Raw genomic sequence first — 111,381 nt, 5'->3', positions numbered from 1 at the left:
GACGATCTCGCCGAGACCGGACTCGTCGGCGGCGGCAGGCGCCGCGTCGGCCGGGGCCGCCGCTGCCGCCGGAGCCTCGGCGCGCAATGCGACGGCGGGCGCGCCCATGACGAGCGCCGCGCCGCCCAGCATGAGCGCGCGTTTCATCGATGTAATGTGAATCACGTGTCTACCCCTTTGGGAACGGGGCCTCCCGCCCCTGACGCGTGTCGCTATGGAAATACCGGGTAGCTTTTATGACGATGCGGAAACACTAAGTTACAATGCTGACGCACCGGCCGATACGGACCAAACGACGACGGCGAGCCTTTCGGCCCGCCGTTCCGATCGTTTTCTCGCGCGTGAGGAGACGCGTCGCGGCTTACCAGCGATAGCCGATCGTGCCCTGCACGGTCCGGCGATTGCCGTACCAGCACCAGCCGTAATTGCTGTAGCAGCTCGACAGATACTTCTTGTCGAAGATGTTCTTGGCGTCGATGCCGACCGTCATTCCGTCGAGGCGCGGCACGATCTTGCCGATCTCGTACCGCGCAAGCGCGTCGAACAGGTCGTAGGTCGGTGTGTAGCGCGCGACGCCGTCGAAATAGATGCCGGCATAGACGCCGTTCAGATGGCGCCACGCGCCGCCGATCGTCAGCCCCTGGGCCGGTCCGCTCTTGGGCGACCAGTCGAGATTGGCGGTGATGCCGCCCTTGCCGACGCCGATCAGGCTCTGCCCAATATTGGCGGGATTCACATCGTCGAGCTGTTTCACGCGCTGGCGGCTGAAGGCGACATGCGCGTAGAAATCATAGGGCAGGGGTGCCGTGACCTCCGCCTCGACGCCGCGCGAGCGCACCTTGCCGACCTGATAGGCGAGAAATGTCAGCGGATCGGACACGACGACATTGGTCTGCTCGATGTTGAACCACGCCGCGGTGGCGATGATCTGCGTGCCCGGCACCTGATATTTCAGGCCGGCCTCCACCTGCTTGCCGAGCGACGGCTTGGCGAGGCCGCCGGCCGCGAGCTGCGACGCCTGCGGCTCGAACGACGTCGAATAGCTGGCGTAGGGTGCGAGGCCGAACGGCAACAGATAGAGGCCGCCAACGCGATAGGTGAACTTCTGGTTGTGCTGCTGGCTGTAGACGCCGCCGGTTTCGCTCGCCTGCCGCGCCCAGTCCTGCCGCCCGCTGAGCGTCAGACGGAAGCCCTCGATCGCGATCTGGTCCTGCGCGTAGATGCCCTGCTGGCGCTGTTGCGTCGTGGCGAGCGTCGGCGTCTGTAGTGGCGCGCCGGCGACATAACCCGGCACCTGATAGGGCGTCTGCGGCGTCGGCATCGAACCGTAGACCGGGTTGAACACGTTGATGTTGGTCGCGCCGCCGAAGGCGTAGAGCTCGCGGCTGTGCGACACCTGACGATCGACGCCGAGCAGCACGGTGTGCTTGAGCGGCCCGGTCTCGACCACGCCGGTCAGCGTATTGTCATAGGTCCAGCCATTGTTTTGCTCGCGCGTGGCGTAGGAGAAGCGCGAAAACAGGCTGGGCGCGGCGTCGGTCGTCGCGGGCGATCCGCCCGTATAGATTATGCCGAGGCTGCTCTTCACATATTGATAGCGCAACGACGACTTGAACACCCAGCTGCCGCCGAAATCGTGGCGGAAAAAGGCACTCACCGCGGCCTGATCGCGCTTGAAGAAGTCGCCCGGCTCGCCCCCGTAGAAGCTGGTCTTGATCGTGCCGGCTGCGTTGGGGATGAGCGTGCCGAGCGCGGGGAAGACGGCATAATTGCCGTTGCGCGGATCGTGCGAATAATTGGCCAGCACCGTCAGGCTGGTCGGCGTGCCGTCACCGATGGTGGCGGCGCCCGACACCGTCTGCCGCCGCCGCACGCCATAGTCTGCCTGCGAATGCGCGCCGTTGGCGCTGCCGTACAGGCGCCAGAGGATGTTGCTGGAGGCGCGCCCGCCGACATCGGCGTCGACGCGATAGAGATCGTAATTGCCGTAAGTGCCCGCCACCGCGCCGTAGAAATCGCGGTCGAGCGGCAGCTTGCTCGATTCGGCGACGAGGCCGCCGGGGCTCGACTGGCCGTACAGCACCGACGCCGGGCCCTTGACGACCTCGATCCGGTCGAGCCGCGACACGTCGACCTGCGGCACCGCATAGCCGGTGGCGCTCGGGAACAGCTTCAGGCCATCCAGATAGGTCGGCGCGTCGAAGCCGCGCAGCTTGAACTGATCGTAAACGTCGGCCGACGAACCGCGCTGCTCGGCGGTGACGCCCGCCACATAACGCAGCGCCTGGTTCAGACTCTGCAGCCCTAGCCCGGAAATGTCGGCGTTGGAGATGACCGTGATCGACTGCGGCGTCTCCATGATCGGGGTCGCGGTCTTGGTGCCGCTGGTCGACTGGGTGAGCGGCTGCTGGCCGGTAACGACGATCTCGTCCCCGCTGCCCTCGGGCGCTTCGGCCGTGACGTCGGCGGCGAAGGCGACGGCCGGCATCAGGCTGGCGCAGGCGAGCAGGATGCCGCGAAGCGTTCGATTGGTCGAGATCATTGTCATTTCCTTGTTGGTGCGGCGCCCCTAGCTAGATTGATAACGACTCTCAATAGCGGAGATTGTAACGATCTCTTTCCGCGTTCGCACTGTGGCCTAGGCGAGACAGCGGCGCGGAACGGCGGCCGTTGCGCCTGCTCGCGCTCGCCGTCGCGGTGGGGTAGGGATGCGCGATGATTTTCACCCGCTTCATGCTGCTGCTCGCGGCGCTGCTCGCGCTGCCGTCGCGCGCCGTCGCCACCCACATCGCGCCCAGCCTCGTCGCTGAAAGCCTGTCGCCCGCCGCCGGCAGCCAGGTGACGCTCGCCTTCGCGATGCGGCCGACGCCGGGCTGGCACGGCTATTGGAAGAATCCCGGCGATGCGGGCGTCGAGACGCGCGTGGCGTGGTCCGCGCCGGCGGGGCTGCAGTTCGGCGCGTTGCGCTATCCGGTGCCGCAGACTTTGCTGATCTCCGGCCTGATGAATTACGTCTACGAGCGCGATTATGCCGAGCTGGTGACGCTCACCGTGCCGAAGGGCCTCGCCGCCGGCACCGCGCTGCCGATCGGCGTCAAGCTCGACTGGCTCGCCTGCAATCCGCAGACCTGCGTACCCGAAACCGCGACGCTGACGCTGCGGCTGACGGTGGGCGACGGCGCGGCAGCGCCAGCGACGCGCGCGCAATTCGATAATTGGCGCGCTGCCCTGCCGCGCCCGCTCGCGGCGGCTGCCCAGTTCCAGGTGGCGGGGGGACGGCTGCGGCTGGCGTTGCCGCTGCCCGCGAGCGCGCACATCGACCGACCTTATTTCTTCCCGCTGACCGACGGCGCGATCGACTATGCCGCGCCGCAGACGGTCGGTCGCGACGGTGACCGTCTGGTGATCGAGACCGCCGCCAAGGCGGGCGCGACGCCGGCACGGATCGAGGGCGTGGTCCGGCTCGCCCCCGGCACCGGCGTATCGTTCGCAGCTACCGCCGGCCGCGTCGCCGCCGCGCCCGCGATCGCAGCGGCGGACGAGCAGGGTTCCGCCGGCGGCGGCACGCCGTCATTCCTGCTCGCGTTGGCCGGCGCGATCCTCGGCGGCCTGCTGCTCAACATCATGCCGTGCGTGTTCCCGATCCTCAGCCTGAAGGCGATCAGCCTCGCCCGCTCGGGCGAATCGGAGCGGCATGCGCGGATCGAGGCGATCGCTTATACTGCCGGGGTGGTGCTGGTGTGTCTCGCGCTCGGCGGGGTGCTGCTGGCGCTGCGCCAGGCGGGGGACACTGCCGGCTGGGCATTCCAGCTCCAGAATCCGCGGATGATCGCCGGGCTGATGCTGCTGATGCTCGCGATCGGCCTCAATCTCGCCGGCCTGTTCGAGCTGCCGGTGATCGCCGCGGGCGGCGGCCTGGCGGCGGGGGGCGGCGCGAGCGGCGCTTTCTGGACCGGGGCGCTGGCGGCGTTCATCGCGACGCCCTGTTCCGGGCCGTTCATGGGGGTCGCGCTGGGCGCCGCCTTGCTGCTGCCAGCGGCGGCGGCGCTGGCGATCTTCGCCGGTCTCGGCCTCGGCCTTGCCATCCCGTTCCTGGCGCTCGGCTTCGTCCCGGCATTGCGGCGCCTGCTGCCCCGGCCGGGCGCGTGGATGGACACGGTGCGGCGCATCCTTGCCGTGCCGATGCTGCTGACCGCGCTTGGCCTCGCATGGATCCTCGGCCGGCAGGCGGGCGTCGACGGGATGACGCTTGGGCTGGGCGCCGCGCTGCTGCTGGCACTCGGCCTGTGGTGGACCGGGCGGCGGCAGGGGCGGCTGGCAAATCGCGTGTGGTGGCCGACAGCACCAGCGCTGGCCGGGGCCGCCGCGCTGATCGCGATCGTCTCGACCGCACCCGCCGTCGTGGCGCAGGCCGCCGGCAACGAGCCGTTCAGCGAGACGCGCCTTGCTGCCTTGCGGACCGAGAAAAGGCCGGTGCTGCTCTACTTCACCGCCGACTGGTGCCTGACCTGCAAGGTCAACGAGAAAGCGGCGATCGAGCGAAGCGAGGTGGCGCAGGCCTTCGCTGCGCATCATGTCGCGGTGATGGTGGGTGATTGGACGCGCGGCGATCCCGCGATCACCCGCTTCCTCGCGGCGCACGGCCGCTCGGGCGTGCCCTTCTACCTCTTCTATCCGGCCGACGGTACGCCGCCGCGCGAGCTGCCGCAGGTGTTGACCCCGGGGCTGCTCGCACGGCTGGCCTGACGTTTAGAGGTTGGCGCCGCCGCTGGCCTCGATCGAGCGACCGTCGACCCAGCGCGACTGATCGGACGCGAGGAACAAGGCGAGGTCGGCGATGTCGTCGGGCTGGCCGATCCGCTTGAGCGACTGGATCGACTTGATGAACTCGCGCCCCTCCTCGGTGCCGAGGAAGACGTCGGCCATGTCGGTCCGGATCGCGCCCGGTGCGATCGCATTGACGCGGATGCCGCGCGGCCCGAGCTCCTTCGCGAAGTTGCGCGTCAGCACCTCGATCGCGCCCTTCGTCGCCGAATAGACCGACGCGCCGTCGAACGCCGCGCGCGCGACCACCGACGATAGCAGGATGATGCTCGCGCCTGCGCTCAGCAGGGGGAGCGCCTGCTGGACGAGGAAGAAGGGCGCACGCACGTTGATCGCGAACTGACGATCGAAATCCTCGACCGTCTGCTGCTCGATCGGCGCCGAGCCGAGCACGCCGGCATTGGCGATGACGATATCGAGCTTGTCGATGCCGAGGTCGCGCACCGCCTCGATCAATTTATGCGCGCCGTCGGGCGCCGCGAGATCGCCGCCGATCGCGTCGGCCTGACCGCCCTTGGCGCGGATGTCGGCAACCAGCGCATCGGCGGGTGCCTTGCTGGCCGAATAATGCACGATCACGCGCGCGCCGGCACCGGCCAGCCGCGCTGCCGTCGCATGGCCCAGCCCGCGCGAGGCGCCGGTGACGAGGGCGATCTTGTTGGTGAGGTCCGTCATGGAATTACCCCTTGAGTGTTCGGGCAGCGCGATCACCGGCTGCGCAGCGGCAAATGGGCATGGCCACGGCTCATTCAATACCGATCGGTATAAAATAATCGTGACCGGCGTGGACCTCGGCCCGTCGCGCGGCGATTGACTTGGCGCCGCAGCCCCTTAAAGCCGCCGGCGGGCCACGCCGTCCCAACGCGGCGCGTGCTCTCTGTGAGGAGAGTTACATTGACTGATACTGCTCCGCCAGCCGTCGATACGGCTGGTCTCAAAAACGACTCGGCCGCCACTCTGGTCGCCGCCACCCATGCGGCATCGGCCAAGCCCGATACCAAGCCCCAGCGCCCCCAATTCTCGTCCGGCCCGTGCGCCAAACCGCCCGGCTGGCATGCCGACGGGCTCGCCACCGCCAGCCTCGGCCGCTCGCATCGCTCGAAGATCGGCAAGAGCCGCATCGTCCACGCGATGGACGTGACGCGCCACATCCTGCGCCTGCCCGACACCCATCATATCGCGATCGTCCCCGGTTCGGACACCGGCGCGTTCGAGATGGCGATGTGGTCGCTGCTCGGCGCGCGCAAGACCACCCTGCTTGCCTGGGAAAGCTTCGGCGAAGGCTGGGTGACCGATGCGGTCAAGCAGCTCAAGCTCGACGCCACCGTGATGAAGGCGCCCTATGGCGCGCTGCCCGATCTCGACGCGGTCGACTGGTCGACCGACGTGGCTTTCACCTGGAACGGCACCACCTCGGGCGTGCGCGTGCCGAACGGCGACTGGATCCCAGACGATCGCGCAGGGCTGTCGCTGTGCGACGCAACCTCCGGCATCTTCGCGGCCGATCTGCCGTGGGACAAGCTCGATGTCGTCACCTTCTCGTGGCAGAAGGTGCTGGGCGGCGAGGGCGCGCACGGCGTGCTGATCCTCGGGCCGCGCGCGGTCGAGCGGCTGGAAAGCTACACGCCGGCATGGCCGCTGCCCAAGATCTTCCGCCTGACCAAGGGCGGCAAGTTCAACGCGAGCATCTTCAAGGGTGACACGATCAACACGCCGTCGATGCTGGCGGTCGAGGACGTGATCTGGAGCCTCGAATGGGCGCTCGGCCTCGGCGGCCTGATGGCGCTGATCGAGCGCGCCGACGCCAACACCGCCGCGCTCGACGCGTGGGTGCAGGCGACGCCGTGGGTCGAGCATCTCGCGACCGATCCGGCGACGCGCTCGAACACCAGCGTCTGCCTGAAGTTCGCCGACGATGCGGTCGCCGGGCTGGACGAGGACGGCAAGGCCGCGCTCGTCAAGAAGATGGCGTCGCTGCTGGAGGCGGAGAACGCCGCCTACGACGTCGCCGGCTATCGCGACGCGCCGGCCGGCCTGCGCGTCTGGTGCGGCGCGACCGTCGAGACCGCCGATGTCGAGGCGCTCGGGCCGTGGCTCGACTGGGCCTTCCACGCCGCCCGCGCGGCCTGATCCCTTTTCATTTCGTCATCCCAGCGAAGGCTGGGATCTCGCGAGGTTGTTTCCGGCCGTGCGAGATCCCGACTTTCGTCGGGATGACGATAAGCAAGGACGCTTATCGTCATGCCCAAGGTACTGATTTCCGACAAGATGGACCCCCAGGCCGCCAAGATCTTCCGCGAGCGCGGGGTCGAGGTGGACGAGATTACGGGCAAGACGCCCGACGAGCTGATCGCGATCATCGGCGACTATGACGGCCTCGCCATCCGTTCGTCGACCAAGGTGACCAAGGCGATCCTCGCCGCCGCCGGCAATCTGAAGGTGGTCGGCCGCGCCGGCATCGGCGTCGACAATGTCGACATCCCCGCCGCCTCCGCCGCCGGCGTCGTCGTCATGAATACGCCGTTCGGCAACTCGATCACCACCGCCGAACACGCCATCGCCTTGATGTTCGCGCTCGCCCGCGACCTGCCCGAGGCCGACAAGTCGACGCAGGCCGGCAAGTGGGAGAAGAACCGCTTCATGGGCGTCGAGGTCACCGGCAAGACGCTGGGCCTGATCGGTGCGGGCAATATCGGCTCGATCGTCGCCGATCGCGCGCTGGGCCTGAAGATGAAGGTCGTCGCCTACGATCCCTTCCTCACGCCCGAGCGTGCGGTGGAGCTGGGCATCGAGAAGGTGCCGCTCGACGAGCTGCTGGCGCGCGCCGACTTCATCACCTTGCACACGCCGCTGACCGATTCGACCCGCAACATCCTGTCGGCCGAAAATCTCGCCAAGACCAAGAAGGGCGTACGCATCGTCAATTGCGCGCGTGGCGGCCTGATCGACGAGGTCGCCTTGAAGGCGGGGCTCGATTCGGGCCACATCGCCGGCGCGGCACTCGACGTGTTCGTCAGCGAGCCGGCCAAGGAATCGCCGCTCTTCGGTACGCCGGGCTTCATCTCGACGCCGCACCTCGGCGCCTCGACCACTGAGGCGCAGGTCAACGTCGCGATCCAGGTCGCCGAGCAGATGGCCGACTTCCTGATGACCGGCGGCGTCACCAACGCGCTCAACGTCCCGAGCCTCTCGGCCGAGGAGGCGCCGAAGGTGAAGCCCTATCTGGCGCTCGCCGAAAAGCTCGGCAGCCTCGTCGGCCAGCTCGCGCATGACAGCCTCGCCAAGATCGCGATCGAGCTCGAGGGCGCCGCCGCCGACCTCAACATCAAGCCGATCTCCGGCGCGGTGCTGGCGGGCCTGATGCGCGTCTATTCGGACACGGTAAACATGGTGAACGCGCCCTTCCTCGCGAAGGAGCGCGGGCTCGACGTGCGCGAGGTGCGCCACGACGTCGCGGGCGACTATCACACGCTGATCCGCGTGACCGTCCAGACCAGCCAGGGCGAGCGTTCGGTTGCCGGCACCCTGTTCGCCAACGCCGAACCGCGGCTGGTCGAGATTTTCGGCATCAAGGTCGAGGCCGATCTCGCCGGCCAGATGCTCTACGTGGTGAACGAGGACGCGCCGGGCTTCATCGGCCGGCTCGGCACCTCGCTCGGCGAGGCGGGCATCAACATCGGCACCTTCCACCTCGGCCGCCGCGCGGCCGGCGGCGAGGCGGTGCTGCTGCTCTCGGTCGATCAGCCGGTCGACGAGGCGACGCTCGCCAAGGTCAAGGCGCTGCCCGGCGTGAAGACGGTCCGCGCGCTGGCCTTCTGATTTGGAATCGGCATGCCGTTCGTGCGACGGCATGCCGATGGTCCGCTTAAGCCTGCCATGACGGATACCGGAACGATCAAGGGGCCGTCGGTCCGCCTGACCCTGGTGGACGGCCTGCGCGGCTATGCGCTGATGGGCCTCTTCCTGGTCCACATGACCGGCTATTTCGAGCTCTACAATGCACGGCCGACGCCGAGCTGGGTGCAGGATGCCACGCGCATCCTGTTCCAGGGCAAGTCGTTCAGCCTGCTGGCCCTATGCTTCGGCTTCTCCTTCTTCGCGATCATGGAGGGCGCCGCGCGGCGCGGGCAGCCGTTCGCGGCGCGCTTCGCGTGGCGGATGGCGGTGCTGGCGGCGATGGGCTGGTGCCATTCGCTCATCTATCGTGGCGACATCATCCTGGTGCTGGCGGTGGCCGGACTGGCGTTGATCCCGCTCGATCGCGTCCGATCGTCGCGCGTGCTGCTGGCCATCGCCGCGGTTTTGCTGGCCCAGCCATTCCTGCTCGTGCGCATCCTCGCCGGCTATCTCCATTACGAATGGGCGTGGGCCGATCCGCTCTTCTACGATGACGGCGGGGCGATGGCGCCGTCGCTCCACGGCTCGTTCGGCGCGCTGGTCCGGGCCAATCTCGTCGCGGGTGGGACGAGCAAATGGTCGTTCTTCATCGAGACCGGCCGCATCTTCCAGATCCTCGGGTTGTTCCTGATCGGGCTAGTGGTCGGTCGCGCGGGCTTCTTCGCCGCACCCGAACGCTTCGTGCGCACGCGGTGGTGGGCGCTAGCCATCGCCATTCTCGCGATCGAGCCGCTGAGCATCGCGCGGGTGCACAGCTGCTGCTATTCGCACGGGCCGATCTATTGGACGAACGTGCTCCTGTCCGGCTGGAGCGATCTCGCCGACATGACCGTCTCGCTCCTGCTGTTCGTGCTGCTCTGGCAAGGCTGGTTGCGCCCGCTGCTCGCGGCCTTCGTGCCGTGCGGCCGGCTGACGCTGACGCTCTATATCGGGCAGAGCCTGGTATTCGTGCCGGTCTTCTACGGCTTCGGCCTTCATCTGTGGGACCGGATCACGCAGGAGCAGGCGCTGCTGCTCGGCATCGTCGCGTTCCTCGCCCAGCTCGCGCTCGCGCATTGGTGGTTGCGCCGCTTCGCTTACGGCCCGCTCGAATGGTTGTGGCGCAGCGCGACGCTGCTTTCGCGCGACGTGCCCTTCCGTCGCCGCGCGGAGCCGCTAAAGGCGGCAGCACGATGACGATTGCCCCTGGCCTGCTCCCCGAAGGATTGCGCGACCGCCTGCCGCCCCAGGCGGAGGCCGCGTCGCGCCTGATGCACCGCGTGATCGTGGCGATCGGGCGCCACGGTTATGCGCGCGTGATGCCGCCTCTGGCCGAGTTCGAGGAAAGCCTCGTCGGCCGCCTTAAATCGGGCCGGGCGCAGGATCTGCTGCGGATGGTCGATCCGGTGTCGCAGCGCATGCTGGCGCTCCGCCCCGACATCACCGCGCAGATCGGCCGGATCGCCGCGACGCGCATGGGCCACGTGCCGCGCCCGCTGCGGCTGGCTTATGGTGGCCCGGTCATCAAGTTGCGCGCGACCCAGCTCCGTCCCGAACGCGAGCTGATGCAGGCCGGTGCCGAGTTGATCGGCCATGACGGCATTGCGGCCGTGGCCGAAATCCTGCGCGTGGCGCTCGACGCGCTGCGCGCGGCCGGCGTGCGCGACATCACGATCGACCTGACCCTGCCCGATCTGGTCGAGACGCTGGCGGGTGGCGCTCTGCCGATCCCGCCCGCACGCGTGCCGGCGATCCGCGCATTGCTCGATGCCAAGGATGCCGGCGGCCTCGCCGGTGCGGACGCCGCGGCCTATTTGCCCTTGCTCGCCGCCGCCGGGCCGATCGAGGCCGCGCTCGAGCGGCTGCGGGCGCTCGACGTCGGTGGTGCGCTCGATACGCGGCTGGCGGCGGTCGAGGCGATCGCCGCGACGGTCGGCGCCGACGTGGCGCTGACGCTGGACCCAACTGAGCGGCACGGCTTCGAATATCAGAGCTGGATCGGCTTCTCGCTGTTCGGCGGCGGCCTGTCGGGCGAGATCGGGCGTGGCGGCACCTATACCATCCTCCATCCCGATGGGCGTGAAGAGCCCGCGGTCGGCTTCTCATTGTTCCTCGATCCGCTGGTCGATGCCGGGCTGGGCGTGGAGCCCGCGCGCCGCGTCTTCCTGCCGCTCGGCCACGATTCCGACGACGGCGTGAAGCTGCGCGCGGAGGGCTGGACCACGATCGCGGCCTTGGCCGAGACCGACGAGCCGGTTGGCTGCACGCACATTCTGCGGCAAGGGCAGCCGCAACCTCTGTAAGGAACCACCTCCGCGTCGATCGCTGCACGCGGACCTTTGGAAAGTGAACAATGGCCAACGTCACCGTCATCGGCGCCCAGTGGGGCGATGAGGGCAAAGGAAAGATCGTCGACTGGCTGGCCAGCCGGGCCGACGTCGTCGTGCGCTTCCAGGGCGGGCACAATGCCGGCCACACGCTGGTGGTCGGCGATCAGGTCTACAAATTGTCGCTGCTGCCGTCGGGCGTGGTGCGCGGTACTTTGTCGGTGATCGGCAATGGCGTGGTGCTCGATCCCTGGCATTTCCGCGACGAGGTGGCGAAGCTGCGCGCACAGGGCGTGAACGTCAGCCCGGAGACGCTGCAGGTGGCGGAGACCTGCCCGTTGATCCTGCCGCTCCATCGCGATCTCGACGCGCTGCGCGAAGATGCGAGCGGCGCCGGCAAGATCGGCACCACCCGCCGCGGCATTGGCCCGGCCTATGAGGACAAGGCCGGGCGCCGCGCGATCCGCGTGTGCGACCTCGCCCATCTCGACGATCTCGGCCCGCAGCTCGATCGCCTGTGCGCGCACCACGACGCGCTGCGCGCTGGCTTCGGCCAGCCGCCGGTCGACCGCGACGCGCTGATGGCCGACCTGCGCGAAGTGGCCGACTTCGTCCTGCCCTATGCCAAGCCGGTGTGGCTGACGCTGGGTGGGCAGCGCGAATGGGGCAAGCGTATCCTGTTCGAGGGCGCGCAGGGCGTGCTGCTCGATGTCGATCACGGCACCTATCCGTTCGTCACCTCGTCCAACACCGTGTCGGGCACCGCGGCGAGCGGATCGGGGCTGGGGCCGTCGGCGGCGGGCTTCGTACTGGGCATCGTCAAGGCCTACACCACCCGCGTCGGCTCGGGTCCGTTCCCGACCGAGCAGGATAACGACGTCGGCGAGCGGCTCGGCACGCGCGGCCACGAATTCGGCACCGTCACCGGGCGCAAGCGCCGCTGCGGCTGGTTCGATGCGGTACTGGTGCGTCAGGCGCTCGCGGTTGCGGGCGTCACCGGCATCGCGCTCACCAAGCTCGATGTGCTCGACGGCTTCGACGAGCTGAAGATCTGCACCGGCTATCGCCTGAACGGCAAGAATTACGGCTATCTGCCGCCGCACGCGCGCGATCAGGCCTCGGTCGAGCCGGTCTACGAGACGGTCGAAGGCTGGTCGGGGTCGACCGCGGGCGCGCGCAGCTGGGCCGAGCTGCCGGCGCCGGCGGTGAAGTATATCCGCCGGATCGAGGAGTTGATCGGCTGCCCGGTGGCTCTGGTTTCGACCAGCCCCGAGCGCGAGGACACGATCCTGGTCCGCGATCCCTTCAGGGATTGATCGCGGCGATACCTGCCGCCGTGCGCATCAGGATCGGATGAGCAAGGGCGGCAGGCCGAGATCGTCGAGGCGGACGGCGACGCCGAGGATCAGCGTCGCGACCAGATCGTGCGATTCATATTCCTCGACGTCGACATAGACGCCGTCCAGCGGAGAGCGGTGGACGCGGATCGTGTAGCGGTTCGCATCGACAACCCAATATTCGCGGACGCCGCCGGCGGCATAGAGCCGCGCCTTCTCGCGCAGATCGAACGCGATCGATGATGCCGCAACCTCGATGATGAGCGCGACCTGTTCGCTCGTGACCTCGCGGCACCCGACGTCGCTTGGCCAAAGCGCGATGTCCGGTTCGAGCAGGCTGTTGTTCGAGACGCGCAAGGACGATTCGATGAAGACGCCAAGTTCGTCGGGTGCGGCCCGCACCAGCCAGCGATTGAGCCGGGACTTCATCATTTCATGCGGGCTTGCCTTCGCGGCCGCCATCGGCACGATCTCCCCCTCGATCAGCTCGAACGCATCGTCTTCGCCCAGCACGCCCTGATCGGTGAGCGCATAGACCTCGGCGACGGTGAGCCGCGCCGGGATCAGGCCTCTGCGGACGTTCTGGAAGACGGTCATCGCGTTCCTCCGATCGGGTGGCTACCGCAGGTCGGGCGGAGTAGCCTCAGCCTTGAGCATGGTGATGGCGTCATCCAGCGACAAGACCTGCTGGTTCTGCTCGCCCAGCCGGCGGATGGCGACGGTGCCTTCCTCCGCCTCACGCCGGCCGACGACCAGCAACGCCGGCACGCGGGCGAGGCTATGCTCGCGCACCTTGTAGTTGATCTTCTCGTTGCGCGTGTCGGGCTCGGCGCGCAGCCCGGCCGCGCGCAGTTTCGCCACCACTTCGGCAGCATAATCGTCCGCGTCGGACACGATCGTCGCCGCCACCGCCTGCACCGGCGCCAGCCACAACGGGAAGCGGCCGGCATGATGCTCGATCAGGATGCCGATGAAGCGCTCGAACGAGCCGAGGATCGCGCGGTGGAGCATGATCGGACGATGCCGCTCGCCATCCTCGCCGACATAGCTCGCGTCGAGCCGCTCGGGCAGCACGGTGTCGGTCTGGATCGTGCCGACCTGCCACGTCCGGCCGATCGCGTCGGTCAGGTGGAATTCCAGTTTCGGCGCGTAGAAGGCGCCTTCGCCGGGCAGTTCCTCCCAGCCGAAGGCCTCGGTCGCGCGGCCGGTGGCGGCCACCGCGTCGCGCAATGACTGTTCGGACCAGTCCCACATATCTTCCGAGCCGAAGCGCTTGTCGGGCCGCAGCGCGAGCTTGATCGCGTAGGAGGGGAAGCCGAGATCCTGATAGACGCGGTCGAGCAGGTCGATGAACTTGGCGACCTCGTCCACCAATTGATCGGCGCGCACGAAGATGTGCGCGTCGTCCTGCGTGAACTGGCGCACGCGCATCAGCCCATGCAGCGCGCCGTGCGGCTCGTTGCGGTGGCAGCAGCCGAACTCGGCCATGCGGATCGGCAGGTCGCGATAGCTCTTGATGCCCTGGCGGAAGATCAGGACGTGCGCCGGGCAGTTCATCGGCTTCAGCGCCATCAGGTCGGCCTTGCCCGACAGGACGGGCCCGTCATCCTCGCCGCTCGGAATCTCGTCGGGGACGACGAACATGTTCTCGCGATATTTGCCCCAGTGGCCGGACTGCTCCCACTGGCGCGCATCCATCAGCTGCGGCGTCTTGACCTCGCGATAGCCGGCGGCGTCGAGGCGGCGGCGCATATACGCCTCCAGCTCGCGCCACAGGATATAGCCCTTGGGGTGCCAGAAGATGCTGCCCTGCGCCTCGGACTGCGTATGGAACAGGTCCATCTCCTGCCCGATGCGGCGATGGTCGCGCTTGGCGGCCTCCTCCAACCGCGTCAGATGCGCGTCGAGCTGCTTCTTGTTGAGCCAGCCGGTGCCGTAGATGCGGCTGAGCATCGCGTTCTTCTGGTCGCCGCGCCAATAGGCGCCGGACACGCGCGTCAGCTTGAACGCCTGCGGGTCGAGCTTGCCGGTCGCGGCGAGGTGCGGGCCGCGACACATGTCGAGAAAGTTGCCCGCGCGATAGACGGTCAGCTCATCGCCCTCGGGCAGTTCGGCCGCCCATTCGGCCTTGAACGTCTCGCCCTGTTCACGCCACAGCGCGATCAGCGCATCGCGCTCCCACACTTCGCGCACCAGCGGCTCGTTCGCGGCGATGATGCGGCGCATCTCGGCCTCGATCGCGGGCAGATCCTCGTCGGTGAAGGGGCGATCCTTGGGCGCGAAATCGTAATAGAAGCCGTCGTCGGTCGCCGGGCCGAAGGTGATCTGCGTGCCGGGAAACAGGTTCTGCACCGCCTCCGCCAGCACGTGCGCAAAGTCGTGGCGCGCGAGCTCCAGCGCATCCTTCTCGTCCTTCGCGGTGACGAGCGCGAGGCTCGCGTCGGCCTCGAGCGGGCGCATGATGTCGCGCAGTTCGCCATCCACCCGCGCGGCGATCGCCGCCTTGGCGAGGCCCGGGCCGATCGACGCCGCAATGTCGGCCGGCGTGGTGCCGGGCGCGACTTCGCGCACGGAACCGTCGGGCAGGCTGATCTTGAGCATCGCGGTCATCGGAAAAGTCACTCTAAAAGTGAGGATATGGTGGCCGCCTATGCCCGCGAACAGGGCTACAAGTCCACGCCCAGCGTAAGCGCCGCGCCCGATCCGGGGCTGGCTTGGCCGGCAACGCGCAATCGGCCTTCCACAGCCACGCTGAGGACATGATCGGCCAGCGGCATCGTCACGCCGATGCGCGGCCCTGTATCGATCCGCGAAACCCCCGGCTGTGCCGCACCCCACAGGGCCGCCCCGAGCGTCGCGGTGGCCGGGCCGAACGCGAGCCGCCGCCCGGTACGGATCGCGCCGTCGACGAACAGGTCGCGATGATGCGCGCCGACCACACCCGCCTGCGCATAGCCGTCGATCACAAACACGCCGGGGATCGGCTCGCGGTAGAAGCCACCGGCGGCGTAGGCCGACCACGCTCTTCGACCCTGTTTGTCCAAGGCGAGGCGTCGCTCGATGGAGAGGCGCAGCGGCAGCCGTGGGAGCGGGTGCCAATCGAGCCCGACCGCCCCTTCGGCCCCCAGAGTCGACAGCGGCGCATAGAGCCGGGCGGCAAGCGCGGTTATGATCGGGCCTTCGGGATTGAGCCGATAGGTCAGCCGCGCCGCCGCCTGCGATCCGCCGAGCAGGCCACCGGCGGCCAGGCTGGCCTGCCCGCTTCCCGGACGCGCGAACAGATAGGCCTCCGCCGTCCAGCGCGAGCTTTTGGAGCGCGGCGGGGCTATCGGCGGGGGCGCGAAGCGCATGCCTTCCGTCAATCGATAGGCGGGGTCGGTATCGAGGCGTAGCGGTCGAGAAAGGGCCGCCGCACCGATCGAATCGGGCTGCGGCTCGGGCAGCGCCGCCGCGGATCGCGGCGTCCGGTCAGCAGGTGTCACCGGCGAGCGCGGGCTCGGCAAACGCGGCTTAAACGCGGTCGCCAAGCGAGGCGTGGGGGGAGCCGGTCGCGCAATTTCGTTCGTACGGTTCGTCAATGCCGGTCCCGCAATCGGCGAGCGTGCCACCGGATCGACGCTCGGCGGCTCAGCCCAAGGGGCGAGCATGGCGGCGCGCGCTGCGATCCAAAGCGCGAGCGTGCCGACGATGAAGCGGGTTTGGCGCGATCTCAATCGCACGGCAGCGTTTCGGGGAAGACGTGCGCGGTCTTGTCCCACGGCGGCACCTTGCCCGGAACATAAGCGATCAGCGCGCGGCGCGCGGCGGCCATGGCGATGATGTTCGCGACGATCACACGCGGCACGGCGCGCAATCCCTCGCGCCAGCCGTAGAAATATCCCACCGTCGCGAACCGCACCACCAGCCGCCATGTCAGCAACAGGCCGTTGGTCGCGAGCAGCCAGCCGGCCCACCACGGCCAGACGGGAGCGATGTCGAACGCGGCGCACAACGCTCCCAACGCGAGCACCGCATAGCTCGTCGCCAGGATCAGCGCCGCGAGGAAGGCGCGCCGGTCGCGCAGCCGCATCCATCGCTCCGCGAGACCACCATCCCAGCGCAGCCGGTCCCAGCCGGCAAGCGCGATGCCGATCAGCCAGCGCGTCTTCTGGCGGACCGCCGTATCGAAGCGATCGGGGAAGTAAGCGCGCACCGCGACCAGTCCGGCGCCGGGTGCGGCACGCATCGCGACGAAGGCGGCGCGACCGGCCCCTCCGATGCGCACGCCGATCTCGTAATCCTCGGTCAGGCTGGTCTCGTCGAACGGCAGCCCCTCGGCATGGTGCGCCATCCGGCCCAACGCGTCGCGCGACAGCGCGCAACCGACCCCGGCGGACGGGATGCCCGCGCCCAGCGCTTCGCGCACCACCAGCAGCCGGCTGTGCGCCTCGGCGAATTCATCGGCATAATGGCCGGACACCCAGCGCGCGCGCCCGTCGATCAGCGGCAGTACCGGAAGCTGGACGAGATCGAATCGTTCGATCAGCCGATCGAAGACGCGCAATTCCTGCGGGTGGACGACATCCTCCGCGTCGTGAAGCACGATCGCCTTGGCACGCTCGCCATCCTCGCGCTCGTCGTGCAGCAGCGCAGTCCAGAGGCGATTGAGGCATTCGGCCTTGGTGGTCGGTCCGGGCAGCGTTCCGCCGACCATCCGGACGCGCGGATCGGCGACCGCTGCCACGGCGGCCGCGGTCGCTGGATCATTGGGGTAGGTGCCGACATAGATGCGATAGAGGGGATGGTCGAAGCGCGCGAGCGCAGAGCGGAGCATCGTGCCGATTACGTCCGCCTCGCGCCACGCGGGCACGAACACCGCGATCAGGCCCGGTCGCTCGGGCGGCGGCAGCGTGGCTGCGGTCGAGCGACGATGGCGCCGGTAGACCGTGGCGCGTCGCCAGACGAGCCGGGCCAGCCAGAGAAGATCGATCGCCAAGTCGTCGATGCCGCCCAACAGCAGCCCGATCCCGGCGAACAAGGTTAACTCGCGCGTCGCGGCCGCCAGCAGCCACTGCGCTTCGTCAAGCACGCTCCCGCCCCTATCTCGCCCCCACCGCTGCGATCATTTCGTTAAATTCGGCGCCAGTCACGTCCGAATTGATGCAGGTTAGGAAAAGGACGGCGGCGCGGTTGGGTCAGGCTTCGCTGGTGGTGCCGATCTCGGCAATGATCGCAGCAACTTCGCCGGCCAGCGCTGCGAGTTCGTCGAGCGGCAGCGTGCCGGAACGAGGCTCGGGATCGATCGCGCAGAGCGCCCCGAGCGGACGGCCCCGCGGATCGAGGATGGAAGCACCGGCGTAAAAGCGAATCGCCGGAGCGCCAGTGACCAGCGGATTGCCGGCGAAGCGATCGTCGAGCGTCGCATCCTCGATCACCATCACCCGCTGCGGATCGAGGATGGCATGCGCGCAGAACGACACGGCCCGCGACGTCTCCGGCGCGTCCAGGCCGATGCGGGCCGCAAACCATTGACGCTGCCGATCGACGATCGACACGGCAGCGATCGCCGATCCGAACAGATCGGCCGCGCGAGCGACGATCGCCTGCAGCGCCGGATCGGGTGGCGCGCGCAGGATGCCCGAGCGATCGACCGCATGCTGGCGCTTCGCCTCGTCATTCGGCAGAGGCGGCGGTGAGAAGAAGCTGAGGCTCATGCCGCGCGCCGCTCGCTATCGGACGAGCGCTCGATTCCATCGGCGTCGATCCGTTTCAGCAGCAGGGCGAGTTCGTCGGAGGTATCGATCGGTGCATAAGCGGCGCGGAGCGCCTCGCCGACACCACCGCCGCGTGCGATCCGCAGCGCGTTCTTGCCCGAGCGCTTGACCTCGTACATCAGCGCATCCGCCATTCGCAGCAATCCGCCCTTGCTTTCCATGCCCGCGGCGTCGGCGACCAACGCGCCCATGCTGCACGTCACGCCGAGCCGCGTGTCGACGAGGATCGACGTCAGCCGCGAATGCAGCATCGTTGCGACCTGGTCGCCTTCCTCGCACGATCGCACGGAAAGCAGCGCCACGAATTCGTCGCCACCCAGGCGAGCGAACAGGTCGCCGCGCCGGACCACACCCACGGCCGCGGTCGCAAAGGTACGCAGCACGTCGTCGCCCACCGCATGGCCGAAACGATCGTTCACGCCCTTGAAGCCATCAAGGTCCATATAGGCCAACACCAGCGCCCGTCCGCGCGCCTTGGCGTCGACGATCGCCTGAGCCATCATCCGCTCGAACGCGGCCTTGTTGAGAAGCCCTGTGAGGCCGTCGCGCGACGCCCGCCAGCGCTCGAGCGCGAGCGCCGATCGCAGACCGTTCACCACCATCGCCAGGATTGCGACGGTAAGGAAGCGGGCCAGTGTGTTCCAAAGCTCTGCCGCCGGCCCCAGCGCGTGGAGGTGCAGGGCAACCAATTGCGAATGCTTGATGATCGCACCCGCGCTGACGGTCGCGAAGCCGACCAGCAGGCCGCCGGTCAGACCGACGCACCATGCCGAGCAGGCGCATGCCAGCATGTAGAAGAGCGATGTGCTGACCGTCGCCGGCGTCAATTTCTCGCACAGCAGCACCGCCGCCTGCAGGCCGAACGTCACCGCCCACGCCTTCTTCGGCGACAAGTCTGCCGTTGCGCCGATGAGCCTGACGAAAAGCCGCGAGACGGCCGTGAGTTCGGGCGGTCGTTGTTGCAAATGGGGTCTCCGTCGACCCCAGTAGATTGACTTGAGTTAAGCGGTACTTAAGCGACCGTATCGCATTGTAACCACGACGGCGCGATTATGCCTCGGCGGCTGCCTTGAGCCGTGCGGCATAGCTCTTGCGCAGCTTGGCCAGCTTGGGGGGGATCACCGCAAGGCAATAGGGATTGCGCTGGCCTTCCCCCTCCCAATAGCCCTGATGATAATCTTCGGCGGGATACCAATGCGAGTCGGGTTCGATCGTCGTGACGATCGGCTTTTCCCAATCGGCTTGGTTGCGCCGCTTTGCCGCCTCCGCCTCTTCCGCCTGGGCAGGTGAATTCGGGAATATCGCGGAGCGATATTGTGTCCCGATATCGTTGCCCTGACGGTTCAGCTGGGTCGGATCATGCGTATGAAAGAAGATATCAAGCAAGTCGCCATAAGCGAGCAGCGCCGGATCGAACGTGAGCCGCACCGCCTCGGCGTGGCCGGTATTGCCGCCGCACACCTGCTTGTAGGTGGGATTGACGACTGTCCCGCCGATATAGCCGCTCTCGACCGATTCGACCCCGACGATGTCCTGGAACACCGCCTCCACGCACCAGAAGCATCCGCCTGCAACCGTCGCGATCTCACGCGCCATGTTCGTCCTCCGTTATGTGCGCAAGATGGGAGCGCCGGTGGCGGCCGACAAGAGAGGCCTTGCGCCACAAGCCATTGGCAGCACGCGAGCAAACCGCTATCGACGGGATGCGCATTTCAGCTTTGGCAACAGTCGCGCGATAAGGGCTGTTGGACTGAGCGAGGCTGTAGGGGTGGATCCGGCGTGGCATCGACGCGGAAGCGTTTCCATTCTGCGGCATCGGTACTGTAAGTGGATAACCAGATGTCGCATGTAGATCTGAAACCGATGAGCGGCGTACAGGTGGCGGCCCCCGTCGGGTTCCGGCCGCTCGCGGCGCATTGGTTCCTGATCGTCGGCGTGCTGGCGATGATCGTCCCGACGATGGTTTCGGTCGCGCAGCAATCCTGGTCGACTGAGCAGGGCGCGCACGGGCCGATCGTGCTGGCGACCGGCATCTGGCTGGTGGCGATCCTGCGCAAGGAATTCGTGCCGCTCATCCGCCCCGGCAGCCTGCTGCTGGCGCTGCTCGTGCTGGTGCCGGCGCTCGCCATCTACGCGCTCGCCCGCGTCACGACCACGCTCGAACTCGAGGGGTTTGCACTCTACTTCGCGATGGTCGCGGTCGCTTATGCCTATCTGGGCGCGCAGGCGATGCGGATGCTGTGGTTTCCCACGATCTACTTCGCGTTCCTGTTCCCGCCGCCAGACAGCCTCGTGTCGACGCTGACGCAGCCGCTCAAGCTCGGTATCTCGCGCGCCGCGGTCGCCTTCTTCGATCTGTTCGGCATGCCGGTCGCGCGCAAAGGCGTGATCATTCAGGTCGATCAATACGATATTCTGGTCGCCGCGGCCTGCGCCGGGCTCAATTCGATCATCAGCCTGTCGGCGATCGGCCTGTTTTACATCTACATGCGCCACAATGCGAACTGGCGCTATGCGCTGCTGCTGATGCTGGTGATCGTGCCGGTCGCCTTGCTCGCCAATTTCGTGCGCGTGCTGCTGCTGATCCTGATCACCTATTTCTTCGGCGATGCGTGGGCCCAGGGCTTCCTTCATGGCTTTGCCGGCATGGTGATGTTCGCCGTGGCGCTGCTCAGCATCTTTGCGATCGACGAATTGCTCTCGCCCGTGCGTGCGCGATTGAGCCGGAGGATTGCGGCATGAGCGACGGCAGCAGCAGCGAGGTCGGCCCCGCGACGAATTTCGTGCCGGGGCGGCGTGACCTGTTGTTGGGCGGGCTCGCGGCGGGCACGGCCGCGCTCGCTCTGGCCGGAATGCCGCGCCGACGCCTGATGGCGATCGGGCCGCGCCAGCTCGACAGCATCGTGCCGCTCCAATTGGGCGCGTGGCAGTTCGAGACCTCGAGCGGGTTGGTCCTGCCGCCCCCCGATCAGCTGGCGCAGATCCTCTACGACCAGCAGGTGATGCGCACTTACTCTGCGGCGAGCCTGCTGCCGATGATGCTGCTGATGGCGTATGGCAGCAGCCAGGGCGGCATGCTGCAGGTCCACCGTCCCGAAATCTGCTATCCGGCCAGCGGCTTCCGGCTGAGCGAGACCCGCGTGATCACGCTCGACCTCGGCAACGGCCATTCGATTCCGGCGCGCACCTTCACCGCGACCGGCGGCGCGCGGACCGAGCACGTTTTGTACTGGACGCGCATCGGCAACATGCTGCCGACGAGTTGGACGTCGCAGCGCGTGGCGGTGATGCGCGAGAATCTGCGGGGCTATGTGCCGGACGGTCTGCTCGTGCGCATTTCGACCGTGTCGGAGAATGGCGCGCAGGCGGCGGAGATGCTCGGCGGTTTCGCCCGCACGATGCTCGATCGCATCGGACCGGCCGGCCGACGGATGTTGATCGGCACTGATTAAGCGTGGCGATCTAAGACAACGACGCCGGTGATTCGTACGGGCCCGATGGCTCAAGCGGCGCCCGCGACACGACAGGGATAAGGGAGCTGAAGATGTCGAGACGGATCGGTTTGATGATGGCGTGCGCCGCGGCGGCGCTGGTGGCGGGATGCCACAAGACGCCGCAGGGGCAGGTCGCGGCGACCGTCAATGGCGACGAGGTCACGCTCCAGGAGATCAACACCGAGCTGCAGGGCGCCAACCTGCCCAACAGCGCCAACAAGGAGACCGCGCAGCGTGTGCTGCTCCAGCGCGTTATCGATCGCAAGCTGCTGATCGGCGCGGCCAAGGACAAGGGCATCGACAAGAGCCCGGAATATCTGAGCGAGAAGCGCCGCGCCGACGAGATGCTGCTGGCGCAGGCCTATGCCAAGCAGCAGCTCGCTGCCGTGCCGCTGCCGACCGATGCCGAGATCAACAAGTTCATGACGGATCATCCGACCGCCTTTGCCGGTCGTGAATTGCTGTCGCTCGATCAGGTCCGCTTCCCGCCGCCCAAGGATCTGAAGATGCTGTCCGCGCTGGATCAGGATCACACGCTCGACGCGGTCGTCGCGCACCTCACGGCGATGGGCATCAAGTTCGAGCGGCGTCCCGCCGGGCTCGATACCGCGGCCGCGCCCGCGCAGCTCGTCAAGGCGATCAACGGCCTGCCGGCGGGCGAGCCGTTCGTGGTGCCCGCGCCCGGTGTCATCACCGTCAGCGTCGTCATGAACCGCAAGCCGATGCCGACCGACCCGACGCAGGCGAAGCCGGCTGCGGTGCAGGCATGGCGTCAGCAGAAGTTCGCCGAGCTGATCACCCAGCAGATCGCTTCGCTCAAGAGTGGCGCCAAGATCTCCTACCAGAACGGTTTCGGCCCGCCGCCGGCCGGGTCGGCGCCGGGCGCGCCCGGTGCGACGCCGCCCGCGGCTGCACCGGCGGCAGAGCCCAAGTAACGTCGTAGCCGGGACGGGGCTCGCCCCGTTCCGGCCATGGCGCGACGATCGTCGCATCAAAAAGGGCCCGGAGCGAAGCGCTCCGGGCCCTTTTTATTATCTGGCCTGTCCGTGGTGCGGCTCAGTAATAGCCGCCATAGCCATAGCTGTAGCCATAGCCATATTCGTCGGAGAAGAGCTGGTTGCGGTAACGGTTGAGCACGCTGCCGATCAGCGGCGTCGGCTCCAGCAGGCGGACCGTATCGCGCACCTGCTTGCGGGTCGTGCGGCCGTCCTCCACCACCATCAGATAGCCGTCGAGGCGCTGGCTGATGATGACCGCATCGTCGTCGGCAAAGATCGGCGGCATGTCGATCAGCACGATCGCGCTCTGCGGCAGCGCGCGCAGTGCCTCGAACAGGGCATCGCCATTGCTGCTGGTGAGCAATTCCCCCGTGGCCACGTTGCGCCGAAAGCCGGGAAGCACCACCAGCCGCTCGTCGTTGATGCGGCGCGCGACCGACTGGAGATCGGGCGCTTCGCCCGAGAGATAATCGTGGATTCCGAGCGACTCGCCCATCGAGAAACGCTGCGCCACGGCAGGTCGATGCAAGTCGAGATCGACCAAGTACACGTCGAGATCGGCGATGCGCGACATGGCCGCGGCGAGGTTGGTCGCGACCAGCGTCTTGCCGACGTTGGGTGAGGGCGCAGTGACGCCGATCACCTTCATGCCGCTATCCTGGCACTGCTTCAGAACCTGCGAACGCAACAGCTTGAAGGGCCGGGCTCGCGTATCCGAATTGCGGAAGCCGAAGAGATACTGCTCCTCGAGCTGCGACGAGCCGACATCGTGCGGCAGCGTCTGCTCCGGCGGTGCCAGCAGGGCACGTGCACCATGCAGCGCCATGTCGTCCGGGATCTGCGCGTTCATGATCGAAGCTTCCTCAAAAATACAGTCACGGCACGGCGCGCGGTCAAGCGCGCGCCGGCGTCTTCCGCCGGGTGCGCCGCTCGATCAGCCGCGCGATCCAATGCTGCTTGCGATCGAAGTCGGGGACGATCGCCAGCGGCGCCGCGCCCAGCGCCTCGCGCAAGGCGAGCGTACCGCGGATCGGGCGGAGCACCAGTTCGATCAGCAGGATCAGCGCGGCGCCAAAGCCGAGGCCACCGATGATCGAGCCCGCGATCAGCAGGGGCCGGTTGGGCTTGATCGGATGATCGGGCACGACCGGCGGATCGGCGAGCGTCAGCCGCTCACCCTTCTGTTCGGTTTCGACGCGCGCCTGGATCTGCGCGGCCTGCAGCCGGGTGCCGATCAGTTCGTTGCGCGACCGCAGCGAATCGGCCTGCTTCTCCAACTGGCTGACCTGCTCCATCAGGATCGGCGCACGCGAACGCTGCGCGTCGGCCGAGGAGGAATGCGAGGCGATCATCGCCCGCGCGCTTTGCAAAGCCGCGAGCCGCGCGCGATTGGCTGCCAGTTGCGCGGCGATCGGATCCGCACCCTTGGGCGCGGCCGAGGCCGCATGCTTCGCTGCATCGAGCTGGGCGCGTGCCGCCAGCACGTCGGGATGGCTGTCGGAGAATTTTGCCTGGGCGACGCGCAGCGCCGCTTCCGCCGCCGCAACGCCGGTGTCGTCGCTCTCGCGCGACGTCATCGACGGCAGCCGGGCATTCTCCGCCTGAATGCCGGCAATGTCGGCATCGATGCGCGACAGATCGGCCACCGGATCACCGGTCGACTGGGCGAATGCGAACGCCGGGCCATTCTCGGTCTTGATGCGGTTGATCTGATCCTGCACCGCGTTGATCTGCGTCTGGACGCCGTTCGCCTGCTCGGTCAGGAAATTGACGGCGTCGGCCGCTTGGCTCGCCTGGCTGCTTGCGTCGACGTCGAGCAAGCGGTTGACGAACTGCTGCGCGACGATCTGCGCCTTTTCCGGATCGTCATAGTCGAACGCCACGCTGATCGCGACCGTGTCGCCCGGCACCGACTGGCGCGTGGTGCCGATATTGATCGACGTGTCCACCGCGGCGATCGTCGTGCTCGCGCGCATCAGATCGACCACCCGCGACAGCGGCATGTTCTTCTGCGCTGTGGGATAGAGATTGTAGGTGCGGATCAGCCGGATCAGATCCATGCGGCTCAGCACGCGCTCACGCGCACGCGCCACGCGCGGCCCGATCGTATCGCCCTGATCGCGCTGGCCGATCACCGAATCGGGCAGCTGCTGCTGCTCGATCAGCACGGTCGCGCTCGATTCGTAGATCGGATGGATCATGTAGGCGGCGGTGATGCCAGCGATCGTGGTCAGGATCGCGGGAAGGATGATCAGCCAGCGCCGCTCCCAGAACACGTTGGGAAGTGATGCCAGGAAGCCGGTGCCGGGCTGCAGCTCCTCCTCTTCGGTGGTCGGCGTCATTGGATGTGTCCGATGCGATAAGTGAGGTTGACGCTTCCGCCGACCGCGGTGGCGCGGCCGAACGTGCTATAGTCGCGATGCTGGAAACGCGCGGTCGCGCCCGCCGAAAGACGCGGCGTCAGATCGCGCGAATAATCGAGCCGGGCCTGCGCGAACTTCTGACGCGGCAGGTTGAGGAAGCCGCTGCCGATCGGCGCGGTGCCGCGCGCACGGCTGTCGTCATACAGCGCCGAAAGCGTGATCGACTGCTTGTCGCCGATCTTCTGCGTGACATTCACTTCGCCGGTAAGATCGGTGCGCAGCCCGCCAATGCCGCTCGCCGAAGTCTGCCGGCTGGCGGTGATGCAGATCGTGCGCCGCGGATAGGTGCCGCACAGATTGGCGTGGAAGCCGACACCGGTGCTGTTGCCGCCGCCGTTGATGTGCGTGCGGATGACGCCGATGTCGCCGTTGAACAGCCAGATATCGCTCAACACCTGCTTCAGCGCGACGGCGGGCTGGAGCGACCAGCTGTCCGGATAGATGTTGGAGGTTACGCGGCTGTAGGTGCCGATGAACCCCGCCTGCGTGCGCGCGGTGAACGTGTGATAATAGCTCAGCGTGCCGCCATATTGATCGTAATCGCTGGCGACGAGCAGGCCGGTCTGGTTGCCGTAGCTACCGTGCGCGGCGTTGAACGAGGCACCGAACTGATCGCGCGCGCTTTCCTGCCAGGTCAGCCCGGCGGCGCCCGAATAGATGCGTGTGTGCTGGCCGGTCGTCAGGACGTCGACCAGCGTGGGGTCGTAGCCCGGCGAGAGCAAAGCATTGTCGGTATCGGTGAAATTGCCCTGCAGCGATCCCTGCAGGCGCGACGTCAGCTGCTGTTCGCGCGAGACCTGGACCACGCCGGTGTCGCTATGGCCGTAATTGTTGAAATATTGCTCGCGATAGAAAGAGCCCGATACGGTCGTTGTCGATCGCGAGGTCTTCTGCGACAGCGTGGGCGCGATCGAAAAGGAGCCGAACCCCGCCGCATCGTTGACGCCGGTCACCAGGAATGGGTTCGTGCCGTAGCCGAGCTCACCCCGCAGGTTGGCGCTGAGAATCCACGGTGCCGCCACCGACGGGGCCGCCACGGTCGCCGCCGCCGCGGCGGCATAGATGATCTTCCTCACGGCACCACGACCGTGTCGCCAGCCAGCAGCTGCGGCACGCCGTTGGAACCGAGATCATCACCCGAGGGCTTGCCCTTGAGCAGGCCGGACAGATGGGCGCGGATCACCCGCGTGCGGTCGCCTTCGTGGCGCAGGATCGTGATATTGCCGACGTCGGCAAATTCGGTCGGGCCGCCTGCGAGCGCCAGCGCGTCGATCACCGAAACATAGCGGTTGGGCGAGAAGGTGCCGGGGCTGCGGACGCGGCCGATCACCGAGATCTGCATGCCGGTCGGCGCGCGGACCGAAACCGTCACCTGCGGCGCGACGCCCTTATACTGGCTCGCCAGCAGCTTCGAGAGTTCCGCCTCGATATCCGTCGGCGCACGGCCTGCGGCGCGGATCGTGCCCGCGAGCGGGAAGGCGAAGGTGCCATCCGGCAATACGCTCAACTGACGCTGCAGCCGCTCGTCACCCCAGACATAGATGTCGAGCTGATCGCCGGGGCTGATACGATAGCCGCTCGGCAGATCGGCATTGGCGCCGGGCGCCCCTTTGGCCGGTTGCGGTGCGGCACCCGCCTGCGATGCGAGCGCGATTGCGAGCCCGGCGACAACAAACATCCTCATGTGGGGAACGGCCTCTTGGTTGTGGGATCGGTATCGCACTTGCTTAGGCCCTTTTCCAGTTATTACTGGGTTAACCGCGGCATGGACGCCGCTGATCCTCGCATGAGTAACGCAATTGCCGCAACTATCTGAAGCATTGGTTGACGAGAGCCGACATGATGGCACCGCGATCCAGGTTTTATTGGCGGTATTGCGCGACGTCGTTAAGCATTGTTCACAATTGGGGGGATACAGATACGACATGACGAGCGCAGGACAGGTTGGGCGCCGACGCCGCGCAGGTGTCGTGGCGGCGTTGCTGCTGGCGCTCGCCGCCTGCCGCCCGGCCGCGGACAAGGCGAATGCCTATGAGGCGCTGTACGATCAGCTGATGCCGGTCAAAGCCTATCCGGCCGCGCTCGTCTCGATCCAGTCGGCCGTCGCCAAGGACGAGAGCGAGCCGCGCCGCTGGCTCAAGCTCGGGCAGGTGCTGTTGATTCTCAACCAGCCCGCGCAGGCGGCCGAGGCGTTCCAGCACGCGCTCGATCTGCAGCCCGACAATGTCGGCGCGCTCGAGAATCTGGCGGTGCTGTCCGTCCGCGGCAACCAGTATGAGATGGCGAAGCGTTATGCCGACCCGCTTCTGCTGATCCAGCCGACCAGCCTCGGCGGCCTGCTCGCATCCAGCATGACGGCACTGCACGAGAAACGCTACGACGATGCAGGCAAGGCCGCCGATCTGTTGATCGCGAACTATCCCGACCGTGAGGACGGGTGGATCATCAAGGCGCGCATCCTGGACGCGAGCGGGCATACGCGCAATGCCGCCGCGCTGCTGACCAAGCGGGCCGAAACCAATCCCGACAGTGTCGAGATCAACAGCCAGCTGCTCTTGCTCTTTCAGCGCCTCGGCGATTTGCGCGGCGTTCAGGATACGGCGATCCGGTTGGCGCGGGCCTTCCCCGACGATCCGCGCTATTTGCTGGAAAGCGCGCGCGCGTGGCAGTCGCGAGGACGCACCGATCTCGCCAACACTGCCATCGCGCACACCGTGGCGCGCTTCGGCGGCAATCCATCGGCGATGAGTGCCGTTGCTAATTTCTGGCGAACGACCTTGCCGCCCGCGGCCGCGCGCGATCGAATCGCCGGGCTGGCGGGGCAGGCGACGACGCCGGCGGTGAAGAGCAATCTTGCGGCGACGTTGATCGACATGGGCGATCCCGTCCGCGCAGCCGCGCTGCTTGCGCCGATCGCCGCCGGGCCGGTCGCTTCGGCAAATGTCGATCTGCAAGGATGCTATGCGCGTGCCCTGCTCGCCGCGGGACGGACCGGGGAAGCGGAAGCCAAGATCCGCGCGATCCTCGCCTTCGATGGCAGCAATCCCGAGGGGCTTTTGCTGCGCGCGCAGATGGAGCTCGCCCACAAGAACTACAATGACGCGCTGACCGACGCGCAGCTCGTCGCGAGCGACGATGGCGAGAACGAGCAGGCCGCATTGCTGATCGCCCGCATCTATGGCGCGCGCGGCGACAAGACCTTGGCGGCCAACGCATTTGCCGATGCCCGCAACAGCTTCCCGCACAGCATCGTAGCGTTGCGTGCGGAGGTCGATTGGCTGATGTCGCAGCATCAGACGGCCGATGCGCTCGCCCACGTCGCGGATTTCGCCAGCACGCATCCGCGCCGGAGCGACGGTTGGGCGCTTTATGCCGAGCTGTGCGCAGCCGCCGGCGACGCCACCTGCAGGGCGAAAGCGCAGCGCGCACCGCGGGGGCGGGCGTGACGGGCGTGGCCAAGACGCCGCGTATCGAGTTCCTCGATCTCGATTTCGCGCAATTGTCGCTGGAGGAGACGCTCGCGTGGCTGGCGCGGCGCGGCGCGGACGCGCCGTTCGCTTATGTCGTGACGCCGAACGTCGATCACATGGTCCGCTTCCAGCAGGCGGACGATGCGGTGGCCCGCGCCTACCGCGAGGCCGATCTATGCGTCTGCGACAGCCGTATCCTGGCGCGGCTCGCCGCCTTTCATGGCGTGGATCTGCCGCTGGTGCCGGGCAGCGATCTGACGCGGCTGGCATTGGAGCGCGTGTTCAGGCCGGGCGATCGGCTTTGCCTGATCGGCGGGACGCCCGACATGCCGGCCAAGCTCGAACAACGATTTCGAGGGCTGGCGATCATCCAGCATCTGCCGCCGATGGGCCTGCGTCAGAATGCCGCGGCCCGGCAGGCGGCGATCGATGCCGCCGCGGCTGCCGACGCACGCGCGGTGCTGATCGCGGTTGGCGCGCCGCAGCAGGAACTGCTCGCGTGGGAAATGCGGGCGAGCGGGCGCGTGACGGGCACTGCGCTCTGCATCGGCGCGAGCATCGATTTCCTCACCGGCGCCCAGCGCCGCGCGCCGCGGCTCGTGCAACGTGCAGGAATGGAATGGGCATGGCGCCTGGCCAGCCAGCCGCGGCGGCTGTGGCAGCGCTATCTGGTCGATGGGCCGGCGATTTTCCCGATCGTCCGCCGCTGGGCCCGCGCGCGTCGCGCCGGTCACGGCTGACCATCGGTCGTCCCAGCGCTGCAGCGGCGCTGCCATCGTCGAACGGATCGTAGCCCGTTCTCCGGGCGCCTCCCGGCAATGATGTATAAGCGCGAAGGTCTCGAACCGCGCCGAATAAGCGGGACCGAAACGCGCAAAGAAAAAGGCCGCCGGCGAACCGGCGGCCTTTAATCTTTACCTAAAGCAGCCGAAGCTGGCTTCAGGCGAACGCGCCTGCGCGGCGACGGTTCGAGCGGAGCGCTGCGCCCATCGCGCCGAAGCCGACGAGCATCATGCCCCAGGTCGCAACTTCCGGCACCGCAGCCGTGGTGAAGGTCACGTTGCCGCCGTAGGAACCGCCACCGTTGACCACCGAGCCGGCGATCGACAGCGACTGCGGATCAGCGATCGAGGCCGTGGTCGCGAATGCCGAATAGAGCTTCGTCGTGGCGTCGTACGAGAAAGCGAGCGACGTGCCGTTGAGCACCAGCGTGCTCAGAGCGAGGTAATCGCTGCTGACAACGAGCTCGATCGACGAAGCGCCGACCGTGCCCGGGGTAGCGCCAACCGAGAACGTGTAATCGTCCGTGAAGTCGGTGCCGGTGGTGTGGGTTGCCGTGAAACCGCCGGTCGAGCCGGTGGTCGTCGGCGTCATAACGATAACCGTCGAGAAAGCCGGGCTCGCGAGCGCGACTACCGAGGCGACGGCAAAGGACTTGACGAAGGTGGTGGCGTTCATACCGATTTCCCCTGTTACGCGATACTGGACACGTGGGGAATACGCGATTCGCGCGGCAATGCAACAGGAATTAACAAATAGTTATCCTTAAAGTCTGCTTTTGACGGTTAATGACGGCATCAGATCGACCGCGGGGGCGGAGACTCCAAGCCGCGCAATTGTTTACGAAACAGGTTAGGGCTGGTCGCGAGGGGGCGTGGCGCATGGTAACGGAGTTGACACTTCCGCCCCCTTATGGTGTCCCGGTGGCAAGGCGGGTGACCATGCACGGTGCTGCGGATACGATGGGGGACGGCGACACGGGCGGTCCGCTGCATCGCCGTGGCCCGCACGACAGCAAAGCGCGGAGCAAGGCGTGAACGTCATCGTCAAGCCACGCGCGGCGCGCCACCAGGTCGCGCTTTCAGAACTGCAGTCGTTGCGCGTGCGGCTGTGCTTTACGATCCTCGTGGTCGATTGCTGCGCGATCCTGGTCGGCTGCCTGCTCGGCAACCTCATCCGGTTTGGCGATCTGCTGGCGACGCCGGGGCTCAACCTCTTCTCGGTCACCCTGCCGATCTATGTCGGCATCTCGGTCAACAGCGACGCCTTCGGTGCCGAGGTGCTGTCCGACGTCCGCACCGGGCTGACCCGCGCATGGCTGGCGTTCATCTTCGCGGTCTGCGCGGTCTTCTTCCTCGCATTCTACATGAAGGTGAGCACTGACCTCTCGCGCATCACCTCGGGGATCGCGACGCTCATGTCGCTCGGCGCGCTGACGGTCGGCCGCTGCCTGTGCCACTGGTATATCGTGCGGCGAACCGGGCTCCGGCTGGTCTACGACCTGCTGATCATCGACGGCGTGGCGATCACGCCGCCGGCGGGGGTGCACGTGCTCGACACGACCGCCGACAATCTCACGCCGAATATCCACGATCCGCACATGCTCAACCGGCTCGGCTCGCACCTGAAGGGTGTCGATCGGGTCGTCATCGCCTGTCCGCCCGAGCGGCGCCACGTCTGGGCGATGCTGTTGAAGGGGTCGAGCGTCAACGGCCACATCCTCGAGGACGAGCTGGAGGAGGTGGGCGCGATCGGCATCGGCCAATTCGCCGGCCAGCGCACGCTCGCGGTCGCGCATGCGCCGCTCGACCTGAGCCGCCGCGCTGCCAAGCGTACGCTCGACCTGGCGCTCACCATTCCCGGCCTGGTCTTCCTCGCGCCGATGCTGATCGTGGTGGCGATCGCGATCAAGCTCGATAGTCGCGGGCCGGTCTTCTTCCTCCAGCCACGCGTCGGGCGCGCCAACCGCATCTTCCTGATGTACAAGTTTCGCAGCATGCGCGCCGACATGGCCGACAGCGCCGGCAACAAATCGACCAGTCGCGACGATGATCGCGTGACGCGGATCGGGCGCTTCATCCGCGCGAGCAGCATCGACGAGCTGCCCCAGCTGTTCAACGTCCTTCGCGGCGAGATGAGCCTCGTCGGCCCGCGCCCGCACGCGCTCGGCAGCCTCGCCGGCAACGAGCTCTTCTGGGAGGTCGATCAGCGTTACTGGCATCGGCACGCGTCGAAGCCGGGGCTGACCGGCCTCGCGCAGGTGCGCGGCTTCCGCGGCGAGACCAAGGAGCGCGTCGATCTCGCCAACCGTCTCAACGCCGATCTCGAATATCTCAACGGCTGGACGATCTGGCGCGACATCTCGATCCTCATCACCACGCTGCGCGTGATCGTCCACCGCAACGCATATTGACGATCCGGCGATACGGGCCGCGCGACGCCGGCGCCCGCGGCGGGTTCACCATCCGTTCAATGCGGCCGCATCATGCGCCGGCGATCGGGCCGCGCGTTCCTGCGCGGATCCCAGGGAGACAATGATGTTCGTTCGCCTGGCCGCGGTTGCGGCCTTCGTCGCGGCACCGGCCGCCGCCGCCGATCTCGCCCAGGTTCAGGCGCATCTGCGCAGCGTCGGGACGATGACCGCCGATTTCTCGCAGACCGATCAGATGGGCAAGACGCTGACCGGCACGCTCACGCTCAAGCAGCCTGGCCGGATCCGTTTCCAGTATCAGCCGGGCGTGCCGCTGCTGATCGTGGGCGACGGCCATGCGCTGACCATGATCGACTATAAGGTCGCGCAGGTCTCGCGCTGGCCGGTGGGCGATTCGCCGCTGGCGCTGCTCATCAACCCCTCGCGCGATATTTCGCGTTACGCCCACATCATCCCGAGCGGCCGGCCGGACCGGCTGCTGGTCGAAGGACGCGACCCGAAGCATCCCGAGTTCGGCACGATCACGATCGGCTTCACCATTGCCCCGGCGGCGCCGGGCGGCCTGGTGATGGCCGGCTGGACGGTGCTCGATGCGCAGGGCAATCAATCGACCGTCGTGCTGACGAACCAGAAGTTCAACCAGCCGGTCAGCGATCGGATGTTCCAGTGGCGCGATCCGCGCCCGCAGAATCGGGGCCATTGATCCACGCAATTAAAGTTCGCGTTCAGGTAAGAGACAGAATCGCTGCCCTATACGCCTTCTTGCGGTCGTGGCGCCGTCGTCGGGCTTCCCCCCTGTTACCCGACGACAGAGCCCATCACCCTACCTGCGTTTCGTACGCCAGGTCGGCCCTCGCTCCCGCCCCCGGAGCGAGGGCCTTTCCTTTTCTGCGCAAGCGGTTAGCGGAGGCCGCGATGAACGATCCCTTCGACCTCGACCGCTTCGTCGCGGCGCAGGCGGACAGCTACACCGCCGCGATCGGCGAAATCCGAGCGGGCGCAAAGCGGTCGCATTGGATGTGGTTCGTGTTCCCCCAGCTTGCCGGCCTCGGCCACAGCGCCATGGCGCAGCGTTATTCGATCGGATCGCTCGACGAGGCACGCGGCTACGTCGCGCATCCGCTGCTTGGCGCGCGCTATCGCGAATGCGTCGCGGCGCTCGCTGCATTGCCGGATCCCGACGCCGAGCGGGGCTTCGGGCCGGTCGACGCACAGAAATTGCGCTCCTCGCTTACCCTTTTCGCGGCTGCAGTCGATGATCCGGCGATCCCGGCCGCGCTCGGGCGCTGGTTCGGCATCGCCGATCCGGCGACATTGCGGCTGATCGAGGCAAATCGGCAATGCTGAGGCTGCGGCGGCGCGGGCTCGCCGCGATCAACTCGGAGGTGCGCGACGGCATCGTTCCCGCGGCATCGGACGTGAGCTGCATCCACGACGACACGATCGAGAGGCGCGGGACCGCGCGCAATTACCGTACGGTCGCACTGATCATCGCCTGCGCGCTGTTCATGGAGCAGACCGACGCGACGGTGCTCACCACGGCGTTACCGACGATGGCGCGCGAGTTCGGCGTGACCGCGCCGTCGATGAGCATCGCGCTGACGATCTACTTGCTGGCGCTGGCGATCTTCATCCCCGTCAGCGGCCGCCTCGCCGATCGTTTCGGATCGCGCACCGTGTTCCTCGCCGCCATCGGCACGTTCGTCGCCGGATCGATGCTGTGCGGGCAGGCGCCGACCTTGTGGTTCATCGTCGCGGCACGCTTCATCCAGGGGCTGGGCGGCGCGATGATGATCCCGATCGGACGGCTCGTGCTGCTCCGCTCCGTCGACAAGGCGGACATGCTGTCGGCCACCGCCTGGCTCATCATGCCCGCCCTGCTCGGGCCGATCGTAGGGCCGCCGCTCGGCGGCTTCATCGTCACCTATCTCGACTGGCGCTGGATCTTCTACATCAACGTGCCGATCGGCCTGCTCGGCTTCGTGCTGGTGCTCGCCTTCATCGACGACGTGCGCGAGGTGCGCGCGACACCGCCCGACCTGCCGGGCTTCCTGCTGTCGAGCGTGGCGCTCGGCTGCCTGCTGTTCGGCTTCGAACTGGGAAGTCGGCACGGGCAGGGCAGGCTCGCCGTCACGCTGATCGCGATCGGGGTGGCGGCGGGGCTCGGCTACCTTCGTTATGCACGCGGCCGGGCTAACGCGATTCTCGACCTCACGCTGATGCAGGTGCCCGCCTTCCGGCTGTCGGTGATTGCGGGTTCGCTCACCCGGATCACCCAAGGTGCACAGCCATTCCTGCTGCCCTTGATGTTCCAGCTCGGCTTCGGCCTCAGCGCTGCGACCAGTGGCACCATTACCATCGCCGGCGCGATCGGCTCGCTGGTGATGAAGGCGCTGGCCCTGCCGATCCTGCGCCGCTTCGGCTTCCGCCGCAGCCTTGTCGTGTGCGGGTTGGTGGCGACGCTCGCTTATGCGCTGTGCGGCTTCTTCCGACCGTCATGGCCCATGCCGATGATCTTCGCGGTGCTGGTGGTGGCGGGTTTCTTCATGTCGTTTCAATTCACCGCCTATAATACGATCGCCTATGACGGCATCGGCAAGGAACGGATGAGCGATGCGACGAGCTTCTATGCGACGTTCCAGCAACTGATGCTCAGCCTCGGCATCTGCATCGGTGCGTCGTCGCTGAACCTGGCGATGCAGCTGAGCCATCATGCGCACCCGCGCCCCGCCGATTTCACCGTGGCGTTCCTCGCCGTGACCGCGATCTCGCTGCTCGCGAGCGTCTGGAACCTGCGCTTTGCGCCGGACGCCGGTGCCGAGATGCGCGGGCAGCCGCCACGGCGGAGCGCGCCGGCGGCGCTGCCGTCGCCCGCCGATAACCCTTCGCTAATTAATCTATGACAAGTAATCCTCAAAGTACGCGATCTGGCGCGATCGCAGGGGACTGAGCATGACGGATGGTCTGCAGCGATTGATCGATGCCGACGCTGCGGCGGCTGAATTATCGGAGCGGCGCCAGGCCACGCGCCACACGACCGTATTCCAGGTTGCCCGCATCATCTCGGGCGACAGGGACGAATTGTGCATCTTGCGCAACGTTTCTCCGGGTGGCCTGAAGGCCGAACTCTACATGGCGATCGCGCCCGGCGCGCGCGTCGTGATCGAGCTCAAGACCGGGTTTCGGCTCGACGGCACCGCCGTGTGGGCGCGCGAGCCGTTCGTCGGCGTCCAGTTCGACGCGCCGGTGGCGATCATGGAGATGCTGAAGCGCTGCGCGCCCGACGTGCTGTTCGATCGCGGACGGCCGCCGCGGCTCGAGACCGAGTTGCCGGCGATGCTCCGCATCAACGGCATCGAGACGCCGACGCGCATCTCCAACATCAGCCAGAGCGGCATGAAGATCGCGGTCCCACACCGATTGGGAATCGACACGCGCTGCGAAGTGCGACTTCCCGTGCTCGGCTGGCGGCGCGCCTGCGTCCGTTGGTCGGAGCCGGACGAGGCCGGGCTCATGCTCGTCCAGCCGTTCCTTTATCCCGACTTCGTTGCCTGGCGCCGCGCGCTGCAGGATGACACCGCCGATCGCTAGGCGGCTGGACGGTCCCGTCAATTTGTTGCATCACCGTAATATGGGTGCAAGCCGCTGTCCGTAGGCATTTTCGGACGGATCGTCCGTCGAGGCGAGGGCATGCCCATGTATTGGTCCGGCGAGACGGCGTTCGCGGCGCGCAGGCCCAGCGCGGACCATATCGTGCTCGTTCTTCACGATTTCGGCGGCGGCGGCAGCGAACGCATCGCGATCCGGCTCGCAAACGCCTGGGTCGATGCCGGCCGCCGGGTCAGCCTGTATTGTGGGGCCGAGGATGGCCCCCTTCGGCGGCTCGTTTCACCGCGGATCTCCATGACGTCTATCGCGCCAGGCGGCACGCGCCGCGCCGGCCGTCGCGAGCTTGGCCGGGCACTCGCCGCATCGGTGCGCGCGGACCGTCCTGACATCGTCGTCGGCCCCGGAAATTATCACGTGCCGATCCTGCGCGCGATGATCGACGACCTCGCATGGGACCGGCCGGCGGTGGCGTGCAAGCTCAGCAATCCGCTGGTGCGCGGCGACCGGCCACGGTTGGCGCAGGTGCTGTTTACCGCCAATTTCCGACGGGTGACGGCGCCGTTCGACACGTTGGTGGCGATGTCGCCGGCGCTGGCAGCAGAGGCGACGGTGCTGCTCCATCGCCACGACATCGCCTGCGTTCACGAGCCCAATCTCGATGCCGTGCCCGCGCCTGCGCTCGATCGGCCGGGTACCGGGATGATATTGTGCGTCGGCCGGCTGACGCGTCAGAAGAATTTCGGGCTGGCACTGGATGCGTTCGCGCGTGCCGACCCCTCGCTGCGCCTCGTCCTGCTCGGCCAGGGCGAGGAAGAGGCGATGCTGAAGGCGCGTGCGCAGACGCTCGGCATAGCTGAGCGCATCACCTTCGCCGGCTTCGTCCACGATGTGCCACGTTACCTGGCGCAGGCCGACGTCTTGCTGTGCACCTCGCTGTTCGAGGGCTATCCCGCCGCGCTGGTCGAGGCGCTCGCCGCCGGCGTGCCGGTGGTCTCGACGCCCTGTTCGCTGGCATTGCCGGAAATCCTGCTGGATCGATCGTTCGGGGCGATCGCGCGGCCCCGTGCCGACGAGGTCGCGCGCGCGCTGACCGCCGTGCTGCACGAGCGACGTCGCCCGGAAGCCGCATCGCTGGCGGAACTCGGCCGGCGACACCAGCTTGCCGGTTCGGCGCGCGACTGGCTCGCCGTGCTCGACGATGCGGTCGCCGCGCGCGCCGCGGTGATGGTCGCCGCCTGAACAAGGCGCGTGACGGCGCCCCGGCGGCGCCTTATCAGCCCGCCATGGCGCCGGCGGATGCGAACAGAACGACGCTGTCCCGGCGGACATTGCTGATCGGCGGCGGCGCGGGCGTGGGTCTCGTCCTCGCATGGGAGCTGTGGCCGCGCGACTATCGGCCAAACCTCGCCGTCGACCCGGGCGAGACGGTGATGGGTGCCTTTCTCAAGATTGCCGAGACGGGGCGGGTGACGGTCGTCGTGCCGCAGGCGGAGATGGGGCAGGGTGTGTGGACCGCGCTGCCGCAGGCGCTGGCCGACGAGCTTGGGGCCGACTGGCGCCAGATCGCGGTCGAGCCCGCGCCGCTGGGGCCGCTCTACGCCAACCGGCTGATCGCGGGCGAGATGGCAGAGGATGCGCTGCCGCATATGCTGGCCGGGGTCGGCCGCTGGGCGGCGCAGAACTGGGCGACGCGCAACGCACTGATGATAACGGCGGGCTCGACCTCGATCCGCGCTTTCGAGCAGCCGTTCCGCGAGGCGGGCGCAATGGCGCGCGCCTTGCTGTGCATGACGGCGGGCAAGCGGATCGGCGCGGATTGGCGCGCCTGCGATACCGAAGCCGGGTTCGTCGTACGGGGGCAGGATCGCTTCCGCTTCGGCGCACTTGCGGCCGAGGCGGCGGGGTTCGCCCCGCCCGCGACGCCACCGCTGCGTCGGCCGGGTGAAGGCGGCATTTCGGGCAAGGCGATGCCGCGGCTCGATCTGCCTGCGAAGGTCGACGGCAGCACGCGCTTTGCCGGCGACGTGCGCCTGCCCGGCATGCTCCACGCATCGGTGCGGCACGGCCCGCTCGGCGATACCGGCCCGGCCGCGCTCGATCTGGCGGCGGCCGATCGCGTGCCCGGCGTCGTCGGCATCGTCCGCAGCGACGGCTTCGTCGCGGCGCTGGCGGAGAATTGGTGGGCGGCCGACCGTGCGCTCGATGCGCTCCACCCGCGCTTCGCGACGCGTGGGGCTCTGCCCAATAGCGTGTCGGTGGCGCATGCGCTCGATGCGGCACTGGCAACCGGGGGCACGACGTTCGCCAAGCAGGGCGATGCGGCGACGGCACTCGCCGGCGCCGGCGTGATCGAGGCGGATTACGCCGTGCCGTTCTCCGCGCATGCAACGATCGAGCCGCTGGTGGCGACCGCGCGCCTGACCGGCGATCGGCTGGAATTATGGGTGCCGACCCAGGCACAGGGCCTCACCCGCGCCGCCGTCGCGCGCGCGACCGGGATCGGCGAGCATCGCATCATCGTCTACCCCATGCAGGTCGGCGGTGGCTTCGGCCGCAAGATCGAGAATGACGCCGCGATCGAGGCGGCGATCCTCGCGGTGCGGTCGGGCAAGCCGGTTCAGCTGATGTGGAGCCGGCGCGAGGAAATGCTGCATGGGCGCCACGGTCCGCCGGCACGCGCCAGGATGCGCGCGCGGCTCGGCGGGCAAGGCCGGATCGCGGCGTGGCAGGCGGTGATCGCCGCGCCCGCTACCGCCGCTGAGCTCGGGAGGCGGCTGATCCCGGCGCTGCCGCACGGTGGCGGGCCCGAGCGTGCGGCGATCGACGGCGCGGTGCCGCCTTATGCCATACCGGTGCTGGCGATCGCGCATGCGCTGGCCGACGTCGGTATCCCGACCGGGCTGTGGCGGTCTGCGGCGCATGCCTCCACCGCCTTCTTCGTCGAATGCTTTGCCGACGAGCTTGCCGCCGCGGCGGGCATGGATGCGCTGTCGTTCCGGATGGGGCTGCTCGGCGCGCAGCCGCGCCTCGCGCGCTGCCTCGCGCAGGCGACCGCTTCGGGCGGCTGGACCGGCGAGGCGCGATCGGGGCAGGGGGTGGCGGTTCATTCCGCCTTCGGCAGCCACATCGCGCTTTATTGCGAGGCGCGGATCGAGGGCGGCGCGATCAAGGTGACGCAGCTGACCGCGGTGGTCGACTGCGGCCGGGTCATCAATCCCGACATCGTCCGCCAGCAGATCGAGAGCGGGCTCGTCTGGGGCATGGCCGCTGCGCTGGGCGACGGCGTCACCTATGCGCAGGGCCTCGCCGAGCAGACCGGATTTGCCGACCTCCGTTTGCCGTTGCTCAAGGATATGCCCGAGATCGCGGTCGAACTGATCGCATCGGCCGAGGCGCCGGGCGGGGTGGCCGAACTGGCGGTTCCGGTGACGCCGCCCGCCATCGCCAATGCGATCTTCTCCGCAACCGGCAAGCGGCTGCGCGCGTTGCCGCTCGCCATATGAAACCCGCCGATCACCCCACAATCCCGCGCCCCCGCATCGGCGTGCTGCTGACCAATCTCGGCACGCCCGACGCGCCCGATGCGCCGGCGGTGCGTCGCTATCTCGGCGAATTCCTGTCGGATCGCCGCGTGGTGGAGCTGCCGCCGATCCTGTGGCAACCGATCCTGCGCGGGATCGTGCTGACCACCCGGCCCAAGAAGTCGGCCCACGCCTATCGCCAGGTATGGGGCAAGGATGGATCGCCGCTCGCCGCGATCACGCGTGCGCAGGCGGCGGCGCTGGCCGCCCGCTTCGGCGATGCCGTGCTGGTCGATCATGCCATGCGCTACGGTCGGCCCTCGATCGCCGAGCGGTTGGCGGCGATGAAAGATGCCGGCTGCGAGCGGATCCTGCTCGCGCCGCTCTATCCGCAATATTGCGGGGCGACGACCGCCACGGCGAACGATCGCGCCTTCGCCACCCTCGCCGACATGCGCTGGCAGCCGGCGATCCGTACCCTCCCGCCTTATTATGATGATGCCGGCTACATCGCCGCGCTGAAGGACAGCGTCGAGGCGTCGCTCGCCGCGCTGCCGTTTCAGCCGCAGGTGATCGTCGCGAGCTTTCACGGCATGCCGCAGCGCACGCTTGAACAGGGCGACCCCTATCATTGCCACTGCCAGAAGACCGCGCGGCTGCTGAGCGAGGCGCTCGGGCGCGAATTGATCGTCGCCTTCCAGTCGCGCTTCGGCCGCGCCAAATGGCTGGAGCCCGCGACCGACGTGACGCTCGCGGCGCTGCCGCGCGCCGGGATCGAGCGCGTGGCCGTCGTCTCGCCCGGTTTCTCGGCCGACTGCCTCGAGACGCTCGAGGAAATCTCGATCCGCGGCCGCGAGACGTTCCTCGCCGCCGGCGGCAGCGACTTCGCTTATCTGCCGTGCCTCAACGACAGCCCCGGCGGTATCGCCATGTTGCACGATTTGCTGCGGCGGGAGCTTGCGGGCTGGCTCCCGCCTTCATAAAGCTCGAACAAATCCAAGCTGGAGAGGATGGATATGGCACGCGTGGTGATCGTGACGGGCGGAACGCGCGGCATCGGCGAAGCGATCAGCCTCGCGCTGAAGGAAGACGGCTTCACCGTCGCCGCCAATTATGCCGGCAATGACGAGCGGGCCAAGGCGTTTGCCGAGCGCACCGGCATCGCCGTGTTCAAGTGGGACGTGTCGAGCCCCGAGGCCTGCGCCGCCGGCGTGTCCGCGGTCGAGCAGGGGCTCGGCCCGGTAGACGCGGTCGTCAACAATGCCGGCATCACCCGCGACGGCACGCTCCTGAAGATGAGCTACGACGATTGGAAGGAAGTGATCGACACCAATCTCGGCGGCTGCTTCAACATGGCCAAGGCGACCTTCGCCGGCATGAAGGACCGCAAGTGGGGCCGGTTCGTCAATATCGGCTCGATCAACGGCCAGGCCGGCCAATATGGGCAGGTCAATTATGCCGCCGCCAAATCGGGCATCCACGGCTTCACCAAGGCGCTGGCACAGGAAGGCGCGCGCTTCGGCATCACCGTCAACGCGATCGCGCCGGGCTATATCGACACCGATATGGTCGCGGCGGTGCCGGCCGACGTGCTGAGCAAGATCGTCGCCAAGATCCCGGTCGGCCGCCTCGGCCAGGCGCACGAGATTGCGCGCGGCGTCGCCTTCCTCTGCTCGGACAATGCGGCGTTCATCACCGGCTCGACGCTGTCGATCAACGGCGGCCAGCACATGTATTGATGGAGGCGCGCGTGGCCGGTCCGATCAAGCGATCGGTGATGATTGCCGGCCACGCGACCTCGGTCAGCCTCGAGCCGGTCTTCTGGGAAGCGCTGAAGCGCGCGGCCGAGGACGAGGCTTTGCCCATCTCCGCCCTGATCGCGCGCATCGATGCCGGGCGTGTCGCCGCCGTCGATCCGCCCAATCTCGCCAGCGCGATCCGCGTCTGGCTGATGGAGCGCGCCCTGAAGGTCTAGCCCACCGCCTTCAGCAGCGACTTCGCCACCGCGCTGCGGCGGCCGAGCCATAATTTGACCGTCAGCTCACCGCCTTCGAGCTCCACCACCTCGGGCGGCGCGAGGCCGGATGCGGCGAACCAGCCCGCCATCTGCTCGTCGGCGAAGCCGAGGCGCGCATGGCCTTCGCGCTCGCGCAATTCCTCGCGGTCGTGCGCAGCGAAGTCGGCGATCAGCAGCCGCCCGTCGGCGCGCAGCAAACGTGCCGCCTCGGCGATCGCGGCTGCGGGCGCCTGCGCGTAATGGAGCACCTGATGCAGCACGACGGTGTCGGCGCTGCCGTCCGCCAGCGGCAGCGCATACATGTCGCCCTGGCGCAGGTCGACCTGCGCGATCTCCGCCCGGCCGATGCGCGCGCGGGCGAAGCGCAGCATTTCGGGGCTGCGGTCGATGCCGATCGCGCCGGTCGCGTGCGGGGCGAGCAGTTCGATCATGCGGCCGGTGCCGGTGCCGATATCGACCAGCCGTCCGACCGGCTCGGCGCGCAGCACGCGGCCGATCGCATCCTCCACCGCATCCTCGGCGACGTGGAGCGAGCGGATGGCGTCCCATTCGGCGGCATGCGCGTCGAAATAGGCTTCCGCCGCTGCGGCGCGGTCGGCGCGCACCGCCTCCAGTCGCGCGGCGTCGGCCACCTCCCAACGCTCCGACGCGGCGTCGGGCCAGGCGTCGATCGTCGCGAGCAGCGGCCCGTCGGTCGCGGCCGGGCCGAGGCCGAGGAACACCCAGCTGCCCTCGCGCCGCCGCTCGCACAGCCCGGCATCGGCGAGGATGCGCACGTGGCGCGAGACGCGCGGCTGGCTCTGCCCCAGCGCCTGCGCCAGTTCGCCGACCGACAATTCCATGCGCCGCAGCAGCGCGACGATGCGCAGGCGGGTCGGATCGGCAAGGGCACGGAACAAAATGAGCGGAGCAGGCATTGCCGCGACGATGAAGCTGTTCGCGCGTGCGTCAAGTCGCGTGTCGGCACAAAGTGGATTGTCGGGGGCAAGGGGCTATGGCAGGCGCGACTTCATGATGGTGTATTCTCGCGCGCTGCGCGCTGCTGTTTCTCTCGCCGCGCTCACGCTGGTCAGCGCCTGCGCCACCACTCCCGGCCAAGACCGCCTTGCCGAGCGTGATCCGCTGGAGAAGCTCAATCGCAAGATCTGGGGCGTCGACATGTTCGCCGACCGGATCCTGATCAAGCCCGTGGCCAAGGGCTATCGGTCGGTCACGCCGCAGCCGGCGCGGCAGGGCCTCACCAACTTCTTCTCGAACGTGACCGAGCCGTGGTCGTTCGTGAACAATCTGCTGCAGGGCAAGCCGGCGCGTGCCGGGCGCAACCTCAAGCGCTTCGTCGTCAACACGACGATTGGCGTCGGCGGCCTGTTCGATCATGCCAGCAAGATCGGCATCACGCCGGCGCAGGAGGATCTGGGCCAGACGATGGCGGTTTGGGGCTTCAACGGCGGCCCCTATCTTGTCCTGCCGCTGCTCGGCCCCTCGACGATGCGCGACGGCATCGGCGCGGCGGCCGCTGCCTATGGCGATCCGGTCAACGTCGCCATCAACCAGTGGGACATCAACGTCTGGTACAAGCGCGGCTATCGCGCGGTGCAGATCGTCAGCGCGCGGTCCGACCTGATCGAGAGCGGCGGCGACGCCTTCCTGCAGTCGAGCCTCGACCCCTATGCGGCGGCGCGGTCGGCCTTCCTGCAGCGCCGGCGCGCGCAGATCATGGACCAGGAGGATGCCGGCGGCGCACCCGACGAGACGCCGACCACGGGCGAACCGGTCGCGACCCCCATCGGCGGTGCCGACGCCGTGCCGCCGCCCGGCGGCGAGAGCGCGGCACCGATGCCGGGCGACGCGCCGGCGGCGGCCCCGTCCAAGCCTGCCGACCAGGCCCTGCCGGAAAGCGCCGCGCCGATGCCCGGCGATGCGCCCGCGCCGGCCACGCCGCCCAAGCCGGGCGACAAGCCGCGGCCGTGAGGATTCTGATAGGCACTGCGATGCTGCTGGCGCTCGGCGCATGCCACCGGCAGACCGCCGACGTGACGCTCGACGCCGATGCCGACGCGCGCAACGTGACGGCACAGCGGACGCTCGGGGATATTGCCGCCGCCGATGCGGCGGCGCGCGCGCCGATGCCTGCCGTGCCGCACAAGGCCGCGCGGGCTGCCGCGGCGACCGAGCCTGCCGTCGATGCGGGAGACGACGCGCCGGCGGCGGACGATATCAACGGCGCCGACACCGCGCGCTGAACTGACGAGATACCGCCGAGATCAAGGCGGTGCGAACAACACAGGAGAGACGATGTGAGCGTGGCCTTCCGCCGCGAGAGCGACGAAGAGCATCTGGAGCCGCGGTTCGAGCTGCCGATCCCGCCCGGACCCAATCTGGTGACACCGCGCGGTCTGGCGCAGATCGAGGCGCGCGTCGCCGAACTGGAGCAGGCGGTTGCCGCCGCCGCCGCCGCCGAGCCGGAAGAGCGCAAGCGCGCGCTGCGTTACTGGCGCCAGCGGCTTGCCACCGCGCAACTCGCCCCGCCCCCGCCGGCGGACGAGGCCGGCTTCGGCAGCCGCGTGACCTTCCTGCTCAATCGCGAGCGCCGTTCGATCACGATCGTCGGCGATGACGAGGCTGAGCCGACGGCCGGGCTGATCGCCTTTTCAGCGCCGCTCGCGCGTGCGCTGATCGGCGCGGGCGAGGGCGATCGGGTGGCGTTCGGCGGCCGCGCCGACGCGATCGAACTGCTGTCGATCGACGGCTAGCGCGCGCGCCGCGTCAGATCGTCTGGCGCGGCTTCGCCGGGGTTGCGGGCACGTCGTATTTGGCCTTGGTCAGCACCGGCGCGGCCGGGGCGGCGGGGGCTTCCTGCACCGCCGGGATCGCCTTGGTCGTGTTAACCGCACTGCAGTCGCCCGAACTCTGGCGCGCGACCTTTGGCGCCTCGCCCGGCGCGAACGATGTCACCTGCACGCTCTGCTGGCAGGTGCCGTTGCTGCTGGAATAAGAAGTGAAGCTGTAGCTGACCGTGCCGGCGGGCTGCTGCGCCAGCGCGGCATGATCGAGCTGCGCGCCGGCCACCGGGGCGGCGGCCTGCACCGCCAGCGCCTGACGCAGCATCGCATCGCTGCGCGCGTCCATCTCGGCGGCGATGCGGTCGAACATGGCGAAAGGATCGCCCTCGTCGAACGCGGCGACCGGGGTTGGCGCCGCGACCGGCGTCACCATCACGCGCGGCGCGACGTTGCCGACATAGTGGATGCGCTCGACCGAGCCGTCGGGCAGCACTACGTTGAGCACGTGCGCATCGCGCTCGGCGGCGAGCGCCACGCCTGCAATTGCGGCCACGCCTGCACCGGCGACGAGGAGTTTGGAGAGAAGACGCATGATGCCTCCACGCTTCGATAGGACGCGCTTAAGCTGATCCCGCGCGGCTGAACGCGCGATGACCGCGGGCCTTCAGGCGTCGGGAAAGTCGGCGGCGAGGCTCGCGTCGCGCTCGCCCTCGATCTCCGCCAGCCGCGCCTTCAGCCGCTCGACCACTGCATCATAGCCCCATTTGCCCAGCACCAGATGGCGCGGCGGATCGGCGCGCTGGGTGAGCGCGATCATCGCCTCGCCCGCGCGAACCGGATCGCCCGCCTGCGTACCGCTGGCCGCGCGCGTGCCGGCGAGGCGCCTGGCGGCGGTTTCGGCATAATCGGCAATGGTCGACGGCGTCTGCCTGAGCGAGCGTCCGGCCCAGTCGGTGCGGAACGGCCCCGGCTCGACGCAGGTGACGTTGATGCCGAGCGGGCCGACCTCGGCCTTCAGCGCGTCGGACCAACCCTCCACCGCATGTTTCGAGGCGGCATAATAGCCGGAGCTGGGAAAGCCGACGAGGCCGGCGACCGACGTGATATTGATGATGTTGCCCGCACGCTGCGCGCGCATGATCGGCAGCATCGCGCGGGTAAGCGCAAACAGGCCGAAGACGTTGGCGTCGAACTGCGCGCGGATCTCGACTTCCTCGCCTTCCTCGACGCTGCTCTGGTAGCCGTAGCCGGCATTGTTCACGAGCACGTCGATGCGGCCGAACCTGGCGTGGGCCGCCTCGACCGCCGCGTCGATCTGCGCCTGATCGGTCACGTCGAGCGCCAGCGCGAGCGCGCGATCCTCTGCTCCCTCTGTCAGGTCTTCGACGCGCGCCGCGTCGCGCGCGGTGACGATCGCGCGCCAGCCGCGATCGAGCACCAGCCGGGCGAGGTCGCGGCCGAAGCCGGTGGAGCAGCCGGTGATGAACCAGACGGGGCTGTCGGTCGATGCCATGGGGATCGTGCCTTCCGAAGACAGAAAATGCTGGAGTGGTGACCTCCAACCCCCGGATCGACAGATCGTTCCCGAAACGAAAAGGGCCGGAGGATCGCTCCCCCGGCCCTTCTTCAGATCGTGATGTTCGGCCTGGGCTGGATCAGAAATCCATGCCGCCCATGCCGCCCATGCCACCGCCGGGCATGCCCGCGGGAGCCTTGTCGTCGGCCGGAAGCTCGCTCACCGCCGCTTCGGTGGTGATGAGCAGGCCGGCGACCGAGGCCGCGTTCTGCAGCGCGGTGCGGACGACCTTGGTCGGGTCGATCACGCCGGCGGCGACGAGGTTCTCGTAGGTCTCGGTCTGCGCGTTGAAGCCGAACTGCGGATCGTTGCTCTCGAGCAGCTTGCCCGAAACCACCGCGCCGTCATGGCCGGCATTCTGTGCGATCTGGCGAACCAGCGCGGTCAGCGACTTGCGGACGATGTCGACGCCGCGCGTCTGGTCGTCGTTCGCGCCGGTCAGGCCGTCGAGCGCCTTCGTGGCGTACAGCAAAGCCGTACCACCGCCGGGGACGATGCCTTCCTCGACCGCGGCGCGGGTCGCGTGCAGCGCGTCGTCGACGCGATCCTTGCGCTCCTTCACCTCGACCTCGGACGAACCGCCGACCTTGATGACCGCGACGCCACCGGCCAGCTTGGCCAGCCGCTCCTGCAGCTTCTCGCGATCATAGTCGCTCGTGGTGCTCTCGATCTGCTTGCGGATCGCCTCGACGCGGCCCTTGATCGACGCTTCCTCACCCGCACCGTCGACGATGGTGGTGTTGTCCTTGTCGATCGAGACGCGCTTGGCGGTGCCGAGCATGTTGAGCGTGACGCTCTCGAGCTTGATGCCGAGATCCTCGGAGATCACCTCGCCCTTGGTCAGGATCGCGATGTCCTCGAGCATCGCCTTGCGGCGATCGCCGAAGCCCGGTGCCTTGACGGCCGCGACCTTCAGGCCGCCGCGCAGCTTGTTGACGACGAGCGTGGCGAGCGCCTCGCCCTCGATGTCCTCGGCGATGATGAGGAGCGGACGGCCGCTCTGCACCACGGCTTCCAGGATCGGGAGCATCGCCTGCAGGTTCGACAGCTTCTTCTCGTGGATCAGGATGAAAGGATCCTGAAGCTCGACCGTCATCTTGTCGGGGTTGGTGATGAAGTAAGGCGACAGGTAGCCGCGGTCGAACTGCATGCCCTCGACGACGTCGAGTTCAAACTCGAGGCCCTTGGCCTCCTCGACGGTGATGACGCCTTCCTTGCCGACCTTCTCCATCGCCTCGGCGATCTTCTCGCCGACGACGGTGTCACCGTTGGCCGAGATGATGCCGACCTGCGCGACTTCCTGGCTGCCCGAGACGGGCTTGGAACGGCTCTTCACGTCCTCGACGACCTTGACGACGGCGAGATCAATGCCGCGCTTCAGATCCATCGGGTTCATGCCGGCCGCGACCGACTTCATGCCCTCGCGCACGATCGCCTGAGCGAGAACGGTCGCGGTGGTGGTGCCGTCACCGGCATTGTCGTTGGTCTTCGAGGCCACTTCGCGCAGCATCTGCGCACCCATGTTCTCGAACTTGTCCTTGAGTTCGATCTCCTTGGCGACGGTGACGCCGTCCTTGGTGATGCGCGGTGCGCCGAAGCTCTTGTCGATCACGACGTTGCGGCCCTTCGGCCCCAGCGTGACCTTCACCGCGTCGGCGAGGATATCCACGCCGCGCAGGATGCGCTCGCGTGCGTCACGCGAGAATTTGACGTCCTTGGCTGCCATGTCGGCTACCTTTCTGGATTACGAAGTTGAGGAAGTTGAGGCTTGCGACAGGTTCGTGCGGCTCAGCCGACGATCCCGAGGATGTCGCTTTCCTTCATGATCAGCAGATCCTGGCCGTCGAGCTTGACCTCCGTGCCGGACCACTTGCCGAACAGGATGCGGTCGCCGGCCTTGACGTCCAGCGGGGTGATCTTGCCGTCTTCGGCCTTGGCGCCACCACCGACGGCGATGACCTCGCCCTCCTGCGGCTTTTCCTTGGCGGAATCGGGGATGATGATGCCGCCGGCCGTCTTTTCGTCAGCCTCGATGCGCTTCACCAGCACGCGATCGTGCAGTGGACGGAAACCCATGATTGTCCCTTTCCTGCAATGAAGGCGGGATAGAGGCCGCGATCAGCCCCTCCCGCCTGCATCATCCATAAACTGTTGGCACTCGCATATGTCGAGTGCCAATGGGCATATGTGAATGCCGGTTCAGCCTGTCAAGGCGAGCCCAGGATCGGACGGTCGATCGTCGCGCCCGCTTCGTCGGAGGCGCCTCAAGGTTCAGGCGCTGCGCCCGGTCTCGCGGCGCCATAGCACGTAGGACCAGAGTGCCGGCACGATCGCCGCGACCGCGATGCCGACGATCATCAGCGCGTGAAGCTGGACCAGCGGCCGGCCAATCAGCGCGGCGACGACCCAGATCGCCCCGGCCGCCATCATCAGCCGGCCGCCCAGTCGATGGGTGGCGATCCACACGTCGGTGCTGGCCAGCGTCCACGGCGTGCGGATGCCGACGAAGCGGCTCGGCCGCGATTTCGGCATCAGGTTGCCGAGCACGATCAGGAACAGGCCGATCGCCGCCAGATGCAGTCGCGGCGCGCCGAAGTGCCAGCCCAGCGCCGTGCCGATCGGCAGCGTCTGCGTCACCGCCATCAGCGCCAGCAGGCCGATCCAGGCGGCACGATAGAGGCTGGCGCTGCGGTTCAATCCGTCGCGCAACGGATCGATCGCCGGCAGCGTCGCCAGCAGCACCGACACGGCCGCGGTCATCGCCGGCGCGACGCACAGGGCCGTCCACTTGCCGGCGAAGCCGTCGGCCTTGCCGTCCACGTTCCAGTGGATCGGCAGGACCATGGTCTCGGGCAATCGGATGCCGACGAGGTAGGCGGCGAGCAGCATCGCCAGCACGACGCCGGCGGACAGGAGGATCATCGGCTTCACCCGCATCATTCGGCTCCCTTGCGTGGTCGGGCATCCAGCCGGCGCATGAACCCCAGCACGACGTCCTCCAGCACCGAGAGGTTGAGGCTGTAGATGACGCTGCTGCCGCGCTGCTCGCCCTGGATGAGGCCCGCCGCCTTCAGCTTGGCGAAGTGGCCCGACATGGTCGGTTTCGAGACGGGGAATGCATCGGCCAGCTCGCCCGCCGAACGGCTGCCGCGCTTCAGCATCTCCAATATCTCGCGCCGGATCGGGTGCGAGAGCGCTTCGAAAACCGAGTCCATGCGCTTATTTAGCATATTAGCAAAATAACGAACAAGTGGGCGCTGGCCGCCTCGCGCGAAACCTCCTAGAGGAGCGCGAGGAGGCGGTTCGACGATGAAGCTGTTGCGCGGGTTCTGGAAGCTGCTGGTCGGCATCAAGGATGCGCTGGTGCTGCTGGCGATGGTCCTGTTTTTCGTCGGCCTCTACGCGGCGCTGACCGCGCGGCCCAATCCGAAGCTGGCGGCGAGCGGCGCGCTGCTGATCCGCCTGAACGGCACGTTGGTCGAGCAGCCGCAGGATGCCGACACGCTCGCTGTGCTGTCGGGCAACGGCCCGGCCGCGCGCGAATTCCGGCTGCGCGACGTGGTGCGCGCGTTGAAGCTCGCCGCGACCGATCCGGCGGTCAAGGCGGTGGTGCTCGATCTCGACAGCTTCGTCGGTGGCGGCCAGGCGGCGATCGCGACGGTGGGCGCGGCGGCCGATGGCGTACGCCGCGCGGGCAAGCCGGTGCTGGCCTACGCCACCGGCTATGCCGACGACAGCTATCAGCTTGCTTCGCACGCCAGCGAGATCTGGATGAACCCGCTCGGCGCGGTGCTGATCGCCGGGCCGGGCGCGCCGCACCTCTATTATAAGGGGCTGCTCGACAAGATCGGCGTCACCGCGCACGTCTACAAGGTCGGCAGGTTCAAATCGGCGGTCGAGCCCTTCATCCTCACCGGCCAGTCGCCCGAGGCGCGGCAGGCCAATCAGGCGTTGGTCGATTCGCTGTTCCAGACGTGGCAGGACGAGGTCGCCCATGCGCGGCCCAAGGCGCAATTGCTGGCCTATGTGCGCGATCCCGCCGCGGCGATCGCCGCCGCCAATGGCGATCAGGCGCAGGGCGCGTTCCGCGCCGGGCTGGTCGATACGCTCGGCGACCGCATCGCCTTCGGGCAGCGCGTGGCGAGCCTCGCGGGGGCCGATGCGGTGCGCGGGCCCGGCGCCTATTCGACGCTGTCGCTCGATTCCTATCTCGCGGCGCATCCGGAGGCGGATGGCGGCAAGGTCGGCGTGCTGGTAGTCGCGGGCGACATCGTCGACGGGCTCACCGGCCCCGGCTCGGCCGGCGGCGAGACGATCGCGCGGCTGATGACGGCCGAGATCGCCAAGCGCCGTATCAAGGCGCTGGTCGTGCGGGTCGATTCACCCGGCGGATCGGTGACCGGCTCCGATCGGATCCGCAGCGCGATCCTCGCCGCCAAGGCGCAGGGCATCCCGGTGGTGATCTCGATGGGCTCGGTCGCCGCGTCGGGCGGCTATTGGGTGTCGACCACCGGCGACACGATCTTCGCCGAGCCGGCCACGATCACCGGCTCGATCGGCGTATTCGGCATCATCCCGACCTTTGCCGGCACGCTGCAGAAATTGGGCCTGTCGGCCGACGGCGTCGCGACCACGCCGCTCTCGGGCCAGCCCGACGTCTATCGCGGCACCAGCCCTCTGTTCGACCAGCTCGTCCAGACCGGGATCGAGAGCGTCTATCGCCACTTCGTCGAGCTGGTCGCGGGTGCGCGCCACATGAGCCCGGCGCGCGTCGACGCGATCGGGCAGGGCCATGTCTGGGCGGGCGGCACCGCGCGCCAGCTCGGGCTGGTCGATCGCTTCGGCACGGTGGACGATGCGATCGTGTTCGCGGCGAACAAGGCCGGCCTCAGCGGCGCCGACGCCGCGCCGCGCTGGATCGAGAAGGAGCCGAACAGCTGGAAGTCGCTGCTGCGCGACTGGGCGCAGAAACGCGATCCCGGCAGCGACGTCGAGGGCGCGATCGATCCGTGGACGCGGCTGGCGCAGCAGCCGCAAATGCTGCTGGCGCGCGCGCTGCACGACGCACGCGCGCTGGCGTTCGGCCCGGCGATCCAGGTCCGCTGCCTCGAATGCGGCGCGGCCGAGCCGGTGCGGACGAGCGATCGCGCGGCACTGGCAACGTTGGCGGCACAAGCGGCGGCAGTAGCGCCGTAATACACAAAACCTCCCGTTCGTGGTGAGGAGAGGCTGAGCGCAGTCGAAGCCTCGTCTCGAACCACATGTCCTTCGAGACGCCGCTTCGACTGCGCTCAGCGGCTCCTCAGGCCGAACGGGGGCGCATAGGAAATGACACGCACACTCGCACTCGCACGCAAAAGCCTTTAGACCCCGCCGCAACTATGGCGAAAATCGAGACGCCGCGGCCGATCCGCGGGACGCAGAGCATGTTGGGGGAGGAGGCCGATCGCTTCACGCATGTCGTGGAGGCGTTCGAGCGGGTGCGTCGGCTGTACGGCTTCCGCCGGATCGAGATGCCGGTGTTCGAAGCGACCGCGGTGTTCGCGCGCTCGCTCGGCGAGACGACCGACGTCGTCGCCAAGGAGATGTACACCTTCCCCGATCGCGGCGGCGAGAGCCTGACGCTGCGGCCGGAATTCACCGCCGGCATCGCGCGCGCCTTCCTGACCGAGGGCTGGCAGCAATATGCGCCGCTGAAGGCGGCGACGCACGGGCCGGTGTTCCGCTACGAGCGGCCGCAGAAGGGTCGCTTCCGCCAGTTCCACCAGCTCGACGCCGAGGTGATCGGCGCGGCCGAGCCTGCGGCCGACGTGGAATTGCTCGCCTTCGCCGACCAGTTGCTGCGCGAGCTCGGCGTGTCGGACGGCGTGACGCTCCAGCTCAACACGTTGGGCGACAGCGCGACGCGCGAGGCGTGGCGGCAGGCGTTGGTCGCGCATTTCAAAGGCGCACGCGACGCCTTGTCCGAGGACAGCGTCGAGCGGCTGGGCAAGAACCCGCTGCGCATCCTCGACAGCAAGGATCCGCGCGACCGGCCGATCGCCGACGCCGCCCCGTCGATCGACGCGCATATGTCGGCGGAGGCGGGCGCCTTCTTCGAGGCGGTGACGAAGGGGCTGGACGCGGCCGGCGTGGCGTGGACGCGCAATGCACGGCTGGTGCGCGGGCTCGATTATTATCGCCACACCGCGTTCGAGTTCGTCACCGATCGGCTCGGTGCGCAGGGCACGGTGCTGGGCGGCGGGCGCTATGACGGGCTGATCGAGACGCTCGGTGGCGCGCATACGCCCGCGGTCGGCTGGGCGGCGGGGATCGAGCGGCTGGCGATGCTGATCGAGACGCCGAAACGCGCACAGCCCGTGCTTGCGGTGATCGCCGACACGACCGAGGCGACCGAGGCGGCAGCTCGCGCGACCCGACTCCTTCGCGCGGCCGGTTACGAAGTTCGTAACGGCTATGCAACTAAAGCGAAGCGGCAGGCGGAGCTGGCGCGCAAGGGGGGCGTCGATGCGCTGGTCTACGTCCGGCTCGTGCCGGGCGAGGGCGTCACGCATCATGTCAGCATGCCCGAGGGGGGAGCATTTGCATTGAATGACCTAGACGCGCAGGTGCGGGAAGTACTCGCCGCATGACCACGATCCCGATCGAACGCATCCGCCAGATCGAGGCGCGCCGCGACGAGCTGCAGGCGTCGATGTCGCGCGGCGATCTGCCGCCCGACCAGTTCGTCAAGCTGTCGAAGGACTATGCCGAGCTGGAGCCGGTCGCGCGCGCCGCGGCCGAGGTTCGGCGGCTGCGGCAGGAGATTTCGGCGCTCGACTTCCTGATCGAGGATGGCGGCACCGATGCCGATTTGAAGCGCATGGCGGGCGAGGAACTGGAGGGGCTCAAGACGCAGCTTCCGCCGGCCGAACGCGCGCTGGCGCTGGCATTGCTGCCGAAGGACGCTGCCGACGAACGCTCAGCCATTGTCGAAATCCGCGCCGGCACCGGCGGCGACGAGGCGGCTTTGTTCGCGGGTGACCTGTTCCGCATGTACCAGCGCTACGCCGATACGCAGGGCTGGCGCACCGAGATGATGTCCGCCTCGGCCGCCGAGCTGGGCGGCTTCAAGGAGGTGGTCGCCTCGTTCACCGGCCAGGGCGTGTTCGCCAAGCTGAAGTTCGAGAGCGGCGTCCATCGCGTCCAGCGCGTGCCCGCGACCGAGAGCGGCGGGCGCATCCACACCTCCGCCGCCACCGTCGCCGTGCTGCCCGAGGCGGAGGAGGTCGACGTGCGGATCGACGACAAGGATCTGCGGATCGACGTCTATCGCTCGTCGGGGCCGGGCGGCCAGTCGGTCAACACCACCGACAGTGCGGTGCGCATCACCCACCTGCCGACCGGGCTGGTCGTCATCCAGCAGGATGAGAAGAGCCAGCACAAGAACAAGGACAAGGCGATGAAGGTGCTGCGCTCGCGCCTGTACGAGGCGGAGCGGGCGCGGCTGGCGGACGAGCGCGCCGGGGCGCGCAAATCCATGGTGGGTTCAGGTGATCGGAGCGAACGTATCCGCACCTACAATTTCCCGCAGGGCCGCGTGACCGATCACCGCATCAACCTGACGCTCCATCGCCTGCCCGAGATCATCGAAGGCGAGATGGACGAGTTGCTGGGCGCGCTGATCGCGGAGGACGAGGCGAGCCGGCTGGCGCAACTGACCGACTGAGCGTGCTGCCATTGATCTTCCTGATCGAGGCACCCGCACCCACATCGCTCCCGATGCCGTCGCTCGCCACCATCGTCGCCAAGGCCGTCGCGCCGTGCCGCTCCGACGGGCGCACGATCACCGTGTGCGGCAAGGCCGACGGCGAATCGCCCTATCGCCTGCCGCCCCCGGCGCGCGATCCGGGCTTCCAGATCGAAGGCGCCCGCGACAGCGTCTCGCGCGAGCGGCACCGGCTGATGGACGTCGGTGGCGCCGGCTCGCAGGCGGGCGCGTGCAGCCCGGTCGGCGGAGTCGGCTCGACCGGCTGCCAGGTGCAGCGCTGGCGCGAGAACGATCAGCAGAAGGGGTTCCAGCACGATATCGGGGCCGACCCGCGATGATCTGGGCGCTGTTGATCCAGGCGGCGAATGTCGATGCCGCCGTCGAGCCCCCGGCGAGCCCGATCACGACCCAGCGGCAGCAGGTGGTGGAGGCGATCCGCAACTGTCCCAAGGGTGCGCCGGGCGAGATCGTCGTCTGCTCGAAGGATCGCGGCGTGGCCGAGGGCTTCCGCCTGCCCAAGCTCGATCCGCGCTTCGCCGGCAGCGGGGTCCGGCCGAGCGGTCGCGGTACGCTGGACGGCGCGGCGGTGGGCGCCACCGGCGTGGGCGCCTGCAACGCGGTCGGCGCGAGCGGCGCGACCGGATGCAGCCTGAAGCAGGAGAAAGCCTGGGGCGAATGGAAGAAGCAGCAGAAGGCCGACGGCAAGTGGTTTCCGTGGTGAGCGCGCTCGCCGCGGCGGCGCAGCGGCTGGCGGCGGTGAGCGACACGCCACGGCTCGATGCCGAGCTGCTGATGGCGCACGCGCTCGGCACGACGCGCGAGGCCTTGCTGCTGGGGCCGCGCGATATCGCGCCCCCGGATGCGTTTGCAGGCCTCGTCGCGCGCCGGCTGGCCTATGAGCCGATCGCCTATATCGTTGGTCGCCGCGACTTCTGGACGATCGAGTTGGACGTCGGCCCCGACGTGCTGATTCCGCGGCCTGACAGCGAGACGTTGATCGAGGCGGCGATCGACCATTTCGGCGCACGCAGCCCCGCGCGCATCCTCGATCTCGGCACCGGCTCGGGCGCGCTGCTGCTGGCGGCGCTCGCACACTGGCCCACGGCGACCGGACGTGGCGTCGACGCGAGCGCGGGCGCGCTCGCGGTCGCGCGCGCCAATGCCGTGCGGCTGGGCCTTGCCGATCGGGCGGCGATCGAACCGGGCGACTGGAGCGCGGGTGCCGCAGAGGACTGGGATCTGATCCTGTGCAACCCGCCTTATGTCGCGGCCGGCAATGCGCTGCCGCCCGAGGTCGCGCGGCACGAGCCCGCCTCCGCGCTTTATGCCGGCCCGGACGGCCTCGACGATTATCGCGCGCTGGTGCCGCAACTCCGGCTTGCGGACGGGGGCGTCGCATGTATCGAGATCGGCTTTACTCAGGCGGCGGCGGTGTCAGAACTTTGTAAGGCATCGGGGCTACAATCGACGGTAAGGCAGGATTTGGCGGGAAATGACCGCTGCATCGTTGCCACCCCGCAGCAATAAATCTCCCCTTGGAATTCACGGTGGGACTGACTAGATAGGGAACAGGATCGGAGCGAGGTCGCTGGTGCGACATGCTCTGCCCAACTCCCAGCGCTTGGTCGCCGGCAGTGGCGCCTCGGCAAAGCGGAAAGAGCGATTGCATGCGTGACAGATCACGCGTCCGCCCCTCCGCCGAAGCCTGAGCCCCGGTTGGGTTGACGAAATTCCCGGGCGTGCGGCCCCGGATGCGGACTTCCGGGGTAGGCCCGGTTGGGAGTGGTGACGTAGACCACAAGTGAAGGACTCGACCAACTTGATGAACAACCGTCAGAACGGTCGCCGTCGCGGCCGTGGCGGACAGCAGGCGCGTAATGGTCAGCCTGGGGTCCCGGATCGTGGCAGTCGGCTCGACAATCGTGCCCGCGGTAATGCCGCCCAGTTGCTTGAGAAATACAAGACGCTGGCGCGCGATGCGCAGATGCAGGGCGACCGCGTCAACACCGAATATTATCTGCAGTTCGCGGATCATTATTTCCGCGTGCTGAGCGAGAATCGCTCGCGGTTCGAGGAGCAGCAGCAGCAACGCCGCGGTCGCGAGGATTTCAACGAGTTCGGTAACGAAGGCGACGACGCCGACGGCCAGTCCGAAATGGGTGCCGACGACGGCTGGGACGACGGCTTCGATGCCCGCCCGCCGCAGCAGCAGGCACCGCAGCAGCGCGCCCAGCAGCCTTCGCTGCAGAACGGCCAGCCGCGGCGCGAGCAGCGTCCGGCATATCAGCCCGAAGCCGCTGCCGACGAATCGCGCGGGCAGGAGCAGGCACCTGCCGCCGCCCGCGGTGAAATGGGCGACGCCGACGGCCCCCGCCGCGATGGCCGGCGTGGCCGGCGCAACAATAACGGCGCATCGGCAAACGGCGCGCCCGCGAACGGATCGGCCAACGGCCATGACGAACTGGCGCTCGAGCCGGCGCGGATCGCGATCGACCTGCCGCCGCGCCTGACCGCCGAACCGGTGGCCGAGAGCGAGGCTGCGGAGGCTGCCCCGAAGCGCCGCCGCGCGCGCAAGCCCAAGTCCGAAGTCGAGGCCGAGACGGTCGACGCCTGAAACGGCGGCGAGCGTCTAGACTGAAAACGGCCGCGCTCCCTGGGGAGCGCGGCCGTTTTTCATTGTGTCGGTCGAATCAGGCTAGGCCTGATGCAGATGCCGCGATGCCCGACGCTATACGCGGCGCGCACCTCGCGATGGAATCGCCACGCGGGCACGGCCGCGCAGCGGACGATGCCGCGCGCGAGGAGATCGAAGCGGCCGGCAGACGAGCCGGCCGGATCGCTTATTCGTAATCGGCGCCGAGATTCTGCGTGCGCGGCGGCGCGGCAGCGGTGAGGCGCAGCGCCTCGGCCGACTGCGAGAGCGAGCCGATCGCATCGGGCGCGTCTTCCTCGTCGATCTGCACGCGCTGCAGGCCGGAAATCACCGATTCGTGCAGCTCTTCGGGCAGGACCATTTCCTCGGCGATCTCGCGCAGCGCGACCACCGGGTTCTTGTCGCGATCGCGATCGATCGTCAGTTCGGCACCGCCGGAGATCTGGCGGGCGCGCTGGGCTGCGAGCAGCACCAGGTCGAACCGGTTGGGAATCTTGTCGACGCAATCTTCGACGGTAACGCGCGCCATATTGAACGCTCCGCTTGACCAAGCATTGGTAGGATGTGGAAGTCGCGCGAGATAGGACGACGGCGGAGCGAAGTCAATGAAAGCGACGGATGCGGCCGGGTCGCCGCCGCGAACCTTCGCCGTCGAGGGTCAGCGGCTGACCCTGCTCGCGGGCGGCACCGAGCGGCTGGCGGCGCTGATCGACCTGATCGACCGAGCCGAACACAGCCTGCGGCTGCTCTATTACATCTACGCCAACGACGATGCCGGGCGGACGGTGCGCACCGCGCTGGCGCGCGCCTTGGGCCGCGGGGTGACGGTCGCGCTGATCGTCGACGATTTCGGCAGCGCGCTGCCCGAAGATTTCTTCGCGGGGCTGGCCGAGCAGGGCGCCGATATTTGCCGGTTCGTGCCGCGTTTCGGCCGCCGCTATCTGCTGCGCAATCATCAGAAGCTCGCGCTGGCCGACGAACGGATCGCGATCGTCGGCGGCTTCAACATCGCCGACGATTATTTCGACGATGCGCGCGGCTGGCGCGATCTGGGGCTGCGCGTGGACGGCTCGGTCACCGCGCATCTGGCGCGATATTTCGACGCGCTCGCGCGCTGGACGCATCAGCCGAACGCCCGGTTGCGCGACCTGCGCCGCACGCTGTCGCGCTTCAGCCAGACGAACGGGCGCGTGCGCTGGCTGCTCGGCGGCCCGACGCGGCGGCTGAGCCCATGGGCGCGCGCGCTGCGCGGCGAGGTTCGCGTGGCCGCGCGGCTCGACATCATCGCCGCTTATTTCGCGCCGACGCCGCGGATGATGCGCGCGATCGAAAGCGTCGTGCGGCGCGGCGGCACGGCACGCGTGCTGACCGCTGCGAAATCCGACAATGACGCGACCATCGCCGCCGCGCGCCACACGTATCACCGCCTGCTCAAACGCGGCGTGCAGCTGTTCGAATATCAGCCGACGAAGCTGCACACCAAATTGTTCGTGGCCGACGACGCCGTCTATGTCGGGTCGGCCAATTTCGACGTGCGCAGCCTGTTCCTCAATCTCGAGATCATGCTGCGGGTGGAGGATGGTGCGCTCGCAGCGGCGATGCGCGCTTATTTCGACGGCGAGCTGAGCCGATCGGCGGCGATCGATCCTGCGCGGCACGAACGTGCGAGCTGGCTGACGCGGCTGCGCTGGAGCGCGGCCTATTGGCTGGTGTCGGTGGCGGACGGGCGGATCACGCGGCGGATCAGCTTCGACGCGGAGTGAGCCGCCGATCGGCCGGCGAAGATGGGCGAGGCCCGGCGATTGCGCTTGGGGGTTGACCCGCCTCCTCCTTGGATCAGACAAAGGCGCGCACGCCCCATCTCGCCTCCGCGAGCTAACGTCGCGGCATAGGGGGAACGCAGATGGCGGAGCGCAAGGAGATCGACGCTGGGGCGACCGCGCTGATGGTCGTGCTGTGCGCGATCTGGGGCATGCAGCAGGTCGCGATCAAGGCGGCCGCGCCGCTGATGGCGCCCGTGTTGCAGGTGGCGATCCGCTCGGGCGTGGCCGCGGTCGTGATCGCCGGGCTCGTGCTTGTTCGCGGCGAAGCGGGGGCGCTCCGATCGGACACGTGGCGGGCAGGCATCATCGTCGGGCTGCTGTTCGCGATGGAATTCCTGTTCGTCGGCGAGGGGCTGCGCTTCACCAGCGCGTCGCACATGGCGATCTTCCTTTATACCGCGCCGATCTTCGCCGCGCTGGGCCTCCACCTGCGCCTGCCCGAGGAGCGGATGACCGCGCTGCAATGGTGCGGGACCGGGGTCGCGTTCGCGGGGATCGTCGTCTCGTTCGCCGGTCGTGGCGCTGCCAATGCGGGCAGCACCGTCTGGATCGGCGATCTGCTCGGCATCGCCGCCGGCGCCTCGTGGGGCGCGACGACGCTGGCGGTGCGCTTCTCGATCCTCTCGGATACGCCTGCGACCGTCACCCTGCTGTACCAATTGCTCGGCGCGTTCGTGTTGCTGACGATATCGGCACTTTTTCTGGGGCAGACGGGGGTGACGGTGGCGCCGCTGCTCGGCGTTAGCCTGGCGTTCCAGATCGTGCTCGTCTCGCTGGTCAGCTTCCTCGCATGGTTTTCGCTGCTGCGTATCTATCTCGCGTCGCGGCTGGGGGTTCTGGCATTCATGACGCCGCTGTTCGGGGTGAGCTTCGGCGTGCTCATCCTGGGCGAGCGGCTGGACCCGTCTTTCGTGATCGGCGCGCTGTTCGTGCTGGGCGGCATCCTTCTGGTGGCCGGACGCGATCTCTTCGGCCGCCGCCGCCTGGCGCGATAACGCCGCAACGGACGCCGGCCTCTTACGGAACCCGGTCGCGCGATCGTGCGCTGATCGCGGCATGGCACGGCTGTTCCATGTCTCCGACCTGCATTTCGGGCGCGAGGATGCCGCCGCGCTGCGCTGGTTCGCCGATGCGGTGCGCGCCGAGCGGCCTGACGCGGTGATCTGCACCGGCGACCTGACGATGCGCGCGCGCCGGCGCGAGTTTGCGGCGGCGGCGGAGTGGCTGAAGGCGCTGGCGGTGCCGGTGACGGTCGAGCCCGGCAATCATGATCTGCCTTACTTCAATCCGGCAGCGCGGCTGCTCGATCCCTATCGCCGCTTCCGCGCGGTTTCGGGCGCGGTCGCGCGGCCGCTTGCCTTGCCCGACGTGATCCTCGTGCCGCTCAAGACGACCGCGCGGCTGCAGTTGCGCCGGCTGTCATGGGGGCGGGTGTCGAGGTCCGGGCTCGTCGCGGCGCTGTCGATGCTGCACGCCAAGCCGCCCGGCGCGATCGCGCTCGTCGCCTGCCACCATCCGCTGGTGCGCACCGACTTTACCGGTCACGGCGACACCGCCGGTGGCGTCGAGGCGCTAAGGATGCTGGCGGAGGCGGGCGCCGATGCGGTGCTGAGCGGCCATGTCCATGATGGCTTCGACATGCCCTGGCGCTGGGCAGGGCGCACGGTGCGGCTGATCGGCGCGGGCACATTGTCCGAACGGCTGCGAACAACGCCGCCCTCGTTCAACGAACTGCGCGTGGCGGACGGCGCGCTGGAGGCGATCGCGCGGGCGATGCCGGCCTGAGGCTTGCCGCCGCGCCCGCGCGCCGCCATCGTCGGCGTCATGCGCTCGCTCCTCCTCGCCGCCCTCCTCGCCAGCCCCGCCATCGCCGCCGACCCGATCGAGACGCGCGTCGCGCGCATCCTGAAGGCGACGCCGCTGATCGACGGGCATAATGATTGGCCGGAAAGCCTGCGCGGGCGCGAGGGCGAGGGGCGCTGGACCAAGGATCTCACTGCCGGGCTCGATCGCGCGCCCGTGCCCTACAACACCGATATCGCGATGCTGCGGCGGGGCATGGTCGGCGGCCAGTTCTGGTCGGTCTACGTCTCGGCCGATCTGCCGCAGGACAGCCAAGTGATCGAAACGCTCGAGCAGATCGATCTCGTGAAGCAGATCGTCGCGCGCTACCCGCAGGTGCTCGCATTGGCGACCACCGCTGCCGACGTGCGCCGTATCCATGCGCAGGGCCGGATCGCATCGATGATGGGGGTGGAGGGCGGCGGCCAGATCGACGGCCGGCTCGCGATCCTGCGCACCTACAAGGCATTGGGCGCGGGCTATCTGACGCTCACTCATTCGCGCACGATCGACTGGGCCGATTCGGCGACCGACGATCCGAAACATGACGGCCTCACGCCGTTCGGCGAGGCGGTCGTGCACGAGCTCAACCGCATCGGCATGCTGGTCGACCTCAGCCACGTCAGCGAGGCGACGATGCTCGACGCGCTGCGGGTGGCGAAGGCGCCGGTGATCTTCTCGCATTCGGGCGCGCGCGCGGTCGACGATCATCCGCGCAACGTCTCCGACGACGTGCTGCGCAAGGTGGCCGCCAATGGCGGCGTGGTGATGGTCAATTATTCGCGCAGCTATGTCACCAATGCCTACCGGCTGTGGTCGGCGGATCGCTCGGCGGAGAAGACCCGGCTCAACGCGCCGCCGTTTGGCGGCCTCTATATCGGCCAGCCCGACAAGGCGGCGGCGGCGCTGGCCGAATGGGACAAGGCGCATCCCGCGCCGCGCGTGACGATGGACGACGTGATCGCGCACATCGAGCATATCCGCGCAGTGGCCGGGATCGACCATGTCGGGCTCGGATCGGACTATGACGGGGTCGACAATTCGCTGCCCGAGGGGCTGGGCAACGTATCGACCTATCCCGCGCTCATCGCCGCTATCCTGCGGCGCGGATGGAGCGATGCCGATGCGGCGAAGCTCGCCGGCGGAAACGTGCTGCGCGTGATGGAAGCGGCGGAGAAGGTGTCGGCGGCGATGGCGGCCGAGCTGCCGGCCACCGCGACCGAGGCGGCGCTCGATCGCGGCCACTGAGGGCGCCGCTCGCTCCCGCCCGTGCGGGAGGACAGGCCCTCAGCGACGATCGAGGTGGAACGCCACTGCAGCGGCGCAGTAAGCGACGAGCGTCGGCATGAACGCCCAGAACAGCAGCACGATCGCGACGATCCGCAGCAACGTGTCGTCGATGCCGGTGCGATCCGAAAGTGCCGCGCACGTTCCGAACAGCTTGCCGCGGTTCGGGACGGGGTTGGTCATATCATCGCGGACCATCTGGTCCTCCTCTCCAAGAAAATGATGGGTCAGGCGATCAGCGCGACCGGGCCGGCGGCGGCGAAAATGCATGCCGCGCTGACGGCGAATGCGACGAGGCCGACGCCGATCTGGCTGGCGAGCGAAGAAGCGAAGTTGGTCATGATAGTCTCCCTTTCGATGCGCCGGACCATTCCGGCGACACATCCAGGGATTGCATGAGCCGTGCCAAACACGGCGCAGAGGGCGATCACATCGCAATCGGACGATTCATATCGCACGCGTTACGGATGGTTGGTGAACCGCGCAGAAAGTTGGCGCGTTTTGCGAGAGCGATCAGCTCTTCAACATATTGTCGCTGATCGAGCAGGCCGCGGGCCCGAGGATGACGACGAACAGCACCGGCAGGATGAACAGGATCAGCGGCACGGTCATGATCGCGGGCAGGCGCGCCGCTTTCTCCTCGGCCTTCATCATGCGTTCGTGACGGAACTCGGCCGACAGCACGCGCAGCGCCGAGGCCAGCGGCGTGCCGTATTTCTCGGTCTGGATCATCGTGGTGGTCACGCCGCGGATCGATTCGAGATCGACACGCGATGCGAGATTCTCGAACGCCTGACGCCGTTCGGTGAGGAAACCCAGCTCGATCGCCGTCAGCGCGAACTCGTCGCCAAGCTCGGGATAGCCCTTGCCGAGTTCCTTGGCGACGCGATGGAAAGCGGCGTCGACCGTCAGGCCGGCCTCGGCGCAAATGACGAGCAGATCGAGCGCATCGGGCAGGCCCTTGCGGATCGCGGCGGTGCGCTTGGTGATCTTGTTCTGGACGTACAGATCGGGCGCCTTGTAGCTCAGCACCAAGGTGCCGGCGACGAGCAGATAGCGCTGGAACCCGCCCCAGTTCGGAAACCAGTCGAGCACGTAGACGAACAGGATGGCGAGCCCGCCCAGGCCGAGCGGCAGCGTCATGCGCGCGAAGATGACGCTGATCGCGGCGTCCTTCGAACGGATGCCGGCCTGCATCAGCTTGGTCTGGGCCGCCTTCAGCTGCGAATCCTGCAGCACCTTGAAGTTGCCGAGCAGCGCCCGCATGCGGTCGGTCGCCTGGCTCGACGGGGCGAGCTTGGCGCGCTTGCGCGTCGAGGCGGTGATCCCGGCCTTGAGCTGCTCGCGCCGTTCGTTCAGCGCCTTCACCCGCTTCGCCATCGGATCGCGCACGCTGCCGGCGGCGTAGATCGCGACGAGCAGGGCGAACACGCCCGCCGCCGACATCAAGGTCGCCGCCATCGTGACGTCCAGCCCGAAGGGTCCGCTTCCGCCCACGTCTTCCTCAGATCTCGAAGTTGATCATCTTGGCCATGATGAACACGCCGATGCTCATCCACAGCCCGCCGCTCATGGCCGCGATCACCAGCCGCTGGTCGGAGAAGAAGCTGCCCATATAGCCGGGGTTGATGTAGTAGATCAGCCCGAACACGACGAACGGCAGCGCGCCGATAATGTAGGCCGACGCCTTCGATTCGGACGACATCGCCTTGATCTTCAACCGCATCTGCATGCGCTTGCGCAGCACGTCGGCGAGGTTGGAGAGCGTTTCGGCCAGATTGCCGCCGGTTTCGCGCTGGATCGCCAGCGTGATGACAAAGAACTGGAATTCGGGCGTGGCGAGGCGATCGGCGCTTTCCTGTAGCGCCGCCTCCATCGTGCGGCCGATCCGCATGCGGTCGGCGACCGCGCGGAACTCGATCCCGACCGGGCCGGGCATCTCGACGCCGACCACCGCCAGCGTTTCCGAGATCGGCAGGCCCGAGCGCAGGCCGCGCACCAGCAGTTCGATCGCATCGGGAAACCGCTGCACGAAGCTCGCTATGCGGCGCTGGCCCAAGCGCCCGACCACCATGTACGGCAGGCCGATGCCGGCAAACAGCCCGGCGAATAGCGTCAGCAGCAGCGGCGCGCCGCGCGCGAGCAGCGCAACCCACGCCACGATCGCGATGACGGCGCAGGCGAGCGCATAATGGCCGAGCGTCCACGGCCGGCCGGTCATCTCCAGGCGACGGCGGAACAGATCCGGATTGGGCAGCAGCCGGCCGAAGGTGGTGTCGAGCTTGCTGTCGCGCTGCGAGGCGATGCGGCGGAGCTGCGTTTCCACCACGTCCGGGGCGTGGCGCGCGCGCACGGCCGCCAGCCGGCGCTTGCGCGTCTTGGTTGCCGGTCGGCGCTCGAGCACGAACCACAGGCCGCCGAGCGTCAGCAGCGCCGCAAGGAGGACGATCGCGATCATGCCGTCCGCGTCAGGCCTTCGGCTTCTTCGCGATGGCGAATTTCAGCTCGCGCAGGCGCCCGAGCAGCGAGGCGCCGCGCAACGATCCGGCGCGCTCCTCGTCCAGCACCGCATCGGCCAGCAAAGCGAGCGACTGGCCGATCTTCGCCGCCTTCGCCACCTCCGACAGCGGCTTGCCGGTCTTCGCCGCCTGTACCGTCAGCTTGGGCTCGAACGGCAGCAGCATGTCGAGCTTCTGCTCGATCGAGCTTTCAAACTCCTTGCGCGTGATTTCTTCCTGGCCCGCCGCCGGCACCTTGTTGGCGATCACCAGCACGCGCGTCCGCGGGGCGTTGGCCTTGAGCCACGAGAGCAATCGGATCGTGTCGCGCGCGGCGGCGAGCGTGAGCTCGGTCACCAGCACCGTGACGTTCACATCCTGCAGCAATGCCGGATGCTGCACCAGCATGTGGCGCGGCAGATCGAGGACGGTGCAGGCGAAGGCGCCGCGCAACTCGTCCTGAAGCTGGTAGAAGGCCTGGCCGTCGCCGGTGAGCGGCTGGCTGATCGGCGCCTCGGCCGAGAGCACGCCCAATTTGTCGCTCGGCCGCACCAAAGCGCGCTCGAGGAACAGGCCGTCGATGCGCCCGGGATTCTCGATCGCGTCGGTCAGGCCGCGTCCGGGCTCGAGGTCCAGCGCGAGCGCGCCGGTGCCGAAATGCACGTCGAGATCGAGCAGGCCGGTCGAACGCCCACGTTCGGAAAGCAAGGTGGCGAGGCTGACCGCCATCATCGAGCCGCCCGCACCGCCGCGCACGCCGATCACCGCCGCCATCATGTGCGGCACCTCGATCGCGGTCTCCGCCGCGCGCGCGCCGGCGATCGCGGACTGCGCCTGCATGACGGCATCGCGCAGCTGATCGTTGGAGACCGGCTTCACCAGATAATCGTGCAGGCCGGCCGCGATCAGCTCACGATAGAAGCGCACGTCGTTGATGTGCCCGCAGGCGATCACCATCGTGCCGGGCTCGCACACCTCGGCCAGCGCGTTGATGTCCTCCAGCGGATCGCCCGATTCGGACAGGTCCACCAGCAGCACCGCCGGCGACGGCGAGACGGCGAGGCTCTGCACCGCATAGCGCAGCCCCCCCGAATGGATGCGCTCGTGCGGCCAGCCCATGTCGCTGGCGATCGCGCGCGCCGCATCCTCGGTATCGAGATCGCACAGGAAGGCGCTGAACGGATCGCGTACATGTCCGCGCGGAAGGAACGGCGCGTTCACTGATTGCCTCCCTTCGACGACACCGACGTGGTCGTCTGCCACTGCTTCGAGGTCGGCACGGCCTCACGCCATGCCTTGATCGCGCGCGTACCGACATCGCTCTGGCCGGAGCGGTCGGCGCGGCCGTGGAGGAGATCGGCCGGGTCGGCGATCATCGCGGCGAGGTTGATGGCCGTGGCGCAGCCATAATTGGACGACTGCCCTTCGTTCGCGCCGAGCGTCGGCACCGACCAATCGGGGCAGTTCTGCACCTTGGCGGCATTCGCCGAAACCACCGGCTGGTGCGGATTGTCCACGCCCTTGTAGCCGGTCGCACAGGCGGCGAGCGGCAGGACGAGGATGAGAGGAAGGAAGCGGATCATCGCCGTCGTCTCCATACGCATCATGGCTTGACCGGTTCGGGCGCGGTGGTCCCGGCGGCGGTCGGCAGCGGCCGGCTCTTGGCGCCGTCGCTGACCGAGGAGCGATCCTCCAGCACGCGCTCGGCGGTGGTCGCCATGCGATAGCCGTCGGTCGGCAGCGCGATGTTCTTCGCGTCGGTCGGCTTCACCAGATAGGGCGTCACGACGACGATCAATTCGGTCTCGTCCTTGCGGAAACCGTTCGAGCGGAACAGCGCGCCGATGATCGGCAGGTCGCCCAGGAAGGGCGCCTTGTCGGTGTTGTTGTTGTGGCTGTTCTGGAGCAGGCCGCCGATCGCGAAACTCTGGCCCGAGCCCAGCTCGATCGTCGTCTCCACCCGCCGCGTGGTGAGCGCGGGGATCGAGAAGCCGTTGACCTTGACCGATCCGCTGTCGGACAGCTGCGACACTTCGGGCCGCACGCGCAGCGCGATCCGCCCCGCGCTCATCACCGTCGGCGTGAAGGCGAGGCTGACGCCATATTGCTTGAACTCGACCGAGGTGGAGCCGAGGCCCTGGCTCTGCGGGATCGGGATCTCGCCGCCCGCGAGGAAGGTCGCGGTCTCGCCCGACAATGCCACGAGATTGGGCTCGGCCAGCGTGGTGACGAGGCCGTCCTGCTCGTAGAGCTGAAGGCTGGCGATGAAATCCGCGCCGAAGACGTGGCCGGCAATGCCCAGCGTGGTGCCGGCAAGATCGTTGAAGGTCGCGATCGTCTGGCCGGTGGTGGTGCCCGACGCCGAGTCCAGCCCCGTCGTGTTCGTCGTCAGCGTGCCCGGCGTCCCGTTGTTGATGTGGAACAGCGGATTGCCCTGCGCCCGATTGGCGAGATTGACGCCGATGTTGCGGATCACCGAACGGCTGACCTCGGCGATCTTGACCGCCAGCATCACCTGTTGCGGCGTCGCGATCTTCAGCCGGTTGAGAATCTGCACGCTGCCGCCGGTGAATTTGTCGGTCAGGCGCTCGGCCTCTTCCGCATCCTTGGGGCTCAGCACGGTGCCGGTGAGCAGCACCATGCCGCCCACGGGCGTGGCGGTGATGTCGTCTTCCGGCATCGCCAGCCGCAGCATCTCGCCGACCTGGGTCAGGCCGTTGCCGACGCGGACGTTCGACGACCAGACGACGTGGCCGTTCTTGTCGGTGGCGTAGACGCTGGTCTGGCCGGTCTTTTTGCCGAACAGATAGAGCTGGGTGGTGCTCTTCACCTGCACGTCGGCGATCGAATCGTCGGCGACGAACATGCCGCTGATCGGGCGCGGCATGCGGATCAGCTCGCCGCTGGAGACCGACAGCGAAAGCGTGCGCGCCGGCAGCACGGCCTGCGCCGCGGTGGACGAGGCGCCGGCCGCGACATCGGCGCCGGCGGCCTCTTCGGCGCGCGCCGGCGAGGCCAAAGCGGCGAGCGTCGCGGAGACGAGCGCTGCGATCAATGTCGCCATGCCGCCCTGGCGCAGGAAGGAAGCGGAACGCATGGGCCTAGAAGCTCCCGACGGGCGTGGAGGTGACGTTGGCGCCGCGCGCGACCACGACGACCGACCCGCGTGGGGCGGCTGCGGAAGACGCGGGGCCGGGGACCGGCCCGGCCGGTGCGCCGGCCTCGGGCTTGCCGGGGACATTGGCGCGCTGGAAGCGCGAGACGTCGGCGCCGGTGGAGAAGCTGGCGTCGCCGTCCGAGGGGCGCGAGGCGAGCTGCAGCATCATCGCCTTCTCCGCCTTCGGATCGGTGGTGTCGGGCACGTTGACCTCGCCGGCGGCGATCTCGCGCTCCAGCTCCATGCGGTCGTCGGCGATCGAGCGCAGCGACAGCGACAGCTGGCCGACCGACTGCGCGACCGCGATCTTCTCGGACAGCTTCGGCGTGGTCTCCAGCGTCACGTTGGAGAATGCGGTGACGACGGTCTTGCCATTGTCGTCGGCGGCCTTGTCGGTGCGCTGGTCGGTGGCGAGCACGCGCACGTTGCGCACGATCGTCTCGGCGACCTTGAGCGGCTGGCCGTCGCCGCCGCCGGCGACCGCCTGCGTCAGCAGGATATCGACGCGGTCGCCCGGAAAGACGAAGCCGGCCACGCCCGACTGGGCCGAGACCGAGATTGTGACCGCGCGCATCCCCGGCCCGAGTGCGGCAGCGAGGAAGCCGCGATCGCCCGGCTTGATGAGCGAGCCCTGCGTGATCGGCTGGCCGGCGGTGATGGCGTAGCGCACGACCGTGCCGATCAGCGCCTGCGCGGGCTGCTGGCCCTTCAGATAATAAGCGCGCTCGACCAGATCCTTGGGCCACGGCTGGTAGCGGAATGCATCGGGGGCGACGATCGTGCCGACCTGCAGCGGGCGGGTGGCGACGAGCACTTCGGGCCCGGTCGGCGTCGGCGGCACGGCCGCCTGCGCCTGCGGCGCGGCCGATCCGCCGAGCATGCCGTGCACCGTAACGGCGCAGACGGCGGCGAACACCAACGCCCCCACCATCAGCATGAGCTTCCGAACATCCATGCGCGTCACTCGTCCCCGAAGCAGCGAGCCCCATCGGGCCCCGCGCTGCTATGCGGCCGGCAAAGTTAATTTTGCGTTTGCCATTATCGCGAGCGTGGCGACGCAAATGGCGACGCCGTAAGGAATTTCCGGGCGTCCGGGCTGCGCGCGAAGGCGGTGCCACAGCAGCATTGCGAGCGTCAGCACGCCGCCGCCGATCGCCATCCACACCAGCATCGCAAGCAGCGCGCCCGGCGGCAGCCACAGCGCCAGCGCGGCGATCAGCTTCACGTCGCCGCCGCCCATCATGCCGGCGGCGAAGGCGGCGCCGAACAGGACGAGCATCGCGATGCCGAGGCCGATCTGCAGCGCGATTGCTGCGCCCGACAGGCCGGCCGCCAGCCACCAGCCGATCGCCAGCAGCGCGATCGCGGCGTTGAGCATGTTGGGAATGATGCGGCTGCGTATATCCAGCCCCGCCGCCGCCACCAGCAGCAGCGCGAGCATCGACAGGAGGAGGGGTTGAAGCGGCGGCATCCCAGATTGCTCTAGACGCGTGCGCTTAACCGGCGGTAACCACCCGCCCGTGGACGGCTTGCGCGCCGATATCGCCATTATCGGCGCAGGCATGGCGGGGGCGAGCCTCGCCGCGGCGATCGGCGACCGCGCGCGCGTGGTGGTGATCGAGGCGGAGGCGCATCCCGGCTATCACGCGACCGGTCGCTCGGCGGCCTTCTGGTCCGAAACCTATGGCGGGCCGCATGTCGAGCCGCTGACGCGCGCGTCCTATGCGGCGCTCGTCGGCGGCGGCTTTCTGCGGCCGCGCGGCGAGGTGCATATCGCCGACGCCGCCAGTCATGCCGCGCTCGATGCCCTGGCAGCGACGTTCGCCGACAGCGGCGTGACGCTCCAGCCGCTCGATCGCGCAGACCTCGAAGCGATGATCCCCGGCCTCGCGCCGGCCTATGATCGCGGCATGGCGGAGCCGACCTGCCGCGACATCGACGTCGGCGGCCTTCATGCCGATGCGCTGGCACGGCTGCGGCACGCCGGAATCATGCTGCTGACCGATGCGCGCGTGACGGCGATCGAGCGGGCGGGGGCGAACTGGCGGGTCGAGACGCTGGGCGGCGCGGTCACCGCCCCGATCGTCGTCAATGCCGCGGGTGCGTGGGCATCCCCGGTCGCGGCGCTGGCCGGCGCGCAGCCGATCGCGATCACGCCCTATCGGCGCACGATGGTGCAACTCGCGCTCGATCCGCCGGCACCGGCCGAGCTGCCGCTGGTGATGGACGCGGCCGGTCGCTTCTACTTCAAGCCCGAGGCCGGCGGCCGGCTGTGGGTGTCGCCGCACGACGAGACGCCGACGCTGGCGCACGACGTCGCGCCCGAGGAACTCGACGTGGCGATCACGATCGACCGGCTGCAACAGGTGGTCGACTGGCGCGTGCTCAAGCGCGAGCGCGCGTGGGCCGGCCTGCGCAGCTTCGCGCCCGACCGCCTGCCGGTCTACGGCTTCGACCGCCATGCGCCGGGCTTCTTCTGGTTTGCGGGGCAGGGTGGGTTCGGCATCCAGACGGCGCCGGCTGCGGCGGCGATCGGTGCGGCGCTGCTGCTGGGCACCTCGCTGCCGGAGACGGTCGCCGCGATCGACGTCGCCCGCTACGCGCCGGCACGCTTCGGCTAGGGCGTCGGCTGACGCATCGACAGCGCGAAACGCATTGCCCGATTGCGGATGTTTTTCCGGTGCGACATCCTGCCCGGATGAAGGCCATCGCCCTGTTCGGGTCCGTCTTGCTGATCCTGGCCAATAAGGCGGCTCCGTCGCCGCAGGTCGCCGCCGTCTGGGCGCAGGAGCGGGCATATTGGCAGGCGACGGTCGATCAGGACGATGCCGTCTACCAAAGCCTGTGGCATCCGGCCTTCCTCGGTTGGCCATGCGACGAGAAAATGCCGGTTTCGGGACGTCCGCCGCACATGGTTCGCGATGCCGTCAAGCGGAGCTACGCGATGCGCGGGCAGGTGGCGACCGAGGCGCCCAACCTCGTCTCGACCTTCTACCATGCCCGCGAAAAGGACGTGATGCCGGGCGGGAAAGTCGCGGTCACCGACTATGAGGTTACCCATACATGGGTGCCGACACGGGCGGGCTGGAAGATCATAAGCGGAATGTGCAAGCATCCCGTCGCCGGCCGTTAGCTGACCGCCGCTCGGCAGTCTTTGCGCCGCGACGTTTGGAGAGCCTGACGCGCCGTCAACTCGCCGGATAGCGGAGGCGGCCGAGGAAGCGCGAGACGCTGAACATCCGTTCGGGATCGGGCTTGAGCCGCGCCTTGACCTTCTCGAAACGCATCACGTCGTCGATGCGGCGAGCGAGGAAGGCGCGCGTGTCGGCATGACCCTCGCTCTCGTCGTCGAGAAAGGCGAGCAGGGTGGTGGCATAAACGCCGCCGAGCGTCGTGCGCTTGGTATAATAAGCGAAGTCGGTCGCACGGTCGCCCGCCAGCCGCCACATCGCATCGGCGGCGCGCCAGCCGAGCCGCGCACCGGCGGCGATGTTCGCGGGCAATGCCAGTACGGCAAGCGCGCGGCGCAGCGCCTCCTTGTCCGGCGCGGCGGCGTCGATCCGCGCCAGCACCAGCGCGGCGATGCGCTCGCGGATCTTCATCGCCGCCAGCCGCTCCGGCGGAAGCGCCGCCGTCATCGCGCGGTCGATGGCGGCGAACCACGCGTCGATCATCGCCACCGGCCCGTCGACGAAGGCGAGTCGCGCGCGTTCGGCCGGCACGCCCAGCCGTGCGGCGGCGGCATCCAGCGCAGCGTTGGTCCAACCCTCGAACGCCGCCTCGGCGGGCAGCAGCGGCGCGAGCGCGTCGCGCAGTTCGTCGAGCGTGAGATCGTCGGCAGTCATGACGGCGAGTTGGGCCATCACGCCTCCGCCCGCAAGGGCCGTCGTTCGCGAATCAGCAGCACTGCTGCTGCAATGGCGACCGCGCCGACCAGATCGGGTGGGCCCAGCCGCTCACCATAGATCACCCAGCCGATCAAGGTCGTCACCACCGGCTGAACGAGCAGCATCAGCCCGACGACCAACGGCGTTACCCGGCCGATCGCATAGAGGATCAGCCCCTGGCCGATGATCTGGCTGCCCAGCGACATCAGGATCAGCGGGGTCCAGTCGTGCGGCCATACATGCTCGCCCGTCGCCAGCGCCAGCAGCAGCAGCCCGGGCGTGGCGGCGGCGCCCGAAATGGCCAGCACGGTGAGCGGGCCCATCGCGCCGCGCGTGCGGCCGATCGCGATCAGGTAGAGCGTGTAGCTGAGCCCGGCGAAGATGCAGAGCAGATCGCCGACGATGCCGTGCGCCGACAGGCTGTACGAACGGCCGAGCAGCAGCACCGCGCCGGCCACCGCGAGCAGCAGCGCCGCGCTTTGCCGCCGGCTCGGCCAATGGCGGGCGACCAGGAAGCCGTAGGCCGGAAACAGGATCGCGGTGACGTTGCCGAGCAGGCTCGCATTGGCGAGCCGCGTGTGCAGGATACCGACATGCCACGCGCCGAGATCGGCGGCGAACATGACACCGCCGAAGATCGCTGCCGCCATCGGCCAGCCGGCGCGGCGCGGTGCCGGCTCACGCGCCCAGGCGGCTGCCGCCAGCAGAGGTACGGCGAGCGCGATGCGCCAGAATGCGGAAGCGAGCGGCCCGATCAGCGACTCGGTCTCGGCCAATCGTACCGCCCACGGTCCGCAGGCGAGGCAGATGTTGGCGAGCAGCAACGCCGGAATGGCGAGCGCGGTCGAAGTGGGCACGGCGGGGCGGGATAACGTGGCGGTCACGCCTGCGGTGTAAAGCAAGCGCCACCGGGGTCGACCCCTGCCCGATCAAGGCCAGAAAAAAGGGCCAGCCCCGAAGGGCCGGCCCGTAAAAGTTTAGGAGAGGATGCCTGAAAGGCACCGGCTTTGTGGCGGAATGGTATACGACTGACAATTCATTTTGTTGCAGCGCACAATGCAAGATTTGCATTTACGATTGGGTTACGATGACGGGAAATGCAACCGAGCGGGCGATGAAGCACGCCTCGTGCGCGCGGTGATGCAGTTCAGGGAGCAGGCCGGCGTCGCCCGAAGCGATGGTCACGCGCGGGTTGAGCACGACCCGCTCGAACCGGCCGCTGACGCCATCCTCGACCATGATGCCCTCGGCATCGTCATGATAGGCGGTCACCACCAGCCCCGCCTCGGCGGCGAGGTGGAGGAACCATAATTTGTGGCAGGCGGCGAGGCTGGCGACGAGCAGCTGCTCGGGGTTCCAGCGCGTCGGATCGCCGCGGAAGGCGGGGTCGGACGAGCCGGCGATATCCGGGCAACCCTCGGCGCCGATCACATGATCACGCGCATAATCGCGATATCCGGTGGTGGCGCCGCTCCAGTCGACCGCGACGCGATACGCATGGCGCCGCCCGATCACGGCGCGAACTGGCCGAGCCCGCGGTCGGTGCCGCACAGCCGATCCCACAGCCGGAAATAGAGGCCGTAATTGCAGCGATAGTCCTTGTGGTGGCGCTGATGGTGGCTGGCGGTGATGATCCAGCGCCCGGCCGGCCCCTCGACCATCCTGCGCGGGAACAGTTCCCACCCCATGTGATTGGTCACGCCCATGATGGTCATGATCGTCAGCACCGTGCCCAGCATCGCGACATGGATCGGAATCAGGAAAACGAGCGCGGGGATCACCACCGCGCCGGTCAGCGCCTCCCATGGATGGAAGCTCATCGCCGCCCACGCGGTCGGCGGACGGCTGGCATGGTGGACGGCGTGCATCGCCCGGAACAGGCGCGGCCGGTGCATCGCGCGATGCGTCCAATAGAACCACGTATCGTGCGCAAGCAGATAAAGCAGCACCGACACCGGCATCCACCACAGGGGATAGGCGTGCGCATCGGCGTAGATCCGCGTCCAGCCGCGCGCCTGCCAGCCCCACGCCACGACGCCTGCGGGCACGCCGTAGATCGCGGCCGAAGCGAGGCTCCAGCCGATTTCGCGTGTGATCTGGCGACCTTGGCCCGCATAGAGGTTGGGCCGGTGCACGCGGGTGGCCAGCGCGAAGCCGGCGCTCGCCGCCAGATAGCGGACGGCGACGATCAGCGTCATGGTCAGTGCAGCGAACAGGACGGACAGTGCGATCGCCATGCCGCCGCTATAGGCGCGGGCAGCCCCGTTCGATAGAGCAACCCGATGCATGCCCCGTACATGACGACCGACCTGCTCATCGCCGGAGCGGGTCTGAGCGGCAGCCTGATCGCGCTGGCGGTTGCCAAGGCCCGACCCGAAATCCGCGTGACGCTGGTCGAGGGTGGCGCGCGCATCGGTGGCAACCATGTCTGGTCGTTCTTCGACAGCGACGTGGCGGGTGCGGGCGCCGATCTGCTGGCGCCTTTGGTCTGCCACCACTGGAGCGGCCACGACGTCGCCTTTCCCGCTTTCCGCCGCACGCTCGACGGCGGCTACAATGCGATCGAGAGCGAGCGGCTCGACGCGGTGGTGCGCGCGGCCCTGCCGGCCGATCGCATCCTGACCGGGGTGGACATCACCACCCTCGACCGCGACGGCGCGACGTTCGCCAACGGGCGGCGGATCGCGGCAAGCGGGGTGATCGACACGCGCGGTTTCACCGGCGGCGATGCGCTCCAGCTCGGCTGGCAGAAATTCGCCGGCCGCGTGCTGCGGCTGGCACGACCGCACGGAATCGATCGGCCGATCATCATGGACGCAACGGTCGATCAAAGCGACGGCTATCGCTTCGTCTACCTGCTGCCGTTCGGGCCCGACCGCATCTTCGTCGAGGATACCTATTATACGCCAGAGCCCGATCTCGACGTGGCCGCGCTCGAGCGGCGCATCCTTGGCTATGCGACTGCGCGCGGTTGGTATGTCGAGGCGGTCGAGCGCGCCGAGGCCGCCGCTTTGCCGATCGCGATGGGCGGCGACATCGACCGCATCCTCGCCGGCGACGTTGCCAAGGCGGGGATGGCGGCGGCGCTGTTCCACCCCATGACCGGCTATTCTTTGCCCGATGCAGTGCAGACCGCGCTGCTGGTGGCGGGGCAGCGCGACCTGTCGAGCGCGGCGTTACGCACGATTCTGGTCGCGCATGCGCGGCAGACGTGGCGTGCGCGCCGCTTTTATCGCCTGCTCGCCGCGATGCTGTTTCGCGCCGCCGATGCGCCGGAAACGCGCTATCGCACGTTCGAGCGTTTCTATGGTTTGGGGGAAGATCTCATCGCACGCTTCTACGCCGCGCGCTCGACACCGCTCGACAAGGCGCGCATCCTGATGGGCAAGCCGCCCGTACCGATCGGGCGCGCAATGGGGGTGATGATGCAGGGCGGATGGCGTTGACGCGCAGCGCGGCGGTCATCGGCGCGGGCTTCGGCGGGCTCGCGCTCGCGATCCGGCTGCAGTCGGCGGGCATCGCGACGACCTTGGTCGAGGCGCGCGACAAGCCGGGCGGACGTGCCTATGCGTGGCAGCGCGACGGCTTCACCTTCGATGCCGGGCCGACCGTCATCACCGATCCCGCCTGTCTGCGCGAATTATGGGCGCTGTCGGGGCAGGACATGGCGCGCGACGTCACCTTGCTGCCGGTCAGCCCCTTCTATCGGCTCAACTGGCCCGACGGCACCAACTTCGATTATTCGAACGACGAGCCGGCGTTGCGCGCGGAAATTGCGAAGCTCAATCCCGACGACGTCGCGGGCTATGCCCGCTTCCTCGATTATGCGGCGGGCGTCTATCGCGAGGGCTATGAGAAGCTCGGCACGACGGCATTCCTCGATTTCTCGCAGATGATCCGCGCGGCGCCCGCGCTCGCCAAATATCAGGCGTGGCGCTCGGTCTATTCGATGGTGTCGTCGTTCGTGAAGGACGAGCGGCTGCGCCAGGCGCTGTCGTTCCACACCCTGCTCGTCGGCGGCAATCCGATGACCACCAGCGCGATCTACGCGTTGATCCACAAGCTGGAAAAGGCCGGCGGCGTGTGGTTCGCGCAGGGCGGCACGAACGCGCTGGTGCGCGGCATGGTCGCTTTGTTCGAGCGGCTCGGCGGGACGGTGCGGATCGGCGATCCGGTGGTCGAGATCGAGACGCTCGGCGACCGCGCCACCGGGCTCGCCACCGCGAGCGGCTGGCGGCAGAGCTTCGATGCGGTCGCGTCCAATGCCGACATCATGCATTCCTACCGCGATCTGCTGCGCGGCAGCGGACGCGGGCGTCGCGTCGGGCGCGCGCTCGCGAACAAGCGCTGGTCGCCCTCGCTGTTCCTCGTCCATTTCGGCGTGCGCGGCAGCTGGTCGGGCATCCCGCACCACATGATCCTGTTCGGGCCGCGCTATCGCGGGCTGCTGACCGACATTTACGATCATGGCGTGCTGCCGGCCGATTTCTCGCTCTACCTCCACCATCCGAGCGTGACCGATCCGACGATGGCGCCCGAGGGCCATTCGACCTTCTACGCGCTGGCGCCGGTGCCGCATCTCGCCAAGCTGCCGATCAACTGGGAGGATGTGCAGGAAAGCTATGCCGACCGCATCCTTGCGGAAATCGAGCGGCGGCTGATGCCGGGGCTGCGCGAGCGGATCGTGACGCGCTTCCATTACACGCCGGTCGATTTCCAGCGCGATCTCAACGCGCATCTCGGCTCGGCCTTCAGCCTGGAGCCGGTGTTGACGCAGTCCGCCTGGTTCCGCACGCACAATCGCGACGATGTCATACCGAATCTGTATTTTGTCGGTGCCGGCACCCATCCCGGTGCGGGCATCCCCGGTGTGGTCGGATCGGCCAAGGCCACCGCGGCGTTGATGGTCGAGGATCTGGAGACGAAGGCTTGAGGCGACTGGCAGTCTATTGCGGATCGGCGACGCCGGCCGATCCGCGATTCATCGAATGCGCGCAGGCGACCGGCCGCACTTTGGCCGAGCGCGGCATCACCGTCGTCTATGGTGGCGGCCGGCTGGGGCTGATGGGCGCGCTTGCCGACGCGGCGCTGGCGGCCGGCGGCGAGGTGATCGGCGTGATCCCGGCGGCACTGGTCGGGATGGAAGTGGCGCATCGCGGCCTCTCGGCGCTGCAGGTGGTCGGCACGATGCACCAGCGCAAGCAGGCCTTCACCGATCTGTCCGACGGCTTCGTCACCTTGCCCGGCGGCACGGGCACGATGGACGAATTGTGGGAGGCGCTGAGCTGGGCGCAGCTCGGCTATCACGCCAAGCCGGTCGGGCTGCTCAACGTCGCCGGTTTCTTCGACGGGCTGCTCCAGTTCGCGGCGACGATGGCCGAGGTGGGCTTTCTGCGGCCGCAGCATCGCGGGCTGCTGATCGCGAGCGACGGGATGGACGATCTCCTCGCCAAGATGGCGGCGTTCGAGCCGGCGACCGCGATCATCCAGATGCAGGCGGCGGACCTGTGACCGATCGCGCGGCCCTCGTCGCCGCGGCGCGCGTGTCGATCGCGCGCGGGTCGAAATCGTTCCGCTTCGCCTCGACCCTGTTCGACCGGCGCACGCGCGAGAAGGCATGGCTGCTCTACGCATGGTGCCGCGCGTGCGACGATCTCGCCGACGGGCAGGAGATGGGGCACGGCATGCACGTCGTCGACGATGCGGCCGAGCGACTGGCGACGATCCGCACGCAGACCGCGCGCGCGCTCGCCGGCCTGCCGACCGGCGATGCCGCGTTCGACGGCTTCGGCGTGGTTGCGCGCGAATGTGGCATCTCCGCCGTGCTGGCCGACGACCTGATCGAGGGGTTCGCGCTGGATGCTGCCGGCTGGCGGCCGCGCACCGAGGAGGATCTCTACCGTTATTGCTATCATGTCGCGGGCGCGGTTGGCGTGATGATGGCGCTGGTGATGGGTGTGAAGCCCAGCGATCGCGCGACGCTCGGCCATGCCTGCGATCTCGGCATGGCGTTCCAGCTCGCCAACATCGCCCGCGACATCACCGAGGATGCGGCGGCAGACCGCTGCTATCTGCCGTCCGACTGGCTGGCCGAAGCGGGGATCGCGCCGCGCGAGGTCGCCGATCCGCGCAACCGTCCGGCGCTGGCGCTGCTCGCGCAGCGGCTGGCCGAGGCGGCAGCGGCGTTCGAGGCGACCGCCAAGGCCGGCACGCCCGCGCTCGGCAACCGCTCGGCATGGGCGGTGCTGTCGGCCGCCGGCATCTATGGCGGGATCGCGCGCAAGGTCGCGCGGCGCGGCAGCCACGCGTGGGACGCGCGCGTCGTCACGTCGAAGCTGGCGAAGCTCGGCTCGGTGTTGTGGGCGGCGGCGCAGGCGGCGACGCGCTGGCGCTATGGCAGGCGCACCGATATGGCCCTGTGGCGGCCATCCTCGCTGGCCTGAATGGTCGGGATCGTGCTGATCGCGCTGGCGATGTCGATCGCGCCCGATCCGGATACCGGCCCCGAAATCGTCGTTCGCGGCCGGCAGAAGGAGATTCTCGTGCTCGGCCGCAAGCTGGCCGACTGGCGCGGGCAGACGCATCTCTTGCACGGACGAATCACCTGCCGGACGCAGCAGACGACCGGCGATCGACAGCTCGACAAGCTCGGCTGCACCGTCATGCGGATTTGCGTCCCGCCGCAGGAGGCGCGGCTGCTGGCGATCTCGCGCGAGCCCGACGAAACCTTGCGGCACGACCATGTCGAGGCGGTCAATCGCGAGATCGAGGCCTGCGCTACGGATGAACGCAGCCGGCGCATCGCGAAGCTGGTCGACGAGCGGGCGGCGGCCGAACGCTAGCCGCGCGCTCCGGCGCGATCAAGATCGTGAACCCATAAACGACCGCTTTCGGCACAACGGCTGAACGGCTGAGATTGGTGGATTCCGCTCGGTCCGGTTTTGGCGACACGGAAGTCTCTAGCGGACCGTCCGTTCCGACGATTCCAGCCGACGGCTTGCGACCAGATATCGCCGTTCGACCGTGGTGGCGCGCATGTCCGGATCTGACGAAAGCTGCCGAGCGAATTAATCGAAGCGAACGATCGGCAGTGCACCCAGACTTCAACGCTGAGCAACCTATATGCAGTGATTAGAAGTCAAACGCGGAGGCCCTGCAGTTGGTCTACCGAACGGGCCGAAACATGCCGACGATTTTAAAACCGACGTTGCTGGATTGACCTTCCGCTGGACCGCCCGTCTTCTGATGCTACCTGGTCGCAATCACCCGCCGCCTGGGCAGGCCTTCAGACGAAGCGAACGGCAGCCCGCCGATGCCGACGCAAGGTTGCGCCAAGCAAACCAAATCCAGTTAGCATCATCACCCACGTCTTTGGCTCAGGAACTGCGGAGTCATCGCCCGTGGGAATAAACGTGACGTTGCCACCGTACGACCCGTTACCACGCGACATTCCGGTGACTACGATTTCGTTCAAAGCCCCCAATGTGATTGGCACTCCAAACAGATAATAGGTTTCCACCAAATTACCGGGCGTCACTATACTTGACGCGGCCATCCCGTTCACGGTCACCGAGCTAATATCGAGGTCGGTAATATCCTCAAATAAAGAAGTGCTCGTCGTCAGTGAACCGCTGCCGACCCCGGACTGGCCCAATGTAAATTGAAACTTGTCCGTGAAGCTGCCTAGCGAAATCCCCGTATGACCAATCGTCGCGGAAACCGTGCCAGAAAAAGGATCGCCGGTGACCTGGAATTCGTGATCTCCGGGCGTATAGATCGTTGTCGCGGATATCGCAGGGGGAACTACTGCCGTTGCAAGGGCTAGCCCAATGAGACTGATAATCACCTTATGCATAAGCGATCCTTTGCCCGACGATTTCGTGTTCCTCTTCTCGCCGCACGCAGCATAGGCGTGACGACTCCATTAATCTGTGGTTAACATGCGACCTATGCACGGTCAATGGTCGTCATATAGCTCGAACTACTTGTTCCTGGGTATCGGTGAGCTTGGGCTTTGTGGGGTCTCATTCGAGAAGAGCGGATTGTCCGCTCCCCACCATCAAGAGCTTCGCGATGGCATCGACGAAGCGCCAACTCGAACATCTATATTACGTTAGGGCTTCAAGGACGGATGGCCGCTTTGTCCCACGTCCTGTCGGTACGAAGGGCATGAATGCCGGCCTCGATAACGGCAGCTTCCAGGATCGACGGCAGAGCCACTAAGTGGCTGAGAAGGGGCGTGAGCAGACAGTCCGCTTTATGAGTCTACGGCCTAGCTCGTCGCCTTGCCGAACAGCTTGAACAGGCGGCCCTGCAGCCGCCGCGCGCGGATCAGCCACGAGGTGCGTGGGCGCCAGCCGGCGGCGAGCCGATCGAGCAATATCTCGGGCGGGCAGGGCAGTTCGGTGACCGGATCGATATAGCGCGGATAGAGGATCAGCGTGCCCGCGACGAGTTCGGCCAGTGTCAGCCGGCGCCCACGCCGCGGCAGCGGCGCGGCGAGATCGCGGGTCAGCCCCCAGCCGGCGTAGAAAGGCTGGCCGTGGACGGTCACCTCCAGTCCGCGCAGCAAAGCCTCGAACCCGGTGAGCGACGAGAGGACGTGCACGCCGTCGACGCGCGCGAGCAGGCTCGGCATCGCCTCGTCGCGCACGATCTCGTCGGCATATTCGAATAGATACGTGTCGGGCACCCGGCCGACGCGGTGGCCGGCATCGACGTCGGGATGCGGCTTGAACAGGATGCGCGCGCCGGGCTCGGCGACGCGCGCGCGCGCGAGCAGGTCGAGATTGCCGGCCACGCCCGCACCACCCAGCCGCACCGACGCATCGTCCTCGACCTGCCCGGCGACGAGGATCGTGCGGTCGGTGCGCGGCGCGGCTGCCTTGCGCGGCGCGGTGCTGCCATATTTGCTGATGCCGCGCGCGACGATCGTGGCGCGCAGCGCCTCCGCACGCGCGAGCAGTTCGGGCGCAAATTCGCGCGTCGCGAGGATGGTCTCGAGGTCGCTCGGATGCGTCGGATCGTAATAGATGCCCTGTTGGTCGACCACGATCGACAGCGGCGGGTGGAGATCGGCGCCGAGCCCGACCGAGCGGATGAAGCCATCCTCGACGCGCACCAGCGGTATGCCGGCCTCGGCCAACCCGGCCGGCGCGCGCGACGGCCAGACCGCGACGCTGCCGCCGCACGCCGCGAGCGCTGCGACGTCGTCGGAAAAGAGGGGCTCGCCGCCGTTCCAGAGGAAATGGGCGATGCGATCGCGCTTCCACCACGCCATGCCGGCGGCGGCGGCGATCGGCCGGTTGGCGTCGATCAGCCGCCGCCACTCGGCGAGGATCGCCACCGCCGCCTCGACCTCGATCGCGGCGCCGGTAAATGGATCGCGATAGGCGGGTGCAAACAGCGCCTGGCCGAGCGCGGCGCGCACGCCGCCCGGATCGGGTGCGCCGGCGATCACGTCGAGCATTGCCCGCTCGGTCGGCTCAACCGGCGCGGTCGACCAGAAATCGCTACCGACCCGCGCTGCCCGGATCGCCTCGATCAGCCGGTCGAGCCGCGTCTGGTCGATCGCGACCTCGCGCGCGAAGGGGCGGCTGATGGCGGCGGTGTCCGCCTTCACCCATGGGAAGGGCGGTGCGCGCAGCAGCGCCTGCGACGAACTCATGCGTCGGTCGGACGCTTGTTGCCGGCCGCCATCCATTGCCGGCCGAGCAGGCGCGGAAAACGATCGGTCAGCGCCCACCAGAACGGCACGCGGCGCTCGGCGATGCCCGGGATGCTGCCGAAATCGAGCCCGAGCCATGGCAGGAACGGGTTGCGCCGCCCATAGGCCCAGATCTCGACCCGCACCGACGGCCGCGTCGACAGGCCGCGCGCGTGGAAGCCGCTGGTATCGCACACGACCAACGTGTTGGCGGGCACCGCGAAGGCCGTCGCCTGCGGCAGGCCGAGCCCGGCCAGCTCGCTTTTGTCGATCCGCAGCGATCCGCGCTGCGACAGCCGGTCGAGCCCGCCGGGCGCGCGCAGGCTTTGCGTGCGCTCCCACTCAAGCCGCGCGGGCGTCATCCGGTGCGATCCGGCGACGTAGGTGAGCGGGCCATCTTCTTCCGCGACGTCGGTCAGGAACAGCCACGCCTTCATCGTCGGATGGAAGGTGTCGGCATGCAGCTTCGTCTGCGGATCTGGTGGGGCGTCGATCCGGTGCGACAGGATCGACTGGATGTAGAGCAACGGCTCGGTATCCGAACTGTCGATGTAGCGGATAAGCCCGCGCCAGCGCCGGTCGTCGAGTGCTGCCCGCAAGGCCGGCATCGCCGCCAGCGCCGCTCGGTCGATCGCATAGCGGCGGGTGATCGCGTCGCCCTGATGCGTCTCGCGGGCCGGTCCGGCATGGTCGAACACCTGCGCGCGCAGCGCGGCAAAGACATCGGCGGGCAGGAAATCGTCGATCCGCACGAAGCCGTCGCGCGCGAAAGCGGTGGCGAAGGCCGGCTCGATCAGGCGCGCCAGCCGGCGGCGGCGCGAGGCGGTCATCGCCTGGGCGAAGCGGACGCGCGCGACATGCAGCCCGAGCCGGTTGAGCCGGCGCGAGCCGAGCAGCGGATTGTCGACGAACGATTTGGCGCCCGTTGCCAGCTGGAGCGCCCACCACGGCAACCGCGCAATATCCCGCAGGCGCATGCTCTGGCGAGCAGGCGCGACGAACGAGCGATCGGGGCGGGAAACCATCCCGCCCCTCTAGGGCGCCGCGGGCGCGGGTTCAAACCCGGCCGGTCGCATCGCCCGCCTTACCAGGGGCGATAGTCGTCGCGGCGCTCGTCATAGTGATGGCGGTCCCACCGTGCCTGCTCGCGCGCTTCCTGGCGCCAATAGCGGCGGTCGGCATCGCGCTCGCGCCAATGGTCGTAGCGCGCACGATCATAACCGTAGCCGTCATGGTAATAAGCGGGCAGCGGCGCGTAGCGGTCGCCATAGCCGTAATATTGGGCCGAGGCGGCGAAAGGCGCTGCCGCAGCAACAACGGAAGCCAGCGCGATCATCGATTTACGGAACAGCATGACATCTCTCCTTCGATGAGGAAGGGAGTATCGTATGTCGCCTGCTCTATTGCTGAACCCGCCTTGCAGCGGTCGTTCAGCTATCGCGATGAGGATGACCGGTTGGTGGAGCTGAGGGGAATCGAACCCCTGACCTCTGCAGTGCGATTGCAGCGCTCTCCCATCTGAGCTACAGCCCCGGCACCGGTGGAGGGCGATTAGCTGCGCTTCGCGGCCGATGCAACGCCTCTTTCATCGGCTCGCCCCATCGATAGCCCGAGCGTCCGCCGCGATGTCTCGCCGGAACCCTGCCGACCCCTCGCCGGTTTTTACCGCAACCGTCGCACAGTCGTGATGCACGGTATCGAGGCGAGAGGAACAGGAGGTTCCAATGGGTTACGAACGCAATGATCGCGGTTACGGCAATGCCGGCGAGCGCGGCAATTTCGGCGGTGATCGCGGTCGCTACGGCTATCGCGGGCCGGACGCGGGCCGCGGCGATTATGGCACCTACGGCGGATATGGCAGCCGCGATTATCGCGGCGAGCGCTTCAACGATCGCAGTGACAGTCGCGATTATGGCCGCGCGCCGTCGGGCTACGACTATCAGGATCGCGGCTTCGTCGATCGTGCAGGCGACGAGGTCCGCTCGTGGTTCGGCGACGAGGATGCGGAGCGTCGCCGTCGCGAGGACGAGCGTCGCGACGAGCGCTACCGTGACGACAATCGCGGCGATTATTCCGCCGGTTCGTATGGCAATTCCGCTTATGGCGGTGGCTATGGCCGCGACTATGGCGCGTCGAATTATGGGCGCGATGCGCAGCGTCACGATCCGAACTACGCCCAGTGGCGCGATCGCCAGATGCAGGCGCTCGATCGTGACTATCACGAATATCGCCAGGAAAATCAGAGCCGTTTCGACACCGAGTTCCACAGCTGGCGTCAGGGTCGCCAGGGCCAGCGCGATCTGCTGACCAAGGTGCAGGAGCATCAGGAAGTGGTCGGCTCCGATGGCCAGCATGTTGGCAAGGTCGATCATGTCCGTGGCGACCGGATCGAACTGACCAAGTCCGACAAGGACGCGGGCGGCCACCACCACGTCATCCCTTCGTCGTGGGTGGCAAGCGTGGACGACAAGGTGACGCTCAACAAGACCGCCGATCAGGCCAAGCAGCAGTGGCGCGAGCAGGGCCGCGATGCGTTCGGCTGGCAGAATGACGAGCAGAGCGGCAACCGCAATCTCAACCGGAGCTTCTCCGGCACCTATTGATCCCGTCGCTCAAGCGATCGGATCGACGCGAGGGCTCGGCCGCAAGGCCGGGCCCTTTGCGTATCAGGTCTCGTCGATCTGGCGATCATCCTCGCTGCTGAGCGACAATTCTTTCCAGTCGAGCTCTTCCTGCAGCATCAGGAAGGCATCGGCACCCACGCGATCCTCGTTGCGCAGTTCCTCCAGCCGCTCGCGCTGGCGGCGCACCACGCCGAGCGCGATGCGGCGGCGATTGTCCATCGCGCGCGGACGCGGCGGATCGGAAACGGCACATTGCGCGATCGTATAGACGTGGCGGAGATGGTCGGCCTCGACGCTATGTTCGCCCTCCAGCGCGGTCAGCGCGGCGCCGGCGAGATCGACCCGCGCCGCATCCACCTCGCGGCCGAGCCCGTCGTCGCCGTCGAGCTTCACGAGCCGGATCAGCGGCCCCAGCGTCAGCCCCTGCACGACGAGGGTCGCGAGCACGACGCCGAACGCTGCGAGCACGATCAGGTCGCGCTGCGGGAAGGCGGCCGGCAGCGCGAAGGCGGTCGCCAGCGTCACCAGTCCGCGCATCCCGCACCAGCCCACCAGCAGGCCGTGGCGGAGCGAGACCGGCGCATAATCGCCGCGCAACAATGCGAAGCGATGCGCCAGCCGGTTGTAGACGATGACCCAGCCGAGCCGCACCGAGATCACTGCAGCGATCACCAGCCCGGCGAAGCGCGCCGCCTCGATCAGCCGGTCGGGGCTCATGCCGCCGATGATGGTGCGCGCCTGCATTCCCATCAGCAGGAAGGCGAGCACGTCGAGCAGGAACACGACCGAGGTCCACACCGCGAACGAATGGACCCGCATGCGCGGCGGCTGGCTCAGCCCGGCGCCGCGGGCGATCGTCATCGCGAAGGCGACCACGCACAAGACCGCCGACAGGCCGAGCCGGTCGGCCACAATCCACGCCCCGAACGCGACCACGAATTCCAGCAGGTTGCCGCCCAGGGTTCCGGTGGTGAAGCGCATCAGCCGCCGTGACAGCCACGCGATCCCGACGCCGAGCAGCACGCCGCCGGGTGCCTCGAAGCCAAGGCGCAGCGCGATATGGCCGTCGATGCCGCCATGTTCCTGCACCGCCACCGCCGCGCCGAACAGCAACAGCGCCATCGCGTCGTTGAGCAGGCTCTCGCCCCTCAGCACCGCCATCGTTCCACGCGGCAGCCGCACGGTGCGCAGCACCGCATTCGCGGCAGCCGCGTCCGGCGGCGCGACGGTGCCGCCGAGCGCGATCGCGGCGTAGAGCGGCAATCCTGCCACCGCGACCCCGATCCAGGCGACGCACGCGGCCGTCAGCACCACCGCCACCACCGCCAGCGCGACCAACGGCCGCCACAGCTTGCGCACCGCGCCGATCGGGAAGTCGAAGGCCGCATCGACGAGCGCCGGAGCGATGAACAAAGCCAGCGCGGTCTTGGGATCGATGCCGATCGACGGCGCGCCGGGGATCAGAGCGAGACCGACGCCGGCAGCAGCGAGCATCGCCGGATAGGGTAGCGACAGCCGGCGCGACGCCTGCAGCAGCACGATCGCCGCGAGCAGGAGCGCGAGCAGGCTCTCGAAAAAGCTCATGTTCCCATGCTTATCGCTGCGTCGCCCGCGATGTCACGATCGATACGATCCAGATGACCAGGCCGCCGATCGCCAGCATCGCGCCGACCCAGCCGGTCGAGGTCCAGCCATAGCCGGCCGCGATCGCCGCGCCGCCGAGCGCCGGCCCGAGTGCATTGGCGGTGTTGAACGCCGAATGGTTGAGCGCGGCGGCGAGCCCCTGCGCGTGGTCGGCCACGTCCATCAGCCGGGTCTGGAGGACGATGCCCAGCGCGGTGCCAAGGCCGATCGCGAACAACTCGACGATGACGCTCCACAGATGCTGGGCGGCCAGCGGCCACAGCGACAGCACGATCGCCGACCAGATCAGCAGGCCGGCGGCGGTCGGCTTCAGCGCGCGATCGGCGAAGCGCGGTACGACGAGGCTTCCGATCGTGGCGCCGACACCGAAAGCGGCAAGCGCGAACGGAACCGCGCCGGCGGATGCGTGGGTCACCGCGTGCATCGTGTCGGCCAGGTAGGTGTAAACCGCGAACAGGCCGCCGAAGCCGATCGCGCCGGTGCCCAGCGCCAGCCAAACCTGCAGGCGGCGCAGCGCGGCGAGCTCGGCCAGCGCGCTGTTGCCCGCCGGCGCATTGTCGCGCGGCGCGAACAAAGCGACCAGCAACGCGGTGAGCAACGCCAGCGCCGTCACCAGCCCGAAGCACCAGCGCCAGCCGATCGCGCGGCCGATCGCATTGGCGACGGGCACGCCGATGATGGTCGCGACGGTAAGTCCCAGCATCACCCGCGCCACCGCCTGCGAGCGCTTGCCCGGCGGCACGAGCGACGCGGCGACCAGCGAGGCGATGCCGAAATAGGCGCCGTGCGGGAGCCCGCTCAGGAAGCGGAACGCCAGCATCCAGCCATAGGTCGGCGCGATACCCGACAGGCCGTTGCCCAGCGCGAACAGCAGCATCAGCCCGATCAGCAGCGTCCGTCGCGCCATCTTCGCCGCCATCACCGCGATCAGCGGCGCGCCCACCACCACGCCCAGCGCATAGGCGCTGATGACGTGGCCGGCGGTCGGCGCGTCGATATGCAGGTCGGTCGCGAAATAGGGCAGCAGGCTCATCGTCGCGAATTCGGTCGTGCCGATCGCGAAGCCACCCACCGCCAGCGCGGCATGGACGATGTTGGGCGACGCCGTGGGCGCGTCGGTACGCCGCTCCGTCATGGCGTGCGTCATGGGGCTTCTCCGGCTGCGGGCTGGGAACGAGGGATGCCCCTCCCTATCGGCCTCCGCCACGGATCGCCACCTTTCGTCGCAACTTTTATCCGCGGCGCTGTGGACTCGGCGGCGTGACACAGTCTCCTTCACGAGGAGCAGGAATGAAGCACGCATATGACACGTCGCGGCAACGCCGCGCGACGTTGGCCCTGGTGGGCAGTGCGGTGCTGCTTGCCTGTGTGCTTGGGTTCGTCCTCGACCGTCTGCTGGAGCTCGCCGCATGACCGATCTGCTTCGTCGCTGGTTTCCGCGCGTTGCGGCGATGATCGATGCGCGCGGCTTGCGTGGGCGTCTGGGCGAGCGCGCGGTCGCAGAGGCGCGGCGGCATATCGCCGCCGGCACGGCCGACGTGAGCCTGAGCGATCTGCGCCACTGGACGTCGGTGTGGAACGAGCTGATGCGCATCCCCGGGGGATCGCACCTCGCCCGCTGAACAGTTCGGCGCCGAGACCCTGGATCTCGACGTCAACTCGATCGCTATGACCGCCTAGAAGGTGCCGCGCAGGCCGATCCGCCCCACGATCGTGTGATAGCCGCTGCGCGTTTCGGTCGAGGCCGACCCGACGAAGCGGAAATTTCCGTTGCCGACCGAGACGCGTGCCGTGCCGACATAGCCGCTGTCGCGATCCTCGGGCAGCAGGGTGAAGCTCGCGCCGTCGGCGAAATGCGCCGTGGTCGAGCCGATCGTGCCGCCGACGATCTGGCGGCGTCCGCCCTCCAGCTCCAGCCGCACGGTCGCCGCCTCGATATCGCCGTTGCCGCCCCACTGAATGCCCGCCGCGACCGTGCCGGTCGCCGCCAGCTCGTCGCTGTTGCGTGCGTTGACGATCAGATCGAAGGCGGAGCCGCCGCCGCTGTCGCCATGACCGTCCTCGTGCAGCTTGATGTAGCTGACCGTGCCGGTCGGGCGCAGGAAGAAATGCCCGAGCTTGGCCTCGTAGCTCGCCTTGCCGATGCCGGAGATCAGCAGGCCGTTCCACTTGCCGACGCTGGTGAACAGCGTCGGATTGTTGACGTCGTTGCTGGTGAGATAGCGCTTGCCGGTGTTGCGCACATAGCCGGCGCTACCCGACGCCGAGAGATGGAACCCGCCCCAGTCGCCCAGCCAGTAGAGGCCGCCCTGGAAATCGTTCGAGGTGACGGCGGTGTGGCTGGCGTCGGTGGTGTCGCCGAAGATGTAGCCGACGCTCAGGCCGACGCGCCCGAACGACCCGATCGCGACGTCGCCGCCCGCCGTCAGGCCCCAGCCCATGCTGGTGTAGCCGGGGGTGTTCACCGAATCCTGCGTCGCGTTCCAATAGCCCTGCTGCGCCCACAGGCTGAGCCCGCCGAGCTTCGCCCACGGCGTCACATTCTCCGACGGCGCGAGGTTGCGCACGCCCTGGCTCAGCACGTCGAACACGCCGCCGGCATGATCGGGCAGCATCTGGCGATAGCGCAGAAGCAGCGAATCGCGGTCGCCGAAACTCAGGAACAGGCTCGACAACTGGCTGTTGCCGGCGATGTCGGCATAGACGGCATTGTAGGCCGCCGCTTCCGACCGGGTGAGGCCGAGCGCTGCCGCCGTCTTGCGCATGATGTCGATCGCGACGGTGCCCGAGCTGTCGCTGGCGGCGAGCGAGCCGGTCAGCAGATAGGGCAGCGTACTGATCGACAGGTTGAGGTTGCTGCTGCCCGAGAGCGTGCCGCTCTGGATGACGGTGTAGCTGGTGCTGGCCGCGACCGGCAGGCTCGCCAGCGAAACCTTGATCGTCGTCGCGCCGGTAAAGGTGGTGGCACCGGCCACGTTGAGCTGGGTGTACGCGCCCGTGCTGGGGTTGATGTTGAAGCCGATCGTGCCGCCGCTCGCCGACAGGCTCGCCAGCCGGGTCGTCCCCGATCCGGTGAGCGAGAGCGTGCCGCCATTGACCGCGACCGCCAGATTGGACGCAGATGTGACGATCGATCCGCTGAAGGTCGTGCCGCTGCCGATCGTCAGCACGTCGGCACCGGTGCCGAACGTGGCGGTGCCGGTGAAGGCAGCTGTGTCGGCGAGCGTCAGGCTGTCATTGCCGTTGCCGAAGGTCGCGGCTCCGGTCAGCGCGGCGGTGCCGCTCAGCGCGACCGTGTCGTTGCCGGCGCCGGTCGAGATGTTCGACGTGAGCGTGCCGGCCGATGCCAGGATCTGGTCGTTGCCGCTGCCGGAGAGGATCGCACCGACGATATAGGGGGCGGTCGCGGTCGAGCTGGCGAGCGCCTGCGTATAGGTGAAGCCGGTGGTGTTGGCGCTGGCGTCGATCGCGGGCGATCCCGCGACGCTGCCCGAGATGACGAAGCCGGTATTGGTGACCGAGCTGAGCGTGCCCGACAGATCGCGGATCGCATAGGCCGGCCCGCCGCTGTTCGCGGGCACCGCGCTGATCGTGGCGCTGTTGGTGATGGCCGAAAGGCTGGCGCCCACGTCGATCAGGATCGCGGTGGCGGTGCCCCCGTCGGCGGTGGTCGAGGTCGCGCCGATCGTGCCGCTGTTGGTGAGCGAGGGGACGATTGCGCCGCTTGCGAGATGGATCGCGGTGGCGTCCGCCGCATCCGCCGTGGCGGTGATGCTGCCGGTGTTGGTGATGCCATTGGCGATGGTCACCGTCTGGCCCTGGCCGGCGATCTGCACCGCCGTCGCGGCATAGCCGGCATAGACCCCGTTGGCGAAGATCGTGCCGTTGTTGACGAGGCCGGCGGTGCCGCTGCCGGTGGTGCCGATCGTGATCGCGTTGCTGGCCGAGCCGATCGTCAGCGCCGGCGCGGTGCCGTAGCTGTCGAGCACCGCCGTGCCTTCGCTCGAATCGACGATGCCGTCGCCGTCGGCATCGGTGGTGGTGTCGGTGGTGGTGGTCGGCGCGACCGCAAGCAGCACGCCGCCCGCGATATTGCCGCCGATCGACAGCGCCGGTCCGCCCTGCAGCAGATCGTTGGCGACCAGCGTGACGGTCGAGGCGGGCAGCGTCGTCGCGGTATAGCCGGTGGCGGTGAGCGAGCCGTGGATCACCACCTTCCCGCCGATATCGCCGCCGAGCGACATTGCGGTCGAATTCTGGCCGGTGACGGCGGTGGCACCGGTGACGACGACGTTGCCGCTGACCGCGCCGAGCTTGATGCCGTAGCTGTTGTCGCCGGTCACGGTGATCGCGCCGGTGCTGACGACGCTGCCGACGATCGCGACGTCGGACTGGATGCCGCCCGAATTGTTGCCCTTGACCGTGATCGTGCCGCTGTTGTTGACGGTGCCGGTGAAGGCGCCGCTGCCGGTCAGGTGGATGCCGTAGCGCCCGGTGCCCTGCGCGAACGGCGCGTCGACCAGGCCGTCGCTCGTCGTATCGACGGCGACGAAGGTCTCGTCGACCGTGATCGTGCCGCTGTTGGCGATCGACGAGGCGAAGCCGCCCCCGCCGCCGATCGCGGTGGTGTTGTCGATGCCCGAAAAGCTGATCGTGCCGGCGTTGGTGATGGTGTTGTTGCTGTTGATCGTGACCGCGGTGCCGGATGCCGGCGAGAGCGTGGCGCCGCTGGCGACCGTGACGTTGTCGGCCGCGCCGCTGGCGACCGTGGCGGTGGCGACGTTGGAGGAGCCGCTCACGCTGGTGTCCGCGCGTGCCTGCCCCGCCATCAGCATGGCGGCGGGGGTCAGGCAGGTGGCGGCGAGTAACAGACGCATTCGGCATCCTCTGATGGGCGGAGATGCCGGCCGTCTGTGATGCTTGTCTTGCGGCCGTGTGTCGCGATGTTGCAGCACGTTCCAATCGTGCATCGGCGCCCGTAACGACTGAAACATGACGCGTACGTCACGCCTTGTTGGTGCGCTGGTGGCTCGTTACGACAGCGTGTCCGTATACGAAAAGGGGATGCGCATGATCGATCGTCGCCGCATGTTGGGGGGCGCACTGGCGCTTGGGGGCGCGGCCTTGCTGCCGATGCGCGCCGCGCTCGCCGCCGAGATCGACACGAGCGACCTGTCGTCGATGACCGGCAATGTCCGCCCGATCAGCGCCGACGAGCGCGCGCGGCGGATCGAACGCGCGCAGAAATTGATGCGCGCCAACGGCATCAGCGCGCTGCTGGTCGAGCCCGGCTCGTCGATGATCTATTTCACCGGTGTCGAGTGGCGGCGCAGCGAGCGGCTGACCGCCGCGGTGATCCCGGCCAAGGGCGAAGCGGTGATCATCACGCCGTTCTTCGAGGCGCCGTCGATCAAGGAGACGCTCGCCATCCCCGCCGAGGTACGCGTGTGGCAGGAGGATGAGAGCCCGATCGCGGTGGTCGCCGGCGCGCTGCGCGATCGCGGCGCCGCCACCGGCAATATCGGCATCGAGGAGACGGTGCGCTTCTTCGCGAGCGACGGCCTCGCCCACCTGCTGCCGCAGGTGAAGATGGTGTCGGCCAATCCGGTGGTGCGCGGCTGCCGCATGATCAAGACGCCGGCCGAGATCGCGCTGATGCAGACCGCGAATGACATCACCCTCGCCGCGATCAAGTGGACCTGGCAGCATACGCGCGACGGCATGGCACCGGCCGAGCTCAGCGCGATGATCGATGCCGCCACCCAGAAGCTCGGCGGCAAGTCCGACGGTGCGCTCGTGCTGCTCGGCGAATCCGCCGCTTACCCGCATGGCAGCCACAAGCCGCAGCGCGTGCGCGACGGCCAGGTGATCCTGATCGACAGCGGCTGCACCGTGCAGGGTTATTCGTCGGACATCTCGCGCACGTGGGTGCCGGGCAAGGCGCCGGACGAGGTTCGGCGCGTGTTCGATACGGTCGCGGCCGGCCAGCAGCTGGTGATGAAGACCGCGAAGGTGGGCGTCCCCGCCGGCCATATCGATGACGTGGTGCGCGGTTTCTACACCTCGAAGGGGTTCGGGCCGGGCTACAAGCTGCCCGGAATGTCGCACCGCACCGGCCACGGCATCGGCCTCGACGGGCACGAGCCGGTCAACCTCGTCCACGGCGAGATGATGCCGCTGGCGGCCGGCATGTGCTTCTCCGACGAGCCGGGCCTCTATTTGCCGGGCAAGTTCGGCGTGCGGCTGGAGGATTGCTGGCACCTGACCGACGCCGGCCCGGTGTTCTTCACCACGCCGCCGACCGATATCGATCACCCGTTCGGCTGAGGCGCGGATTAGTCGTAGGCCGTTCCGTCCTTGTGGACGAAGCGGCCGTCGGCGTTGGCGCTCATCATGTCGATGTCGGAACAGGTGGTGAGGTCGTCCGGCTGGCGCGACCCCACCTCCAGATAGACCGCGTCCGCCGTGCCGCGATTGACGAGATGGTGGCCGTCGCCGCTGTTCTTCGGGAAGGCGGCACAGTCGCCGGGGCGCAGCATCGTCTCGCCGGCATCCTCGACCAGAACGAGTTCGCCCGCGAGGACGTAGACGAACTCGTCCTCGTGGCTGTGCCAGTGGCGCTGGCTCGACCAGCCGCCGGGCGGCAGTGTCATCAGGTTCACGCCGAAATCGCCGAGGCCGCCGGCATTGCCGAGCCGCCGTCGCGTGCGGCCAGCACAAGGTGCGTCGAACGGCGGCGGATAGCCCGCGCCCTCGCGGACAGGGACGGCGGCGAGGTCGATCTTGGGCATGATGTTGCTCCTCGGTCGTGTCGGCTTTCGCCGATCGGTCCCCATCCCTGTCACCCCGGACTTGTTCCGGGGTCCACGGCGAGATGCAGCCCACCGCTCGCAGCCGGTGCCGAGCGATCGCCGCCCAGTGGACCCCGGAACAAGTCCGGGGTGACGTTGCGTATTAATTTGTGGGCCTGATAACACCCGGACGATAGCTTCGCTCGATATGGCCGGCCAATTCCTCCGGCCAGAAATAGACCTGCCTCAGGTTGCCCGTCGCATAACGTGTCGCCTGGTCGGCGAAGTGGGGCGAGGCGGGGTCACCGCTCTCGCCGCCCGCCGACACCGCCCAGGCGTGCACCTTCGGCCCGAAGTCGACCACCGCGACGAAGCTGTTGCCGCTCGTGCCGTACCAGCTCTTCGTGCCCGGATATTGCTTCGCGCCGAATGAGGCGAGCGAGCCCCAGCGCGACGAGGTGAACGGCACCGGGATGCTCGGTTGCGCGTCGGAGAAGGTCGGCTGGATCGCCGCGCTCACCCGCTGGAAGCGGTTGATCCGGCCCCACGCCACATGGAGCGAGCCCCAGTCGCCGCGTAGCCGCTCCGCCCCGTCGGCGAGCGCCTTGAGGAATTGATCGGCGCTCGCATCTTGCGCGATCCAGTCCCAGCCGGGCTTACGCGCCGCCTTGGCGCGTGGGTCCGCTACGGCCCACAAGGCGTCGCCGAAGAAGACAGCAAGGCTGGTCGGCTCCGAATCGGCCGCCCACCTTTTGTCCCACGGGCGCAGCAGCGCGATCGGTTCGGCGAGCGCGGCGCGGCGCGGATCGCCTGCCGGCAGCGCGTCATAGGCGGCGAACAGCTTGAACAGGATCGGCTCGAACGCGGGCAAATGCGGGTCGAAGGCGAGTGCGGTCAGCGTGCGGGGCGTCAGCGCGCTGGCATTGCTCAGCAGCTCCAGCGCGTGGCTTCCGCGCGGGTTCGGGCCGATTTGATCCATGTAGCGCGGGAAATCGGCGGCGTGCTGGCTCATCGGGCCGGCAGCCATCCACGGCCAGTCATTGCTGTTGTAGAGCCATCCGGTCGCCGGATCCTTCAGCTGCGGCAGCTGATCGAGCGGGGTCAGACCCTGCCATCCGGTCGCCGGATCGGCGCCGTCGACCGGGGCGCGATAGTCGAAGCGGTCGGCACGCTTCGGCACGAACTGCGGGTGGAGATAGGCGATGTGGCCGTCGGCATCGGCATAGATGGTGTTGTTCGACGAATTGGCCTGCAGCGCGGCGACCTTCAGATAGCTCGCATAATCGCGCGCTTTGGTGCGCAGCCAGCTCTGTTCTAGCGCCGGCACCGGCTTGTTCATCAGCGCGAGCGCGATCCATTTCGCCCCGTCGGCGCGCACGATCGGGCCGTGGCGCGTCGCGAGCGTCTGGACGCTGCGCACGCCCAGCGTGCCGTCGGGCCGGCGGAAACGGATCGTCACGCTGCGGCGCATGATCGGGCGCCACGTCGCGCCGTCGCGATAGCGGTCGCCCGCCACCGTCTCGGCGAATTCGTCGACCGCATCGACGCCGCTCGACGTGTGCATCCAGCCGAGCCGCTCGTTGAAGCCCTGGTAGAGGAAGAATTGCCCCCACGTCGACGCGCCGTAGGCGTGCAGCCCGGCGTCGCTGCGCATCTCCAGCTCGGAGCGGAAGAAGAAGCTGGTGTGCGGGTTGATCCACAGCAACGCGTGGCCGTCGGCCGATTTCTTCGGGCCGATCGCGATGCCGTTCGATCCGGTCGGCTCCTCCAGCCGGCGCGCATCGGCGGCGAGCGCGAGCTTCGGCGCGGTGCCGCCGTAGAAAGCGGCGAGCTTGCCGAGGTCGGCGCGTTCGATATCGCCGCCGATGCTGCCCTCGGTGAAGGACAAGGCCATCCACGGCTCGAAATGCGTCAGCACCTTCGGCTTCGTGGCGGGGTGCGTGGCGAGGTAGAAATTGAGCCCGTCGGCCCACGCATCCATCAACCCGCGCAGCCATGCCGGGCTGGCGCGATAGCGCGCCTGCAGGTCGATGGGGTCGATCCACAATCGCTGGCGCAGGTCGCGCCAGATCGCTTCCTCGCCCTCGGCCTCGGCGGTGCGGCCGAGTGCGGCGAGATAATTGGCCTCGATCCGCGGGAAATCGTCCTCGGCCTGCGCATAGATCGCGCCGAACACGGCATCGGCGTCGCTGCGGCCGCGGACATGCGCGATGCCCCAATCGTCGCGCGTGATCGTCACGCGCGCCGCCTCGGCCTGCCAGCGTGGCATCTGCGCCGATGCGGGCGCGCCGAGCGCAAGCAGCAGAAAGGGCAGGCACTTTACCACTATCGTCATCCCGGCGTAGGCCGGGATCCAGTCCGGCGCCGATCATTAAGGCATCAGGCGCAAGGCGTGCGCAAGCTGGATCCCGGCCTGCGCCGGGATGACGGGGGGAAGATGATGCGTCGATGGATCGCAGGATTGTTGTTGCTTCTGCCGGGGCTCGCATCCGCTGCCGCGCCGATGCTGCTCAAGCCCGATCGCGTGTTCGACGGGCAGGCGGTCCATCCCGGCTGGCAGGTGCTGGTGGCGGACGGCAAGATTGTCGCCGCCGGGCCCGATCTCGCGGCACCCGCCGGTGCTGAGGTGGTGGCGCTGCCCGGCGATACATTGATCCCCGGCATGATCGAGGGGCACGGCCACCTCTTCCTCCATCCCTATAACGAGACGCCGTGGGACGATCAGGTGCTGCACGAGGCGCTGGCGCTGCGCACCGCGCGTGCTGTCGCGGCGGCGCATGCGACCCTGATGGCGGGCTTCACCACCGAGCGCGATCTCGGCACCGAGGGCGCAGGCTATGCCGATGTCGGCCTGCGCGATGCGATCCGGCAGGGCATCGTGCCCGGCCCGCGCATGCTGGTGGCGACGCGCGCGATCGTCGCGCTCGGCGCCTATGGCCCCAAGGGGTTCGAGCCGGGCGTGGCGGTGCCGCAGGGCGCCGAGGAGGCGAGCGGGGTCGACGGCGTCGTCGCCGCGGTCCGCCGCCAGATCGCCGCGGGCGCCGATGTGGTGAAGCTCTACGCCGATTATCGCTGGGGGCCGGGCGAGCCCAGTCGCGCGACCTTCAGCGCCGAGGAACTCGCAGCGGGCACCCGCGCAGCGCACGATGCCGGGCGCACCGTCGCGGTCCATTCCAGCACGGCCGAGGGCATGACGCGCGCGGTGGCGGCGGGCGTCGACACGATCGAGCACGGCTATGGCGGCACCCCCGCCATTTTCCGCGCAATGGCCGCCAAGGGGATCGCTTATTGCCCGACGCTCGCGGCGAGCGACGCGGTCGCGCATTATCGCGGCTGGCAAGGGCAGGAGCCGGCTCCCGAAGCGGTGCGCCAGTCGCGCGCCGCCTTCGCGCTCGCGCTGGCGGCGCATGTGCCGATGTGCGTGGGCGGCGATGTCGGCGTGTTCGCGCACGGCACCAATGCGCGCGAGATGGAGCTGATGCAGGCCGACGGCATGTCGGCGCTGGACGTGCTGCGCGCCGCCACGTCGGGCAATGCCCACGCCTTCCACATCGACGACAAGGTTGGCGCGATCCGACCGGGGCTCGTCGCCGATCTGGTGGCGGTGGCGGGCGATCCGACGCGCGACGTTGCCGCCGTCCGCGCGGTGCGGCTGGTGGTGAAGGACGGCGTCGTCCAGCGCTGATCCTTGCCCGCGCGATCGCACGCGCCTAGCGGAACGACATGAGCGGAACGAGCGAACCCGAGCCCTTCGATCCCAGGCCGGCGGTGCCGGCCGAGGTGGCCGATGCGATCCGCACGCTGATCCGCTGGGCCGGCGACGATCCGACGCGCGAGGGGCTGCTCGACACGCCGAAGCGCGTCGCGCGCGCGTGGAAGGAATATTGCCAGGGCTATCTCGAGGATCCGGCGCACCATCTTTCGCGCACCTTCGAGGAGGTGGGCGGCTATGACGAGATCGTGCTGCTGAAGGACATACCGTTCCAGTCGCATTGCGAGCATCACATGGCGCCGATCGTCGGCAAGGCGGCGATCGCCTATCTGCCGCGCGACAAGGTGGTCGGCATCTCCAAGCTGGCGCGCGTGCTGCACGGCTTCGCGCAGCGGCTGCAGGTGCAGGAGCGGCTGACCGCGCAGGTGGCCGACTGCATCTGGGAGCGGCTCGATCCGATCGGCGTCGCGGTGGTGATCGAGGCGCAGCATGGCTGCATGACCGGGCGCGGCGTGCGCACCCACGGCGTCGGCATGACCACCAGCCGGATGATGGGCGTATTCCGCGACGACGAGCGCTCGCGGCGCGAGGTGCTCGCGCTGATGGGCTATTGATCGCGTCGGCCCGCCCATGAACGCGTCGGTCGATCTGCCCGCGCAGCTCGACACGCTGGCGGCACTTCGCCTGCCGCGCCTGCTCGTCGAGGGCGCGTGCGTCACCCTGTCGGCGGCGCGGGTCGAGGCGGTCGGGCTGGCGGCGCTGCAATGGCTCGCGGTCGCGCAGGCGCGCGGGCTGGTGCGGCTGGTCGAGATCGGCGACGCCACGGCAGAGCGGATCCGCGATGCCGGGCTCGGGGCGGCTTTGCTCGGCGATGTCAAGGCGGCGATCGACGCCCCTTCGCGATTGCGCTTCAGCGACGCGGCGCTCGATTTCGGGCGCGAGCCGCTCGAATTGCTGGGCGCGCTGCGTGCGGCGGGCGCGGCGATTGCCGCCGTCCTGCCGGCGGCATTGCCCACGCCCGACAATCTGGCGATCGCGTTCGATCTGCGCCTGCCCGACGCGATGAGCGAGGCGGAGCGCGCCGCATTGTTCGCGCCGTTCGCCGATTGCGCGCTGCTCGATGCGGACGACGCGCCGATTGTAGCTCCGGCGACGGCCGATCCCGTGGCGCACGTCACCGTGCCGGTCGTGCCCGAACGGCTGGAGCAGCTTGCCGCGATCATCGCCGAACTGACCGTCGCGCAGGCCAACCTGATCGACCGGCTCGGCAATCAGCGCGGGCCGCTTGCCACCGAGATCGCCGATGTCGAGCGGCTCGCCGCGGCGCTGCAGGATGCGATGCTGGCGGTGCGGCTGGCGCCGCTCGAAACGCTCGTCGGCGCGCTGCCCGCAGGCGGCGCGATCGAGATCGAGCGGGCGGTGGGCGAGGCGATCGCACCGGCGCTGGCGGCGGTGCGCGCCGCGGGCTCGACCGTGCACGGCGCACGGGCGGAAGGCGGCTTCGTTCGCCTGATCCTCGCGCCCGCACCGACGGGGGGCGCGCATGACGCGCTGGCCGTGGCGGCGCGCGGCGCCGGGGGCCGGATCGAGCTCGACGGGGACGCGCTCGCGCTGGTCCTGCCGCGCACGCGCTCGCTGGTCGACGCGATCATCGTCGAGTTGGGCGGCGCGAGTTACGCGCTGCCCGTCCAGCATATGATCGAGGCGCTCCAGCCGACGCCCGAACTGATCGACCGCTTCGGCCCCGATCGGCTGCTGCTGCGTTTCCGCGGGCGGCATGTGCCGGTGGTGATGCTCGGCGCGCGGCTGGGGCTGCCCGGCTGGTGCGCCGATCCGCTGGCGGCGGTCGTGATCGTCGCGCATGCCGGCGGACGCGAGATCGCGCTGATGGTCGATGCGATCAGCGATCAGCGCCAGATCGTGGCGCTGCCCTTCGCGGGCGGGCTCGCGCCGCCGCCGGGAACGATCGGCGCCGCCATCGTGCGCGGCAATCGCATCGCGCTGATCCTCGACGTCGACGCGCTGGCCTGAGCGAGCGGCCTGAACGAAAGAAGCCGGCGGGTTGCCCCGCCGGCCAGGTCGTTCGCAGGAGGAACATCGTGAGGGAGGGGCCGGGGCCCCTCCCGATCCGGTCAATAGTGGTAGGCGCGCTCGCCATGCTCGGCGATGTCGAGGCCTTCATGCTCGACCTCGGGCGAGACCCGGAAGCCCCACACCTTGTCGATGACGAAGAACAGGACGGCCGCACCGACGCCCGACCAGACGAGGGTCAGCAACACGCCCTCGCACTGGGTGAGCACCTGCGCGCCCATCGAGTAGGTGCCCGCAACCATCGTGCCCGGCTTGGTCGTGTAGTCGGCGATGCCCTGGCCGCCGAGCGCGGGGCTGTCGAGCACGCCGGTCATGATCGCGCCGGTGATGCCGCCGATGCAGTGCACGCCGAACACGTCGAGGCTGTCGTCATAGCCGAACTTGCTCTTCACCACCGCGACGAAGAAGAAGCAGATCGGCGAGACCATCAGGCCGAGGATCACCGAGCCCATCGTGCCGGCGAAACCCGAGGCGGGCGTCACCGCGACGAGGCCGGCGACGACGCCGGACGCGGCGCCGAGCAGCGACGGCTTGCCCTTCACGATCTGCTCCGTGATCAGCCAGCTCATGCCGGCGGCGGCGGTGGCGATCATCGTGTTCATGAACGCGACCGAGGCGATCGACGAGGCTTCGAGGTTGGAGCCGGCGTTGAAGCCGAACCAGCCCACCCACAGCAGCGACGCGCCGATCATGGTCATGGTCAGCGAGTGTGGCGGCATCGGCTCGTGCGGGTAGCCGAGGCGCTTGCCCAGCATGATGCACATCACGAGGCCGGTGATGCCGGCGTTGATGTGGACGACGGTACCGCCGGCGAAATCGAGCGCGCCCTTGTTGAACAGGAAGCCCGATTCGGCGGATACGGCGTCCAGCGCGGCCTGACCCTTCAGCGCAGCGGCGGCGAAGGCGTCCGGCCCGTCCCAGCACCACACCATGTGCGCGATCGGGAAATAGACCAGGGTCACCCACAAGGCCACGAACAGCATCAGCGGCGAGAATTTGATCCGCTCCGCCACCGATCCGATGAACAGCGCCGGGGTGATCATCGCGAAGGTCATCTGGAACAGCACGAAGGTCAGTTCCGGGATGTACACTCCGTTCGAGAAGGTGGCGGCCTGCGCGTTGGCGTCGACGCCCTTCAGGAACAGCTTGGTGAACGGGTTGCCGACGAACGGATTGCCGACGGTGAACGCCTCGGAATAGCCCCAGCACACCCAGATCACGCCGACCATGCAGACGATCATCAGCACCTGCGTCAGCACCGACAGCATGTTCTTGCTGCGGACGAGGCCGCCATAGAACAATGCGAGGCCGGGGATCGACATCATCAGAACGAGGAGCGTGGAGACGAGCATCCACGTATTGTCGCCCTTGTTGACCGTCGCGGGCGGGATCGGACTGGCGGCTGCCGGCGTCTGCGCCAGCGCGGGGTGGGACATCAGCAGGGCCACGCCCGCCATCCCCAGCCCGGTCAGGACCTTGGTCGAAAGCTTCATGTTTCCCCCCTTGCTCACAGCGCGGTGTCGTCGGTCTCGCCAGTGCGGATGCGCACCACCTGGCCGAGATCGAGCACGAAGATCTTGCCGTCGCCGATCGCGCCGGTGTTCGCGGATTGCTGGATCGCCTCGACCACGCGCGGCGTCAGCTCGGTGCTGCAGGCGACCTCCACCTTGATCTTCGGGACCATGTTGGTGCTGTATTCGGCACCGCGGTAGATTTCGGTCTGCCCCTTTTGGCGACCGAAGCCCTTCACTTCGGTCACGGTCATGCCCTGCACGCCAAGCGTCGACAGCGCCTCGCGCACGTCGTCCAGCTTGAACGGTTTGATTATTGCCACGACGAGTTTCATTTCGCCTCCCTGCTTTTCCCCAATGGGTAACTAGCAAGAACCGGGCCAAATGTTTCACGAGGATGACACGTGCGCGGCTGATCGCCGCAGCGCACAATCCTTGTGCAGCCGCTAAGACTTGCCCGCTTTTTAGGCAGAGGCGTGTAACGGGGTTAACAGCCCCGCCGCGAACGTCAGGCGGCGGTGCCGCCCACGGTCAGCCCGTCGATCAGCAAAGTCGGCTGGCCGACGCCGGCGGGCACCGACTGGCCGCCTTTGCCGCAGATGCCGACGCCTTCATCGAGTGCCATGTCGTTGCCGATCGCGCGCACCTTGGTCAGCACGGTCGGGCCGTCGCCGATCAGCGTCGCGCCCTTGATCGGCGCGCCCAATTTGCCGTTCTCGATGCGATAGGCCTCGGTGCAGGAGAAGACGAACTTGCCGCTGGTGATATCCACCTGCCCGCCGCCGAAGCTCTTGGCGTAGATGCCATTCTTGACGCGCGACAGGATCTCGGCGGGATCGTCCCGGCCGCCATGCATGAAGGTGTTGGTCATGCGCGGCATCGGCGCGTGCGCGAAGCTCTCGCGCCGCCCGTTGCCGGTGGGCGCCACGCCCATCAGCCGGGCGTTGAGCCGATCCTGGATATAGCCCTTGAGGATGCCGTCCTCGATCAGCACGTTGGTCTGGGTCGGCGTGCCCTCGTCGTCGATGGTTAGGCTGCCGCGCCGGTCGGCGATCGATCCGTCGTCGACCACCGTCACGCCGGGCGCCGCCACCCGCTCGCCGATGCGGCCGGCAAACGCGCTGGTGCCCTTGCGGTTGAAGTCGCCCTCGAGCCCGTGGCCGACCGCCTCGTGCAGCAGCACGCCGGGCCAGCCCGGGCCGCACACCACGGTCATCTCGCCGGCGGGCGCGGGCACGCTGTCGAGATTGACGATCGCCTGCGCCAGCGCCTCGTCGATCGCGCGACTCCACGTGCGGGTCTCGAACAGATCGTCGTAGAGATAGCGGCCGCCGAGCCCGAAGAAACCGTTCTCGCGCCGGCCATTCGCCTCGACCACGATCGAGACGTTGAGCCGCACCAGCGGCCGCACGTCGTGCGCGACGAAGCCGTCGGGGCGCACGATCTCGACCACGCTCCACGATCCCGACAGGCCGACCGACACCTGCTGAACGCGCGGATCGCGCGAACGGGCCGCGGCGTCGATCTCCTGGCAGAGCCGCACCTTGCGCGCGAACGGGATCGCCGAGAGCGGATCGTTGCCGGTGTAGAGCGTCGCGTTGGTGCGGCGCGGCGGCGGCGCGAGGCCGGCCTTGGCCGGATCGAGCAGGCTCATCGTCTCGCCGGCGCGGCGGATCGCGGCCTCGCTGATCTCGTTCGCGTGGGCGAAGGCGGTGGTCTCGCCCGACAGCCCGCGCAGGCCGAAGCCGGTCTGGGTGTTGAAGTCGGCGGTCTTCAGCCGGCCGTCGTCGAAGCCGAAGCTCTCCGACGCGATATATTGCAGGTAGAGTTCACCGTCGTCGCAGCCGCTGAGCGTATCGGCGGCGAGGCGGATCGCCGTCTCCGGCTCCAGATCGCGATAGAGGAAGCGGCGGGGATCGGTGAGGATGGTCATGGCGCGCATATAGCCACGGTTCGCGCGCGGGATAAGGCTTTGGATGAGCCGGCATCGTTGAAGCCGAAGATCGGCTCGGCTACGGCACCCGGCGATGGCGCGGCTGATCCCGATCCTGGTGGTGCTGGTGGCGGGGCTGTGCCTTGCGCTGCAGCCGCCGACCAACGCCACGCTGGCGCGCGCTTCGGGATCGGTGCTGCTCGCCGCCCTGATCTCGTTCGCGGTCGGCACGCTGGCGCTGCTGGTCGCATGGATGGCGACCGACCGGACCTCGCCGACGCTGCTGCGCGGCGTGCCGGGCTGGGCGTGGTTCGGCGGCTTCTACGGCGCGGTCTATGTCGCGGCCTTCGCGTTCGCGGCGCCGCGCCTCGGCCTCGCCGCATCGATCACGCTCGCGCTGACGAGCCAGGTCGCCGCCGCTTTGCTGCTCGATCATTACGGTCTGCTCGGCCTCAAGACGGCGCCGATCACGGCCGCCAAGCTGGGCGGCGTGGCCTTGGTCGTCGCGGGCGTGCTGCTGGTCCGGCGCGGTTAGGCGGCCGGGCCGACCGTCAGTGCGCCGACGCGGCCTCGTCGGCAGGCCCGCCGATCAGGATGAAGCGGCGGTCGCAATAGCCGCAATCGACATAGCCCTTCTCGTCGATCTCGAGATAGACGCGCGGATGGCCGAGGGCGGTGCCCCCGGGAATGTCCGTCGCGCCGTCACAGGCGACGCGGGTGGTGGCGACTCGGGACGTTTCGGGAGCGGGCTGCATGGATAGCGCCGATAGCAAGGGCGATCAGCGCCGCACAAGCGCGGCGATGCACGAAGCGCGGTCGAAATCGCCGCCTTGCGGCGTTCGCGCATCGAGCCACGTCACCCGTGCCGGCCCGGTCGCGCTCTGCGGCGGGTAGAGATAGGCGTCGAGAGTGCACGCCGGCCCGCGGAACTGCAGCTTGCGCGCGGGCCCCTCGCGCAGGTCGAGCGCGGGCGCGCCGAACAAGGTGGTGAGCGTCGACGCCTCCTGCCCCATCACCCGTTCGAGGCCGAGCGCGGGTGGCGGCGCCGCGCGGGCAGGGGCGGGCGCGGTGCTGACCGTCCGCACCGGTGTCTCGCCACAGGCGGCAAGAGCGAGAGGCAGCAGGGGAATGAGAAGCAAGGCGGAGCGCATCGCCATTCCTTCGCGCCATGGTGCGTTGCCCGCAAGCCCGGCCACGCCGCGACGTGCGGCAGGACGGTTGCGCCGCCGTGCGCCTGCCCCTAGGCGGCCTCAACCGCCTTTCGGAGAGTATCTTTCATGACCGAAGCCACGCTCGACATCGTCGCGATCGGCAATGCCATCGTCGACGTGATCGCCCAGGCCGACGACGCCTTCATCGAAAGCGAGGGCCTTCCCAAGGGCTCGATGCGGCTGATCGACGAATCGACCGCCGCGATCCTCTATTCCCACATGGGCCCCGGTCGCGAGATCAGCGGCGGCTCGGCGGCGAACACCGTCGCCGGCATGGCGGCGCTCGGCGCGAAGTGCGGCTTCATCGGCCAGGTCGCCGACGATCAGTTGGGCGAGGTGTTCGCGCACGACATCCGCGCCAACGGCATCGCCTTCAATACCCCAACGCGCGCGGGCGAACCGACGACCGCGCGCTGCCTGATCCTCGTCACGCCCGATGCGCAGCGGACGATGAACACCTTCCTCGGCGCGTCGCAATATCTGCCGGCCTCGGCGCTCGACCGCGACCTGATCGCCAGCGCCAAGATCCTCTACCTCGAAGGCTATCTGTGGGATCCCGAGGAGCCGCGCGTCGCCATGCGCGCCGCGATCGAGGTCGCGCGTGCCGCCGGCCGCGCGGTCGCCTTCACTTTGTCCGACGCCTTCTGCATCTCGCGCCACCGCGCCGATTTCCGCGCGCTGATCGACGGCGGCCTGATCGACATTCTGTTCGCCAACGAGGGCGAGCTGCTGTCGCTGGTCGAGACCGACGATTTCGACGCGGCGGTGGCAACGATCGCGGCGAAGGTGCCGTGCCTCGTCGTGACGCGCGGCGCCGCGGGTGCGATCGCGGTGGTCGACGGCGCGTCGCATTCGGTGCCGGCCGAGCCGATCGCGCAGATCGTCGACACGACCGGCGCGGGCGACCTGTTCGCCGCCGGCTTCATGGCGGGCCAAGTGCAGGGCCGCTCGGTCGACGATTGCCTCGTCATGGGCGCGGTCGCGGCGGCCGAGGTGATCTCGCATTACGGTGCGCGGCCGGAGGCGAAGCTCGACCAGTTGGTGCGCGCGCGCCTCGGCTAAGATACGCACGCGTAACCGCTTTTTGTGCAGCCTAGCTGAACCGGCGGCGATGCTGCCGGTTGTCCCACCCGATCGATCGGGAGTTACGGGACATGACGGACGAACAAGGCGGCCCCTCGCGCCGCGACGTCTTCGGCGGCGTCGCGGTGGGCCTTGCCGCCGCAGCGGCCGCCGCACCGGCGCTGGCGCAGGAGAAGCACGCGCCGGGCGCGCCGACCAGCACGCAATCGGCCGGCTACCCCAAGCCTCCGTTCGAGAAGCAGCGCCAGCCCTGGCCGGGGCTCGCCAGCCGCATGTCCCCGCGTCCCGATCATGGCGAGACCAGCTACAAGGGCTCCGGCCGACTGACGGGGCGCAAGGCGCTCGTCACTGGCGGTGACAGCGGCATCGGCCGCGCGGCGGCAATCGCCTTCGCGCGCGAGGGTGCCGACGTCGCGATCGGCTATCTGCCGCCCGAGCAGCCCGACGCCGACGAGGTCGCGCAACTGATCCGCGCGGCGGGGCGCAAGGCGGTGCTGCTGCCCGGCGACATCAAGTCGCCCGCCTTCTGCCGCAAGCTGGTCGCCGATGCGGTCGCGCAGCTCGGCGGACTCGACATTCTCGTCAACAATGCCGCGCGGCAGGTCAGCCGCCCCTCGATCCTCGACATGGAGGATCAGGATTTCGACGATACGTTCAAGACCAACATCTACGCCAATTTCTGGATCACCAAGGCGGCGGTGCCGCACCTCCAGCCGGGGTCGGCGATCATCAACACCACCTCGGTCAACGCTTATGATCCGGGCGAGAACATTCTCGATTATGCCGCCACCAAGGGCGCGATCATGATCTGGACGAAGGGGCTGGCGAAGCAGCTCGCGCCCAAGGGCATCCGCGTCAACGGCGTCGCGCCGGGACCGTTCTGGACGCCGCTGCAGGTGACCGGCGGCCAGACGCCGGAGAAGCTCGTCGCGTTCGGCGAGACGACGCCGATGGGGCGGCCGGGCCAGCCTGCCGAGCTCGGCCCGGTCTATGTCGCGCTCGCCGATCCGGCGCTGAGCTACACGACCGGGCAGATCTTCGGCGCGAGCGGCGGCGGCGTCGGCCCGTAACCCCGCCTCAGTGCGTCGCGGGCACCGGCGGCTCGGTACCCGTATAAGCCTCGGGCTCGGGCACGTCGACGACGCCGCGGCCGACATGGCTGCGCGGGCGGCTGTAGAGGAAATAGACCAGCAGCCCGACCGCGCCCCAGCCCGGCAGCACCAGGATCGCGCTGAGCGTCAGCGAGGCATAGAGGCCGAGGCAGCCGATGATCGCGACCGGCGCCACCAGCCAGACGAGCGGTGTGCGGAACGGGCGGTGGCGCGTCGGATCGGCCTTGCGCAGCACCATCACCGACACCGCCACCATCGCGAAGGCGAACAGGGTGCCCGAATTGGAATAATCGGCGAGCTTGCCGACCGGCAGGCACGCCGCCGCCAGCGCGGTGGCGATGCCGGTCACCCAGGTGACGACGTGCGGCGTGCGGAAGCGCGGGTGGATCGCGGCGAGGCGGCCGGGCAGCAACCCGTCGCGCGCCATCGTGAAGAAGATGCGCGTCTGGCCGTACATCATCATCAGCACGACCGAGGGCAGGGCCAGCACCGCGGCGAGGCCGACCAGCCAGCCCATCACGGGATGGCCGAGCACCTGCAGCACGTGGACCAAAGCCTCGCGCGAGCAGACCAGCGGCTCGATCGCGCCGCCGGCGACGATCGAGGCGCAGCGGCCCGCAATCTCGGCCGATCCCGGCGACAGCACCTGCCCCAGCGCGCCGACCACCGGCTGCGCGCCGATCGCGCCGATCGCGCCCGACGCGACCACGAGGTAGAAGATGGTGCAGATGGCGAGACTGCCGATCAGCCCGATCGGCACGTTGCGCTGCGGATTCTTGGTCTCCTCCGCCGCGGTCGAGACCGCGTCGAAGCCTACATAAGCGAAGAAGATCGAAGCGGCGGCGCCGAACATGCCGATCGTGCCGGTGGGCAGCAACGGCGTGAAATAGCCGGTCTTCATCGCCGGCAGCGTGATGATGCAGAACGCGGTGAGTGCGAGCAGCTTGATCGCGACCAGCACGGCGTTCACCGCCGCACTCTCGGTCGTGCCGACGATCAGCAGGCTCATCGCGACGAGCGCGATGACGATCGCGGGGACGTTGATCCAGCCGCCGGTCGCCGCCGCGGCGAGCAGATCGGCGTTGGGCGGCGAGCCGAACGCCATCTGCACATGCGCCATCAGCGCGTCGGCATTGCTGATCGCGGCGGGGAAATGATAGCCCGACGCGTTGAGCAGCCCGATCGCATGGTTCGACCAGCCGACCGACACCGCGCTCGCCCCCAGCGCATATTCGAGGATCAGCGACCAGCCGACCATCCACGCCAGCAGCTCGCCCACCACCGCGTAGGTATAGGTGTAGGCCGAGCCCGACACCGGCACCATCGACGCCAGTTCCGAATAACAGAGCGCCGCCACCGCGCAGACGATGCCCGCGGCGACGAACGACAGCAGCATGCCGGGCCCCGCCTTCTGCGCCGCCTCGCTCGTCAGCACGAAGATGCCGGTGCCGATCACGCCGCCGATGCCGAGCATGGTGAGCTGGAACGCGCCGAGCGACCGGGTCAGCCCCTTTTTCTCGGCGGTCGCAAGGATGGCGTCGAGCGGTTTGACGCGGTCGAAAAGCATGAACTGTCCTTTGGCAGGCGCCCGGCGGCGTCCGTATACGATGACTGTGATGCTACAGCCTTGCCGCGCCTGCGCAATAGCGGGCGCTGGCGTGCCGACGGGGAGTGCCATGCCTGTCGCCCATGTGCATCGCGGACCGGGCCGCTGCGCCGAAAGGTGACGAAGGTGACACTACGTCGGGGGTGGGGAGCCGTCCCGGCATCGACCGGCGACGGTGTCGGGACGATGCGCGCGCGGGCATCGGAGCGGGGGCGGGACGATATGGCGGGCGGGCAAAGCGGCGCGATCATGGCGGCGGGCTCCTCGCAACGGTGGGAGCCTGACCATCTGACCCGCGAAATCCTACTTTGCAAGCAAAATGTTCGTGATATGTTCCAGCTTGGCGTTGGCCACGCAACGCGGATGAAGTTCGGCTGAAAGGCGCGTAGGATGGCCGATCATCGGATACGGAGAATTGCCGTGATCGATCATATTGGCGTTGGCGCGTCCGACTTCGCGGTATCCCGCCGGTTCTACGATGCGGCGCTCGGCGCGATCGGCGTGGATGCGGTCATCGAGCTGACGCCCGAGCAGACCGGCGGCTATCACGGGGTCGGCTATGGTGCCGGCGGCAAGCCGAGCTTCTGGCTGGGCAGCGGCGGCGCGCGCGGCGCGGGGATGCATATCGCCTTCGCCGTATCCGCGCGCGGTCAGGTCGATGCGTTCCATGCGGCGGCGACGGCGGCGGGCGGGCGCGACAATGGGCCGCCGGGCCTCCGCCCTTATTATCATCCCGATTATTACGCCGCGTTCGTGTTCGATCCGGACGGGACCAACGTCGAGGCGGTGTGCCATGCGCCGGAATAGCGCCGGCGCCTCCCGGCTCTAGCCGGCCAGCATCGGCCCGAGCGGGCGACCGCCGAACAGGTGGACGTGGAGGTGGGCGACCTCCTGCCCGCCGTCGCTGCCGATATTGGCGAGCAGGCGATAGCCCGGCGTCACCAGCCCTTGCTCGCGCGCGACATGGCCAACCGCGCGGACGAAGCCGGCAATCTCCGCCTCGCTGCCGCGCGCGGCGAAATCGTCCCACGACACATAGGAGCCCTTGGGCAGAACGAGGATGTGGACCGGCGCGCGCGGCGCGATGTCGTGGAAGGCGAGGGCGAAGTCGTCCTCGTAGACGCGCTTGGCGGGAATCTCGCCGCGCAGGATGCGCGCGAAGATGTTGGTGTCGTCGTAGGGTAAGGTGGGGTCTACGGCCATCGTCTCGTCCTCGCTACAATCCGTCACGTCGGCGCGGGCCGGCATCTCTCGAAGCAGGCGCGGGCTCCCCGCCGAACGAGATGCCGGCGTGCGCCGGCATGACGGCTAGGGGGCGGGTGGCCGCGCCGCTTTCTCCGCGATGCCCGATACGCCCTCGCGCCGGTCGAGCTCGGCCAGCACGTCGGCCAGGGGAATGCCCGTTTCGGCCAGCAGCACCAGCAGGTGGAAGATCAAATCGGCCGCCTCGCCGGTCAGCGCGGCCTTGTCCTCGGCCAGCGCGGCGACGATCGCCTCGACCGCTTCCTCGCCCAGCTTGCGCGCGATCCGCGGGCGGCCCTTGGCGAACAGGCTGGCGACATAGGAGGTGCTGGGATCGGCGCCCTTGCGCGCGGCGATCGTCGCCTCCAGCCGAGCGAGCGTGTCGCTCATGCCGCGGTCCGCACCGGCAGGCCGGCGGCGGCGAGCGCGGCGTGCGCCTCGGCCACGGTATGCTCGCCGAAATGGAAGATCGAGGCGGCCAGCACCGCGCTCGCATGGCCCTGGGTCACGCCTGCCACCATATCCTCCAGCGTGCCGACGCCGCCGCTCGCCACCACCGGCACCGACACCGCATCGGCGATGGCGCGGGTGAGCGCGAGATCGTAGCCGCCCTTGGTGCCGTCATTGTCCATGCTGGTGACGAGCAGTTCGCCCGCGCCCAGTTCCGCCAGTCGCACTGCATGCGCGATCGCGTCGATGCCGGTCGCGCGGCGCCCGCCATGGGTGAAGATCTCCCACCGGCCGCGCGCGACCGCCTTGGCGTCGACCGCGCCGACGACGCATTGTGCGCCGAAGCGGTCGGCGATCTCGGCGGCCAGCTCGGGGCGCGCGACTGCGGCGGAGTTGATCGCCACCTTGTCGGCACCCGCCAGCAGCAAAGCGCGCGCATCCTTGGCCGAGCGCACGCCGCCGCCGACCGTCAGCGGCATGAAGCACACCGCCGCGGTGCGCGCGACCACGTCGAGGATCGTGCCGCGATGTTCGTGGGTCGCGGTGATGTCGAGGAAGCACAGCTCGTCGGCGCCGGCGGCGTCATAGACCTTGGCCTGCTCGACCGGATCGCCCGCATCGGCGAGATCGAGGAACTGCACGCCCTTCACCACGCGCCCGCCGGCGACGTCGAGGCAGGGAATGACGCGGACGCGGACGGTCATCGCGAACGGCTCGCAGCGTCATGCCAGCGAAGGCTGGCATCTCCCGAGGTACGCGCGCCGCTCCGCCGTGCGAGATCCCAGCTTTCGCTGGGATGACGAAAGAAGGACTGGATCACGACTGCGCCACCCGCAGCGCCGCGGCCAGATCGAGCCGGCCGTCATACAGCGCCCGGCCGGTGATGACGCCCTCGATGCCCTCATTTTCGTGGCGGACGAGGTCGGCGATGTCGACGAGGCCGGCGACGCCGCCGCTCGCGATCACCGGCAGCGTCGTGCGCCGCGCGAGCGCGATCGTCTCGCGGATGTTGCAGCCCTTGAGCAGGCCGTCGCGGCCGACGTCGGTGAACAGCACCGCCGCCACGCCCGCATCGACGAAGCGGTTGGCGAGGTCCGCCACCGGCACGTCGGAGACCTCGGCCCAGCCGCGCGTGGCGACCATGCCGCCTTTGGCATCGACCGCCACCACGATCCGGCCGGGCAGCGCCTTCGCCGCTTCGCGCACCAGTTCGGGATCCTCCAGCGCGGCGGTGCCGATCACCACGCGCGACACGCCGAGCGCCAGCCAGCGGTCGATCGCCGCGCGGTCGCGAATGCCGCCACCGAGCTGCACCTTGCCGGGAAAGGCGGCGACGATCGCCTCGACCGCATGGCCGTTGACCGACTCACCGGCAAAGGCGCCGTCGAGATCGACGACATGAAGATGGTCCGCGCCGGCATCGGCGAAGGCACGCGCCTGCGCTGCGGGATCGTTGCCGTAGATCGTCGCGCGATCCATGTCGCCCTCGGCCAGGCGCACGACATTGCCGCCCTTGAGGTCGATCGCGGGAAATACGGTGAGCGCCATTCAGGGCTTCCAGTCGAGAAAGTTGGCGAGCAGAGCGAGGCCATAAGCCTGGCTCTTCTCGGGGTGGAATTGCACGCCGACCAGATTGTCGCGCGCGACCGCCGCCGTCACCTGCCCGCCATGCTGGGTGGTTGCGGCGAGGTCCGTCGCATCATCGGCGACGAAGGCGAAGCTGTGGAGGAAATAGGCCTCGCCCGCCGGGATCAGCGGGTGCGGCCTGACCGGGGTAACGTCGTTCCAGCCCATGTGCGGCACGCGCGCCGTCGGGTCGGAAGGCTCCAGCCGCGCCACCGTGCCGGGAATCCAGCCGAGCCCCGGATGGCGGCCGAACTCCTCGCCGGCATCCGCCATCAATTGCATGCCGACGCAGATGCCGAGAAAGGGGCGGCCCTGCTCACGAACGGTGCGGTTGAGCGCATCGACCATGCCGGGGATGGCGGCGAGCGCCTGCATCGATGCCGCGAAGGCGCCCACACCGGGCAGCACGACCCGGTCGGCGGCCGCCACTGTCTCGGCCTCGGCGGTCACGACGATGTCGCTCGCGCCCGCCGCCCGCAGCGCATTCTCCACCGAGCGGAGATTGCCCGCGCCATAATCGATCAGCGCGAGCGTCATGCCGCCCCGCCCAGCGTCCCCTTGGTCGACGGGATCGCGCCGCCCTTGCGCGGGTCGATCTCCACCGCCTGGCGCAGCGCGCGGGCGAGGCCCTTGAACAGGCTTTCGCACACATGGTGGTTGTTGCGGCCGTAGAGGGTCTCGATGTGGAGGGTCATCCCCACCTCACCCGCGAAGCTGTGGAACCAATGCTCGATCAGCTCGGTATCGAGCTCGCCCAGCTTGGCCTGGGTGAAGCCCGATTTCCACACGAGGAACGGCCGGCCCGAAATGTCGATCGCGACGCGGCTCAGCGTCTCGTCCATCGGCGAATAGGCCGTGCCGTAGCGCGCGATCCCGCGCCGGTCACCCAGCGCCTTCGCCACCGCCTGGCCCAGCGCCAGCGCCGAATCCTCGGTCGTGTGATGCTGGTCGACGTGCAGGTCGCCGGTGCAGGCGAGCGTGATGTCGATCAGCGAATGGCGCGACACCTGCTCCAGCATATGATCGAGGAAACCGATGCCGGTCGTGATCTCATAGATGCCGGTGCCGTCCAGATTGACGGCGACGTCGATCGCGGTCTCGGCGGTTTTGCGGGTCAGGCTCGCGGTGCGCATCGCGTCGCTATAGCGGCGCGCGGGCGGCAGGCAACGGCCCGGCGAAGGCTTGGCGGCGCTTGGACTTGACCGGTCGGGCGGTGCCGTCCACTTGGGCGGCATGAGCGACGCGACGCCCGACAGCCTGATTCCCTATGACGAGATCGTCCAGGACGCGCTGCGCGCCGTGGTCGGCCGCGTGCTGGGGCAGGTGGAAAAGGGCGGCAGCCTGCCCGGCAGCCATCATTTCTACATCACCTTCAAGACGCACGCGCCGGGTGTCGACATTCCGCGCCACCTGACCGATCGCTATCCCGACGAGATGACGATCGTCATCCAGAACCGCTATTGGGATCTACGCGTCTCGGCGACCGGGTTCGAGGTGGGGCTGTCGTTCAACCAGGTGGGATCGAAGCTGTCGATCCCGTTCGCGGCGATCACCGCCTTCCACGATCCGGCGGTGGATTTCGCGCTACACTTCTCGGCGCAGGTCGAGGACCAGGCGCCCGAGGCGATCGCCGCGCCCGAAAACGACCCGGTCGTGCGCCCCGCCGAGGAAGGCTCGAACGTCGTTTCGGTCGATTTCACGCGGAAGAAGTAGGGCCCGCTCGCTTTTAATCCGTCACCCCGGACTTGTTCCGGGGTCCACCGTGCGGAGAAACGCGGCATCGACGGATTGAAGGTCGCTTGCATGGCTGGCGTGGACCCCGGAACAAGTCCGGGGTGACCCAGGCCTGAAGGCCCTCGACAAGCCGCCCCCGCGCCGCCACTTAGGCGCGCGCATGGCCCATGCCCCCTACGCCGCCGATCCCGAGCTGAGCCGCGGCCGGCTATATCCGCTCCGCTCCGATGGCGCGCGGGGGCCGCGCGACGAATTCCAGCGCGACCGTGACCGCATCGTCCACTCGATCGCCTTCCGCCGGTTGCGCCACAAGACGCAGGTGTTCGTCGCGCCCGACGACGATCATTTCCGCGTGCGGCTGACGCACAGCCTCGAAGTGGCGCAGATCGGCCGCACCATCGCTCGCGCGCTCGGCCTCAACGAGGATCTGACCGAGGCGTTGTGCCTCGCCCACGATCTTGGCCATCCGCCGTTCGGCCATGCCGGCGAGGCGGCGCTCAAGGCGGCGATGGCGGAGGTGGGCGGGTTCGACCACAATGCGCATACGCTGCGCATCCTGACGCGGCTGGAATCGCCCTACCTCCACCATCCGGGGCTGAACCTGAGCTGGGAGATGCTGGAGGGGCTCGCCAAGCATAACGGGCCGGTGCGTCATCCGGGCTGGGCGCTGGCCGCGATCGACCGCGAATGGCCGCTCGATCTCGACACCCAGCCGAGCCTCGAAGCGCAGGTGGCGGCGCTGTCCGACGATATCGCCTATGACAATCACGATATCGACGACGGCATTCGCGCCGGCCTGCTGCCGGTCGAGGTCGCGTTGGAGCAGCCACTGATCCGCGAGACGTGGGAGGCGGCACGCGCGCGCTGGCCGGATTGCCGCGACGATCTGCTGCTGCGCGAGGTGATCCGCGACCAGATCGGCCGGATGGTGGGCGACCTGATCGACGAGAGCCGGCGGCGGATCGCCGCGGCCGGCATCGTCTCGCTATCCGGCGTGCGCGCGGCGGGGGCGCCGCTGATCGCTTTCTCGCCGGCGATGGCGTCGGCGGAGCGCGCGCTCAAGCGCTTCATGTATGCCAATCTCTACCATCATCCCGCCCAGCTCGCGGTCGCGGCGCAGGCGGGGCGCGTGGTGGCCGGGCTGGCCGGGGCCTATGTCGCCGATCCGGATCGCCTGCCCGAAAGCTGG

The 111,381-nt window shown here is 68.4% G+C and carries 111 protein-coding genes and 1 tRNA gene (2 of these 112 only partly in view); 55 read left to right on the top strand and 57 right to left on the bottom strand.

What is annotated here, in order from left to right:
• Together K8P63_RS17920 and K8P63_RS17915 are read right to left on the bottom strand one after the other, a co-directional pair.
• Positions 1-147, bottom strand: the start of a protein-coding gene (locus K8P63_RS17920; RefSeq protein WP_223797346.1) for a TonB-dependent receptor. 2,337 nt of this gene lie to the left of the window's left edge; the window shows 147 of its 2,484 coding nt (coding positions 1-147); the start codon lies at positions 145-147; its stop codon lies off the left edge, out of view.
• Positions 148-361: 214 nt separating this feature from the next.
• Positions 362-2,542 carry a TonB-dependent siderophore receptor gene (locus tag K8P63_RS17915; RefSeq protein ID WP_223797345.1) on the bottom strand — a complete coding sequence of 727 codons (2,181 nt, stop codon included), beginning with the start codon at positions 2,540-2,542 and terminating at the stop codon, positions 362-364.
• Between the two features lie 173 nt (positions 2,543-2,715).
• Between K8P63_RS17915 and K8P63_RS17910 the strand changes: the two genes are divergently transcribed.
• Entirely contained in the window at positions 2,716-4,746 is a 2,031-nt protein-coding gene (locus K8P63_RS17910; RefSeq protein ID WP_223797344.1) for a protein-disulfide reductase DsbD family protein, read from the top strand.
• A 3-nt stretch (positions 4,747-4,749) separates the two neighbouring features.
• On the opposite strand, the gene K8P63_RS17905 is transcribed toward K8P63_RS17910, so the two are convergent.
• A complete protein-coding gene (locus tag K8P63_RS17905) occupies positions 4,750-5,499 on the bottom strand; it encodes an SDR family NAD(P)-dependent oxidoreductase (protein ID WP_223797343.1) in 750 nt (249 codons plus the stop codon).
• 282 nt (positions 5,500-5,781) lie between these two features.
• Here K8P63_RS17905 and K8P63_RS17900 point away from each other — a divergent pair, with 282 nt between their 5' ends.
• The 5 genes from K8P63_RS17900 to K8P63_RS17880 all read left to right on the top strand — a co-directional run bounded on the left by K8P63_RS17900 (position 5,782) and on the right by K8P63_RS17880 (position 12,343).
• On the top strand, positions 5,782-6,954 hold the full coding sequence (locus K8P63_RS17900) for a phosphoserine transaminase (protein ID WP_223799876.1): 1,173 nt from the start codon (positions 5,782-5,784) through the stop codon (positions 6,952-6,954).
• A 111-nt stretch (positions 6,955-7,065) separates the two neighbouring features.
• Positions 7,066-8,643: a phosphoglycerate dehydrogenase gene (gene serA, locus K8P63_RS17895; RefSeq protein WP_223797342.1), complete on the top strand. Its 1,578-nt coding sequence runs from the start codon at positions 7,066-7,068 to the stop codon at positions 8,641-8,643.
• 57 nt (positions 8,644-8,700) lie between these two features.
• Positions 8,701-9,897: a DUF418 domain-containing protein gene (locus tag K8P63_RS17890; RefSeq protein ID WP_223797341.1), complete on the top strand. Its 1,197-nt coding sequence runs from the start codon at positions 8,701-8,703 to the stop codon at positions 9,895-9,897.
• On the top strand, positions 9,894-11,003 hold the full coding sequence (locus K8P63_RS17885; RefSeq protein ID WP_223797340.1) for an ATP phosphoribosyltransferase regulatory subunit: 1,110 nt from the start codon (positions 9,894-9,896) through the stop codon (positions 11,001-11,003). Before K8P63_RS17890 ends, K8P63_RS17885 begins: the two co-directional genes overlap by 4 nt.
• A gap of 50 nt (positions 11,004-11,053) precedes the next feature.
• On the top strand, positions 11,054-12,343 hold the full coding sequence (locus K8P63_RS17880; RefSeq protein ID WP_223797339.1) for an adenylosuccinate synthase: 1,290 nt from the start codon (positions 11,054-11,056) through the stop codon (positions 12,341-12,343).
• Between the two features lie 27 nt (positions 12,344-12,370).
• Here the strand turns inward: K8P63_RS17880 and K8P63_RS17875 are convergent, their stop codons facing one another.
• The 7 genes from K8P63_RS17875 to msrA form a co-directional block, all read right to left on the bottom strand.
• Entirely contained in the window at positions 12,371-12,961 is a 591-nt protein-coding gene (locus tag K8P63_RS17875) for a Uma2 family endonuclease (RefSeq protein ID WP_223797338.1), read from the bottom strand.
• 21 nt (positions 12,962-12,982) lie between these two features.
• Entirely contained in the window at positions 12,983-14,974 is a 1,992-nt protein-coding gene (gene thrS, locus K8P63_RS17870) for a threonine--tRNA ligase (RefSeq protein ID WP_223797337.1), read from the bottom strand.
• 56 nt (positions 14,975-15,030) lie between these two features.
• Complete coding sequence (locus K8P63_RS17865; RefSeq protein ID WP_223797336.1) at positions 15,031-15,714, bottom strand: hypothetical protein; 684 nt, start codon at positions 15,712-15,714, stop codon at positions 15,031-15,033.
• A 359-nt stretch (positions 15,715-16,073) separates the two neighbouring features.
• Positions 16,074-17,432 carry a glycosyl transferase family protein gene (locus tag K8P63_RS17860; RefSeq protein ID WP_223797335.1) on the bottom strand — a complete coding sequence of 453 codons (1,359 nt, stop codon included), beginning with the start codon at positions 17,430-17,432 and terminating at the stop codon, positions 16,074-16,076.
• Positions 17,433-17,538: 106 nt separating this feature from the next.
• Positions 17,539-18,057, bottom strand: coding sequence for a GAF domain-containing protein (locus tag K8P63_RS17855; RefSeq protein ID WP_223797334.1), 519 nt, complete (start codon positions 18,055-18,057; stop codon positions 17,539-17,541).
• Complete coding sequence (locus K8P63_RS17850; protein WP_223797333.1) at positions 18,054-18,986, bottom strand: GGDEF domain-containing protein; 933 nt, start codon at positions 18,984-18,986, stop codon at positions 18,054-18,056. The genes K8P63_RS17855 and K8P63_RS17850 overlap by 4 nt, the downstream gene beginning before the upstream one ends.
• A gap of 181 nt (positions 18,987-19,167) precedes the next feature.
• Complete coding sequence (gene msrA, locus K8P63_RS17845; protein ID WP_223797332.1) at positions 19,168-19,713, bottom strand: peptide-methionine (S)-S-oxide reductase MsrA; 546 nt, start codon at positions 19,711-19,713, stop codon at positions 19,168-19,170.
• 243 nt (positions 19,714-19,956) lie between these two features.
• Between msrA and xrtV the strand changes: the two genes are divergently transcribed.
• From xrtV to K8P63_RS17830, 3 genes are all read left to right on the top strand, one after another.
• On the top strand, positions 19,957-20,859 hold the full coding sequence (xrtV, locus tag K8P63_RS17840) for an exosortase V (protein WP_223797331.1): 903 nt from the start codon (positions 19,957-19,959) through the stop codon (positions 20,857-20,859).
• Complete coding sequence (gene epsI, locus K8P63_RS17835; protein ID WP_223797330.1) at positions 20,856-21,569, top strand: exosortase-associated protein EpsI, V-type; 714 nt, start codon at positions 20,856-20,858, stop codon at positions 21,567-21,569. Before xrtV ends, epsI begins: the two co-directional genes overlap by 4 nt.
• A gap of 92 nt (positions 21,570-21,661) precedes the next feature.
• Positions 21,662-22,546, top strand: coding sequence for an EpsD family peptidyl-prolyl cis-trans isomerase (locus K8P63_RS17830; RefSeq protein ID WP_223797329.1), 885 nt, complete (start codon positions 21,662-21,664; stop codon positions 22,544-22,546).
• A 121-nt stretch (positions 22,547-22,667) separates the two neighbouring features.
• On the opposite strand, the gene K8P63_RS17825 is transcribed toward K8P63_RS17830, so the two are convergent.
• The 4 genes from K8P63_RS17825 to K8P63_RS17810 are packed head-to-tail and all read right to left on the bottom strand — an operon-like array spanning position 22,668 to position 26,716.
• Positions 22,668-23,459 carry a CpsD/CapB family tyrosine-protein kinase gene (locus K8P63_RS17825; RefSeq protein WP_223797328.1) on the bottom strand — a complete coding sequence of 264 codons (792 nt, stop codon included), beginning with the start codon at positions 23,457-23,459 and terminating at the stop codon, positions 22,668-22,670.
• Positions 23,460-23,502: 43 nt separating this feature from the next.
• Entirely contained in the window at positions 23,503-24,951 is a 1,449-nt protein-coding gene (locus tag K8P63_RS17820) for a GumC family protein (RefSeq protein ID WP_223797327.1), read from the bottom strand.
• Positions 24,948-26,108 (bottom strand): TonB-dependent receptor, encoded by a 1,161-nt coding sequence (locus K8P63_RS17815; RefSeq protein ID WP_223797326.1) that lies wholly within the window; start codon positions 26,106-26,108, stop codon positions 24,948-24,950. Before K8P63_RS17815 ends, K8P63_RS17820 begins: the two co-directional genes overlap by 4 nt.
• Positions 26,105-26,716 (bottom strand): polysaccharide biosynthesis/export family protein, encoded by a 612-nt coding sequence (locus tag K8P63_RS17810; RefSeq protein WP_223797325.1) that lies wholly within the window; start codon positions 26,714-26,716, stop codon positions 26,105-26,107. The genes K8P63_RS17815 and K8P63_RS17810 overlap by 4 nt, the downstream gene beginning before the upstream one ends.
• 136 nt (positions 26,717-26,852) lie before the next feature.
• Between K8P63_RS17810 and K8P63_RS17805 the strand changes: the two genes are divergently transcribed.
• On the top strand, positions 26,853-28,478 hold the full coding sequence (locus K8P63_RS17805) for a tetratricopeptide repeat protein (protein WP_223797324.1): 1,626 nt from the start codon (positions 26,853-26,855) through the stop codon (positions 28,476-28,478).
• A gap of 5 nt (positions 28,479-28,483) precedes the next feature.
• Positions 28,484-29,242, top strand: coding sequence for a WecB/TagA/CpsF family glycosyltransferase (locus tag K8P63_RS17800; RefSeq protein ID WP_223797323.1), 759 nt, complete (start codon positions 28,484-28,486; stop codon positions 29,240-29,242).
• A 199-nt stretch (positions 29,243-29,441) separates the two neighbouring features.
• On the opposite strand, the gene K8P63_RS17795 is transcribed toward K8P63_RS17800, so the two are convergent.
• A complete protein-coding gene (locus tag K8P63_RS17795; protein ID WP_223797322.1) occupies positions 29,442-29,960 on the bottom strand; it encodes an FxDxF family PEP-CTERM protein in 519 nt (172 codons plus the stop codon).
• Positions 29,961-30,315: 355 nt separating this feature from the next.
• On the opposite strand from K8P63_RS17795, the gene K8P63_RS17790 reads away from it, so the two are divergent.
• From K8P63_RS17790 to K8P63_RS17745, 10 genes are all read left to right on the top strand, one after another.
• On the top strand, positions 30,316-31,695 hold the full coding sequence (locus K8P63_RS17790) for a sugar transferase (RefSeq protein ID WP_223797321.1): 1,380 nt from the start codon (positions 30,316-30,318) through the stop codon (positions 31,693-31,695).
• Between the two features lie 124 nt (positions 31,696-31,819).
• Positions 31,820-32,416 carry a LolA family protein gene (locus K8P63_RS17785; protein WP_223797320.1) on the top strand — a complete coding sequence of 199 codons (597 nt, stop codon included), beginning with the start codon at positions 31,820-31,822 and terminating at the stop codon, positions 32,414-32,416.
• Positions 32,417-32,628: 212 nt separating this feature from the next.
• A complete protein-coding gene (locus K8P63_RS17780; protein ID WP_223797319.1) occupies positions 32,629-33,060 on the top strand; it encodes a DUF1810 domain-containing protein in 432 nt (143 codons plus the stop codon).
• Positions 33,054-34,616 (top strand): MDR family MFS transporter, encoded by a 1,563-nt coding sequence (locus K8P63_RS17775; RefSeq protein WP_223797318.1) that lies wholly within the window; start codon positions 33,054-33,056, stop codon positions 34,614-34,616. Before K8P63_RS17780 ends, K8P63_RS17775 begins: the two co-directional genes overlap by 7 nt.
• A 49-nt stretch (positions 34,617-34,665) precedes the next feature.
• Entirely contained in the window at positions 34,666-35,304 is a 639-nt protein-coding gene (locus tag K8P63_RS17770) for a PilZ domain-containing protein (RefSeq protein ID WP_223797317.1), read from the top strand.
• 99 nt (positions 35,305-35,403) lie between these two features.
• On the top strand, positions 35,404-36,561 hold the full coding sequence (locus K8P63_RS17765) for a glycosyltransferase (RefSeq protein WP_223797316.1): 1,158 nt from the start codon (positions 35,404-35,406) through the stop codon (positions 36,559-36,561).
• 44 nt (positions 36,562-36,605) lie between these two features.
• Positions 36,606-38,825 carry a xanthine dehydrogenase family protein molybdopterin-binding subunit gene (locus K8P63_RS17760; RefSeq protein WP_223797315.1) on the top strand — a complete coding sequence of 740 codons (2,220 nt, stop codon included), beginning with the start codon at positions 36,606-36,608 and terminating at the stop codon, positions 38,823-38,825.
• Positions 38,822-39,826, top strand: coding sequence for a ferrochelatase (hemH, locus tag K8P63_RS17755; RefSeq protein ID WP_223797314.1), 1,005 nt, complete (start codon positions 38,822-38,824; stop codon positions 39,824-39,826). The genes K8P63_RS17760 and hemH overlap by 4 nt, the downstream gene beginning before the upstream one ends.
• A gap of 33 nt (positions 39,827-39,859) precedes the next feature.
• On the top strand, positions 39,860-40,582 hold the full coding sequence (gene phbB / locus K8P63_RS17750) for an acetoacetyl-CoA reductase (RefSeq protein WP_223799875.1): 723 nt from the start codon (positions 39,860-39,862) through the stop codon (positions 40,580-40,582).
• A complete protein-coding gene (locus K8P63_RS17745) occupies positions 40,582-40,818 on the top strand; it encodes a ribbon-helix-helix domain-containing protein (RefSeq protein WP_223797313.1) in 237 nt (78 codons plus the stop codon). The genes phbB and K8P63_RS17745 overlap by 1 nt, the downstream gene beginning before the upstream one ends.
• Here K8P63_RS17745 and K8P63_RS17740 read toward each other — a convergent pair.
• A complete protein-coding gene (locus K8P63_RS17740) occupies positions 40,815-41,777 on the bottom strand; it encodes an ArsR/SmtB family transcription factor (RefSeq protein ID WP_223797312.1) in 963 nt (320 codons plus the stop codon). The two genes, K8P63_RS17745 and K8P63_RS17740, sit on opposite strands and share 4 nt — an antisense overlap.
• 94 nt (positions 41,778-41,871) lie before the next feature.
• Here K8P63_RS17740 and K8P63_RS17735 point away from each other — a divergent pair, with 94 nt between their 5' ends.
• The 3 genes from K8P63_RS17735 to K8P63_RS17725 are packed head-to-tail and all read left to right on the top strand — an operon-like array spanning position 41,872 to position 43,613.
• Positions 41,872-42,831 carry an MlaA family lipoprotein gene (locus K8P63_RS17735; RefSeq protein ID WP_263282659.1) on the top strand — a complete coding sequence of 320 codons (960 nt, stop codon included), beginning with the start codon at positions 41,872-41,874 and terminating at the stop codon, positions 42,829-42,831.
• On the top strand, positions 42,828-43,103 hold the full coding sequence (locus tag K8P63_RS17730; RefSeq protein ID WP_223797311.1) for a hypothetical protein: 276 nt from the start codon (positions 42,828-42,830) through the stop codon (positions 43,101-43,103). Before K8P63_RS17735 ends, K8P63_RS17730 begins: the two co-directional genes overlap by 4 nt.
• 54 nt (positions 43,104-43,157) lie before the next feature.
• On the top strand, positions 43,158-43,613 hold the full coding sequence (locus tag K8P63_RS17725; protein WP_223797310.1) for a GreA/GreB family elongation factor: 456 nt from the start codon (positions 43,158-43,160) through the stop codon (positions 43,611-43,613).
• A gap of 13 nt (positions 43,614-43,626) precedes the next feature.
• Here K8P63_RS17725 and K8P63_RS17720 read toward each other — a convergent pair whose 3' ends face one another.
• The 6 genes from K8P63_RS17720 to K8P63_RS17695 all read right to left on the bottom strand — a co-directional run bounded on the left by K8P63_RS17720 (position 43,627) and on the right by K8P63_RS17695 (position 48,434).
• Positions 43,627-44,235 (bottom strand): hypothetical protein, encoded by a 609-nt coding sequence (locus tag K8P63_RS17720; RefSeq protein WP_223797309.1) that lies wholly within the window; start codon positions 44,233-44,235, stop codon positions 43,627-43,629.
• Positions 44,236-44,307: 72 nt separating this feature from the next.
• Positions 44,308-45,156, bottom strand: a complete 849-nt coding sequence (locus K8P63_RS17715) for an oxidoreductase (RefSeq protein ID WP_223797308.1) — start codon at positions 45,154-45,156, stop codon at positions 44,308-44,310.
• A gap of 142 nt (positions 45,157-45,298) precedes the next feature.
• A complete protein-coding gene (groL, locus tag K8P63_RS17710; protein WP_223797307.1) occupies positions 45,299-46,945 on the bottom strand; it encodes a chaperonin GroEL in 1,647 nt (548 codons plus the stop codon).
• A gap of 62 nt (positions 46,946-47,007) precedes the next feature.
• Positions 47,008-47,295, bottom strand: a complete 288-nt coding sequence (groES, locus tag K8P63_RS17705) for a co-chaperone GroES (protein ID WP_223797306.1) — start codon at positions 47,293-47,295, stop codon at positions 47,008-47,010.
• Between the two features lie 195 nt (positions 47,296-47,490).
• Positions 47,491-48,156, bottom strand: coding sequence for an SdpI family protein (locus K8P63_RS17700; RefSeq protein WP_223797305.1), 666 nt, complete (start codon positions 48,154-48,156; stop codon positions 47,491-47,493).
• Positions 48,156-48,434, bottom strand: coding sequence for a metalloregulator ArsR/SmtB family transcription factor (locus K8P63_RS17695; protein ID WP_223797304.1), 279 nt, complete (start codon positions 48,432-48,434; stop codon positions 48,156-48,158). The genes K8P63_RS17700 and K8P63_RS17695 overlap by 1 nt, the downstream gene beginning before the upstream one ends.
• 94 nt (positions 48,435-48,528) lie before the next feature.
• Here K8P63_RS17695 and sppA point away from each other — a divergent pair, with 94 nt between their 5' ends.
• From sppA to K8P63_RS17660, 7 genes are all read left to right on the top strand, one after another.
• A complete protein-coding gene (gene sppA / locus K8P63_RS17690; RefSeq protein WP_223797303.1) occupies positions 48,529-50,415 on the top strand; it encodes a signal peptide peptidase SppA in 1,887 nt (628 codons plus the stop codon).
• Positions 50,416-50,600: 185 nt separating this feature from the next.
• Positions 50,601-51,851: a histidine--tRNA ligase gene (hisS, locus tag K8P63_RS17685; RefSeq protein ID WP_223797302.1), complete on the top strand. Its 1,251-nt coding sequence runs from the start codon at positions 50,601-50,603 to the stop codon at positions 51,849-51,851.
• Positions 51,848-52,927 carry a peptide chain release factor 1 gene (gene prfA / locus K8P63_RS17680; RefSeq protein ID WP_223797301.1) on the top strand — a complete coding sequence of 360 codons (1,080 nt, stop codon included), beginning with the start codon at positions 51,848-51,850 and terminating at the stop codon, positions 52,925-52,927. The genes hisS and prfA overlap by 4 nt, the downstream gene beginning before the upstream one ends.
• Positions 52,928-52,929: 2 nt before the next feature.
• The gene (locus K8P63_RS17675; protein ID WP_223797300.1) at positions 52,930-53,307 is read left to right on the top strand and encodes a hypothetical protein; all 378 of its coding nucleotides are present in this window, start codon (positions 52,930-52,932) and stop codon (positions 53,305-53,307) included.
• Complete coding sequence (locus K8P63_RS17670) at positions 53,304-53,690, top strand: hypothetical protein (RefSeq protein WP_223797299.1); 387 nt, start codon at positions 53,304-53,306, stop codon at positions 53,688-53,690. Before K8P63_RS17675 ends, K8P63_RS17670 begins: the two co-directional genes overlap by 4 nt.
• Complete coding sequence (prmC, locus tag K8P63_RS17665) at positions 53,645-54,496, top strand: peptide chain release factor N(5)-glutamine methyltransferase (protein ID WP_223797298.1); 852 nt, start codon at positions 53,645-53,647, stop codon at positions 54,494-54,496. Before K8P63_RS17670 ends, prmC begins: the two co-directional genes overlap by 46 nt.
• A gap of 295 nt (positions 54,497-54,791) precedes the next feature.
• Positions 54,792-55,583 (top strand): DUF4167 domain-containing protein, encoded by a 792-nt coding sequence (locus K8P63_RS17660; protein ID WP_223797297.1) that lies wholly within the window; start codon positions 54,792-54,794, stop codon positions 55,581-55,583.
• A 226-nt stretch (positions 55,584-55,809) separates the two neighbouring features.
• Here K8P63_RS17660 and rpoZ read toward each other — a convergent pair whose 3' ends face one another.
• Positions 55,810-56,151 (bottom strand): DNA-directed RNA polymerase subunit omega, encoded by a 342-nt coding sequence (gene rpoZ, locus K8P63_RS17655; protein ID WP_223797296.1) that lies wholly within the window; start codon positions 56,149-56,151, stop codon positions 55,810-55,812.
• Positions 56,152-56,227: 76 nt separating this feature from the next.
• Here rpoZ and K8P63_RS17650 point away from each other — a divergent pair, with 76 nt between their 5' ends.
• From K8P63_RS17650 to K8P63_RS17635, 4 genes are all read left to right on the top strand, one after another.
• The gene (locus K8P63_RS17650) at positions 56,228-57,385 is read left to right on the top strand and encodes a phospholipase D-like domain-containing protein (RefSeq protein ID WP_223797295.1); all 1,158 of its coding nucleotides are present in this window, start codon (positions 56,228-56,230) and stop codon (positions 57,383-57,385) included.
• 140 nt (positions 57,386-57,525) lie between these two features.
• On the top strand, positions 57,526-58,440 hold the full coding sequence (locus K8P63_RS17645) for a DMT family transporter (protein WP_223797294.1): 915 nt from the start codon (positions 57,526-57,528) through the stop codon (positions 58,438-58,440).
• Positions 58,441-58,501: 61 nt separating this feature from the next.
• Entirely contained in the window at positions 58,502-59,230 is a 729-nt protein-coding gene (locus K8P63_RS17640) for a metallophosphoesterase family protein (RefSeq protein WP_223797293.1), read from the top strand.
• Between the two features lie 39 nt (positions 59,231-59,269).
• Positions 59,270-60,535, top strand: coding sequence for a dipeptidase (locus K8P63_RS17635; protein WP_223797292.1), 1,266 nt, complete (start codon positions 59,270-59,272; stop codon positions 60,533-60,535).
• A 39-nt stretch (positions 60,536-60,574) separates the two neighbouring features.
• Here K8P63_RS17635 and K8P63_RS17630 read toward each other — a convergent pair whose 3' ends face one another.
• From K8P63_RS17630 to K8P63_RS17595, 8 genes are all read right to left on the bottom strand, one after another.
• Positions 60,575-60,772, bottom strand: a complete 198-nt coding sequence (locus K8P63_RS17630; protein ID WP_223797291.1) for a PspC domain-containing protein — start codon at positions 60,770-60,772, stop codon at positions 60,575-60,577.
• Positions 60,773-61,087: 315 nt separating this feature from the next.
• A complete protein-coding gene (locus tag K8P63_RS17625; RefSeq protein WP_223799874.1) occupies positions 61,088-62,035 on the bottom strand; it encodes a type II secretion system F family protein in 948 nt (315 codons plus the stop codon).
• A 43-nt stretch (positions 62,036-62,078) separates the two neighbouring features.
• Positions 62,079-63,032: a type II secretion system F family protein gene (locus tag K8P63_RS17620; protein WP_223797290.1), complete on the bottom strand. Its 954-nt coding sequence runs from the start codon at positions 63,030-63,032 to the stop codon at positions 62,079-62,081.
• A gap of 10 nt (positions 63,033-63,042) precedes the next feature.
• Positions 63,043-64,293 carry an AAA family ATPase gene (locus tag K8P63_RS17615; RefSeq protein WP_223797289.1) on the bottom strand — a complete coding sequence of 417 codons (1,251 nt, stop codon included), beginning with the start codon at positions 64,291-64,293 and terminating at the stop codon, positions 63,043-63,045.
• Positions 64,290-64,655: a CpaD family pilus assembly lipoprotein gene (locus K8P63_RS17610; RefSeq protein ID WP_223797288.1), complete on the bottom strand. Its 366-nt coding sequence runs from the start codon at positions 64,653-64,655 to the stop codon at positions 64,290-64,292. The genes K8P63_RS17615 and K8P63_RS17610 overlap by 4 nt, the downstream gene beginning before the upstream one ends.
• 20 nt (positions 64,656-64,675) lie before the next feature.
• Positions 64,676-66,169, bottom strand: a complete 1,494-nt coding sequence (locus K8P63_RS17605; RefSeq protein ID WP_223797287.1) for a type II and III secretion system protein family protein — start codon at positions 66,167-66,169, stop codon at positions 64,676-64,678.
• A gap of 4 nt (positions 66,170-66,173) precedes the next feature.
• Complete coding sequence (cpaB, locus tag K8P63_RS17600) at positions 66,174-67,184, bottom strand: Flp pilus assembly protein CpaB (RefSeq protein WP_223797286.1); 1,011 nt, start codon at positions 67,182-67,184, stop codon at positions 66,174-66,176.
• Positions 67,185-67,232: 48 nt separating this feature from the next.
• A complete protein-coding gene (locus tag K8P63_RS17595; protein ID WP_223797285.1) occupies positions 67,233-67,700 on the bottom strand; it encodes an A24 family peptidase in 468 nt (155 codons plus the stop codon).
• A gap of 58 nt (positions 67,701-67,758) precedes the next feature.
• Here K8P63_RS17595 and K8P63_RS17590 point away from each other — a divergent pair, with 58 nt between their 5' ends.
• Both K8P63_RS17590 and K8P63_RS17585 read left to right on the top strand, forming a co-directional pair.
• The gene (locus K8P63_RS17590; RefSeq protein WP_223799873.1) at positions 67,759-68,850 is read left to right on the top strand and encodes an NAD(P)/FAD-dependent oxidoreductase; all 1,092 of its coding nucleotides are present in this window, start codon (positions 67,759-67,761) and stop codon (positions 68,848-68,850) included.
• Positions 68,851-68,927: 77 nt separating this feature from the next.
• Complete coding sequence (locus K8P63_RS17585) at positions 68,928-69,362, top strand: nuclear transport factor 2 family protein (RefSeq protein ID WP_223797284.1); 435 nt, start codon at positions 68,928-68,930, stop codon at positions 69,360-69,362.
• Between the two features lie 55 nt (positions 69,363-69,417).
• On the opposite strand, the gene K8P63_RS17580 is transcribed toward K8P63_RS17585, so the two are convergent.
• From K8P63_RS17580 to K8P63_RS17565, 4 genes are all read right to left on the bottom strand, one after another.
• The gene (locus K8P63_RS17580; protein ID WP_223797283.1) at positions 69,418-70,092 is read right to left on the bottom strand and encodes a COQ9 family protein; all 675 of its coding nucleotides are present in this window, start codon (positions 70,090-70,092) and stop codon (positions 69,418-69,420) included.
• A complete protein-coding gene (locus K8P63_RS17575) occupies positions 70,092-70,973 on the bottom strand; it encodes a DMT family transporter (RefSeq protein ID WP_223797282.1) in 882 nt (293 codons plus the stop codon). The genes K8P63_RS17580 and K8P63_RS17575 overlap by 1 nt, the downstream gene beginning before the upstream one ends.
• Before the next feature lie 214 nt (positions 70,974-71,187).
• The gene (locus tag K8P63_RS17570) at positions 71,188-71,631 is read right to left on the bottom strand and encodes an OsmC family protein (protein ID WP_223797281.1); all 444 of its coding nucleotides are present in this window, start codon (positions 71,629-71,631) and stop codon (positions 71,188-71,190) included.
• Positions 71,628-72,353 carry a sterol desaturase family protein gene (locus K8P63_RS17565; RefSeq protein WP_398287897.1) on the bottom strand — a complete coding sequence of 242 codons (726 nt, stop codon included), beginning with the start codon at positions 72,351-72,353 and terminating at the stop codon, positions 71,628-71,630. The genes K8P63_RS17570 and K8P63_RS17565 overlap by 4 nt, the downstream gene beginning before the upstream one ends.
• A 45-nt stretch (positions 72,354-72,398) precedes the next feature.
• Here K8P63_RS17565 and crtY point away from each other — a divergent pair, with 45 nt between their 5' ends.
• From crtY to K8P63_RS17540, 5 genes are read left to right on the top strand one after another with little or no spacing between them, the layout of a single operon-like run.
• Positions 72,399-73,562, top strand: coding sequence for a lycopene beta-cyclase CrtY (crtY, locus tag K8P63_RS17560; RefSeq protein ID WP_223797280.1), 1,164 nt, complete (start codon positions 72,399-72,401; stop codon positions 73,560-73,562).
• Complete coding sequence (locus tag K8P63_RS17555) at positions 73,559-75,049, top strand: phytoene desaturase (RefSeq protein ID WP_223799871.1); 1,491 nt, start codon at positions 73,559-73,561, stop codon at positions 75,047-75,049. Before crtY ends, K8P63_RS17555 begins: the two co-directional genes overlap by 4 nt.
• Positions 75,046-75,627 carry an LOG family protein gene (locus K8P63_RS17550; RefSeq protein WP_223797279.1) on the top strand — a complete coding sequence of 194 codons (582 nt, stop codon included), beginning with the start codon at positions 75,046-75,048 and terminating at the stop codon, positions 75,625-75,627. The genes K8P63_RS17555 and K8P63_RS17550 overlap by 4 nt, the downstream gene beginning before the upstream one ends.
• Positions 75,624-76,559, top strand: coding sequence for a phytoene/squalene synthase family protein (locus K8P63_RS17545; protein ID WP_223797278.1), 936 nt, complete (start codon positions 75,624-75,626; stop codon positions 76,557-76,559). Before K8P63_RS17550 ends, K8P63_RS17545 begins: the two co-directional genes overlap by 4 nt.
• On the top strand, positions 76,560-76,958 hold the full coding sequence (locus K8P63_RS17540; protein WP_223797277.1) for a hypothetical protein: 399 nt from the start codon (positions 76,560-76,562) through the stop codon (positions 76,956-76,958).
• Positions 76,959-77,401: 443 nt separating this feature from the next.
• On the opposite strand, the gene K8P63_RS17535 is transcribed toward K8P63_RS17540, so the two are convergent.
• The 5 genes from K8P63_RS17535 to K8P63_RS17515 all read right to left on the bottom strand — a co-directional run bounded on the left by K8P63_RS17535 (position 77,402) and on the right by K8P63_RS17515 (position 81,355).
• A complete protein-coding gene (locus tag K8P63_RS17535; protein WP_223797276.1) occupies positions 77,402-77,971 on the bottom strand; it encodes an FxDxF family PEP-CTERM protein in 570 nt (189 codons plus the stop codon).
• A gap of 417 nt (positions 77,972-78,388) precedes the next feature.
• Complete coding sequence (locus K8P63_RS17530; RefSeq protein ID WP_223797275.1) at positions 78,389-79,783, bottom strand: capsular polysaccharide export protein, LipB/KpsS family; 1,395 nt, start codon at positions 79,781-79,783, stop codon at positions 78,389-78,391.
• Positions 79,780-80,847, bottom strand: a complete 1,068-nt coding sequence (locus tag K8P63_RS17525; RefSeq protein WP_398287893.1) for a phytanoyl-CoA dioxygenase family protein — start codon at positions 80,845-80,847, stop codon at positions 79,780-79,782. Before K8P63_RS17525 ends, K8P63_RS17530 begins: the two co-directional genes overlap by 4 nt.
• Positions 80,848-80,906: 59 nt before the next feature.
• Entirely contained in the window at positions 80,907-81,176 is a 270-nt protein-coding gene (locus K8P63_RS17520; RefSeq protein WP_223797274.1) for a hypothetical protein, read from the bottom strand.
• A gap of 103 nt (positions 81,177-81,279) precedes the next feature.
• Positions 81,280-81,355: transfer RNA gene (locus K8P63_RS17515), tRNA-Ala, on the bottom strand.
• Between the two features lie 191 nt (positions 81,356-81,546).
• On the opposite strand from K8P63_RS17515, the gene K8P63_RS17510 reads away from it, so the two are divergent.
• On the top strand, positions 81,547-82,425 hold the full coding sequence (locus K8P63_RS17510) for a DUF2171 domain-containing protein (RefSeq protein WP_223797273.1): 879 nt from the start codon (positions 81,547-81,549) through the stop codon (positions 82,423-82,425).
• A 63-nt stretch (positions 82,426-82,488) separates the two neighbouring features.
• Here the strand turns inward: K8P63_RS17510 and K8P63_RS17505 are convergent, their stop codons facing one another.
• Positions 82,489-84,030, bottom strand: a complete 1,542-nt coding sequence (locus K8P63_RS17505; RefSeq protein WP_223797272.1) for a cation:proton antiporter — start codon at positions 84,028-84,030, stop codon at positions 82,489-82,491.
• Between the two features lie 10 nt (positions 84,031-84,040).
• Positions 84,041-85,237 (bottom strand): MFS transporter, encoded by a 1,197-nt coding sequence (locus K8P63_RS17500; RefSeq protein ID WP_398287890.1) that lies wholly within the window; start codon positions 85,235-85,237, stop codon positions 84,041-84,043.
• A gap of 143 nt (positions 85,238-85,380) precedes the next feature.
• On the opposite strand from K8P63_RS17500, the gene K8P63_RS20820 reads away from it, so the two are divergent.
• Both K8P63_RS20820 and K8P63_RS17495 read left to right on the top strand, forming a co-directional pair.
• Positions 85,381-85,503: a hypothetical protein gene (locus K8P63_RS20820; RefSeq protein WP_263282658.1), complete on the top strand. Its 123-nt coding sequence runs from the start codon at positions 85,381-85,383 to the stop codon at positions 85,501-85,503.
• Positions 85,500-85,712: a hypothetical protein gene (locus K8P63_RS17495; protein WP_223797271.1), complete on the top strand. Its 213-nt coding sequence runs from the start codon at positions 85,500-85,502 to the stop codon at positions 85,710-85,712. The genes K8P63_RS20820 and K8P63_RS17495 overlap by 4 nt, the downstream gene beginning before the upstream one ends.
• A gap of 54 nt (positions 85,713-85,766) precedes the next feature.
• On the opposite strand, the gene K8P63_RS17490 is transcribed toward K8P63_RS17495, so the two are convergent.
• Positions 85,767-88,967, bottom strand: a complete 3,201-nt coding sequence (locus K8P63_RS17490) for an autotransporter domain-containing protein (RefSeq protein WP_223797270.1) — start codon at positions 88,965-88,967, stop codon at positions 85,767-85,769.
• Positions 88,968-89,154: 187 nt separating this feature from the next.
• On the opposite strand from K8P63_RS17490, the gene K8P63_RS17485 reads away from it, so the two are divergent.
• Positions 89,155-90,417 carry a M24 family metallopeptidase gene (locus K8P63_RS17485; RefSeq protein ID WP_223799868.1) on the top strand — a complete coding sequence of 421 codons (1,263 nt, stop codon included), beginning with the start codon at positions 89,155-89,157 and terminating at the stop codon, positions 90,415-90,417.
• Between the two features lie 8 nt (positions 90,418-90,425).
• Here the strand turns inward: K8P63_RS17485 and K8P63_RS17480 are convergent, their stop codons facing one another.
• Positions 90,426-90,881, bottom strand: coding sequence for a cupin domain-containing protein (locus K8P63_RS17480; protein WP_223797269.1), 456 nt, complete (start codon positions 90,879-90,881; stop codon positions 90,426-90,428).
• A gap of 163 nt (positions 90,882-91,044) precedes the next feature.
• Positions 91,045-93,216: a penicillin acylase family protein gene (locus K8P63_RS17475; RefSeq protein WP_223797268.1), complete on the bottom strand. Its 2,172-nt coding sequence runs from the start codon at positions 93,214-93,216 to the stop codon at positions 91,045-91,047.
• Positions 93,217-93,318: 102 nt separating this feature from the next.
• Here K8P63_RS17475 and K8P63_RS17470 point away from each other — a divergent pair, with 102 nt between their 5' ends.
• From K8P63_RS17470 to K8P63_RS17460, 3 genes are read left to right on the top strand one after another with little or no spacing between them, the layout of a single operon-like run.
• A complete protein-coding gene (locus tag K8P63_RS17470) occupies positions 93,319-94,566 on the top strand; it encodes a metal-dependent hydrolase family protein (RefSeq protein WP_223799867.1) in 1,248 nt (415 codons plus the stop codon).
• A 38-nt stretch (positions 94,567-94,604) separates the two neighbouring features.
• A complete protein-coding gene (gene folE, locus K8P63_RS17465; protein WP_223797267.1) occupies positions 94,605-95,207 on the top strand; it encodes a GTP cyclohydrolase I FolE in 603 nt (200 codons plus the stop codon).
• A 16-nt stretch (positions 95,208-95,223) separates the two neighbouring features.
• Complete coding sequence (locus K8P63_RS17460) at positions 95,224-96,624, top strand: chemotaxis protein CheW (RefSeq protein WP_223797266.1); 1,401 nt, start codon at positions 95,224-95,226, stop codon at positions 96,622-96,624.
• Positions 96,625-96,725: 101 nt separating this feature from the next.
• On the opposite strand, the gene K8P63_RS17455 is transcribed toward K8P63_RS17460, so the two are convergent.
• From K8P63_RS17455 to tldD, 3 genes are all read right to left on the bottom strand, one after another.
• Positions 96,726-98,177, bottom strand: coding sequence for an ammonium transporter (locus K8P63_RS17455; RefSeq protein WP_223797265.1), 1,452 nt, complete (start codon positions 98,175-98,177; stop codon positions 96,726-96,728).
• 14 nt (positions 98,178-98,191) lie between these two features.
• A complete protein-coding gene (locus tag K8P63_RS17450) occupies positions 98,192-98,530 on the bottom strand; it encodes a P-II family nitrogen regulator (RefSeq protein WP_223797264.1) in 339 nt (112 codons plus the stop codon).
• Positions 98,531-98,703: 173 nt separating this feature from the next.
• A complete protein-coding gene (tldD, locus tag K8P63_RS17445; RefSeq protein WP_223797263.1) occupies positions 98,704-100,128 on the bottom strand; it encodes a metalloprotease TldD in 1,425 nt (474 codons plus the stop codon).
• Positions 100,129-100,222: 94 nt separating this feature from the next.
• Between tldD and K8P63_RS17440 the strand changes: the two genes are divergently transcribed.
• On the top strand, positions 100,223-100,663 hold the full coding sequence (locus K8P63_RS17440) for a DMT family transporter (protein ID WP_223797262.1): 441 nt from the start codon (positions 100,223-100,225) through the stop codon (positions 100,661-100,663).
• 16 nt (positions 100,664-100,679) lie between these two features.
• On the opposite strand, the gene K8P63_RS17435 is transcribed toward K8P63_RS17440, so the two are convergent.
• Entirely contained in the window at positions 100,680-100,883 is a 204-nt protein-coding gene (locus K8P63_RS17435) for a zinc-finger domain-containing protein (RefSeq protein ID WP_223797261.1), read from the bottom strand.
• Between the two features lie 24 nt (positions 100,884-100,907).
• Positions 100,908-101,285 carry a hypothetical protein gene (locus K8P63_RS17430; RefSeq protein ID WP_223797260.1) on the bottom strand — a complete coding sequence of 126 codons (378 nt, stop codon included), beginning with the start codon at positions 101,283-101,285 and terminating at the stop codon, positions 100,908-100,910.
• A 120-nt stretch (positions 101,286-101,405) separates the two neighbouring features.
• Between K8P63_RS17430 and K8P63_RS17425 the strand changes: the two genes are divergently transcribed.
• Entirely contained in the window at positions 101,406-102,401 is a 996-nt protein-coding gene (locus K8P63_RS17425) for an adenosine kinase (protein WP_223797259.1), read from the top strand.
• A 92-nt stretch (positions 102,402-102,493) separates the two neighbouring features.
• On the top strand, positions 102,494-103,492 hold the full coding sequence (locus K8P63_RS17420) for an SDR family oxidoreductase (protein ID WP_223797258.1): 999 nt from the start codon (positions 102,494-102,496) through the stop codon (positions 103,490-103,492).
• Between the two features lie 7 nt (positions 103,493-103,499).
• On the opposite strand, the gene K8P63_RS17415 is transcribed toward K8P63_RS17420, so the two are convergent.
• Positions 103,500-105,101, bottom strand: coding sequence for an amino acid permease (locus K8P63_RS17415; RefSeq protein ID WP_223797257.1), 1,602 nt, complete (start codon positions 105,099-105,101; stop codon positions 103,500-103,502).
• 459 nt (positions 105,102-105,560) lie between these two features.
• Between K8P63_RS17415 and K8P63_RS17410 the strand changes: the two genes are divergently transcribed.
• Positions 105,561-105,947 (top strand): VOC family protein, encoded by a 387-nt coding sequence (locus K8P63_RS17410; protein ID WP_223797256.1) that lies wholly within the window; start codon positions 105,561-105,563, stop codon positions 105,945-105,947.
• An 18-nt stretch (positions 105,948-105,965) separates the two neighbouring features.
• Here K8P63_RS17410 and K8P63_RS17405 read toward each other — a convergent pair whose 3' ends face one another.
• The 6 genes from K8P63_RS17405 to hisB form a co-directional block, all read right to left on the bottom strand.
• Complete coding sequence (locus tag K8P63_RS17405; RefSeq protein WP_223797255.1) at positions 105,966-106,343, bottom strand: histidine triad nucleotide-binding protein; 378 nt, start codon at positions 106,341-106,343, stop codon at positions 105,966-105,968.
• Between the two features lie 105 nt (positions 106,344-106,448).
• Positions 106,449-106,772 carry a phosphoribosyl-ATP diphosphatase gene (locus K8P63_RS17400; protein ID WP_223797254.1) on the bottom strand — a complete coding sequence of 108 codons (324 nt, stop codon included), beginning with the start codon at positions 106,770-106,772 and terminating at the stop codon, positions 106,449-106,451.
• Positions 106,769-107,536 carry an imidazole glycerol phosphate synthase subunit HisF gene (gene hisF / locus K8P63_RS17395; protein WP_223797253.1) on the bottom strand — a complete coding sequence of 256 codons (768 nt, stop codon included), beginning with the start codon at positions 107,534-107,536 and terminating at the stop codon, positions 106,769-106,771. The genes K8P63_RS17400 and hisF overlap by 4 nt, the downstream gene beginning before the upstream one ends.
• A gap of 112 nt (positions 107,537-107,648) precedes the next feature.
• The gene (hisA, locus tag K8P63_RS17390) at positions 107,649-108,380 is read right to left on the bottom strand and encodes a 1-(5-phosphoribosyl)-5-[(5-phosphoribosylamino)methylideneamino]imidazole-4-carboxamide isomerase (RefSeq protein WP_223797252.1); all 732 of its coding nucleotides are present in this window, start codon (positions 108,378-108,380) and stop codon (positions 107,649-107,651) included.
• Complete coding sequence (hisH, locus tag K8P63_RS17385; RefSeq protein WP_223797251.1) at positions 108,381-108,995, bottom strand: imidazole glycerol phosphate synthase subunit HisH; 615 nt, start codon at positions 108,993-108,995, stop codon at positions 108,381-108,383.
• Complete coding sequence (gene hisB, locus K8P63_RS17380; RefSeq protein ID WP_223797250.1) at positions 108,992-109,591, bottom strand: imidazoleglycerol-phosphate dehydratase HisB; 600 nt, start codon at positions 109,589-109,591, stop codon at positions 108,992-108,994. The genes hisH and hisB overlap by 4 nt, the downstream gene beginning before the upstream one ends.
• A 100-nt stretch (positions 109,592-109,691) precedes the next feature.
• Between hisB and K8P63_RS17375 the strand changes: the two genes are divergently transcribed.
• Positions 109,692-110,171, top strand: a complete 480-nt coding sequence (locus K8P63_RS17375; protein ID WP_223797249.1) for an SspB family protein — start codon at positions 109,692-109,694, stop codon at positions 110,169-110,171.
• Positions 110,172-110,352: 181 nt separating this feature from the next.
• Positions 110,353-111,381, top strand: partial view of a deoxyguanosinetriphosphate triphosphohydrolase gene (locus K8P63_RS17370; RefSeq protein WP_223797248.1) — the 5' portion only. The gene runs 135 nt beyond the window's last position; only the first 1,029 of its 1,164 coding nucleotides appear in the window; it begins with the start codon at positions 110,353-110,355; its stop codon lies beyond the right edge, outside the window.

This window comes from Sphingomonas nostoxanthinifaciens (assembly GCF_019930585.1).
Taxonomy (GTDB): Bacteria; Pseudomonadota; Alphaproteobacteria; order Sphingomonadales; family Sphingomonadaceae; genus Sphingomonas_I; species Sphingomonas_I nostoxanthinifaciens.
This window is presented reverse-complemented; position numbering and strand designations above follow the sequence as displayed.

Bases quoted from the DNA above. Each gene is read 5' to 3' on its own strand.
- K8P63_RS17915 (WP_223797345.1), bottom strand. From the start codon at position 2,542: ATGATCTCGACCAATCGAACGCTTCGCGGCATCCTGCTCGCCTGCGCC.
- K8P63_RS17910 (WP_223797344.1), top strand. From the start codon at position 2,716: ATGATTTTCACCCGCTTCATGCTGCTGCTCGCGGCGCTGCTCGCGCTG.
- K8P63_RS17905 (WP_223797343.1), bottom strand. From the start codon at position 5,499: ATGACGGACCTCACCAACAAGATCGCCCTCGTCACCGGCGCCTCGCGC.
- serA (WP_223797342.1), top strand. From the start codon at position 7,066: ATGCCCAAGGTACTGATTTCCGACAAGATGGACCCCCAGGCCGCCAAG.
- K8P63_RS17890 (WP_223797341.1), top strand. From the start codon at position 8,701: ATGACGGATACCGGAACGATCAAGGGGCCGTCGGTCCGCCTGACCCTG.
- K8P63_RS17885 (WP_223797340.1), top strand. From the start codon at position 9,894: ATGACGATTGCCCCTGGCCTGCTCCCCGAAGGATTGCGCGACCGCCTG.
- K8P63_RS17880 (WP_223797339.1), top strand. From the start codon at position 11,054: ATGGCCAACGTCACCGTCATCGGCGCCCAGTGGGGCGATGAGGGCAAA.
- K8P63_RS17875 (WP_223797338.1), bottom strand. From the start codon at position 12,961: ATGACCGTCTTCCAGAACGTCCGCAGAGGCCTGATCCCGGCGCGGCTC.
- thrS (WP_223797337.1), bottom strand. From the start codon at position 14,974: ATGACCGCGATGCTCAAGATCAGCCTGCCCGACGGTTCCGTGCGCGAA.
- K8P63_RS17865 (WP_223797336.1), bottom strand. From the start codon at position 15,714: ATGCGCTTCGCGCCCCCGCCGATAGCCCCGCCGCGCTCCAAAAGCTCG.
- K8P63_RS17855 (WP_223797334.1), bottom strand. From the start codon at position 18,057: ATGAGCCTCAGCTTCTTCTCACCGCCGCCTCTGCCGAATGACGAGGCG.
- msrA (WP_223797332.1), bottom strand. From the start codon at position 19,713: ATGGCGCGTGAGATCGCGACGGTTGCAGGCGGATGCTTCTGGTGCGTG.
- xrtV (WP_223797331.1), top strand. From the start codon at position 19,957: ATGTCGCATGTAGATCTGAAACCGATGAGCGGCGTACAGGTGGCGGCC.
- epsI (WP_223797330.1), top strand. From the start codon at position 20,856: ATGAGCGACGGCAGCAGCAGCGAGGTCGGCCCCGCGACGAATTTCGTG.
- K8P63_RS17830 (WP_223797329.1), top strand. From the start codon at position 21,662: ATGTCGAGACGGATCGGTTTGATGATGGCGTGCGCCGCGGCGGCGCTG.
- K8P63_RS17825 (WP_223797328.1), bottom strand. From the start codon at position 23,459: ATGAACGCGCAGATCCCGGACGACATGGCGCTGCATGGTGCACGTGCC.
- K8P63_RS17820 (WP_223797327.1), bottom strand. From the start codon at position 24,951: ATGACGCCGACCACCGAAGAGGAGGAGCTGCAGCCCGGCACCGGCTTC.
- K8P63_RS17810 (WP_223797325.1), bottom strand. From the start codon at position 26,716: ATGAGGATGTTTGTTGTCGCCGGGCTCGCAATCGCGCTCGCATCGCAG.
- K8P63_RS17795 (WP_223797322.1), bottom strand. From the start codon at position 29,960: ATGAACGCCACCACCTTCGTCAAGTCCTTTGCCGTCGCCTCGGTAGTC.
- K8P63_RS17785 (WP_223797320.1), top strand. From the start codon at position 31,820: ATGTTCGTTCGCCTGGCCGCGGTTGCGGCCTTCGTCGCGGCACCGGCC.
- K8P63_RS17780 (WP_223797319.1), top strand. From the start codon at position 32,629: ATGAACGATCCCTTCGACCTCGACCGCTTCGTCGCGGCGCAGGCGGAC.
- K8P63_RS17775 (WP_223797318.1), top strand. From the start codon at position 33,054: ATGCTGAGGCTGCGGCGGCGCGGGCTCGCCGCGATCAACTCGGAGGTG.
- K8P63_RS17770 (WP_223797317.1), top strand. From the start codon at position 34,666: ATGACGGATGGTCTGCAGCGATTGATCGATGCCGACGCTGCGGCGGCT.
- K8P63_RS17765 (WP_223797316.1), top strand. From the start codon at position 35,404: ATGCCCATGTATTGGTCCGGCGAGACGGCGTTCGCGGCGCGCAGGCCC.
- K8P63_RS17760 (WP_223797315.1), top strand. From the start codon at position 36,606: ATGGCGCCGGCGGATGCGAACAGAACGACGCTGTCCCGGCGGACATTG.
- hemH (WP_223797314.1), top strand. From the start codon at position 38,822: ATGAAACCCGCCGATCACCCCACAATCCCGCGCCCCCGCATCGGCGTG.
- phbB (WP_223799875.1), top strand. From the start codon at position 39,860: ATGGCACGCGTGGTGATCGTGACGGGCGGAACGCGCGGCATCGGCGAA.
- K8P63_RS17745 (WP_223797313.1), top strand. From the start codon at position 40,582: ATGGAGGCGCGCGTGGCCGGTCCGATCAAGCGATCGGTGATGATTGCC.
- K8P63_RS17740 (WP_223797312.1), bottom strand. From the start codon at position 41,777: ATGCCTGCTCCGCTCATTTTGTTCCGTGCCCTTGCCGATCCGACCCGC.
- K8P63_RS17735 (WP_263282659.1), top strand. From the start codon at position 41,872: ATGATGGTGTATTCTCGCGCGCTGCGCGCTGCTGTTTCTCTCGCCGCG.
- K8P63_RS17720 (WP_223797309.1), bottom strand. From the start codon at position 44,235: ATGCGTCTTCTCTCCAAACTCCTCGTCGCCGGTGCAGGCGTGGCCGCA.
- K8P63_RS17715 (WP_223797308.1), bottom strand. From the start codon at position 45,156: ATGGCATCGACCGACAGCCCCGTCTGGTTCATCACCGGCTGCTCCACC.
- groL (WP_223797307.1), bottom strand. From the start codon at position 46,945: ATGGCAGCCAAGGACGTCAAATTCTCGCGTGACGCACGCGAGCGCATC.
- groES (WP_223797306.1), bottom strand. From the start codon at position 47,295: ATGGGTTTCCGTCCACTGCACGATCGCGTGCTGGTGAAGCGCATCGAG.
- K8P63_RS17700 (WP_223797305.1), bottom strand. From the start codon at position 48,156: ATGCGGGTGAAGCCGATGATCCTCCTGTCCGCCGGCGTCGTGCTGGCG.
- K8P63_RS17695 (WP_223797304.1), bottom strand. From the start codon at position 48,434: ATGGACTCGGTTTTCGAAGCGCTCTCGCACCCGATCCGGCGCGAGATA.
- sppA (WP_223797303.1), top strand. From the start codon at position 48,529: ATGAAGCTGTTGCGCGGGTTCTGGAAGCTGCTGGTCGGCATCAAGGAT.
- hisS (WP_223797302.1), top strand. From the start codon at position 50,601: ATGGCGAAAATCGAGACGCCGCGGCCGATCCGCGGGACGCAGAGCATG.
- prfA (WP_223797301.1), top strand. From the start codon at position 51,848: ATGACCACGATCCCGATCGAACGCATCCGCCAGATCGAGGCGCGCCGC.
- K8P63_RS17670 (WP_223797299.1), top strand. From the start codon at position 53,304: ATGATCTGGGCGCTGTTGATCCAGGCGGCGAATGTCGATGCCGCCGTC.
- prmC (WP_223797298.1), top strand. From the start codon at position 53,645: ATGGAAGAAGCAGCAGAAGGCCGACGGCAAGTGGTTTCCGTGGTGAGC.
- K8P63_RS17660 (WP_223797297.1), top strand. From the start codon at position 54,792: ATGAACAACCGTCAGAACGGTCGCCGTCGCGGCCGTGGCGGACAGCAG.
- rpoZ (WP_223797296.1), bottom strand. From the start codon at position 56,151: ATGGCGCGCGTTACCGTCGAAGATTGCGTCGACAAGATTCCCAACCGG.
- K8P63_RS17650 (WP_223797295.1), top strand. From the start codon at position 56,228: ATGAAAGCGACGGATGCGGCCGGGTCGCCGCCGCGAACCTTCGCCGTC.
- K8P63_RS17645 (WP_223797294.1), top strand. From the start codon at position 57,526: ATGGCGGAGCGCAAGGAGATCGACGCTGGGGCGACCGCGCTGATGGTC.
- K8P63_RS17640 (WP_223797293.1), top strand. From the start codon at position 58,502: ATGGCACGGCTGTTCCATGTCTCCGACCTGCATTTCGGGCGCGAGGAT.
- K8P63_RS17635 (WP_223797292.1), top strand. From the start codon at position 59,270: ATGCGCTCGCTCCTCCTCGCCGCCCTCCTCGCCAGCCCCGCCATCGCC.
- K8P63_RS17630 (WP_223797291.1), bottom strand. From the start codon at position 60,772: ATGGTCCGCGATGATATGACCAACCCCGTCCCGAACCGCGGCAAGCTG.
- K8P63_RS17625 (WP_223799874.1), bottom strand. From the start codon at position 62,035: ATGGCGGCGACCTTGATGTCGGCGGCGGGCGTGTTCGCCCTGCTCGTC.
- K8P63_RS17620 (WP_223797290.1), bottom strand. From the start codon at position 63,032: ATGATCGCGATCGTCCTCCTTGCGGCGCTGCTGACGCTCGGCGGCCTG.
- K8P63_RS17610 (WP_223797288.1), bottom strand. From the start codon at position 64,655: ATGATCCGCTTCCTTCCTCTCATCCTCGTCCTGCCGCTCGCCGCCTGT.
- K8P63_RS17605 (WP_223797287.1), bottom strand. From the start codon at position 66,169: ATGCGTTCCGCTTCCTTCCTGCGCCAGGGCGGCATGGCGACATTGATC.
- cpaB (WP_223797286.1), bottom strand. From the start codon at position 67,184: ATGGATGTTCGGAAGCTCATGCTGATGGTGGGGGCGTTGGTGTTCGCC.
- K8P63_RS17595 (WP_223797285.1), bottom strand. From the start codon at position 67,700: ATGCCGCCGCTTCAACCCCTCCTCCTGTCGATGCTCGCGCTGCTGCTG.
- K8P63_RS17585 (WP_223797284.1), top strand. From the start codon at position 68,928: ATGAAGGCCATCGCCCTGTTCGGGTCCGTCTTGCTGATCCTGGCCAAT.
- K8P63_RS17580 (WP_223797283.1), bottom strand. From the start codon at position 70,092: ATGGCCCAACTCGCCGTCATGACTGCCGACGATCTCACGCTCGACGAA.
- K8P63_RS17565 (WP_398287897.1), bottom strand. From the start codon at position 72,353: ATGGCGATCGCACTGTCCGTCCTGTTCGCTGCACTGACCATGACGCTG.
- crtY (WP_223797280.1), top strand. From the start codon at position 72,399: ATGCATGCCCCGTACATGACGACCGACCTGCTCATCGCCGGAGCGGGT.
- K8P63_RS17540 (WP_223797277.1), top strand. From the start codon at position 76,560: ATGGTCGGGATCGTGCTGATCGCGCTGGCGATGTCGATCGCGCCCGAT.
- K8P63_RS17535 (WP_223797276.1), bottom strand. From the start codon at position 77,971: ATGCATAAGGTGATTATCAGTCTCATTGGGCTAGCCCTTGCAACGGCA.
- K8P63_RS17530 (WP_223797275.1), bottom strand. From the start codon at position 79,783: ATGAGTTCGTCGCAGGCGCTGCTGCGCGCACCGCCCTTCCCATGGGTG.
- K8P63_RS17525 (WP_398287893.1), bottom strand. From the start codon at position 80,847: ATGGTTTCCCGCCCCGATCGCTCGTTCGTCGCGCCTGCTCGCCAGAGC.
- K8P63_RS17520 (WP_223797274.1), bottom strand. From the start codon at position 81,176: ATGCTGTTCCGTAAATCGATGATCGCGCTGGCTTCCGTTGTTGCTGCG.
- K8P63_RS17510 (WP_223797273.1), top strand. From the start codon at position 81,547: ATGGGTTACGAACGCAATGATCGCGGTTACGGCAATGCCGGCGAGCGC.
- K8P63_RS17505 (WP_223797272.1), bottom strand. From the start codon at position 84,030: ATGAGCTTTTTCGAGAGCCTGCTCGCGCTCCTGCTCGCGGCGATCGTG.
- K8P63_RS17500 (WP_398287890.1), bottom strand. From the start codon at position 85,237: ATGACGCACGCCATGACGGAGCGGCGTACCGACGCGCCCACGGCGTCG.
- K8P63_RS20820 (WP_263282658.1), top strand. From the start codon at position 85,381: ATGAAGCACGCATATGACACGTCGCGGCAACGCCGCGCGACGTTGGCC.
- K8P63_RS17495 (WP_223797271.1), top strand. From the start codon at position 85,500: ATGACCGATCTGCTTCGTCGCTGGTTTCCGCGCGTTGCGGCGATGATC.
- K8P63_RS17490 (WP_223797270.1), bottom strand. From the start codon at position 88,967: ATGCGTCTGTTACTCGCCGCCACCTGCCTGACCCCCGCCGCCATGCTG.
- K8P63_RS17485 (WP_223799868.1), top strand. From the start codon at position 89,155: ATGCGCATGATCGATCGTCGCCGCATGTTGGGGGGCGCACTGGCGCTT.
- K8P63_RS17480 (WP_223797269.1), bottom strand. From the start codon at position 90,881: ATGCCCAAGATCGACCTCGCCGCCGTCCCTGTCCGCGAGGGCGCGGGC.
- K8P63_RS17475 (WP_223797268.1), bottom strand. From the start codon at position 93,216: ATGACGATAGTGGTAAAGTGCCTGCCCTTTCTGCTGCTTGCGCTCGGC.
- K8P63_RS17470 (WP_223799867.1), top strand. From the start codon at position 93,319: ATGATGCGTCGATGGATCGCAGGATTGTTGTTGCTTCTGCCGGGGCTC.
- folE (WP_223797267.1), top strand. From the start codon at position 94,605: ATGAGCGGAACGAGCGAACCCGAGCCCTTCGATCCCAGGCCGGCGGTG.
- K8P63_RS17460 (WP_223797266.1), top strand. From the start codon at position 95,224: ATGAACGCGTCGGTCGATCTGCCCGCGCAGCTCGACACGCTGGCGGCA.
- K8P63_RS17455 (WP_223797265.1), bottom strand. From the start codon at position 98,177: ATGAAGCTTTCGACCAAGGTCCTGACCGGGCTGGGGATGGCGGGCGTG.
- K8P63_RS17450 (WP_223797264.1), bottom strand. From the start codon at position 98,530: ATGAAACTCGTCGTGGCAATAATCAAACCGTTCAAGCTGGACGACGTG.
- tldD (WP_223797263.1), bottom strand. From the start codon at position 100,128: ATGACCATCCTCACCGATCCCCGCCGCTTCCTCTATCGCGATCTGGAG.
- K8P63_RS17440 (WP_223797262.1), top strand. From the start codon at position 100,223: ATGGCGCGGCTGATCCCGATCCTGGTGGTGCTGGTGGCGGGGCTGTGC.
- K8P63_RS17435 (WP_223797261.1), bottom strand. From the start codon at position 100,883: ATGCAGCCCGCTCCCGAAACGTCCCGAGTCGCCACCACCCGCGTCGCC.
- K8P63_RS17430 (WP_223797260.1), bottom strand. From the start codon at position 101,285: ATGGCGATGCGCTCCGCCTTGCTTCTCATTCCCCTGCTGCCTCTCGCT.
- K8P63_RS17425 (WP_223797259.1), top strand. From the start codon at position 101,406: ATGACCGAAGCCACGCTCGACATCGTCGCGATCGGCAATGCCATCGTC.
- K8P63_RS17420 (WP_223797258.1), top strand. From the start codon at position 102,494: ATGACGGACGAACAAGGCGGCCCCTCGCGCCGCGACGTCTTCGGCGGC.
- K8P63_RS17415 (WP_223797257.1), bottom strand. From the start codon at position 105,101: ATGCTTTTCGACCGCGTCAAACCGCTCGACGCCATCCTTGCGACCGCC.
- K8P63_RS17405 (WP_223797255.1), bottom strand. From the start codon at position 106,343: ATGGCCGTAGACCCCACCTTACCCTACGACGACACCAACATCTTCGCG.
- K8P63_RS17400 (WP_223797254.1), bottom strand. From the start codon at position 106,772: ATGAGCGACACGCTCGCTCGGCTGGAGGCGACGATCGCCGCGCGCAAG.
- hisF (WP_223797253.1), bottom strand. From the start codon at position 107,536: ATGACCGTCCGCGTCCGCGTCATTCCCTGCCTCGACGTCGCCGGCGGG.
- hisA (WP_223797252.1), bottom strand. From the start codon at position 108,380: ATGGCGCTCACCGTATTTCCCGCGATCGACCTCAAGGGCGGCAATGTC.
- hisH (WP_223797251.1), bottom strand. From the start codon at position 108,995: ATGACGCTCGCGCTGATCGATTATGGCGCGGGCAATCTCCGCTCGGTG.
- hisB (WP_223797250.1), bottom strand. From the start codon at position 109,591: ATGCGCACCGCGAGCCTGACCCGCAAAACCGCCGAGACCGCGATCGAC.
- K8P63_RS17375 (WP_223797249.1), top strand. From the start codon at position 109,692: ATGAGCGACGCGACGCCCGACAGCCTGATTCCCTATGACGAGATCGTC.